General features: G+C 67.2%; 93 protein-coding genes, 1 tRNA gene and 1 pseudogene (1 of these 95 running past the window's edge). 48 read left to right on the forward strand and 47 right to left on the reverse strand.

Translation table 11 applies throughout. The features are described 5' to 3' along the window. Positions 1-77, forward strand: a tRNA-Met gene (locus tag FZ938_RS23825). 411 nt (positions 78-488) lie between these two features. Here FZ938_RS23825 and FZ938_RS23835 read toward each other — a convergent pair. From FZ938_RS23835 to FZ938_RS23860, 6 genes are all read right to left on the reverse strand, one after another. Next, positions 489-995, reverse strand: coding sequence for a helix-turn-helix domain-containing protein (locus FZ938_RS23835; protein ID WP_149200908.1), 507 nt, complete (start codon positions 993-995; stop codon positions 489-491). 126 nt (positions 996-1121) lie between these two features. Beyond that, entirely contained in the window at positions 1122-2237 is a 1116-nt protein-coding gene (locus tag FZ938_RS23840) for an FAD binding domain-containing protein (protein ID WP_149200909.1), read from the reverse strand. A gap of 15 nt (positions 2238-2252) precedes the next feature. Then, the gene (locus tag FZ938_RS23845) at positions 2253-4523 is read right to left on the reverse strand and encodes a xanthine dehydrogenase family protein molybdopterin-binding subunit (RefSeq protein ID WP_149200910.1); all 2271 of its coding nucleotides are present in this window, start codon (positions 4521-4523) and stop codon (positions 2253-2255) included. Next, complete coding sequence (locus FZ938_RS23850) at positions 4520-5011, reverse strand: (2Fe-2S)-binding protein (RefSeq protein WP_149200911.1); 492 nt, start codon at positions 5009-5011, stop codon at positions 4520-4522. The genes FZ938_RS23845 and FZ938_RS23850 overlap by 4 nt, the downstream gene beginning before the upstream one ends. Further along, positions 5008-6315, reverse strand: coding sequence for a c-type cytochrome (locus tag FZ938_RS23855; RefSeq protein ID WP_149200912.1), 1308 nt, complete (start codon positions 6313-6315; stop codon positions 5008-5010). Before FZ938_RS23855 ends, FZ938_RS23850 begins: the two co-directional genes overlap by 4 nt. Positions 6316-6544: 229 nt before the next feature. Beyond that, entirely contained in the window at positions 6545-7045 is a 501-nt protein-coding gene (locus FZ938_RS23860) for an Lrp/AsnC family transcriptional regulator (RefSeq protein WP_246799094.1), read from the reverse strand. A 239-nt stretch (positions 7046-7284) separates the two neighbouring features. Here FZ938_RS23860 and FZ938_RS23865 point away from each other — a divergent pair, with 239 nt between their 5' ends. Then, the gene (locus tag FZ938_RS23865; protein ID WP_149200913.1) at positions 7285-8163 is read left to right on the forward strand and encodes an AraC family transcriptional regulator; all 879 of its coding nucleotides are present in this window, start codon (positions 7285-7287) and stop codon (positions 8161-8163) included. A 97-nt stretch (positions 8164-8260) separates the two neighbouring features. Here the strand turns inward: FZ938_RS23865 and FZ938_RS23870 are convergent, their stop codons facing one another. The 13 genes from FZ938_RS23870 to FZ938_RS23930 all read right to left on the reverse strand — a co-directional run bounded on the left by FZ938_RS23870 (position 8261) and on the right by FZ938_RS23930 (position 24361). After that, a complete protein-coding gene (locus FZ938_RS23870) occupies positions 8261-9616 on the reverse strand; it encodes a spinster family MFS transporter (protein WP_149200914.1) in 1356 nt (451 codons plus the stop codon). A gap of 111 nt (positions 9617-9727) precedes the next feature. Beyond that, positions 9728-11545 carry a DUF1302 domain-containing protein gene (locus FZ938_RS23875; protein WP_149200915.1) on the reverse strand — a complete coding sequence of 606 codons (1818 nt, stop codon included), beginning with the start codon at positions 11543-11545 and terminating at the stop codon, positions 9728-9730. Between the two features lie 260 nt (positions 11546-11805). Beyond that, positions 11806-12405: a flavin reductase family protein gene (locus FZ938_RS23880; RefSeq protein ID WP_246457207.1), complete on the reverse strand. Its 600-nt coding sequence runs from the start codon at positions 12403-12405 to the stop codon at positions 11806-11808. A gap of 15 nt (positions 12406-12420) precedes the next feature. Then, positions 12421-13551: a 3,4-dihydroxy-2-butanone-4-phosphate synthase gene (gene ribB, locus FZ938_RS23885; protein WP_149200916.1), complete on the reverse strand. Its 1131-nt coding sequence runs from the start codon at positions 13549-13551 to the stop codon at positions 12421-12423. Positions 13552-13572: 21 nt separating this feature from the next. Beyond that, positions 13573-15477: an AMP-dependent synthetase/ligase gene (locus FZ938_RS23890; RefSeq protein ID WP_149201041.1), complete on the reverse strand. Its 1905-nt coding sequence runs from the start codon at positions 15475-15477 to the stop codon at positions 13573-13575. Between the two features lies 1 nt (position 15478). Beyond that, positions 15479-16267 carry an enoyl-CoA hydratase/isomerase family protein gene (locus FZ938_RS23895; RefSeq protein ID WP_149200917.1) on the reverse strand — a complete coding sequence of 263 codons (789 nt, stop codon included), beginning with the start codon at positions 16265-16267 and terminating at the stop codon, positions 15479-15481. Between the two features lie 32 nt (positions 16268-16299). Beyond that, on the reverse strand, positions 16300-17439 hold the full coding sequence (locus FZ938_RS23900; RefSeq protein WP_149200918.1) for an LLM class flavin-dependent oxidoreductase: 1140 nt from the start codon (positions 17437-17439) through the stop codon (positions 16300-16302). 168 nt (positions 17440-17607) lie between these two features. Continuing rightward, complete coding sequence (locus FZ938_RS23905) at positions 17608-18378, reverse strand: creatininase family protein (RefSeq protein WP_149200919.1); 771 nt, start codon at positions 18376-18378, stop codon at positions 17608-17610. Continuing rightward, positions 18371-19135 carry an enoyl-CoA hydratase/isomerase family protein gene (locus FZ938_RS23910; RefSeq protein WP_149200920.1) on the reverse strand — a complete coding sequence of 255 codons (765 nt, stop codon included), beginning with the start codon at positions 19133-19135 and terminating at the stop codon, positions 18371-18373. Before FZ938_RS23910 ends, FZ938_RS23905 begins: the two co-directional genes overlap by 8 nt. An 11-nt stretch (positions 19136-19146) precedes the next feature. Then, complete coding sequence (locus FZ938_RS23915) at positions 19147-20823, reverse strand: long-chain-fatty-acid--CoA ligase (protein ID WP_149200921.1); 1677 nt, start codon at positions 20821-20823, stop codon at positions 19147-19149. 264 nt (positions 20824-21087) lie between these two features. Further along, positions 21088-21972, reverse strand: a complete 885-nt coding sequence (locus FZ938_RS23920) for an efflux RND transporter periplasmic adaptor subunit (RefSeq protein ID WP_149200922.1) — start codon at positions 21970-21972, stop codon at positions 21088-21090. Further along, positions 21969-22184 (reverse strand): DUF1656 domain-containing protein, encoded by a 216-nt coding sequence (locus FZ938_RS23925; RefSeq protein WP_149200923.1) that lies wholly within the window; start codon positions 22182-22184, stop codon positions 21969-21971. The genes FZ938_RS23920 and FZ938_RS23925 overlap by 4 nt, the downstream gene beginning before the upstream one ends. Beyond that, the gene (locus tag FZ938_RS23930; protein ID WP_149200924.1) at positions 22181-24361 is read right to left on the reverse strand and encodes an FUSC family protein; all 2181 of its coding nucleotides are present in this window, start codon (positions 24359-24361) and stop codon (positions 22181-22183) included. The genes FZ938_RS23925 and FZ938_RS23930 overlap by 4 nt, the downstream gene beginning before the upstream one ends. Between FZ938_RS23930 and FZ938_RS23935 the strand changes: the two genes are divergently transcribed. Further along, positions 24347-25306: an AraC family transcriptional regulator gene (locus FZ938_RS23935; protein ID WP_425529377.1), complete on the forward strand. Its 960-nt coding sequence runs from the start codon at positions 24347-24349 to the stop codon at positions 25304-25306. The two genes, FZ938_RS23930 and FZ938_RS23935, sit on opposite strands and share 15 nt — an antisense overlap. 161 nt (positions 25307-25467) lie before the next feature. On the opposite strand, the gene FZ938_RS23940 is transcribed toward FZ938_RS23935, so the two are convergent. Then, entirely contained in the window at positions 25468-26667 is a 1200-nt protein-coding gene (locus FZ938_RS23940; protein ID WP_149200925.1) for an acetyl-CoA C-acyltransferase, read from the reverse strand. A 158-nt stretch (positions 26668-26825) separates the two neighbouring features. On the opposite strand from FZ938_RS23940, the gene FZ938_RS23945 reads away from it, so the two are divergent. After that, positions 26826-27413 (forward strand): TetR/AcrR family transcriptional regulator, encoded by a 588-nt coding sequence (locus FZ938_RS23945; protein WP_149200926.1) that lies wholly within the window; start codon positions 26826-26828, stop codon positions 27411-27413. Positions 27414-27426: 13 nt separating this feature from the next. Here the strand turns inward: FZ938_RS23945 and FZ938_RS23950 are convergent, their stop codons facing one another. Next, a complete protein-coding gene (locus FZ938_RS23950; RefSeq protein WP_149200927.1) occupies positions 27427-27735 on the reverse strand; it encodes a putative quinol monooxygenase in 309 nt (102 codons plus the stop codon). 387 nt (positions 27736-28122) lie between these two features. Here FZ938_RS23950 and FZ938_RS23955 point away from each other — a divergent pair, with 387 nt between their 5' ends. From FZ938_RS23955 to FZ938_RS23970, 4 genes are all read left to right on the forward strand, one after another. Further along, on the forward strand, positions 28123-29076 hold the full coding sequence (locus FZ938_RS23955) for a GlxA family transcriptional regulator (RefSeq protein ID WP_149200928.1): 954 nt from the start codon (positions 28123-28125) through the stop codon (positions 29074-29076). 178 nt (positions 29077-29254) lie between these two features. Continuing rightward, positions 29255-30013: an SDR family oxidoreductase gene (locus FZ938_RS23960; protein ID WP_149200929.1), complete on the forward strand. Its 759-nt coding sequence runs from the start codon at positions 29255-29257 to the stop codon at positions 30011-30013. Positions 30014-30269: 256 nt separating this feature from the next. Further along, positions 30270-32573, forward strand: a complete 2304-nt coding sequence (locus FZ938_RS23965; RefSeq protein WP_246457205.1) for a mechanosensitive ion channel domain-containing protein — start codon at positions 30270-30272, stop codon at positions 32571-32573. Positions 32574-32856: 283 nt separating this feature from the next. After that, positions 32857-33354, forward strand: a complete 498-nt coding sequence (locus FZ938_RS23970) for a BLUF domain-containing protein (protein ID WP_149200930.1) — start codon at positions 32857-32859, stop codon at positions 33352-33354. Between the two features lie 2 nt (positions 33355-33356). Here FZ938_RS23970 and FZ938_RS23975 read toward each other — a convergent pair whose 3' ends face one another. Further along, positions 33357-34310, reverse strand: coding sequence for a LysR substrate-binding domain-containing protein (locus FZ938_RS23975; protein ID WP_174757021.1), 954 nt, complete (start codon positions 34308-34310; stop codon positions 33357-33359). A gap of 207 nt (positions 34311-34517) precedes the next feature. Here FZ938_RS23975 and FZ938_RS23980 point away from each other — a divergent pair, with 207 nt between their 5' ends. The 9 genes and pseudogenes from FZ938_RS23980 (at position 34518) to FZ938_RS31205 (ending at position 42843) form a co-directional block, all read left to right on the forward strand. Beyond that, entirely contained in the window at positions 34518-35267 is a 750-nt protein-coding gene (locus FZ938_RS23980; RefSeq protein ID WP_149200932.1) for an SDR family NAD(P)-dependent oxidoreductase, read from the forward strand. Positions 35268-35292: 25 nt separating this feature from the next. After that, positions 35293-36150, forward strand: a complete 858-nt coding sequence (locus tag FZ938_RS23985) for a transketolase (protein ID WP_149200933.1) — start codon at positions 35293-35295, stop codon at positions 36148-36150. Continuing rightward, positions 36147-37151 carry a transketolase family protein gene (locus FZ938_RS23990; protein WP_211101153.1) on the forward strand — a complete coding sequence of 335 codons (1005 nt, stop codon included), beginning with the start codon at positions 36147-36149 and terminating at the stop codon, positions 37149-37151. The genes FZ938_RS23985 and FZ938_RS23990 overlap by 4 nt, the downstream gene beginning before the upstream one ends. A gap of 108 nt (positions 37152-37259) precedes the next feature. Then, the gene (locus FZ938_RS23995; RefSeq protein WP_174757020.1) at positions 37260-38300 is read left to right on the forward strand and encodes a TRAP transporter substrate-binding protein; all 1041 of its coding nucleotides are present in this window, start codon (positions 37260-37262) and stop codon (positions 38298-38300) included. A gap of 135 nt (positions 38301-38435) precedes the next feature. Next, the gene (locus tag FZ938_RS24000; protein ID WP_149200935.1) at positions 38436-40325 is read left to right on the forward strand and encodes a TRAP transporter large permease; all 1890 of its coding nucleotides are present in this window, start codon (positions 38436-38438) and stop codon (positions 40323-40325) included. 26 nt (positions 40326-40351) lie between these two features. Beyond that, positions 40352-41254, forward strand: coding sequence for an NAD(P)-dependent oxidoreductase (locus FZ938_RS24005; protein WP_149200936.1), 903 nt, complete (start codon positions 40352-40354; stop codon positions 41252-41254). Continuing rightward, entirely contained in the window at positions 41254-42210 is a 957-nt protein-coding gene (locus tag FZ938_RS24010) for a D-2-hydroxyacid dehydrogenase (RefSeq protein ID WP_149201045.1), read from the forward strand. Before FZ938_RS24005 ends, FZ938_RS24010 begins: the two co-directional genes overlap by 1 nt. A 68-nt stretch (positions 42211-42278) precedes the next feature. Then, positions 42279-42632: pseudogene (locus FZ938_RS31200) on the forward strand (transketolase); the annotation flags it as partial. 22 nt (positions 42633-42654) lie between these two features. Continuing rightward, positions 42655-42843 carry a transketolase-like TK C-terminal-containing protein gene (locus tag FZ938_RS31205; RefSeq protein ID WP_425529378.1) on the forward strand — a complete coding sequence of 63 codons (189 nt, stop codon included), beginning with the start codon at positions 42655-42657 and terminating at the stop codon, positions 42841-42843. 6 nt (positions 42844-42849) lie between these two features. Here FZ938_RS31205 and FZ938_RS24020 read toward each other — a convergent pair whose 3' ends face one another. From FZ938_RS24020 to FZ938_RS24035, 4 genes are all read right to left on the reverse strand, one after another. Beyond that, the gene (locus FZ938_RS24020; RefSeq protein WP_149200938.1) at positions 42850-44421 is read right to left on the reverse strand and encodes a GMC family oxidoreductase; all 1572 of its coding nucleotides are present in this window, start codon (positions 44419-44421) and stop codon (positions 42850-42852) included. A gap of 65 nt (positions 44422-44486) precedes the next feature. After that, complete coding sequence (locus FZ938_RS24025) at positions 44487-45041, reverse strand: twin-arginine translocation signal domain-containing protein (protein WP_149200939.1); 555 nt, start codon at positions 45039-45041, stop codon at positions 44487-44489. 46 nt (positions 45042-45087) lie between these two features. Continuing rightward, positions 45088-45483, reverse strand: coding sequence for a VOC family protein (locus FZ938_RS24030; protein ID WP_149200940.1), 396 nt, complete (start codon positions 45481-45483; stop codon positions 45088-45090). Between the two features lie 33 nt (positions 45484-45516). Beyond that, on the reverse strand, positions 45517-45909 hold the full coding sequence (locus FZ938_RS24035) for a c-type cytochrome (RefSeq protein ID WP_149200941.1): 393 nt from the start codon (positions 45907-45909) through the stop codon (positions 45517-45519). Between the two features lie 510 nt (positions 45910-46419). Here FZ938_RS24035 and FZ938_RS24040 point away from each other — a divergent pair. From FZ938_RS24040 to leuD, 20 genes are all read left to right on the forward strand, one after another. After that, positions 46420-48084, forward strand: a complete 1665-nt coding sequence (locus tag FZ938_RS24040; RefSeq protein ID WP_149200942.1) for an aromatic/alkene/methane monooxygenase hydroxylase/oxygenase subunit alpha — start codon at positions 46420-46422, stop codon at positions 48082-48084. A gap of 118 nt (positions 48085-48202) precedes the next feature. Beyond that, positions 48203-49261 carry an NADH:ubiquinone reductase (Na(+)-transporting) subunit F gene (locus tag FZ938_RS24045; protein ID WP_149200943.1) on the forward strand — a complete coding sequence of 353 codons (1059 nt, stop codon included), beginning with the start codon at positions 48203-48205 and terminating at the stop codon, positions 49259-49261. Between the two features lie 32 nt (positions 49262-49293). Then, the gene (locus FZ938_RS24050) at positions 49294-50451 is read left to right on the forward strand and encodes an aromatic/alkene monooxygenase hydroxylase subunit beta (RefSeq protein WP_149200944.1); all 1158 of its coding nucleotides are present in this window, start codon (positions 49294-49296) and stop codon (positions 50449-50451) included. A gap of 36 nt (positions 50452-50487) precedes the next feature. Beyond that, complete coding sequence (locus FZ938_RS24055; protein WP_085086548.1) at positions 50488-50844, forward strand: MmoB/DmpM family protein; 357 nt, start codon at positions 50488-50490, stop codon at positions 50842-50844. A gap of 198 nt (positions 50845-51042) precedes the next feature. Next, positions 51043-52680, forward strand: a complete 1638-nt coding sequence (gene groEL, locus FZ938_RS24065; protein ID WP_149200945.1) for a molecular chaperone GroEL — start codon at positions 51043-51045, stop codon at positions 52678-52680. A gap of 224 nt (positions 52681-52904) precedes the next feature. Further along, a complete protein-coding gene (locus FZ938_RS24070; RefSeq protein ID WP_149200946.1) occupies positions 52905-55010 on the forward strand; it encodes a sigma-54-dependent Fis family transcriptional regulator in 2106 nt (701 codons plus the stop codon). Between the two features lie 51 nt (positions 55011-55061). After that, positions 55062-55439: a ribbon-helix-helix domain-containing protein gene (locus FZ938_RS24075; RefSeq protein ID WP_149200947.1), complete on the forward strand. Its 378-nt coding sequence runs from the start codon at positions 55062-55064 to the stop codon at positions 55437-55439. Between the two features lie 207 nt (positions 55440-55646). Beyond that, positions 55647-56525 carry a GntR family transcriptional regulator gene (locus tag FZ938_RS24080; RefSeq protein ID WP_149200948.1) on the forward strand — a complete coding sequence of 293 codons (879 nt, stop codon included), beginning with the start codon at positions 55647-55649 and terminating at the stop codon, positions 56523-56525. 5 nt (positions 56526-56530) lie between these two features. Next, positions 56531-57775, forward strand: coding sequence for an ABC transporter substrate-binding protein (locus FZ938_RS24085; RefSeq protein ID WP_149200949.1), 1245 nt, complete (start codon positions 56531-56533; stop codon positions 57773-57775). A 109-nt stretch (positions 57776-57884) separates the two neighbouring features. After that, positions 57885-58757 (forward strand): branched-chain amino acid ABC transporter permease, encoded by an 873-nt coding sequence (locus FZ938_RS24090; protein WP_149200950.1) that lies wholly within the window; start codon positions 57885-57887, stop codon positions 58755-58757. Next, positions 58754-59752: a branched-chain amino acid ABC transporter permease gene (locus tag FZ938_RS24095; protein ID WP_149200951.1), complete on the forward strand. Its 999-nt coding sequence runs from the start codon at positions 58754-58756 to the stop codon at positions 59750-59752. The genes FZ938_RS24090 and FZ938_RS24095 overlap by 4 nt, the downstream gene beginning before the upstream one ends. Further along, the gene (locus FZ938_RS24100) at positions 59739-60485 is read left to right on the forward strand and encodes an ABC transporter ATP-binding protein (RefSeq protein ID WP_149200952.1); all 747 of its coding nucleotides are present in this window, start codon (positions 59739-59741) and stop codon (positions 60483-60485) included. Before FZ938_RS24095 ends, FZ938_RS24100 begins: the two co-directional genes overlap by 14 nt. Next, entirely contained in the window at positions 60478-61191 is a 714-nt protein-coding gene (locus FZ938_RS24105; protein WP_149200953.1) for an ABC transporter ATP-binding protein, read from the forward strand. Before FZ938_RS24100 ends, FZ938_RS24105 begins: the two co-directional genes overlap by 8 nt. Positions 61192-61286: 95 nt before the next feature. Further along, positions 61287-62189 (forward strand): isocitrate lyase/PEP mutase family protein, encoded by a 903-nt coding sequence (locus tag FZ938_RS24110; protein WP_174757019.1) that lies wholly within the window; start codon positions 61287-61289, stop codon positions 62187-62189. Then, positions 62186-63931 (forward strand): hydantoinase B/oxoprolinase family protein, encoded by a 1746-nt coding sequence (locus FZ938_RS24115; protein WP_149200954.1) that lies wholly within the window; start codon positions 62186-62188, stop codon positions 63929-63931. The genes FZ938_RS24110 and FZ938_RS24115 overlap by 4 nt, the downstream gene beginning before the upstream one ends. Positions 63932-63950: 19 nt before the next feature. Further along, on the forward strand, positions 63951-66020 hold the full coding sequence (locus FZ938_RS24120) for a hydantoinase/oxoprolinase family protein (protein ID WP_149200955.1): 2070 nt from the start codon (positions 63951-63953) through the stop codon (positions 66018-66020). Then, the gene (locus FZ938_RS24125) at positions 66020-66634 is read left to right on the forward strand and encodes a cysteine hydrolase family protein (RefSeq protein WP_149200956.1); all 615 of its coding nucleotides are present in this window, start codon (positions 66020-66022) and stop codon (positions 66632-66634) included. The genes FZ938_RS24120 and FZ938_RS24125 overlap by 1 nt, the downstream gene beginning before the upstream one ends. Beyond that, positions 66631-68037: an FAD-dependent oxidoreductase gene (locus tag FZ938_RS24130; protein WP_149200957.1), complete on the forward strand. Its 1407-nt coding sequence runs from the start codon at positions 66631-66633 to the stop codon at positions 68035-68037. The genes FZ938_RS24125 and FZ938_RS24130 overlap by 4 nt, the downstream gene beginning before the upstream one ends. Beyond that, complete coding sequence (gene leuC / locus FZ938_RS24135) at positions 68034-69455, forward strand: 3-isopropylmalate dehydratase large subunit (RefSeq protein WP_149200958.1); 1422 nt, start codon at positions 68034-68036, stop codon at positions 69453-69455. The genes FZ938_RS24130 and leuC overlap by 4 nt, the downstream gene beginning before the upstream one ends. After that, positions 69456-70067 carry a 3-isopropylmalate dehydratase small subunit gene (gene leuD / locus FZ938_RS24140; RefSeq protein ID WP_149200959.1) on the forward strand — a complete coding sequence of 204 codons (612 nt, stop codon included), beginning with the start codon at positions 69456-69458 and terminating at the stop codon, positions 70065-70067. It begins immediately after the preceding gene. 11 nt (positions 70068-70078) lie between these two features. Here leuD and FZ938_RS24145 read toward each other — a convergent pair whose 3' ends face one another. Beyond that, positions 70079-70939 (reverse strand): polyphosphate kinase 2 family protein, encoded by an 861-nt coding sequence (locus FZ938_RS24145; RefSeq protein WP_174757018.1) that lies wholly within the window; start codon positions 70937-70939, stop codon positions 70079-70081. Between the two features lie 216 nt (positions 70940-71155). On the opposite strand from FZ938_RS24145, the gene FZ938_RS24150 reads away from it, so the two are divergent. Next, positions 71156-74476: a maltotransferase domain-containing protein gene (locus FZ938_RS24150; protein WP_149200961.1), complete on the forward strand. Its 3321-nt coding sequence runs from the start codon at positions 71156-71158 to the stop codon at positions 74474-74476. 87 nt (positions 74477-74563) lie between these two features. On the opposite strand, the gene FZ938_RS24155 is transcribed toward FZ938_RS24150, so the two are convergent. The 4 genes from FZ938_RS24155 to FZ938_RS24170 all read right to left on the reverse strand — a co-directional run bounded on the left by FZ938_RS24155 (position 74564) and on the right by FZ938_RS24170 (position 77225). Then, positions 74564-74803 (reverse strand): hypothetical protein, encoded by a 240-nt coding sequence (locus FZ938_RS24155; protein WP_085086586.1) that lies wholly within the window; start codon positions 74801-74803, stop codon positions 74564-74566. Between the two features lie 138 nt (positions 74804-74941). Then, positions 74942-75133 (reverse strand): hypothetical protein, encoded by a 192-nt coding sequence (locus tag FZ938_RS24160; protein ID WP_149200962.1) that lies wholly within the window; start codon positions 75131-75133, stop codon positions 74942-74944. A 96-nt stretch (positions 75134-75229) separates the two neighbouring features. Next, positions 75230-76237 carry an alpha/beta hydrolase gene (locus FZ938_RS24165; RefSeq protein WP_149200963.1) on the reverse strand — a complete coding sequence of 336 codons (1008 nt, stop codon included), beginning with the start codon at positions 76235-76237 and terminating at the stop codon, positions 75230-75232. Further along, positions 76227-77225, reverse strand: a complete 999-nt coding sequence (locus FZ938_RS24170; protein ID WP_149200964.1) for an ABC transporter ATP-binding protein — start codon at positions 77223-77225, stop codon at positions 76227-76229. The genes FZ938_RS24165 and FZ938_RS24170 overlap by 11 nt, the downstream gene beginning before the upstream one ends. 179 nt (positions 77226-77404) lie before the next feature. On the opposite strand from FZ938_RS24170, the gene FZ938_RS24175 reads away from it, so the two are divergent. Then, the gene (locus FZ938_RS24175) at positions 77405-77593 is read left to right on the forward strand and encodes a zinc-finger domain-containing protein (protein ID WP_085086595.1); all 189 of its coding nucleotides are present in this window, start codon (positions 77405-77407) and stop codon (positions 77591-77593) included. A gap of 28 nt (positions 77594-77621) precedes the next feature. Here FZ938_RS24175 and FZ938_RS24180 read toward each other — a convergent pair whose 3' ends face one another. Next, on the reverse strand, positions 77622-79346 hold the full coding sequence (locus FZ938_RS24180; protein ID WP_246799096.1) for a bifunctional protein-serine/threonine kinase/phosphatase: 1725 nt from the start codon (positions 79344-79346) through the stop codon (positions 77622-77624). Between the two features lie 92 nt (positions 79347-79438). Next, positions 79439-80275, reverse strand: coding sequence for a formate/nitrite transporter family protein (locus FZ938_RS24185; RefSeq protein WP_149200965.1), 837 nt, complete (start codon positions 80273-80275; stop codon positions 79439-79441). 661 nt (positions 80276-80936) lie between these two features. On the opposite strand from FZ938_RS24185, the gene FZ938_RS24190 reads away from it, so the two are divergent. Continuing rightward, positions 80937-82994: a sensor domain-containing protein gene (locus FZ938_RS24190; protein ID WP_149200966.1), complete on the forward strand. Its 2058-nt coding sequence runs from the start codon at positions 80937-80939 to the stop codon at positions 82992-82994. A 54-nt stretch (positions 82995-83048) separates the two neighbouring features. Here FZ938_RS24190 and FZ938_RS24195 read toward each other — a convergent pair whose 3' ends face one another. Together FZ938_RS24195 and FZ938_RS24200 are read right to left on the reverse strand one after the other, a co-directional pair. Next, a complete protein-coding gene (locus FZ938_RS24195; RefSeq protein ID WP_149200967.1) occupies positions 83049-83846 on the reverse strand; it encodes a LuxR C-terminal-related transcriptional regulator in 798 nt (265 codons plus the stop codon). A 721-nt stretch (positions 83847-84567) separates the two neighbouring features. Beyond that, positions 84568-87321 (reverse strand): carbohydrate-binding domain-containing protein, encoded by a 2754-nt coding sequence (locus FZ938_RS24200; RefSeq protein WP_246457204.1) that lies wholly within the window; start codon positions 87319-87321, stop codon positions 84568-84570. A gap of 342 nt (positions 87322-87663) precedes the next feature. On the opposite strand from FZ938_RS24200, the gene FZ938_RS24205 reads away from it, so the two are divergent. Continuing rightward, positions 87664-88851, forward strand: a complete 1188-nt coding sequence (locus FZ938_RS24205) for a glycosyltransferase family 4 protein (RefSeq protein ID WP_149200969.1) — start codon at positions 87664-87666, stop codon at positions 88849-88851. Positions 88852-88860: 9 nt separating this feature from the next. Here FZ938_RS24205 and FZ938_RS24210 read toward each other — a convergent pair whose 3' ends face one another. The 11 genes from FZ938_RS24210 to FZ938_RS24260 form a co-directional block, all read right to left on the reverse strand. After that, entirely contained in the window at positions 88861-90537 is a 1677-nt protein-coding gene (locus FZ938_RS24210; protein ID WP_149200970.1) for a DUF2190 family protein, read from the reverse strand. Further along, positions 90534-91811 carry a glycosyltransferase family 4 protein gene (locus tag FZ938_RS24215; protein ID WP_149200971.1) on the reverse strand — a complete coding sequence of 426 codons (1278 nt, stop codon included), beginning with the start codon at positions 91809-91811 and terminating at the stop codon, positions 90534-90536. The genes FZ938_RS24210 and FZ938_RS24215 overlap by 4 nt, the downstream gene beginning before the upstream one ends. Before the next feature lie 10 nt (positions 91812-91821). Beyond that, positions 91822-93009, reverse strand: coding sequence for a glycosyltransferase family 4 protein (locus FZ938_RS24220; protein ID WP_246799098.1), 1188 nt, complete (start codon positions 93007-93009; stop codon positions 91822-91824). Beyond that, positions 92994-94514 (reverse strand): O-antigen ligase family protein, encoded by a 1521-nt coding sequence (locus tag FZ938_RS24225; protein ID WP_149200972.1) that lies wholly within the window; start codon positions 94512-94514, stop codon positions 92994-92996. The genes FZ938_RS24220 and FZ938_RS24225 overlap by 16 nt, the downstream gene beginning before the upstream one ends. Then, complete coding sequence (locus FZ938_RS24230) at positions 94511-95503, reverse strand: glycosyltransferase family 2 protein (RefSeq protein WP_149200973.1); 993 nt, start codon at positions 95501-95503, stop codon at positions 94511-94513. The genes FZ938_RS24225 and FZ938_RS24230 overlap by 4 nt, the downstream gene beginning before the upstream one ends. Further along, entirely contained in the window at positions 95500-96657 is a 1158-nt protein-coding gene (locus FZ938_RS24235; RefSeq protein WP_149200974.1) for a glycosyltransferase, read from the reverse strand. Before FZ938_RS24235 ends, FZ938_RS24230 begins: the two co-directional genes overlap by 4 nt. A 68-nt stretch (positions 96658-96725) precedes the next feature. Next, positions 96726-99050 (reverse strand): GumC family protein, encoded by a 2325-nt coding sequence (locus FZ938_RS24240; RefSeq protein WP_149200975.1) that lies wholly within the window; start codon positions 99048-99050, stop codon positions 96726-96728. A 59-nt stretch (positions 99051-99109) separates the two neighbouring features. Further along, positions 99110-101254, reverse strand: a complete 2145-nt coding sequence (locus FZ938_RS24245) for a hypothetical protein (protein WP_174757017.1) — start codon at positions 101252-101254, stop codon at positions 99110-99112. Continuing rightward, positions 101251-103101: a glycosyltransferase gene (locus tag FZ938_RS24250; protein ID WP_149200976.1), complete on the reverse strand. Its 1851-nt coding sequence runs from the start codon at positions 103099-103101 to the stop codon at positions 101251-101253. Before FZ938_RS24250 ends, FZ938_RS24245 begins: the two co-directional genes overlap by 4 nt. A gap of 29 nt (positions 103102-103130) precedes the next feature. Next, positions 103131-104498 carry an oligosaccharide flippase family protein gene (locus FZ938_RS24255; protein ID WP_149200977.1) on the reverse strand — a complete coding sequence of 456 codons (1368 nt, stop codon included), beginning with the start codon at positions 104496-104498 and terminating at the stop codon, positions 103131-103133. A 622-nt stretch (positions 104499-105120) separates the two neighbouring features. Then, complete coding sequence (locus FZ938_RS24260; RefSeq protein ID WP_149200978.1) at positions 105121-106134, reverse strand: LacI family DNA-binding transcriptional regulator; 1014 nt, start codon at positions 106132-106134, stop codon at positions 105121-105123. A 272-nt stretch (positions 106135-106406) separates the two neighbouring features. Between FZ938_RS24260 and ptsP the strand changes: the two genes are divergently transcribed. The 4 genes from ptsP to FZ938_RS24280 all read left to right on the forward strand — a co-directional run bounded on the left by ptsP (position 106407) and on the right by FZ938_RS24280 (position 112213). After that, the gene (gene ptsP, locus FZ938_RS24265; RefSeq protein ID WP_149200979.1) at positions 106407-108938 is read left to right on the forward strand and encodes a phosphoenolpyruvate--protein phosphotransferase; all 2532 of its coding nucleotides are present in this window, start codon (positions 106407-106409) and stop codon (positions 108936-108938) included. Further along, positions 108935-109885 (forward strand): 1-phosphofructokinase, encoded by a 951-nt coding sequence (gene pfkB / locus FZ938_RS24270; RefSeq protein WP_149200980.1) that lies wholly within the window; start codon positions 108935-108937, stop codon positions 109883-109885. The genes ptsP and pfkB overlap by 4 nt, the downstream gene beginning before the upstream one ends. 71 nt (positions 109886-109956) lie before the next feature. Further along, complete coding sequence (locus FZ938_RS24275; RefSeq protein WP_149200981.1) at positions 109957-111729, forward strand: fructose-specific PTS transporter subunit EIIC; 1773 nt, start codon at positions 109957-109959, stop codon at positions 111727-111729. Positions 111730-111895: 166 nt separating this feature from the next. Next, entirely contained in the window at positions 111896-112213 is a 318-nt protein-coding gene (locus FZ938_RS24280) for a hypothetical protein (protein WP_149200982.1), read from the forward strand. Between the two features lie 19 nt (positions 112214-112232). Here FZ938_RS24280 and FZ938_RS24285 read toward each other — a convergent pair whose 3' ends face one another. Next, positions 112233-112424, reverse strand: coding sequence for a hypothetical protein (locus FZ938_RS24285; RefSeq protein ID WP_149200983.1), 192 nt, complete (start codon positions 112422-112424; stop codon positions 112233-112235). A gap of 198 nt (positions 112425-112622) precedes the next feature. Between FZ938_RS24285 and FZ938_RS24290 the strand changes: the two genes are divergently transcribed. From FZ938_RS24290 to FZ938_RS24300, 3 genes are all read left to right on the forward strand, one after another. Next, on the forward strand, positions 112623-113612 hold the full coding sequence (locus FZ938_RS24290) for a hypothetical protein (protein ID WP_149200984.1): 990 nt from the start codon (positions 112623-112625) through the stop codon (positions 113610-113612). 60 nt (positions 113613-113672) lie between these two features. Next, positions 113673-113984, forward strand: coding sequence for a hypothetical protein (locus FZ938_RS24295; RefSeq protein ID WP_149200985.1), 312 nt, complete (start codon positions 113673-113675; stop codon positions 113982-113984). Between the two features lie 136 nt (positions 113985-114120). Beyond that, positions 114121-115343: the 5' portion of a cysteine peptidase family C39 domain-containing protein gene (locus FZ938_RS24300; protein WP_174757016.1), read on the forward strand. The gene runs 781 nt beyond the window's last position; only the first 1223 of its 2004 coding nucleotides appear in the window; it begins with the start codon at positions 114121-114123; its stop codon lies beyond the right edge, outside the window.

Below are 115343 nucleotides of genomic sequence, written 5' to 3' on the forward strand. Positions count from 1 at the left end.
CGCGGGGTGGAGCAGCCCGGTAGCTCGTCAGGCTCATAACCTGAAGGCCGCAGGTTCAAATCCTGCCCCCGCAACCACCGACACTTGACAGCCCGCCTCCAACGAGGCGGGCTGTCGGCGTTTCGGGTCCCCTTCGGCGCACGCCTCCAGGATCGTCAGCAGATCGCCATGAAGCTGCTCCTACAGCCCACTGTGCTGCGCGGGGAGGGAGACAGTATGACGCTGCCGACCATGGCCCGGATCATGTCCATTGCGCCTATCCCCTCGTCGCTATGACCGAGCGGCCACTGCTCGGTCATGGCGACGCACACCTATCTTGCCCGCGCGGGCGTGCCGCGGACCCCGGCCGACCTCGCTGATCATGACTCGGTGGTCTACAGACAGCTCAGCAACAGCCGGTCGTTCCGGCAGCGCGGGACCAAAGCGTCGGTGGTGGTGTTCGACCGGTAGCGAACTGCACGACGCCCGGCTGGAGGCGCCGCACCGCGTTAACGCCGCGCCGCCTTGCGCCATCGCATCGGTGTCTGGCCGACCGCCCGGCCGAACAGGCGCGTCAGGTGGGCCTGATCGGAAAAGCCGCAGGTGCAGGCGATCTGGCAGAGCGGCTCGTCGGTTTCCAGCATCAGGCGCTGGGCCAGTCTCACCCGCCGTTCGACGATGTAGGCGTGGGGTGTCTCGCCCGTGCTGACCTTGAAAGCGTCGGTGAAGCGTCCGCTGCTGAGCCCGACGAGGGCGGCCAGCGTCTCCACCCTTATCGGCCCGGCAATGCTGACCTCAACATGTTCGGTCACTCGGCGAAGCTGCCAGGAGGTCAGTCCACCTCTGGGCTGGGACGGTGTGGCGATGGCCGCCGGCTCGTTCTGCCGGTCCGCGAACAGGGAGGCGAGCCGATCGAGGCAGAGCCGCGCTCCGTCGGGATCATGGTCGAGCACGGCAAGGGCGCGGGTCACCAGGGTGGCGACCGTCCTGTCATCGGCGGCGACTGGTTGAAGCATCGGAGGGCTCCCTGCGTGACATGGCGTGCGGGGAGTTTGACCGGCTTCGGGGGCGTCGCGGAATCGCACGCTGGGGTCGTCCGCCCCGTGCCATGGCCTTACGGTTGCTAGCCCTTGGTGTGATGTTCACTCCAGCATCGCACCCAGCCGGCGCCCATAGGCGGCGATGGCGGCGCCGGCGGGATGGCGCTCCTCATTGTAGGCTTGCAGGGCGGTCTCGACCTCCTGGTGGGCGAACAGATGCCGAGCCAGTGCCATCGCGTCGCCCGCCGCCTTGGCGACGCCCATCGCCGTGTGCGGACGGACCACGAAGGCTGCGTCCCCCAGCAGAGCCACCCGACCGCGTGTCATCGCCGGCACCTCGTAATCGAAGATGGCCTGGACGAACGGGCGTGGTTCCGCTGCGATCGCCGCCGCGAAGGGGGGCGGCAGCAGGTCGGCCGCATCCTGCCGCAGCCTGGCAGCCAGTGTCTTCGGCACCTGACCGGGCGCAAGCGAATAGGGATGGTGGCGTCCCTTGGCGTCGGTCAGCAGCGCCGGCAGTTCGGCCGCCGCCACCCGCCGGTACCAGACCCAGTTGTAGCGCCGCTCCCCCACCGCAGTCTCCGCCGCCGGCCCGGTGACCAGATAGCCCAATGTGTGCGATTGCGGCATGTCGTAGAAGGCGAAGCGCTCCAGCAGGATGGTAGCCTCCGCCGGCAGATCTCGTTCCGGCACCAGCCCGCGCCAAGCGACATAGCCTGCATAGTCGTTGGCGGCGTGCCTGCCCACCACCGCGCAGCGGACGATGGAACCCAGCCCGTCGGCACCGATCACCAGATCGGCCTCCTCCCGGCTGCCGTCGTCGAAGCGCAGGCTGGCGGAGGCGGCATCCTGCTCCACCCCCAGGACGGTTCGGCCCAGGACATAGGCGTCGTCGGGCACCTTGCCGCGCATCGTGGCGTACAGATGGTCCCAGGAGATCTGCATCTGCGGCGTCGCCTGCCGGTGCCGGATCTCGCCGGTGCGGTCGAGGAAGATGCGCTCGTGGGCGACGACGCCGACATGGGCCACATGCTCGCACCCCACCGCGCGCAACAGGGCGAACAGGTCGCGCTGGCCGACCAGCCCGGCGCCACGGCCGGCGAGTCCGCCGCCGGAGCGTTCATAGAGGCGGACGTCGTGCCCCTCCTGCCGCAGCAGGGCGGCGACGAACAGACCGCCGACGGAGCCGCCGACGATCCTCACACGCAGGGTCTTCATGGTCTTTTTCCCTTCTCATACGGGACCGAGTGCGGCCTTGAGCCGTTCGGGGCTGAGCGGCATGTCGCGCAGGCGCACGCCGGTGGCGTCGGCGATGGCATTGGCCAGGGCGGCGGCGGACGGTCCCTGCGCCGCCTCTGCCGTGCCAAGGAAGGGTGCGCCAGGGCGGTCCATCACCACCACCTCCACCGAGCCCGGCACATCGTCGAAGCGCAGGATGGGATAGCTGCTCCAATCGAAGCTGGCACGGCGGTCGGCCGCGAAGCGCACTGCTTCCCGGCCGGTCCAACTGAGCGATTGCACCAGCCCGCCCTCGATCTGGTTGCGCACGCCGTCGGGGTTGGCGGGCTGGCCGCAATCGACCGCGGCGACCGCACGGCGGACCAGCGTCCGGCCGGTCTCGCGGTCGACCTCCACCTCCATCGCCACCGCGCAATAGGCGCCGAGATTCTTGTAGCGGGCGAAGGCCATGCCGCAGCCGCGCCGGCCGTCGCCTTTCGGCCGTTTGGACCAGCCGAAGCGGTCGGCCGCCGCCTGCATCACGTCGCGCGCCCGCTCGTCCCGCATATGGTCGAGGCGGATCGCCAGCGGATCGATGCCGGCCCCGGCGGCCAGCTCGTCCAGCATGCTTTCGATGGAAAAGACGTTTAGATGCGCGCCCAACGACCGCAGGGCGGAGACGCGCACCGGCATGTTCTTCAGGAAATGATAGACGACATGGGTGTTGGCGAAGCTGTAGAGCGGGTTGGAGTTGCGGCTGCCGTCACCTTCCGGCATCGGGATCGGCTTGCCTTCGGGAGCGGGGAATGGCGGGTCGGCCTCGTTGCCCGCCAGCACGCCGCCGGCCCCGACCGGGCGGTTGTTGTGCGGGTTGCTCCAGACCGCGTGGCGCCAGGAGACGATGCGGTTGTCGGCGCCCAGCGCCGCTTCCAACTCCGTCATCATGCCGGGGCCTAGCGGTTCCCAGCCGAACTCCTGCTCGCGCATCCATTGCAGGCGAATGGGGTGGCCGGGCATGGCCTTGGCGATCACCGCCGCGTCGGCCGCCACGTCGTCGGCGCCGTTCTGGCCGTAACAGCCGGCACCCTCTGCATGGATGGCATGGACCTTCTCCGGCGGCAAGCCGAGCAGTTCGGCGACGACGCGGCGGACATCGAAGGTGCCCTGGCTGTGGGTCCAGACGGTCATCGCGCCATCCACATACCGCGCGATGGCGCAGGACGGGCCGATGGAGCCATGGCTGATCCAGGGCCGGGTGTAGCGCGCCTTTACGCTGCGGACGGCCGGTCCCGCCGGATCGCTGGTATCCATGATCGGGATGTCGCGGGCCGGCAGCGCCTTCAGCGTCGCCGCCACGGCGTCGCCGGTTCCGTCCGCTGGTAGCGGTGACTGCGTGCGGGCATAGGCTGCGCGTTGCAGGTGGCGCAAGGCCTGGATCGCCGTCCATTGCCGCTCCGCCACCACCGCCAGGAAGCCGCCCTGCCGGACGATCCTCACCACGCCCGGCATGCGGGCGACGGCGTCGAGATCGGGCGATTGCAGGCTGGTGCCGACGCTGGGACCGCGGACGACGCGGGCGTGCAGCATGCCGGGCAGGCGCATGTCGTGCAGATAGGCGGGACCGCCGGTCAGCTTTGCCGGGATGTCGACCCGCGGCAGTTCCAGGCCCAGCGTGCGGTAGTCCGACGGCCGGCGCAGCGGCGCGTCGGGCACCGCCTGCACATGCAGCGACAGTCGCGCCGCAACCTCGCCATAGGGCAGAGACCTGCCGTCCGGCGCGTGCAGACTGCCGTCGCCGCCGGTGGTCACCCGATCGGCCGCGACGCCCCAGTCGCGCGCCGCTTCTGCCGCCAGCAGCATGCGCACGTTGGCGGCGGCGTTCTGGATCGCCGTGCCGCTGTCCTGCATGGAATGGCTTCCGGCGGTCAGCCCCTCGTCCGGTGTCCGTTCGGTGTCGGCGGTGACCAGGGTGATGGCGGCGGGCAAAATGTCCAACTCCTCCGCCGCGACCTGGGTCAGAGCGGTGCGGATGCCCTGGCCCAACTCCACCTTGCCGGTGAAGACGGTGACCCGGCCATCGGCGTCGATGCGGATCCAGGCGTCGAGCCAGGGAGTGGATTTCAGGCTGCCTTTCAGGTCGGGCGCCACGACGGCCGGACCGGCGCCGCCCTCGCCGCCTCCGGCGAGCTGGGCAAAGGCTTTGGGCGCCAGGGCGAAGGAGACCACCAGGGCGCCGCCGGTCAGGAAGCCGCGACGGGACAGGCTGGTTGGATGGGGAGTGCTCATGGCCGCACCTCCTGCGCCGAATGAACGCCCTTGCGCATGGCGACGGCGCGGCGGATGGCGCGCAGGATGCGCATGTGGGTGCCGCAGCGGCAGAGATTGGTCTGCATGTGGGCGCGGATCTGCACTTCGTCCGGGTCTGGGTTGCGGTCGAGCAGGGCCTGCGCACGCATCAGCATTCCGGCGATGCAGTAACCGCACTGGGCGGCCTGCTCCTTTTCGAAAGCCTGCTGCAGCAGGCCGGGGGCCTCGGCGCTGCCTAGCCCCTCCACGGTGCGGATGCGGCGGCCGGCGACGGCACCGATCGGCGTCAGGCAGGAGAAGGCGGGCTTGCCGTCGATATGGACTGTGCAGGCGCCGCACTGGCCGAGGCCGCAGCCGTATTTGGCCCCGTTCAGCTCCAGGTCGTCGCGCAGCACATAGAGCAGCGGCGTGGCCGGGTCGATGTCCAGCGAATGGTCGGCGCCGTTGACGGTGATGGTGACGGTCATGGCTGGGTGTCCTCCTTGCGGACCGTGGCGGCCGCCGTCGCCAGCGATGTCCAGGCCGGACGGTCGCTGAAGCGGGATCGCAGATAGGCGGCGAGGTCGGCGATTTGCGCATCGGTCAGGCTGGCGGCAAAGGCGGGCATCGTCGGTCCGGCCGGTCCGGTGGGCGGGTGGATGCCTTGCAGGATGGCGCGGATCGCATTGTCGGGACTGTCGAGTTGCAGGGCGGTCACCGTCGACAGGCCGGGACGGCCTTGGGTCATCATCGGTGCGCCACCCTCGTGGCAGCCGGCGCAGGCCCCGGCGAACAGGGTCGCGCCGGCGGGATTCGCCTTGGCCGCCTCCGCCGCGCGGTCCGGTGGAGAGGGCGCTTTCGGAGCGGCACGGTCCGCCGACAGTGACGCGATGTAGGTGGCGATGGCGCGGACATCGGCCTCCGGTGCGCGGGACAGGCCATGCACCACCGGTCCCATCGGCCCGGCGGCGGCGCCATGGCGGCCGTCCACGCCGGTGCGCAGATACGCGTACAGGCTGTCCGCCGTCCAGGGTACGGCGGCTGGGCTGGCGCCGTTCAGCGCCGGGGCGACCCAACCCTCTGCCACGCCGCCGGAATATGCGCCGCCGCCCGTCTCCTCGGCTCCGGCAAGATTGCGCGGGCTATGGCAGCCGCTGCAATGGCCCAGGCCCTCCGCCAGATAGGCGCCCCGATTCCACTCCGCATCGCGGTCCGGCCTTGGGGTGAATTCCTCCTGATGCAGGAACAGCAGCTTCCAGCCGGCCAGCAGCGGCCGGAAACCCAGCGGGAAGATCAGGTCGTTCGCCTTGGCCGGGGCGGAGGCCGCCGGGCGGGTCATCAGGAAGGCGTAGATCGCGTCCAGGTCTCCGTCATGCACTTGGCGGTAATGGTCGTAGGGCAATGCGGGATAGAGATGACGCCCGTCACGCGACACCCCGTCGCGCATGGCGCGTTTGAAAGCCTCCTTCGACCATCCGCCGATGCCGGTTTCCGGATCCGGCGTGATGTTGGTGGAATAGAGCGTGCCGAACGGCGTCGCCAGTGCCCGGCCGCCGGCGTAAGCGACACCCTTGTCGACGGTGTGGCAGACGATGCAGTCGCCCACCGCGGCCAGCGCTGCACCACGGGACACCAGTTCGGTGGGGAACTCGGTGGCTTTGGGCGTGGGAACGGTGGGCAGGCCGCTTCGATAGGCGATCCCCAGGAACGCGCCGACGCCGGCAAGGCAGGCCAATGCCCCACCGGCCGCCCATCTGCCTGCCGCCCAGCCGCCCCATCGGTTTCGTTTCATGCTGCACCACCTCTGGTCCGCCGCATGCGTCGTGGGCAGGCGGACAAGTCCAGGGAGGGTGCCGGAGTGTGCGGCTGTCGTATTGAAGAATGGGCGCCGGATTTTTGAACGAAACCCGCACGCCCCTACGCCGTTGGTTCAGCGGCTTCGGTTCGCTCAGCAGGGCAGGCGTCAGTTCGGAGACGGCGGGGGTGATATCACCGCCTCGCTGCTGCCATGTCGGCTCACGTCAAAAGCGAACGACGATCGTATCGGAGGTACTGATAGGCAGCGCCGTTTTGTAGGTTATCTGCTTCAGTACCAGATTGGAACGGATGGTGGCGACGAATTCTATTTTCGACAGCTTGCCTGTTATCAACTGTTCGAGTTCTTCGACATCACGGACAATCACACGCAGCAGGAAATCGCAGTCGCCTGTCATCCAATTGCATTCCATCACCTCGGGAATCCGCTCGACGGCATCCCGGAACTTCTCCAGCGCGGATTGCGGCTGCTTGTCGAGCGTGACCTGGATATAGGCATTGATTTCCAGCCCCATCGCCTTTGGATTCAGAAGGGTGACCCTTCGATCGATGATGCCGGTTTGCTCCAGCTTCTTCACGCGCGTGAGGCAGGGAGAGGGGGACAGGTTGATTCTGCCGGCAAGCTCGACGTTCGTCAGATTTGCATCCTTCTGCAACTCGTTGAGGATTTTGATGTCCGTTCGGTCGAGCGTCAGCGTGTTCATCATGGTGACTCCCGGTTGTAATCTGGACGGCTTTGCTTCGATCCGAAGCGAAGATCGGCAAGAAATTCCGCGGAACAAACCCGTTTGGGGTCAGCACGCGCTTCCTTCCGCCTTTCTGGTGTTCATGCGGCAGATTGTATCCGAGGCCAGCCAATGGCAGAATCTATGGGATTGCCATTTTATGTCGCGAAACTGTCAAGTTTGAATTGCGGTTCGCTTCGCAATGCACGGAGGTCGTAATAGTGCCTAAATTTGCGCAGATCGGTGGGAAGTGGCCGGCAGTTTCGGCGACCGGCGAGGCCGTCTCACGGGTGTGGGATCTCACCGGCCTGCGCGTCAGCTTCACTGCGCTGGATCCTGACGACTTTGCCCGGCCGTTGGTCTCTTTCCTTGTCCAGCGCAATGTGGATGACGACGAGTTGCCGATCCACCAGCACCGGAAAGGCCAACTGGTGGTGGCGGCGGAAGGTTCGGTCATGTGCCGGACGCTCGACGGGCTCCGGATCGTCCCATCCAATGGCGCGGTTTGGATACCGGGAGAGATTCCCCACAGCGTTTCCATGTCGGACAAGGGCAGGTCATACTGCGTTTTCATCAATCCGGAGATTTCGCCTCTGCCGAATTCCTGCGCCACATTTTCGATCAGTCCGATGTTGCGCGAGATGATCTTTCACCTGGCCAACCTGCCGCCGCTCTATCCCTTGGAAGGTCCGACGAGCCGTCTGGTGCAAGTCATTCTGGACGAACTTGCACAGATGAAGGCGGAGCCGCTCCACTTCCCGGTTTCCAACCATCCAAAGATTCAGCGCATCGCGGCCCAATTGCTGGATGCCCCGGACGATCGCAGGACCATCCGGGAATGGGCGGCAGCGGTCGCCACGAGCGAGCGTACGCTGGCCCGGCTTATCCAGAAACATACGGGAATGCCGTTTGGTCGATGGCGCCAGCAACTCCACATCGTGATCGCCGTTCAACGGCTGTCGATGGGGGCAACCGTTCAAGCGATTTCCCAAGAACTGGGATATGATTCTCCCAGTGCGTTCACTGCCATGTTCAGGAAGCACATGGGACAACCTCCGCGCCGATACTTGCAGGATCGGGCGGAGGTCACGACGAACTGATAAGGCTCGGGGGAGTTGTCCGGTCGCAGCGGTCGGCGGCATGGTCGGTGACGGGCGTCGCGGTCGCCTGTGCAAACGCCTGTCACCGCTTGACCTGTCAGCTGACGATATCCTGTTTGATGCTCTTCCGCGCTATCATGAATGCCGCCGCCGCCAGGACATAGACCAGCGACGTGCTGATCAACCCCCAGCGGATGGCGTCACCGGACCCCAGTGAAGGTGCGAGAAGATCGCTGATCAGGCCGACCGACAGCGGTCCAAGGCCGAGTCCGATCAGATTGGCAAACAACAGGAAGATGGCGGTGGCCGTTGCCCTGGTGCGCGGCCGCACCAGACTCTGTACCGCCGCGAAGATCGGGCCGTAATAAATGGACTGCAGCAGCATTGGCAGACTCAGAAGGCAAAGCGCCGCCACGGTGTCCGAGGTGAGATAGGTCGCGAAAAGTGCGAAGGGAAGGCACAGGGCCGCTGCAGCGGGAATGGTCGCGTAGGCATTCAGGTTGCTGCGCAGCGCGCGATCCGTCGACCAGCCGCCCAGCCAGGTTCCGGCAGCTCCGAAGATGCCGATGATCAGGCCCAGCACCGTACCGAGAAAACCGGTGGCGCCCAGTTGGATTCCAGTGAGATTGTTCAGCCTGATCGCCAGATCGCTCAATCCATTCGCGTGATTGCGCAGGAAGAAGGAGCTTTGAAAGGCGAGATTGCTGAAAATCCCAAAGCTCATGGCCACCATTGCGACCGTGAGCCAGAAATAGGTTCGATTTTTGCCGAGTTCGTGCAGTGCCTCCTTCAGGGTGGGCGCGTTTTGCGCCTCGCTGGCGGCGAAGGAGGAGTCTCGCGGCTCGGGTAGAGTGAAATAAGCCAGAAGCCCAAGGATAATGCCGGGCACCCCGACCAGCGCGAAGGATGCGCGCCAGCCGAGCTTGTCCGCGATCAGGCCGCCGACCACCATCCCGACCAGGGAACCGGCCGGAATGCCCATCGAGAAGAATGCCAGCGCCGATGCCCGCTTTTCCCTGGTCGTGTAATCGCTGATCAGTGACTGGGATGCCGGCGTGCAGCCGGCCTCGCCAACCCCGACACCGACCCTGGCGAGGAACAGCTGGGTGAAGTTCTGGGCCACGCCACAGGTTGCCGTGAAAAAGCTCCAGGTGATCGCTGACAGCGCGATGATCCTGACCCGGTTCGCACGCTCTGCCCACCGGGCGATCGGAAGGGCCAGCGTCGCGTAGAAGATGGCGAAGGAAAGGCCGGTCAACGACCCCAGCTGCCAATCGGCGAGACCGAGTTCACGCTTGATCGGCTCCGCCAGGATATTGACGATCTGACGGTCGACGAAGTTCAGCATGTAAACGAGGAACAACATGATCAAGGCATAGCGTCGATAGTGGATCGACAGGACCGTCGGTTTCGGCTGCAGCACCGATATCGTGGTCGTTGCGTCTTCGATCATACGGCAGTCTCCAAAAAGACCGGGCACAAGGGGGCCGGGTCGGTTTCGGTCGGAACGCGGTGTCGGGAGGCGCGGGGAATGCTGGCGGCCGGCCTGCGGCTCGGCATGCGGTCAGAACTTGACGCCGGTGCTGATGAGAAACACGTCACGGTCGGCGCGCGGGTCGTAGGGGCCGGCCAAGGTCGTCAGGTAGGTGAGGTTGAAGAGATAGCTGTCCTTGACCGCGCCATCGAGGGCGAGCCGGAGGATCTGGCGCCCCTGATTGAACGCGCCGTCATAGGACGTCCCGTTGACGTCGTGGGCGAAGGCGACGGACGGCTTGAGGTTCACCCCCGGCAGAACGTCCTGATAGCTCAGGCTCGCCTGAAGGCGATACCCCCACGAGAATGGCGTCACGAAGCCCCTGGTGGTGCAGGCCTTGGGATCGGCCCCGGCCGCGCAGACGCCGTTGTTGGGGCCGGTTCCGAAAATGTCGGAGCGGCCATAACGGCGGAAATTGGGGTCCGGCAGATCGTGGACATATTTGGCGCCGACCTCGCCGCCGAGGGTCAAGGTGCCGCCGATCACACTCCCGATGTCGCCCGATGCGGCGAGCTGCCCCTGGGTGACGTGAAAACGCTCGTAACCGGCGAACGGTCCGCCCAGGGGAACCGAGGCGAAATCCCGCGCCAGCACACCGGTTCCGCTCACGGCGGCCTGCAAAAGATCGGGGGCGTTGAAGCCGAGCGGCTGGTTGAATTTATGATCGAGTTCGCCCGCGACCCGCAGCTTGATAGAGGGAACGCTGGTGGCGAAGCTGCCGGACAGCATTTTGATATTTTTGGGGTACTGGAACCGATAGGCCGGATTCAAGCCATCCGGATCTCCCGGCAGGAAGATGGCGCCGGTCCGGCCGGTCCGGTCGGCCTCGACATAGCCGGTCCGCGAGTGAATGTTGGTGAAGTGGAGCGAAAGCCGGGTGCCGATGTCCGGCACCAGATATGAGGCGCCGACACCGAACTGGCCGGCATCACCCGCCGTCCCGTCGCTGCGACGCTTCAGGAATCGCCCGGTTGCCAGCCCGTCGCCCGAGGACAAGGCATTGGACACCATGACCATGTCGCAACCCGGTGAGGCGTAATCGGCGGTGGCGGCGAATGTTCCGCAACCCGGCTGCGTCGATGTCGCCGATAGAAGCTGATAGAAGACGTCGAGGCTTGCGGTCGGCGAGAGGTCGACCTTGCCCGACAGCGCCAGGAACGGCTTCGCTCCCTCCTGCGGCTGCAAGCCCGGCCGGGACAAGGCGGCGAAGTCGCGCGGGTTGATGTCACGGAGGCCGCCGGGAATTGTGAATGCCGGACCCCATTCGATGGTCTGCTGGCCGGCCTTGAACGAGATGGGGAGCCCACCGGTGGAGAACCGACCCTTGACGTAAGCGTCGGCGAGGGAGATGCCGCGGAATTTGGCGCCTTGCGAAAAACCACGGTCGGACAATGGGCCGCCGGCATAATTGTTCGGCAGGTTGCCCAGCGCGACATGCCCCTCGGCAAGTGTGTAGTCGTACCAGCCCTTCACGCGGGTGAAAACGCCCCAGCCGTCGGCGTTGTTGGCCTCGAAATCGACCAGCCCCTTGGCGACCGTGGAAACCGGATCACCTTCCCGATAGTTCAGGTTCCCGTCGTCGGAATTGACGCCCCCCGGTGCCCCACTTCTGATCCGGAACCGTGCACCGTCGCCGGCGGGAACCAGGGACGGGTCGATGGGGCTGGCGCGAATGGCCGTTCCGACGGTGACCACGGCCCGGATGCCACCCGACCAGTCTCCTTCCTTGAATTCCCAGGCATGGGCCGGCCATGCGATCGACAGGGCGGCAAGGATCGCCGCTTTCCGGCCTATGCCAATGCTTGTCCACCATGCGGCACGGGGTGCCGACAGACTCAGGTCCCCCATCTTTCCTCCCTTTGAAGATTTATTGGAGTTGAGACAAGGAAGCCCTTCCCCGATCTTTCCGGACGGGCCAGGGTTCGGTCTTCCAATTTTTCCTTGAGAGCACTCGGCATGGACTCAGATGCAGGGCAATCGCATCTGAGGGTGGATCGACAACAATCCACTTCGAATGTCCTTCTCACCGCAAGGAGAGAGGGAGTTCGTTATCAAATAAAATCAAAATACGATGACAAGAACGCTGATAACCAGTACTATCCAACGGATTAGAAATATTCCATACGACCGAATTTGCCTGAAGAATAAATCAGCGGAACTTTATGCTGATTGTGATTGTGGATCTGGGCGACAACGGCGCCGATCATGATCGTATGGGTGGCGACTTCCAGGGTGTCCTGTACTCTGCAATCGAAGCTGCAAACGGATTGGAGAAGGACTGGAACCCCGGTGACCATCTCGCCCCATTCAGTGGGGGAGAAACGGGATGCGCCCTTGCTGCCGTCCATCGCCGCAAAGCGTTCCGCCAGTTGGACCTGATCGGCGGAAAGGACATTCCAGGAAAAGGCGCCGGTCCGGAGAATGACGTCGTGGGCCTCGGCACTGCGGTTGATGCAGGCAAGCACCATCGGCGGCTCGACGCACAAGGAAACCGCGGCGGTGACGGTCAGGCCACGCCTGTCGGCACCTAGGCCCGATGCCACAATGGAGACCGAGCCCACAACGGAGCGCAATGCACTCTTGAAGGCTGCCGTCTCCACATGGTTTGGAACCGGCAAATCTTGTCCTGACATGGTGAACCTCACGCAAGGCAGTGGAATGGCGTGCCGCCAACGCTGGTTGGCGCCGCGTGACTGGTCGTTCGGCATCTGTGTTGGACGGCGCTACGGGGTGGCGGTGGCGACCGGCAGCGTCCGGTGCTCCACGATGTTCAGCCCATAGCCCCTGAGCGCGACCGGGACATGCTGCGAGTTGGACAGAAGGATCATGTCGTGAATGCCGAGATCCGCCAGAACCTGGGCGCCGACGCCATAGTTGCGCAGCTCGGCCTTGTCGACGAGCGGCTCACCCGACTTCACCCGAAGAAGCTGTGAGATCGCCATATCGCGGCTGAACAGCACGATCACGCCTCTCCCTTCGGCGGCGATCGCCTGCATGGATCGGGCGACGATATCGCCGCGATCACCGTTCTGGCCGAGCACGTCCGACAGGATGTCCAGCGCGTGCATGCGCACCAGGGTCGGCCTCTCGTCAATCACGCCCTTCACCAGCGCAATCGCTTCGGTCTCGATTGCCTTGATGCGGAAGGTGATGGCGCTCCATTCACCGCCCCATCGGCTGTCGAATTTCGCGGTGACGACACGCTCGACATCATGATCGTGGCGGCGGCGGAAGGCGATCAGGTCGCGGATCGTGCCGATCTTGAGAGCGTGACGCTGGGCGAAGGCGACGAGATCGTCCAGGCGGGCCATCGTCCCGTCCTCCTTCATGATCTCGCAGATCACGCCCGAGGGATTGAGGCCGGCAAGACGCGCGACATCCACCGCCGCCTCGGTATGCCCCGCACGGACCAGCACGCCGCCGGGTCGGGAGACCAGTGGAAATATGTGGCCCGGCGAGACGATATGGCCGGGCCCCCTGGCCGCGTCGATCGCCACCGCCACCGTTCGCGCACGGTCCGCCGCGGAGATGCCGGTGGACACCCCCTCGCGCGCCTCGATGGAAACGGTGAAGGCGGTCCCGTGGCGGGTGCCGTTTTCCGCACTCATCAATTTGAGGCCGAGCTGATCGACCCGCTCCTTGCCGAGCGCCAGACAGATGAGGCCCTTGCCATGCGATGCCATGAAGTTGATCGCCTCGGGCGTCGCCATCTGCGCCGGAATGACAAGATCGCCCTCGTTCTCCCGATCCTCGTCGTCGACGAGGATGAACATTCGGCCATTGCGGGCCTCTTCGATGATCTCCATCGTAGAGGACAGAAATGGATGGCGTGGATTGCAGGGCAGCATCGTCATGACATTCCTCCGATCACCGCATCACATGTTCGACAGCGCCTGACGGATCAGCGAATCCTCGGAATCGTCGTAGAGTGAATTTATCAGCGCCGCGTAACGCTCGTTCAGCACCTTGCGCCGCTTTTTCCTGGTTGCCGTCATGACTCCATTTTCGGCCGACAGCTCTTCGGGAAGAATCCGGAACGACTTTATCTGTTCGACCGGCGCCAGCCTCTGGTTCGCCTTGGCGACCTCCCCCTCGATCAGGTGGATGACCGCTTCCGACGAACAGAAATCCGAGTAGTCGTTTATCGTTTCATTCCGCGCCTTCACCCAGTCCATCATCGCGATGCGGTCGACCTCGATCAGCGCCACGAGGTATTTCCGTCCGTCACCGCAAACAGCGGCTTCCGATATGTACGGGCTTCGACGCAGTTCGTTCTCGATCTGCGCCGGACTGATCGACTTGCCGCCGGAGGTGTTGATGATATCCTTTTTCCGGTCGATGATCGCCAGTTGGCCATCGGGCCGGACCTCGACGATGTCGCCGGTGTGGAGCCATCCGTCGCGCAGAGCCTCCAGCGTGTCGTCAGGCTTGTTCAGGTAACCCGTGAACAGGCCGGGTCCCGTCACCAGCATTTCACCGTCGCCGGCGACCCTCGTCTTCCAGCGGGGATCGGCGATCGGAACACCGATCGTGCCGGGCTTCGACCAGTCCCGCATCTGGCCGGTGTTCGCGCCGACCAGTTCGGTCTGCCCGTAGACCTCCTTGAGGTTCACCCCCCATGTCTGCCACAGCTTCACGACGTCCGGCGGCATCGGTGCGGAGGCGGTGTAAGCGTAACGGAGTTGGTCCAGACCGATCTCCGCTAGGAGCGGAAGGAAGACCTGATCGCGGCAGGTCGCGAAAAGCGCCTGGAGAAAGGGATCGTCCGGACCGTCCGCCTGTCGATCCGCCAGCGCCTTCTGGGCGATGGACATCGCGAAGCGGTAGGATTTCTTGCCGATCGAAGCCGACGCATTGATCCTGCTGACCAGTTCGGCGGCGTAGCGCTGATAGAAGCGCGGCGGCGCCATCCAATAGGTCGGCTTCACATCCCGGATGGTCGTCGCGAAGTCCGCTCCGGTCTCGCCGAAATAGGGCGTGACCTCGCTGATGAGAGGAAGAACGATCCCCTGCCCGAGCCCGACGACATGGGAGAGGGGGAGATGGACGACCACCCGCTGGGGTTCGCGGAAAAGCGCCGGGCAAAAGTGTCCGACGGTCAGCAGCCCCTCGATCAGCGACCGGTGGGTGAGAATCGCGCCCTTGGGATTGCCGGTCGTCCCGGAGGTGTAGACGATGCTCGCATTGTCTTCCGCACGCGCCATGGCTGCCCGCTCGTCGAGCAGCGACGCACAGTCGGACGACGAGGCGGAAAACCGCGGCAGCGAGACGATGTTCTTCGATGACGGAACCGCCGGATCGAAGACCACGATCTTTTTCAGCGTCTCCGCCTGCCGGCTGCGGAGAAGGATGGCGAGTTCCTTCTCTCCGGCGACGAAGGCGAACCTGCTCCCGGAGTCCGCCAGGAAGTACTCCACCTCCTCCGTCGAAGAGGTGAAATAAATCCCTACCGCCACGCCGCCGGAACAGACCGTCGCCATGTAGGCGACCACCCATTCCTGCGAGATGTCCCCCATGATGGCGACGTGGTCCCCCTTTTCCAGACCATGGTCGAGGAGGGCGCGCGAAAGCGCTGCGACGTCCCTGGCGAACTCACTCCAGGTCGTGGCGTGCCACGTGCCGGCACGCTTCTGGAAGAACGCCACGGCCTCGCCCCTGCCATCCCGGCGGTCACGCAGCAGCGACGCCAGCGTCCCGTCTTCATGCGCAGTCGGCGAGACAGTCGCGGAGGGGGCAATCGTGGGCAGGACGGGCAGAGAAAGGGAATGCGGCCCGCCCATCTCAATTGCCGCCTTCTGCAAAGCGTTTGCGCTTCTCGCGGAAGGCGGCGACGGCCTCCTTGCGCTCCGGACTGTGGAAGGTGAGCATCTCGTGCGCCATGGCGGTGTCGAGATTCAGGTGCACCTGATCCTTGATCAGCTTGTTGACGGCGTATTTGGTCCAGACGATGGCGTCGCGGGGGCCGGACGCGAGCATCTCGGCGTAGCGGACCGCATGCTCGACGACGGTTCCTTCCGGCACGACCTTGTTGATCATTCCGGCCGCCGCCGCTTCCTCCGCCGAAATGAAGTCGCCGGTCATCAGATAGTGCTTCGCCCGCACCGGCCCCAGAAGGAGCGGCCAGATCACCGCACCGCCGTCACCGGCAACGACGCCGGCCGTCACATGCGTGTCGGCGAAGCGGACGCCGGGCTGGGCGAAGACGACGTCGCAGAACAGTGCGAGCGTGGCGCCCAGGCCGACGGCGACGCCATTCACGGCGGCGATCAGCGGCGCTTCCAACTCGAGCATGTTGCGGATGAGATGGCGCCCGGAACGGGTGGGCGAAATCGGCCCAAGAGTGTCATCGAGCGCGTTCTGATCGCCGCCGGAGCAGAAGCCGCGCCCCGCACCGGTCAGGACGACGGCCTTGACCGTCCGGTCGTTGTCGAGATCCGCGAACAGCTCTTCCAGCGCGGCGTGCATCGGCCAATCGATGGCGTTGAGGATTTCCGGCCGGTTCAGGGTGACGATGGCCACGCCGCTCGCACGTTTCTCGACGAGCAGGCCCCTGTAGGTCTTGTCGGTCATATGAGACTCTCTTCAGATCGGTCGAGAGGGGATCAGGCCGAAGCGCTTGTCTTTCGCATCATGCGGATCTGTTCGAGTATCTCGTCGGTCGGACGAACCACATTGTTGCGGTCGTTGAAATGAGGGATGACATGGCGGCCGACCAACTCGATCGCCTTCATGATCTCAGCGTGAGAAACCGAGTCGATGTGGAACAGGATTTCTTCGGCGCCGGTTTCGATGAACCGTTCCAACTGGCGGATGACCGTATCCGGGCTGCCGCAAACCAGGCTGGCCGAGTCATTGAGGAGATAATCCCAGTCGGTGGCTGCGCGCTGGAGCGCTTCCAGCCCTTCCCCCATGTAGGCGTAGTCGTCCGCGATCTTCGCGAGCCTCGGATAGGCATCGGTCGAGATGCGAGCGTACTGCATCAGCGGCTCGGCATAGATGTCCTTCGCCGCCTGATCGGTTTCGGCAATCCCGAGGAACACCGGCATGCCGAGGCGCGGACGGTCGAGGGGGCCGTTCGGGTCCCGGCGCCAGTTCGACCGATAGGCTTCGACCATCTTCGCCTGGGCGTCCCAGCCCTGGTACAGCGTGTGGCTGAGGACGGCGAGCCCCTGACGGGCCGCCCAGACATGGCTGCGCTCGCTGGTCGCGGCGATGCCCATCAGCGGATAGGGCTTCTGGAGCGGTTTCGGCACCAGCATGCGCGGCGGAACCTGATAATGCTTGCCCTCGAAGGTGAAGATGTCCTTGCTGAAGGCTTCGCGGATGAGCGCGATCCCTTCCTCCATCTGCTCGAGGGTTTCCGCGGGTTCGACGTTGAAGGCGCGCATGGCGATGGTGGTGTTCGCCCGGCCGCAGTACAGCTCCATGCGCCCGTTGGACAGGATGTCGGTGACCGCGGCACGTTCCGCCGTGCGGAGTGCGTGGTTGATCTTCTTGGGCATCAGCGAAACCGCCGGCCTCAGCCGGATGCGGGACGTGACCGCCGCGAGGTAGCCATACACGACTTCGGGAGCCGAACTGGAGATCCCTCCCAAGGCGACATGCTGCTCGGACAGGCTGACGATGTCGAAACCCATCTTCTCGGCAAACACCGCTTCTTCGACGAGTTCATGAAGCCGGCGCGAATAGCTTTGGCCAACCAGGGTTTCCTGCTCGGACCAGAAACCGAACTTGACTGCCATTTGGATGCCCTCTCGGGTTTGTTTGGATTGTCTCTTGAGTGACTGAAAGCTTGTCACGAAGTAGGCGGCAGAACCTGCCGAAGATCCGTCACGCCGACTGAGCGTTCAGAACATTATTTTGTGTAGGAATGATTGGCAGGATTGTCGGACGGCACCGGCGGCGCGGTGTCAAACCGGATCGTCCTGGGAAAAACCATCGACGAGAAGCGAGGCGACGCGCTCGATACAGTGCCGGCCGATGGCCGCCGAGGATCCGGTGGGGTCGCCGAGAATGCCGTTGGCGCTGACCGCCGAAAGCCCATCGCGCCACATCAGTTCCAGGTCGCTTTGTGAAAGAAGCCCCAATCTTCCGGCCTCGTAGCGCCCCGCGCGCACCCGCTCGGGGTGGAGGTCGAGCATCAGCGAGGTTTCGGCGATATCGGCATGGCCGCCGACCTTGATCGGTTCGCCGCCCGCTTCCTCGACGGCATCGCGCCACCGTTCCAGCCACGCCTTCGCATCGGTGAAGGCTGAGATGCGGCAGGAGGCGGGCACGGCCGAGCGCAATCGCGGCAGCATCCTGGCCAAGGGCGGAGAATTGCCGACATGGGCGGAGAAGATGAGAATGCGCTCGAAGCCGTGTCTCGCCAGGCTGGTGCAATAATCCCGGCAGATCATTTCGAACGTGCTGTCCTGCAGGGAGATCGTGCCGGGAAATGCGAGATGATGGGACGAACAGCCGACCCTTATGGTCGGCGCGACCAGCGCGCCTCCCACGCCCTTCGCCACCAGGATGCCGAGATGGTCCGCGTGGTCGGCATCGACGCTGAGGGTCAGGTGTGGTCCGTGCTGCTCCACCGCCCCGCAGGGGATGACGATGGTCCGGGTGCCGCCCGCAATGGCGAGAGCGACCTCGGAAGAGGTCATGAATTCAAGCCGGAGATGATCGCCGTCAGCCATGCTGCTGCCTCGTTTTGCGTTGGAGGAACCGTTCACGCGCCGCGGCCGTCTCTTCGCGGTTCAGGTATTCCTGCATGTCGCTGAGCGAGCGCTCTTCGAGTTCATCGTCGGTCATCTGCGCCGCATCGTTGAAGGTCCGTTTGATTGCCGAGAACAGATGCATGTCCTTGAGGCGAAGCGTCTCGGCAACGACCCGGGTCCGGTCCTGCAGGTCGCTGAAACTGACGATTTCATCGACCAGGCCAATCGCCTGCGCCTCCTGTGCCGAAACAAGCTCGCCGGAATAGAGCAGGCGCTCGGCAGCCCGGCGCCCGAGGCGGTTCATCGCCTGGCGCATGCCCTTCGCGGCGGGGAGCAGCCCATGGTTGATTTCGGGAAAGCCGAACTTCGCGCCGTCACTCGCCACGACATGATCCGCAAACAGAACCAGTTCCAGCGCCCCTCCCACCGCATAGCCGTTGACGGCGCACAGCAGCGGGCAGCGGTAGCGTTCGAGCGCGGTCAGCAGACGGTGGAAGGCGCGCATTCGCGGGATCGCGGCTTTCGCGTTGATGGTGATTTCGCGAATGTCGCCGCCGGCACTGAAGAAGCGCCCGCCCGCGCCGGTCAATATCACGGCCGGCGCCTCGGCCTCCTCGCCGAACCGGGCGAGATCGTCCGCCAGCGCCTGGATCAGATCGAGGGTAAGCGCGTTGGCGGGCGGCCGGTCCATGGTCAGCCGGACCAACGTCGTGGATAAACGATCCATCCTCAGCATTCTGCATCCTTTCAGATCGTGCAAGGCTCCGTGGCGGCCGATCCGTCGGATTGGACGGAGGCGAACCGGGCGCGCAGGGTCTTCTTGTCGATTTTCCCGACACTCGTTCTCGGCAGTTCGCTGACGGCGATGAAGTGGTCGAGTTTCGCGTATCGCGTGATCGCGCCGTCCGCGATTGCCGCCTCGATTGGCCGGTTCAGCGTTCCCAGCGTCACGGTCGCGCCGGGAGCGGGCACGATCACGGCCAGCGGCCGTTCGCCCCAATGGTCATCCGGCACGGCGACGACGGCCGCTTCGACGACGCCGTCGGCATTCGCGACGATGCTTTCCAACTGGATCGAATCGATCCATTCCCCACCGCTCTTGATGACGTCCTTGAGGCGGTCGCAGATCGTCACGTTGCCGTTCGCATCGATGGTCGCGATGTCCTGCGTGTGGAGCCATCCGCCCCGCCACAGGACTCTCGATCCCTCCTCGTCGCCCACGTAGCAGGGCGTAAGCCAAGGTGCCCGCACCACCAGTTCCCCGCGCGACCGTCCATCCCGTGGAAGCGGGTTCATGGCCTCGTCGACGATCCTCGTCTCGACCAGCGGAATCGGCACTCCCGCTCTGGTCAGCAGATGGCACTCGTCAGCGGAACCCGACTCAGATCCGGGCGAGCGGCGCGTTACCGTGAGGATCGGTGCCGTCTCGGACATGCCGTAGGCGCCGACGATCTCCATGCCGCGGCGCCGTCCTTCCGCGAACAACGCCGGGGTGAGGCTCGAACCGCCGACCACCATCATCCAGCCGGACAGGTCCGTTGCGCTGCGGTCCGCCGCGGCAATAACCATCTGCAGAACGGTCGGGACGCCGTGCGAATAGGTGACGCGATGCTCGGTCCGCAGCCTGCAGATCATGTCGGCGTCGTACCGACCCGGATAGACCTGCTTCAGGCCCAGCATGGTCGCGATATAGGGCATGCCCCAGGCGTGGACGTGAAACATCGGCGTGAGCGGCATGTAGACGTCGTCGACCCCGAATCCCCGATGGCGCGTGTCGCCGGAATGGCCACACAGGGCCAAGGTATGCAGGACAAGCTGCCGGTGGCTGAAGCAGACCCCCTTCGGATTTCCCGTCGTCCCGGACGTGAAGAAGGTCGTCGCGATTGCGTTCTCGTCGAAATCCTTGAAATCGAAACCGGGGTCGGCGGCCGAGATCAGGTCCTCATACTCACCGGCCGCCCATAGGGGTGCCGGCTCGCCGGTCCCGTCCATGATCGCGATGATCGCCTTCAGGCCGGGAAGGGCTTGCCGGATCTCGTCCAGAAGGGGGAAGAAGTCGCGGTGGACAATGATGATGCCGGGCTTCGTCTTGACCAGCGTGTAGAGGAGCTGGTCGATCGGCAGGCGGACGTTGACCGTCTGCAGCACCGCGCCCATCATGGGAATGGCGAAATACGCCTCCAGATATCGATGACTGTCCCAGTCCATCACCGATATCGTCATCCCCTCTTCGCCGCCCAGCGAGGACAGCAACGACGCCAGTCTTCCGACGCGTTGCGCGAATTCCCGGTAGGTCAGGCGATGCTGGTCGCGGTACACGATTTCCTGATCGGCCGACGTGACGAGCGCGCGGTCCAGCAAGTGGCGGATGGTCAAGGGGTACCGGTAAGCCTCGTCGGTCGCGTCAGCGAAGCGCAAGGGCATGTCTGCTCTCCATCATGATCCTGTCGACCTTGCAGACCGCTCCGGTCTCCGGTGCGGGTCGGATCATCCCGCCACCCTCCGATGTCGCGGCCACCGGCAGGCGCCGATCCACAGTCGGCATGCAAGGGCCGCGTGCTGACCAAGGTTAGCGCTTGGCCCTAAATGGGTTCTTCCGAAGACTCCCCGCCTGCGCGCCCATGGAAGGATTTTCTGGCGCGAGCCAAGTGTTCGACGGCGAAAGATGCCGCGCTCTCCCGCGGCCGATTACAGCGCGTCGGCGGCGGTCGCGGACCCGATCTCGACGGTCGCCGTCATGCCCGCGGCCAGTTCGACGCCGGGAGGGACCCGATCGATGTGGATGCGCACCGGTATTCGCTGGGCAAGGCGGACCCAGCTGAAGGTCGGCTCGACATTCGGCAAGCCGCGATGACCGGGCGTTCCGTTGTTGTCCTCGATCCCCCGGCCGATGCTTTCGACATGGCCGGAGAGTGGTTCATCGAAGCCCATCAGCATGATCTGCGCCGGGCTGCCGACCCGGATCCGCCGCAGCTTCGTTTCCTCGAAATAGCTGGTGATCCAGAAGCTGGTCGCATCGAGGATGGCGATCTTCGTCACGCCCGCCGTGGCATAGTCGCCGGGCCGCAGCCGCAGATTGGTGACGTACCCGTCGATCGGCGCCCGGATCGTCGCCCGTGCGAGATTGAGCTTGGCAAGATCGAGCGCAGCCATCGCACCTTCATGGATTGCGGCTGCCTGGGCGGCGGCGCCGGCCGTCTGCTGCAGGTCTTCCTGGGAAATGACCTCGCGGAGTTGGCTTCGCCGCCGCGCCGCCGCCTGACGGACAAGCATGTCCTGACGCCTGGCTTCGGCATCGGCCTGTGCGGACGCCACCGCAAGCGAAAACCGCTTGGCATCGATCACATAGAGGATGTCGCCACGATGCACATACTGGTTGTCGACGACGGAGACGGCGCCCACGGTTCCGGAGACTTCCGGCGCGATCTGGACCACCTCCGCGCTTACCCGGGCATCGCGCGTCCACGGCGTCTGCTCGTGGCGGGTCCACACCTGCAGCGCCACGAACGCGGCAACCGTGCCGAAGCAGAGAGTCAGGGCGTAGCGCCCGAGCAGGGACAGCACAGGTTTCATTGGAATGTTCCGCTGGATGGCAGAGCCTGCAGGAGCAGACCGTAGAGGAGGGCGAAGGTGGCGAGTTCGACGAGCGGCCGGCTGACGGTCAGGCGGAAGAGCCCTGCGGCCGCGAAGAGACGGACCGCCGCGATGGTCCCGACAAGCGCGACCAGGGCGACCACCAGAAGACCGGGGAGGAAGACGCCCCCGATGTCGAGATCGAGGATCATCGGCCGCTCTCCCAATTCACTGCGCCGCTCGGGCCCAAGGCGAACCGAAGGTCGATGAGCAGGTCGAGCAACAGAACGCGGTCCTTGATCGGGCTGTCGGCGATCCGCGCCATCAGCGTTTCGATGCGCCGGTGCAGAGCGGTGGCATCGGAAGGTCCCACCCGGGATCCGGGGCCGAAGCGCAGGGCAATCGCGGTGAGAAGCTCGAACCCGTCACAGCCGATCTGGCCGCTATTGTTGGCGCCGTCATTGCCGTCGATATGGTGGATTGCCTGATAAAGCCGACCGGCGGCGTGACCGACACGAAGATGGTGCAGGGTGTCGTCGAGCACATCCGGGTGGGGTTTCCCGGACAGCCGGAGCCGCGGCAGCAGCAGCGCCGTCCGGTCGATCATGAGGCTTGTCCAGTGCGCCTCGTCGGGTCCGCCGCCCAGGGCCCGCCGCCTGACATCCTGTCGATTCACTCGAAGCAATCGGCCGATCGCCGCATCGACCGGTATGGTCTGGAACAGGCTCATGCTCACCACCGCAAACCCTGTCGCCGCAAACAGCGCGATGACGCTGTTGAGCGACCCGGCGAAGTCGCCGGCATATGTGGCGCCCAGTCCCGAAAGGATCGGGATCGTCAGGGTGATGCCGAGCGCCATGTAGGTCGCCGGGGGCCGCGCCTGCAGGGAACCGGCAATCAGGAAGGCCGGTGCGAGCACCGCGACGAGACCGGCAAAGTCCGTCACGCGGGGAAGGATGACGAAGCTGTAGATGAGGCTGATCGCCACCCCGACGACCGAACCGATCATGTATTTGACGACATTCGGTGCCGGCGTATCGACATTGCCGAACAGTGCGCAGCATACGCCCAGGATCGAGACCGCCAATCCGCCCTCCGGCCATGCCGACCAGATCCAGAACGCGCAGCCGATGACGATGCCGGCGACCGCGCCGAGCGCGGCCCTGGCCGCCATCCAGGGGTCGCGGTGATAGACATAGCCCGTCGCACGGCTGGAGCGGAGGTGCGATGCTGCGTCCGGCGGCCGGGCGGCGGCTGTGGAGGTCCGTGCGCCCCTTCGTGCGCCCCTCCGTACAATGATCCGTTCAAGCCGGTCGCAGTCATGGAGCAGGCCGATCATCTCGGCGAGGTGCCCCGCGAGGTTCGCCGCCAGCCTGTCGCCGGCCGTCACGGCATCCGCCGCGATGCGTGTCCGCACCGTCCGGGTGCGGTCGATCAGCCGGATCGCGATGGCATCCCGCTCGGCCGCATCGGCGGCGGCGACCCAACGCCCCATTTCATCCAGCAGCGCGGCCAGTTCGTCGGGCGGCCTGTTGTGTCCGGTGCGGAGGACACGGATGCGATCCTCGACCTCCGTCGCGAGCGGAAGCAGTCGTGCAAGGCGGTCATGGATCAACTGCAGCGTCTCTAGGCTCGGCGTTGCCGGGACCGGGTCGTAGGGCAGGTAACCGGCCAGCCCTTGCAGAGCGAGAAGATCCGCCGCAAGCCGGTCGCGGTCGCGGCGGGTTTCCTGCCCGGAGCTTCCGCGAAGCGCGTCGCCTGCCAGCCGACGGGCGTCCCGCAGAGTTGCCGACAGCTTGGCGGTGAACTGGCCGGTCATGCGCTTCGGCAGGACAAAGCGGTGAACCAGGATGGCGCAGAGAATCCCGATGGAGATTTCCTGGACCCGCACCGACGCCGTATCGAAGATTGCAGCGGGATTGAACACGCTGGGGAACCCGATCAGGCTGGCGGTATAGCCGGACAGAACGAAGGCATAGGCGCGCGCGGTGCGATCGAGCAGCGAGAGGTAGAGGCACAGGCCGTTCCAGCAGGCGAGGACCATGCTGCAGACGATCGGATCGTTCACGAAACAGGGGACGATCACCACGGTCGCCACGGCTCCGACGATCGTCCCCGCGAAGCGATAGACGCCGCGGCTGAGCGACGCGCCGGCCGAGCTTTGCGACACGATATAGACGGTGAGAATGGCCCAAAAGGGCTTCGGCAATCCCGCGCGCAGCGCGATGTAGTAAGCCAGCATCGCCGCGGCGAAGCTCTTCATCGAGAAGAGCAGTGCATCCGCATCCGCCCGCAGCGCAGGGTTCCCGGATTGAAGCGCGCACACGCGGGCGATTGCTGCGATGCCGGTGGTCGTGAAATGCCGGTTTGAAGGATGTTCGGTTCTCATGCCCCCGATTGTCGGCGCATTGCGCAACAAGATAAATTAGGTATCCTGTCAAAAAATCCCTTAATCATGCCAAACTCGATCATGCCGAATTCCAGCCGCTCGTCACGGTCGGCCGTTTCCGTCTTCGACCCCGACCTTGCGGATCGACCCGCGGTTGCACGCCTGCTCGACTTCGCCGAATACGAGGCGGAAGTGCCGGTGCACGTGCATCGGAGGGGACAACTGATTCTCGCGCTGCATGGGGCCGTCACCTGCACTGCGGACGATGAGATGTGGATCGTGCCGCCCAACTGCGGCGTCTGGATTCCGGGTGGTATGCCGCACAGCGCCAGGGCGACCGCGAATGCCCGGCTCAGCTACCTGTTCGTGGAGCCGGGAGCCGCAAGTCTGCCCGATGTCTGTTGTACCCTGTCGATTTCTCCACTGGTGCGGGAACTGGTCAACCGGCTGACCAGCGAAGTTTCGGACTACCTTCCGGACAGCCATGCCGGCCGGCTTGCAAGGGTGACGTTGGACGAACTGGCCGGGATGCCGCGTGAACACTTCAACCTGCCCATCTCCAATGATCCGAAGATCCGGACGATCGCCGACGCGCTGACAATCGAACCGTCCGACCGCAGCACATTGGGGCAATGGGCGAAGCGCGTCGCGATGAGCGAGAGGTCGCTGGCCCGATTGATGATCCGGGAGACAGGCCTGACGTTCGGACGCTGGCGCCAGCAGTTGCACCTTGTCGTCGCGCTTCGTGAATTGGCCAGCGGGGCGACGGTGCAGACCGTGGCGGACAAGCTGGGCTATGATTCGGTCAATGCCTTCATCACGATGTTCAAGAAGGCTCTGGGAAGCACGCCGGCACAGTATTTTGCGCAACGCAGCGCAAGGCTGTCACAGTCCCGAATTGAGAAGAGCCCGTCAGGTGTCGGGGGCAGGGCGCATAACCGATAGCTGAAGAGAGCAGCCATCTGGACGGCGGCGAGCGGAGGGCGGCGGCGTGACCGCCGCTCTCCGCCGCCTTAGGTTCAACCATGCGCGGCGTAGGCATCCATCACGCGGGTGGAATAGACCAGGATGGATGCGTCCGTCTTTGGGGCGGCGTTCAGAATGCGTCAGCCGATGCGCTCGATGGCGATAGCCGTGGCCTCTCCGCCGCCGATGCACAGCGAGGCCACGCCGCGCGTCAGTCCGCGCGCTGCCAGCGCGTGAAGCAGCGTCACGATCAGCCGCGCGCCGGTGGCGCCGATGGGATGGCCGAGCGCGCAGGCCCCGCCATTGACGTTCAGCCGGTCGGGCGCGATGCCCAGGTCGCGCTGTGCCGCCATGGCGACCACGGCGAAAGCCTCGTTGATCTCGAACAGGTCGACGTCGCCCACCGACCAGCCGACCTTGTCCAGCAGCTTGGCAATCGCCGGGATGGGGGCGGTGGTGAACCATGCCGGATCCTGGCTGTGGGTGGCATGGCCGCGGATCTCCGCCAGGATCGGCAGGCCGGCGGCTTCGGCGACCGAGCGCCGGGTCAGCACCAGCGCCGCGGCGCCGTCGGCATTGGCGGACGAACTGGCGGCGGTGATCGTCCCGTCGCGGCGGAAGGCCGGCTTCAGCGCTGGGATCTTGTCGGGCGAGACCTTCAGCGGGTTTTCGTCCTGCTCGACCAGCCGGTCGCCGCCTTTGGCGGGCACGGCGACGGGCACGATCTCCGCCGCGAAGGCGCCGCTTTCCACTGCCGTCCGGGCGCGCGTCAGCGTTTGGGCCGCATAGGCATCCTGTTCGGCGCGGGTGAAGCCGTAGGCGTCGGCCGTCGCCTCGCCGAAATCGCCCATGGCTCGGCCGCCCTCATAGGCGTCCTCCAGCCCGTCCAGCATCATGTGGTCCAGCAGCCGGTCATGGCCGATGCGATAGCCACCGCGCGCCTTCGCCAGCAGATAGGGAGCGTTGGTCATCGACTCCATGCCGCCGGCCACCACGATGTCGGCCGAACCGGCGCGGATCAGGTCATGGGCCAGCATGGTGGCCTTCATGCCCGAACCGCAGACCTTGTTGATGGTCGTGGCCCCCGTCGCATCGGGCAACCCGGCGCCGCGGGCCGCCTGCCGGGCCGGTGCCTGCCCCTGTCCCGCCGGAAGCACGCAGCCCATCAGCACCTCGCCGACGCTGGCGGGCGACAGGCCGGCCCGTTCCACCGCCGCGGCGATGGCGCGGGCGCCGAGTGCGGTCGCCGGCAGTGCCGCCAGCTCTCCCTGGAAGCGCCCGAGCGGCGTGCGGACGGCGGACACTATGACGACGGGATCCTGGTTGGAAGAGGGGTTCATGGTCACGGGTCTCCGGGTTCAGGACTCAACGGGGTGCTAATTAAATTATGATCGTCATGTTTGCATAATTGATGATGATCGTCATATATTTTGTCAACGGGTCATCGGACGATTTTCGGAAATGGCGCCGCTCAAGGTCCGGTCACGGAAGGTGCATCATGCGGGTGAGCAAGGAGCAGGCGGCGGAGAACCGGCGCCGTGTCGTGGAGGTGGCAAGCGGGCTGTTCCGCGAGCGGGGATTCAATGGGATTGGCGTCGCCGACCTGATGAAGGAGGCCGGGCTGACCCATGGCGGGTTCTACGGCCAGTTCGCGTCCAAGGAGGATCTGGCGGCGGAGGCCTGCGCCCGCGCGATGGAGGTGATGGCGGAGCGCTGGGACGGTTCGGCGGAGACGCCACCGGGTAACGAGGCGCTGGCGGCATTGCTGGAAAGTTACCTGTCCCCGCGTCACCGCGACCGCAGCGCCGCCGGCTGTCCCATTGCCGCGCTCGGCGTCGATGTGTCCCGGCAGGGCGGGGCTGTGCGCGGCGTCTTTACCCGGGGCCTGCGCCCGTTCATCGACAGGCTGCAACGGCTGGTGCCGGGCCGTTCGGCCGACGCGAAGCGCAAGGCCGCCCTCGCCACCCTGTCGGGCATGGTCGGTGCCCTGATCCTCGCGCGCGCCGTCGACGATCCCGCCCTGTCGGAGGAGATATTGGCGGCGGCACGCGAGAGTCTCGGCAGGCCGGGAGCGTCCGGCGAATAGCCGGCGGTTCGGGTCAGGCGATGCGGCGCAGCAGTTCGATCCGCAGCGGTTCGCCCAGCAGCGTGTCGAACTGCGCGGCGAGGCCGGTGAAAGCCGCAGCCTTCGCATGGGTGTCGAGCGCGGCCTGATTCTGCCAGACCTCGTACATCACGATGGTGCCGGGCCGCTCGCGGTTGACATGGGCGGAGTAGGCGAGGCAGCCCGGCTCCTTCAATACGGCAGGGACGATGGCGGTGATGGCGTCGGCCAGTGCCTGTTCCTGGCCGGGCTTGGCGACGAGATAGGCAACGAGTTGCACCTGATCGCTCGGCGGAATGCTCATTGCGGTGTTTCCCTTGTTAGGTGGCTGGTTTTGGGTGACTGGTGGAACGGCGGCTGCGGCGAGTCTGGCCCATGGACGGGGTCCTGGCAACCGGCCGCCGGAACGTGAGCCCAAGGGATAGGCCCGGCGGATCAAAAACAGAAATGCATAGTTCCGATTTCAACGAGAAGGAAATCGGATCGATCGCGCACGTGCCTCCCTGTTCAGACAGCGCATTTCCGGACATTCATCCGGACGAAAACGGACATGCTGCCCGGCCGTGATGGCCGGATTCGTGGTATATTTGACATTCCAGACGGAGCGATCACCGCATAGTCTTCGGTCAGCCGATGTGCTTCCGGGCTTGCGGCCTCGGAACGGAACAAGGCAGGCGAGGCGGAGAGGGACATGCTCACCATCGGTTTCGTGGTGTTCGACGATTTCCAGGTGATGGGAATGGCCGCGCTTTCGGCCTTCGAGATGGCGAATCTCGTTCTTGGCCGGCAGGCCTATCAAGTCGTCGTGCTGTCGGAGCAGGGTGGTCCGGTGCGCAATTCCCTGGGCTTCGCCGTCGAGACGCAGCCATTCGGCGACGGCTTTTACGACACGACCGTCACCATCGGGTCGCTGCGCGTCAAGCCGTCCACCCCCGGCCTGCTGGCCTATCTGCGCGAGGCCGCCGGCGCGTCGCGCCGGATCGCCGGCATCTGCACCGGCGCCTATGTGCTGGCGGAGGCCGGACTGCTCGACGGACGCCGTGCCACCACCCATTGGAGCCATGCCCGCACCCTGCAACGCCTCTACCCCGCCGTGAAGGTGGAGGAAGACCGCATCTTCAGCGTCGACGGCAAAGTCTGGACCTCGGCCGGGATGTCCGCCGGCCTCGACCTCGCCATGGCGCTGGTGGAGGATGATTTCGGCGCGGAGGTCGCCAAGGCGGTGGCGCGCAAGCTGGTGGTCTATCTGCGCCGCCCCGGCGGCCAATCGCAGTTCTCCGCCCTGCTCGATCTGGAACCGCGTTCCGACCGCGTGCGGCGGGCGCTGGTCCATGCCAAGGAAAACCTCAGGAACGAACTGTCGGTGGAGGAGCTGGCGGAGGCGGCGAACCTCAGCCCGCGCCAGTTCAGCCGTCTGTTCCGCCAGGAGACCGGCCAGACACCGGCCAAGGCGGTCGAGCATCTGCGGCTGGAGGCGGCGCGCGTGATGATGGAGGAGGGACGCCATTCGATGGACGTCATCGCCCGAGAAACCGGCTTCGCCGACCGCGAACGCATGCGCCGCGCCTTCCTGCGCGCCTATGGCCAGCCGCCGCAGGTGATCCGCCGGTCGGTGGAGAGCGTGCGCATATCGGCACCGGATTAAGCGGAGGCCCGGAATCCGGCAAATGCCGGAGCGGTCAATACCTAGATATGGCTCCGCAGATACTTGCAGCGCGGTAGCTTTTCACATCGCTGAAGACAGGGCGTCCACGGGGAATGTTCCATTTCTCCCGATGCCCTCACTTCGCCCACTTTTCCCCTGATAGAACGGACAAGCAGTCATGCAACTCACCGGCAATACCATCTTCATCACCGGTTCCACCTCCGGCATCGGCCGTGGGCTGGCCGAGGCATTCCACAAGCTGGGCAACCAGGTCATCATCGCCGGCCGGCGCAAGGCCCTGCTGGAACAGGTGACCGCCGCCAATCCCGGCATGAAGGGCATCGAACTGGACATCGCCGATCCGGTCAGCATCCAGGCCGCGGCGGAGCGGTTGGTCGCCGAGAACCCGACGCTGAACGTCCTCATCAACAACGCCGGCATCATGCCGTTCGACGATGCGTCCGGCCCGATGGACGACGCGCAGGCCCAGTCGCTCATCACCACCAACCTGCTTGGTCCCATCCGCATGACGTCGGCCCTGATCGAGCATCTGAAGGCGCAGCCGCGGTCGGTGATCGTCAACAACACCTCGGTGCTGGCCTATACGCCGCTGGCGACCACGGCGGTCTATTCGGCCAGCAAGGCGGCGCTGCACAGTTACACGCTTTCCCAGCGTTTCATGCTGCGCAACAGCAGCGTCACCGTCCAGGAGATCGCGCCGCCCTGGGTCAACACCGATCTGATCAAGAAGGGCGACGACCCGCGCGCCATGCCGCTGGATGCCTTCATCGAACAGACGATGGCGGCGCTGGGCACCGACGCGGAGGAGGCCATCGTCGAAAGCGCCCGCCCGATGCGCGACAACGCCGGCCCGAACGAGCATGCGCTGGTGATGGGCTTCAACAGCTACATCGCCGAGAACCCGATCCCGGTTTGATTGGCCCCGGTCTGGATTGCCCCGATCTCGATTGTCGAGGTCTGATCGGCTGACGGACGCACCGATCCCTGCCCGTCCGTGAGGCGCGGGGTCCGGCTGCCACGGTGGCCGGACGCCCGCCCTGGCCTGTCGGTGATCGATGGTCCGGCATAAGGGTTATGCAATCGCAGAGCGTCCGGATGCGTGACAAGAGGCTTGTCCAAGCTGTTGTCCCGGGATCGCCCATCCACGCATCCATTCAACGCCCCAGGAGACCATGGCTTTTGTCGCATGCAGCGCGCAAGCGCCCGCAGACCGCCGCGGACGGACGAACCGCCTTCTGACCACCCTGATCTGCCTCGCTTTCCTGTTCCTTTCCGTCATCGCAACGGCAGGCTCCGCCTTCGCGCAGTCCGTGCCGGCTGCGCCCGCGACGGCACAGGACCCGAGCCCGAGTGAAATCGGACACCTGATCGATTCGCTTGAGACCCCGGCCAAGCGCGAGGCGCTGCTCGATCAGCTCAAGGCTTTGCAGCAGGCCGAACAGGCGGCGAAGCCCGACCGGGAGCCGGAGGGGCTTGGCACCCGCCTGCTCACCATGCTGTCGTCGCGGTTGGACGATTTGGGGCAGGAGGTCCGGACGACCGGAGAGGTGGTCCTGTATGCCCCGCAGGAATTGCGCTGGCTGCAGCGGCAGGTGATGGATCCGGCGCGGCAGGCGACCTGGGCCTGGCTGTTCGCCGAACTCGCCCTTGTCGTGGTGGCCGGACATGCCGCCCGGCTGGTCGCCGCGCATCTGCTGCGGCGGCCCCGGTCGGTCCTGGCGGCGCGGCCGTTCCATTCCGCCATCGCCAAGGTTCCGCTGCTGCTCGTCCGCGCGCTGATGGATTTGGCACCCATCGCCGCCTTCGCCGTCGCCGGTTTCGGCGTGCTGGTGCTGATCGACCCGCCCAGCACGGTGCGGCTGCTGGGCATTGCCTTCCTGAACGCCAGCCTGTTCGTGCAGGTCGTGGTCCTGGTGATGCGGGGGCTTCTGTCGCCGCGCTCCACCAACCTGCGGCTGATACCCATGAGCGATGCCGCGGCGCGGCGGCTGCTGGTGTGGAGCCGCGCCATCGCCGTTTCGACCGTCTATGGCCTGTTCGCGGCCGGGACGGCGCGCACGCAGGGGCTGCCCGAGCAATCCTATGACACGCTGGTCAAGCTGGTCGGTCTTGCCGATGCCGTCATGCTGACGGTGCTGGTTCTGCAAAGCCGTGCCGCCGTCGCCTCCTGGCTGCGCGGGGAGATTTCGGCCGCTCCCGCGCCGGTGGAGCATGGGCAGGGTGCGGTGCCGGCGGCGAAGACAACGCGACCTGGCCGTATTCTGCGCGCCGCCGGCCGGCGGCTGGCCAATGTCTGGCACGCCGTCGCCATCCTTTACATCGTCGCCTTGTTCGGCATCTGGGCGCTGGAGGTCGAAGGCGGGCTGTGGTTCGTTCTGCGTGCCACCGCCGTTTCGCTGGTTGCGGTCGCGGTCGCCCGGATGATCGGGCGCGGGATCGCGCGTGGCTCCACGGCTCTGCGGCTCCGCCTGGACCGCCAGCGCTCCACCTGGGGCGACCGCCGGATAAAGCGTTACATCGGGCCCGGCACCCGGCTGCTGCATTGGGCTTTGGCAGCGGTGACCGGGCTGACCGTGCTGGACGCCTGGGGGCTGGACGTGCGCGGGACGCTGGAAACCGCGATGGGTTGGCGGTTCCTGGCGTCCGGCCTCGCCATCTTGCTGGTGGCCGCCATCGCGCTCGCGGTTTGGGAACTGACCAACGCGGTGATCGAGCGGAATCTGGCGACCACCGACCGCTATGGACATGCCATCCAGCGAAGCGCGCGCATCCGCACCCTGCTGCCGCTGCTGCGCAACGCCCTGATGGTGGTGCTGCTCACCTTCGTGACGCTGATCACCCTGTCGGAACTGGGGTTGGACATCGGGCCGTTGCTGGCCGGCGCCGGTGTCGTCGGTCTGGCCGTCGGCTTCGGTGCCCAGACGCTGGTGAAGGACGTCATCACCGGCCTGTTCATCCTGTTCGAGGACACCATCTCGGTCGGCGACGTGGTGAATGTCGGCGGCAAGGGCGGACTGGTGGAGGGAATCACCATCCGCACCATCCGCCTGCGCGATTTCGACGGAACGGTGCACACCGTGCCGTTCAGCGCGGTGACCAGCATCTCCAACATGACCAAGGACTTCAGCTTCTACGTGTTCGACGTGACCGTGGCCTATCGCGAGGATGTCGACCGCGTGGTGTCGGTGCTGCACGAGATCGGAGCGGGGATGCGCGCCGATCAGCGCTTCGCCCCGCTTATCCTGGAACCGCTGGAGGTGTTGGGCGTCGATGCCTTCCAGGACTCCGCCGTCCTGATCAAGGCGCGCATCAAGACCCTGCCGATCCAGCAATGGAACGTCGGCCGCGAATTCAACGGACGCATGAAGAAGCGCTTCGACGAGCTGGGGATCACCATCCCGTTCCCGCAGCGCATCCTGCACATCGCACCGACCAGCCTCGCCAAGGCGAGGACCTACGGCGAAGCCGCCGAATGACGGTGGTGGGCATCCATGCGATGCCCGTGTCAGCCGCAAGGGGGAGGTGTTCGCGAACCGGGACTACCTACAACCGGCGCGGCTCCTCCCACTGTTTGCCCGCAGGTCGGCGGGGCTGGGGTCACTGACCGAAAGTACTGGGGTATGCAGCCGTTCGTTGTCGATCCCGCGCGGAAAGTCATCTTACTTTTTTGTGCGATGACAAGCTTTTTAATTGGAATAATTTAAAGAACGCAAGTCAGCGCCTAAACATTCCAGAGTTTCTCCGGTGGAGAGAATCGACATGTTGCAAGTCGTCTTTCGCAGCCAGCTGACGAAGTTGTTATCCTATACCGATATCCAAAAGTTGTGTTTGATCTCCGCCAGGAACAACAGGAAGGCCGGGGTCACCGGCTTCATGGTCGAATGCGGCGGGGTTTTTCTGACGGTTATCGAAGGTGAAACCCGCGAGGCCGAAGAAACCTTCAATCGGATCCGTCATGACTCCCGGCACGACCATATGGAGATCGTCTATTCCGAAAATGGACTGGAACGGCGACGGTTCGGGGCTTGGTCGATGAACTTGATGTTCCTGGACGATGACACGTTCTGGCAAACCGTGTTCGGATCTGGCTTCTCCTGCGACGAGTTGCTGTCCTCCCGCGCATTGGAGCCGGCCTTTGCCCTCGGGTTGCTGGCCATGGCTTATCAGTACGCCTGCGCGCAGGCGAAGATCGCGCCGCATCCGACAGGCGTCCGACCGGGACGGATTCCGCGGATCGGCCACATGTTCCGCCGTTGAGGTCAATCCTCGGCGGAATTGCCGACCGTGCCCAGGGAACCGAGATACTGCTCCTCCCATTCGCGGCCGGCCTCCAATTCGCCGAACAGCCAGTCGCGGAACAGCTGGATCTTCGGCAACGCGGCGGTCGATTTCAGCGTGACGAAACCGTGCCCCTGCGCCCGCAGCCCATGGGTGGGGAAGGGGACGACGAGTTGGCCGGACTGAAGCTCCTGCCGGGCGAGAAGCAGGCTGTCCAGGCATACCCCCATGCCGTTCACCGCGGCGTTGATCGCCATGAAGGAGCGGTCGAAGCGCAGGCCGCGGTCCATGTCCAGATGAACGCTGCGATGCCGGCGCATCCAGTCGCGCCAGCCCAGGATGTTGACCTCCGAATGGATCAGGATGTGGCGGCCGAGGTCCTTCGGCTCGCGGATCGGATTGAGGCCGTTCGCCAGCGCCGGCGAGCACATCGGGACGATGATGTCCTCCGGAAACTGCTCCAGCACGCAGCCGGCCGGCGGTGGCCCGGGGTTGTAGCGGATGTCGACGTCCACCGCCCCCGCCGTCAGGTCGATGGGCGAGACCGAGGCCTGCAGCCGGATGTCGATGGCGGGATGCAGCGCCTTGACCCGGTTCAGCCGCGGCATCAGCCACTGGGTGGCGAAGCTGGGCATCGACCGGACGGTGAGGATCGTCGTCCCGCTGCCGGTGGTGGTGACGTTGCGGGTGGCGGCCTCCATCCGGGCGAAGGCGCCGATGATCTCGTTGGCGTAGGTCCGGCCGGCGTCGGTCAGGGCAACCGCCCGGTGAACACGATGGAACAGCGGAAGCCCCAACTGTTCCTCCAGAATTTTCACCTGATGGCTGATCGCCGACGGCGTCAGTCCCAGATCCTCCGCCGCGGTCGCGAAGGAACCGAGCCGCGCCGCGGCTTCGAAGGCTTGCAATGCCTTGATGGAGACCCGTTTCCGCATCGCACCCTTCAGATGAATTCAGTTCACCAATAAGCGATCTTATTCGTTTGTCGAATTCATCTCAAGACCATAGGATCACATCAATCATCGGCTGAACGAATCATCGGCAGCCTGATCGAAATCACCACAACCGAGCGAAACCGACGCTCCGTCGCGGCACCCCCTGTGCCGCCACGGCGGAGCCTGCTTCGACAAGAGGGAGCGAGCATGCTGCTGTCCAACAAGGTCTGCGTCATCACCGGCGCCGCGTCGCGCCGCGGCATCGGCCGGGCGACCGCAAGGCTTTTCGCGCTGCATGGCGGGCGCGCGATCATCCTGGACCTCGACGGCGCGCAGGCGGCCGAAGCCGCCGCCGAGCTGGGCGAGGCGCATCGCGGCTTGGCCTGCGACGTGACCGACCGCGACGCCTGCTTCGCCGCCGCGACCCGCGTGGTGGAGGAGTTCGGCCGCATCGACGTGCTGGTCAACAACGCCGGCATCACCCAGCCGCTGAAGTTCATGGACATCGGCCCGAAGAATTACGAGGCGGTGACCGACGTCAGCCTGCGCGGCACGCTGTACATGAGCCAGGCCGTCGTCCCCCACATGCGGGAGCGCAAGTCCGGCTCCATCGTCTGCATCTCGTCGGTGTCCGCGCAGCGCGGCGGCGGCATCTTCGGCGGCCCGCATTACAGCGCGGCGAAGGCCGGCGTGCTGGGCCTCGCCAAGGCGATGGCGCGCGAACTGGGGCCGGACAATGTCCGCGTCAATTCGGTGACTCCGGGCCTGATCCAGACCGACATCACCGGCGGCAAGCTGACCGACGAGCTGCGGGCGGAAATCCTGAAGGGCATCCCGCTGAACCGCCTGGGCGATGCCGAGGATGTGGCCCGCTCCTGCCTGTTCCTGGCGTCGGAGCTGTCCTCCTACATCACCGGCGCCACGCTCGACGTCAACGGCGGCATGCTGATCCACTGATCCCGAAATGCTGGAGACACCTTCCGTGGACACCGCACTCGACACCACCCCGCTGGGGCACAATGTGCCGCTGGCCGAACGCGCCTACCGCATCCGCCGCAACGCCCTGCTGATGGGCGAGGTGCAGGGGCAGGGCTACATCGGCCAGGCGCTGGACATCGCCGACGTGCTGGCGGTCTCCTACTTCCACGCCATGAAGTACCGCCCCGAGGACCCGCATTGGGAGGAGCGCGACCGCTTCCTGCTGTCCAACGGCCATTACGCCATCGCGCTCTACGCAGCATTGATCGAGGCCGGCATCGTCCCGGCGGAAGAGCTGGAGACCTACGGCAGCGACGACAGCCGCCTGCCGATGTCGGGCATGGCCAGCTACACGCCGGGCATGGAGATGTCGGGTGGCTCGCTCGGCCTCGGCCTCGGCATAGCCGTCGGCATCGGGCTGGGGCTGAAGCGCAAGAACTCCGCTGCCCGTGTCTACACGCTGTTCTCCGACGGCGAGCTGGACGAGGGATCGGTGTGGGAGGCCATCATGTCGGCCGCCCATTACAAGCTCGACAACCTGATCGCCATCGTCGACGTCAACAACCAGCAGGCCGACGGCCCCTCCACCCAGGTGATGGCGTTCGAGCCGCTGGTGGACAAGCTGGAAGCCTTCGGCTGGTTCGTCCAGCGGGTCGACGGCAACGACATGGACGCGGTGGTCGCGGCGTTCGATGCCGCCAAGTCGCACCCCGAGCCCAAGCCGCGGATGATCGTCTGCGACACGAAGATGGGCAAGGGCGTGCCCTTCCTCGAAGCCCGCGAAAAGAACCACTTCATCCGCGTCGACGCGCACGAATGGCAGCTTGCGCTCGATGCGCTCGACGCCGGGAGGACCGCATGAGCACCGCTGCCAACACCACCGCAAAGCCGCGCCTGAAGACCTCCGCCATGATCGCCTCGATCGCGACGGAAGGGCAGCGGACCAAGCCGGCGCCCTTCGGCCATGCGTTGGTCGAATTGGCGAAGCAGCGGAACGAGATCGTCGGCATGACCGCCGACCTCGCCAAATACACCGACCTGCACATCTTCGCCCAGGCCTATCCCGACCGCTTCTATCAGATGGGGATGGCTGAGCAGCTGCTGATGGGGGCCGCGTCCGGCATGGCGCATGAGGGCATGATGCCCTTCGTCACCACCTACGCCGTCTTCGCCTCGCGCCGGGCCTACGACTTCGTCCACCAGACGATCGCGGAGGAGAACCGCAACGTCAAGATCGCCTGCGCCCTGCCCGGGCTGACCTCCGGCTACGGCCCCAGCCATCAGGCAGCCGAGGATCTGGCGCTGATGCGCGCCATGCCGAACATGGTGGTGATCGACCCCTGCGACGCCCACGAGATCGAGCAGGTGGTGCCGGCGATGGCCGCGCACAACGGCCCGGTCTACATGCGGCTGCTGCGCGGCAACGTCCCGCTGGTTCTGGACGAGTACGACTACAAGTTCGAACTCGGCAAGGCCAAGCTGCTGCGCGACGGCGCCGACGTTCTGGTCATCTCGTCCGGCATCATGACGATGCGGGCGCTGGAGGTGGCGCAGCGGCTGGAGGCCGACAAGGTCGGCGTCGCGGTTCTGCACGTCCCCACCATCAAGCCGCTCGACACCGAAACCATCCTGCGCGAGGCGGCACGCACCGGCCGCATGGTGGTGGTGGCGGAAAACCACACCGTCATCGGCGGTCTGGGCGAGGCGGTGGCCGGCACCCTGCTGCGCGCCGGCGTCGCCCCGGTCTTCCGCCAGATCGGCCTGCCCGACGAGTTCCTGAAGGCCGGCGCCCTGCCGACCCTGCACGACCTCTACGGCATCTCAACCGACGCCATGGCGGCCAGCATCAAGGGCTGGCTGTAAGGGCCCTGGCGGGGAGCGGGGAAGCCATTTCCCTGCTCCTGCCACTGGTCCCTACCGTGTCCCCTGCCGCCCAAAAAAGCCAAACCACAGAATTCCGGAGAGGAAACCATGCTCAAGATGCCGTCCTTCCGCGCGACGTCCTTCCGCCCGAGCCGCCGCGCCGTTCTGGCCGCCGCCGGCGCCATGCCGCTGGTCACCATCCTGAAATACCCGGCTGACGCCGCCGAGTTCCAGTTCAAGTACGCCACCGGCCAGGACCCGACCCATCCCGTCAACATCCGCGCCCAGGAAGCGATCAACCGCATCCGCGAAGCGACCTCCGGCCGGCTGGACATCAAGCTGTTCCCGGCCAACCAGCTGGGCAGCGACACCGATCTGCTGGGTCAGGTGCGCAACGGCGGCGTCGAGATCTTCAATCTCAGCTCGCTGATCCTCGCCACCTTCGTCCCGGTGTCCGGCATCACCAGCATGGGCTTCGCCTTCAACGACTACAACGCCGTCTGGCAGGCGATGGACGGTGACCTCGGGAAGCACATCCGTGCCGAGATCGCCAAGACCCCGATCATGACGCTCGGCAAGATCTGGGACAACGGCTTCCGCCACGTCACCTCGTCCACCCGCGTCATCAAGACCGCCGACGACATCAAGGGTTTCAAGATGCGGGTGCCGCCGGCACCGGCGCTGACCTCGCTGTTCAAGGCCATCGGCGCCGCTCCCGCCCCGATCAATTTCAACGAGCTGTATTCCGCACTTCAGACAGTGGTGGTGGAGGGGCAGGAAAACCCGCTGGCGATCATCGCCACCGCCCGCCTGTACGAGGTGCAGAAGACCTGCAGCCTGACCGGCCATGTCTGGGACGGCTATTGGGTGCTGGGCAACAAGCGCGCCTTCGCCAAGCTGCCGGCCGACGTCCAGGCCATCGTAGGCCGTGAACTGGACCGGTCCGGCGACGACCAGCGCGCCGACATCGCGGCCCTGAACGACAGCCTTCAGAAGGATCTGGCCGCCAAGGGGCTGACCTTCCACACGGTCGACCGCGAGCCGTTCCGCAAGGCGCTGTCCTCGACCAGCTTCTATGCGGAGTGGAAGGACAAGTACGGCGCGACCGCCTGGGAGCTGCTGGAGAAGGTGTCCGGCAAGCTGGGCTGAGACTGCCTGGGCCGAGACTGCCGTCGATGAGACACGGCCGATCCGCATCCCTGCCCCGAACCCGGTTCGATGGGCACCGCGAATGCGGACCGGCCGTCCCGTCAACCGATCGTCCATCCGAAGGATCGGCATTCCATGAACACTCCCGTCAATGCGGCGACCGCGTCACTACACTCCTCCGGTCAGCCGGCCCACGCCGCCGGCTGGCTTGACCGTCTCGACCGGGGCATCGGGTTCCTGGTGGAATTTCCTGCGGCCTTGCTCGTCGTTGCCGAAGTCGGCGTGCTGCTGGTCGGCGTCATCTGGCGCTATCTTCTCCACAGCCCGATCATCTGGTCGGACGAGCTGGCCTCCATCCTCTTCCTGTGGCTTGCCATGTTCGGCTCGGTCGTGGCGTTGCGCCGGGGCGAGCACATGCGGATGACGGCGCTGGTCGGCATGCTGGGGCCGCGCGCCCAGGCCTTTCTCGACGTTCTCGCGATAGCCGCGGCGCTGGCCTTCCTGCTGCTGATGGCCGAACCCGCCTATGAATTCGCGGCGGAGGAGGTATGGGTCACCACGCCGGCCCTCGACATCGCCAATTCCTGGCGCGCGGCGGCGCTGCCGGTCGGCATCGTCCTGATGATCACGGTCGCCCTGCTGCGGCTGGCCCGCCTCGGCCGCGCCACCGACGTGCTGTGGGCGGCGCTGGCGGTGGCCGCGACAATCGGCGCCGCGATGCTGGCCGGTCCGGTCTTCGCCGGGCTCGGCAACCTCAACCTGCTGCTCTTCTTCGTCGTCGGCGTCGGGGTGATGGTTTTCCTCGGCCTGCCGATCGCCTTTTCCTTCGGGCTCGCCACCTTCGGCTACCTGTCGCTCGCCACCTCGACCCCGGCCATCGTCTTGGTCGGCCGCATGGACGAGGGGATGAGCCACCTGATCCTGCTGTCCGTGCCGCTGTTCGTCTTCCTCGGCCAGCTGATCGAGATGACCGGCATGGCCCGCGCCATGGTCGGTTTCCTGGCCAGCCTGCTCGGCCATGTGCGCGGCGGCCTGTCCTATGTGCTGATCGGCGCAATGTATCTCGTGTCGGGCATTTCCGGTTCCAAGGCGGCGGACATGGCGGCGGTGGCGCCGGTGCTGTTCCCAGAGATGAAGGCGCGCGGCGCGAAGCCCGGCGATCTGGTCGCCCTGCTGTCGGCCACCGGCGCCCAGACGGAAACCATCCCGCCGTCGCTGGTCCTGATCACCATCGGGTCGGTCACCGGCGTGTCGATCGCCGCCCTGTTCACCGGCGGATTGCTGCCCGGCATCGTGCTGGGTCTGGCGCTCGCCGGGTTGGTCTGGTGGCGCTACCGCAACGAGGATCTGTCTCATGTCCGCCGCGCCAGCCGGGGCGAGATCGGCAAGGCGTTCCTGATCGCCCTGCCCGCCATCGCCCTGCCCTTCATCATCCGCGCCGCCGTGATCGAAGGCGTGGCGACCGCGACCGAGGTGTCGACCATCGGCATCGTCTATGCCGTGATCGCCGGGCTGCTGGTCTACCGCCAGTTCGACTGGCGCCGCATCTATCCGATGCTGGTCGAGACCGCGGCCCTGTCCGGCGCCATCCTGCTGATCATCGGCGCCGCCACCGGCATGGCCTGGGCGCTGACCCAATCGGGCTTCTCCAACACCCTGGCCACGGCGATGCGCGAGATGCCTGGTGGCGTGCCGGTGTTCATCGCGGTGTCCATCGTCGCCTTCATCATCCTGGGCAGCGTTCTGGAAGGCATTCCCGCCATCGTGCTGTTCGGTCCGCTGCTGTTCCCCATCGCCCGACAGATCGGCGTGCATGAGGTCCACTATGCGATGATCGTCATCCTGGCGATGGGTATCGGCCTGTTCGCTCCCCCCTTCGGTGTCGGATACTACGCCGCCTGCGCCATCAGCCGGATCAGCCCTGACGAAGGCATGAAGCCGATCCTCGGCTATCTGGCGGCGCTGGCCGTCGGCCTGATCCTGGTCGCCGCCTTCCCCTGGATCTCGATCGGCTTCCTCGGCTGAAACGGCCGGTCAACAAGGATCATCACATGACGACAGTCGGTTTCATCGGCCTCGGTTCCATGGGAATGCCCATGGCGCGCAATCTGCTGGCGAAGGGCTTCGCCGTCCAGGGCTTCGATGTGCGGGCCGGGAGTGTCCGGACGCTGGAAGGCGCCGGCGGGAAGGGCGCCTCAAGCGCCGCCGCTGCCGCGGCTGGTGCGGACGCGCTGGTGCTGATGGTGGTCAATGCCGCGCAGGCTGACGCCGCCCTCTTCGCCGACGGCGCGCTGGAGGCTTTGCCGGTAGGCGCTTCGGTGATCCTGATGGCGACCTGTCCGCCGGGCGCCGTCGCCGCCCTGGCCGAGCGGGTGGAGGCCGCCGGCCGCCGCTTCGTCGATGCGCCGGTTTCCGGCGGGGTGGTGGGGGCGGTGGCGGGAACGCTGTCGATCATGGCCGCCGCCGATGCAACGACCGTGGAACGGGTGCGCCCGATCCTGGCGGCGATGGGCGACAAGGTCTTCCATGTCGGCGAGAAGCCGGGGCAGGGGGCCACGGTCAAGACCGTCAACCAGTTGCTGTGCGGCGTCCACATCGCCGTGGTGGCGGAAGCCTTCGCGCTGGCCGCGAAGGTCGGGGTCGATCTCGACATCCTGCTGCAGATCATGAGCGGGTCGTCGGCGTCGAGCTGGATGCTGAAGGACCGCGGCCCGCGCATGCTGGAGGCGGATCCCGAGATCACCAGCGCGGTGGACATCTTCGTCAAGGATCTTGGGATCGTGCTGGAGGCCGGGCGCGACGCCAAGGCGGCGCTGCCGCTGGCCGCCGTCGCCCACCAGATGTTCCTCGCCACCTCCGGCCGCGGCGAAGGGGCGATGGACGACAGTCAGGTCATCCGCAGCTATCACGCGGTGAACGGAACCGCCGGGGGGCGGCCCGAAGGGAGGCAATGATGGAGCGCATCGTCTTCCTCGACCATGACACCATGGGGGCGGACATCGCGCTGCGCCGTCCCAATGTGCCGCATGAGTGGACGCAGTATGGCCGCACGGCGCCGGAGCAGATCATCGAGCGGGCACACGGGGCGACCGTCCTGATCGTCAACAAGGTGCCGATCCGCGCTGAGACGTTGGCGCAGATGCCCAATCTGCGTTTCGTCGCCGTGGCGGCAACCGGGACCGACAATGTGGACGTCGCAGCCTGCCGCGCGTGTGGAATTGCGGTGTCGAACGTCCGCGCCTATGCCATCCACACGGTGCCGGAGCATGTCTTCGCCCTGATGCTGGCGCTGCGCCGATCCCTGCCGGCCTACCGGGAATCGGTGGCGGCGGGGGCGTGGCAGGCCTGTGGGCAGTTCACCCTGCTGGACCACCCGATCCGCGACCTGCACGGCTCGACGCTCGGCATCGTCGGGCGCGGCGCCATCGGGCAGGCGGTGGCAACCATCGCCCAGGCCTTCGGCATGCGCGTTCTGTTCGCCGGCCGCAAGGGGGAGGCGGCCGGGGGACCGGACCATGTGCCGTTCGACGCGGTTCTGGCCGAAAGCGACGTTCTAACTTTGCATTGCCCGCTGACGCCCGCCACCCGCCACCTGCTGGGCGGGGCGGAGTTCGCCCGGATGGCGCGCCGGCCGCTGGTCATCAACACCTCGCGCGGCGGGCTGATCGACGACATGGCGCTGGTCGGCGCGCTGGAAGGCGGGCTGATCTCCGGCGCCGCCGTCGACGCCACGGCGGTGGAGCCGCCGCCGGACGACCATCCCTTCCTCCGCCTCGCCGGGCGCACCGATTTCCTGCTGACCCCGCATATCGGCTGGGCCAGCGTCGAGGCGCGGCAGGCCGTCGCCGAGCAGGTGACCGCCTGCATCGAAGCCTTCGCGGCCGGGCGCCCGATCAATCTGGTGACGTGACCGCGCCGCCCCACGACATTCCGCATTCCCGAAAGGACCACTTGATGCCCAGCGTCGATCCGCGCCGGATGGCGAACGCGATCCGCTTTCTGTCCATGGATGCCATCGAGCGCGCAGGCGAGGGGCATCCCGGCACCCCGCTCGGCGCCGCCGACATCACGACGGCGCTTTCCACCCGGCACCTGAAGTTCAACTCCGCCGACCCGCTGTGGTTCGACCGCGACCGCTTCGTCCAGTCGAACGGCCATGGCTCGATGCTGATCTACTCGCTGCTGCATCTCAGCGGCTACGAGGCAATGACGCTGGACGAGATCAAGCGCTTCCGCGTGTTGGGGCCGCACACCGCCGGTCATCCGGAAATCCACCAGTCCTGCGGCATCGAGGTGACGACCGGCCTGCTGGGAGCTGTTCGAGCAACAGGATCAGGCCTATCGCCGCGCCGTCATCGACCGCTCCACCTTGCGGGTCACCGTCGAGGCGGCGGTGGTCCAGGGGTGGGAGCGTTACATCGGCGAGGATGGCGGCTTCGTCGGCATGACCGGCTTCGGTGCGTCCGGCGCGGTGCCCGACCTCTACCGCCACTTCGGCATCACGCCGGATCGGGTGGCGGAGGAGGCGCGGGCAACGCTTTAACGGTCCTCAGATCTCACGCTTGCCCATCTGGTCGGCGATGTAGTCGGCCTGCCGGATCGCCAGCGCGACGATGGTCAGGGTCGGGTTTTCCGACCCGCCGCTGGTGAACTGGCTGCCGTCGGACACGAACAGGTTCTTGACGTCGTGCGCCTGTCCCCATTTGTTGACGACGCCGTCGCGGGCGTTGGCGCTCATGCGGTTGGTGCCGAGATTGTGGGTGGAGGGGTAGGGCGGGGTGTGGATGGTCCGCACCGCCCCCACCGCGTCATAGACCGCCGACCCGCGGCCATAGGCGTGGGTGCGCATAGCGATGTCGTTGGGGTGGTCGTCGAAATTGACGTTGGGGATGGGCAGGCCGAACTTGTCCTTCTCGGACGCGTGCAGGGTGACGCGGTTGGTCTCGCGCGGCATGTCCTCTCCCACCAGCCACATGCCGGCCATATGGTCGTAGGCATCCAGCGCCGAACTGAAATCGCGGCCCCAGGCGCCGGGATCGAGGAAGGCCGCCATGAAGGGCACGCCGAGCGACAGCGTTTCCATCTCATAGCCGCCGACGAAGCCGCGGCGCGGGTCGAAGCGGGATTCGTCGCGGATGATGCCGGCCATGGTGGTGCCGCGGTACATGTGCACCGGCCGGTCGAACAGCGCATAGACCGAGCCGGTCATGTGCCGCATGTAGTTGCGCCCGACCTGACCGGACGAGTTCGCCAGCCCGTCCGGGAACATCGTCGAGGCCGAGTTCAGCAGCAGGCGCGGGCTTTCGATCGAGTTGCCGGCGACCGCGACGATGCGGGCCTTCTGCCGGTGGATGGCGCCGGTGCTGTCGGCATAGAGCACGGCATTGACCTTGCCCTTCGCGTCATGCTCGATCTTCAGCACCTGGGCGTCCGGCCGGACCTCCAGATTGCCGGTGGCCTCGCCCTTGGGGATCTCGGTGTAGAGGGTGGACCATTTCGCGCCCGATTTGCAGCCCTGGAAGCAGAAGCCGATCTGCTGGCAGGAGCCGCGGCCGTCGCGCGGCTTGCTGTTGATCGACATGTTGCCGGTGTGGAATTCGGCATAGCCCAGCTTCTTGGCGCCGGCCGCCAGCACCTTGTAATTGTTGTTGCCGGGCAGGCGCGGGATGCCGTTGGTGCCGGTCGTCCCCATCTTGAACTCGGCCTTGTCGTAATAGGGCTCCATCTCCGCCAGCGTCACCGGCCAGTCGAGCAGGTTGGCGCCCTCCACCTCGCCGTAGGTCGTGCGCGCCTTGAACTCATGCTCCTGAAAGCGGAGAGAGGCGCCGGCCCAGTGCACGGTGGAGCCGCCGACCGCCTTGACGATCCAGGCCGGCAGGTTGGGGAAGTCCTTCGCCACCCGCCATGTGCCGGACGTGGTGCGCTTGTCCAGCCAGGAGATCTGCGAAAAGCTCTTCCATTCGTCATTCACGAAATCCTGGATTTCGTGACGCTTGCCGGCTTCCAGGCAGACGACCTTGATGCCCTTCTGGGCCAATTCGTTCGACAGGGTGCCGCCGCCGGCCCCCGATCCGATCACCACCACGACGCTGTCGTCGTCCATTGCGAATTTCGCAACCATGTCTCGGTCCTCCCCCATTTTTCGGGCATTCAGTGGACGTTCATTCAGGCCAGCCGGTGGTGCCGTCAGGCGTCCTTGATCCAGTCGATGTCGTCGAAGCCGCGGTGGATGTAGCCGCCATATTCGGCCGAGGCCCCTTCGTAGCCGAGCTTCGCCCAGACCTCCGGCTGGTTGTAGAGAGCGACCACCATGTCGCCGCGGACCTTGGCGAAGAACGGCGTGGTCTCGATGGATTTCAGCACCGCCACGCGGTCCTTTTCCGCCTTGATGGCGGCGTATGGCGAGCCGTGCAGCTTGCGCGCCGCGGCGTCGAGGGCAACCGCGCCTTCATTGAGCTGGCCGGCCAGGGTGGCATCCTTTGCCGCCGCCTGGTCCATCGAGGCCAGCGCCGTCTCGTAATAGGCGTCGCTCAGCCGGTCGTGCGGATAGAGGTCACGCACCATCACCAGCAGGGTCTTGGCGGCGTCGGGCTTGACGACGGTCAGTGCCTCGGCCCAGGCCGGTGTCGCTCCGATCGACACGATGCCGCCGGAAACCGCGCCGGCCGCCGCCATCGACGCGGCGGAGGTCTTCAGAAAGTTGCGCCGGTTGAGCCGTATCCGTTTGTCGAGAACGCGCATGATCGACGTCTCCTTCCCTTGGTTCGGTTGTTCTTGATGTCCGGATTCAGCGGTAGCGGCCGTGGCGTTGCAGGACCTCGGTCTTGTAGCCGTCCGGATCGGTGATGAAGAAAAAGCGGGCCAACAGGGTGCCGCCGGGGGCGAATTCCTTCACCGGCGTCACCGGGAAGCCCAGGGCGGACATGCGGGCGTGTTCGCCGTCCAGATCGTCCACCGCCACCGCCATGTGGCCGTAGCCGTCGCCGTGGGTGTAGGGCGCGGTGCGGTCGTGGTTGACCGTCAGCTCCAGTTCCATGTCGTTTTTGGCATTGCGCAGGTAGATCAGCGTGAAGCCGTCGAACGCCAGCCGCTCGGCCGGTTCGAGCCCGAAGGCCTTGGCGTAGAAGTCCAGCGACCGCTGTTCGTCGAGGACGCGCACCATCATGTGGATGATCTTGGCCATGATGTTTCTCGCGAAGTCTTTGGTGGGGCGGCACTAACCTTTGGCCTTGGCCTCCAGGAACTGGACGATGCTCTTGCGGATGGCGTCGTCGTCCTGTCGGTAGTTCATGTAGCTGCCGGGAACGAACTGGTTGGAGTTCGCCAGCCAGCGTTCCAGATGGCCGGCGTCCCAGGCGAAACCGGCACCGCGCAGCGCATCCGAATATTCGAAGCCGTCGGCCGTGCCGGCCTTGCGACCGATGACGCCGAAGAGCGGCGGTCCGGCGCGCGGCCCGTCGTCCTTCTTCACCGAATGACAGGTTCCGCATTGCTGCCGGAACAGCGTCTCGCCATCCGCCGCCGCGGATTTCCGCGTGAAGGGCGAGAAGGGTATGGACAGAAGGAGCAGCAACATCACCCAGCGGTGCGGCGACATCCTCGCGTGCATCGCATGCCTCATTGTTTGAAAATCCTCCCGAAGCGGGGCGCCGGCACTTCGGGCCAGCCGGAGCGGCGCCGTCGATCCGATAGAGCAAGGGGCATGCCACGCCGCGGAAAGCCGCGACGAACAAGCACAGAAGCCGGTTTTGATCGATCTGCCCGATTCCGGCCGTCCCATCTGTTTCATTCTGGGACAACGCAGTGCGACAAATTGTCCCGTAATGAGACAGTGCGTGACACCAACCGTCTTTAAAAACGGCGATTCCCGGTGGGTCGCGCTTCTGGCACGTCGGTTGCTTTATGGCGTTGGCGATGCGGCTGCCCCGGTTCGGCGGCCGCAAGCGGCCTGAGGCTGCGCACCACATCGTCGCGCCGCCACCGTCGTGCCGTTGCCCATCCCGCCCTTCAGACTGCCGGTGTCCCGTCATCCGGCATGCGCGGCCGACGCGGTCCTTCAGGTCCGATCCACAAGCCCGACCATCGCATCAACATCATCAAAATCATGGGGAGAGACGACATGCCGGATGGATTGACGCTGAACAAGATCACCAGCCAGAAAGGCATCGGCATCACCGAAGCGGCGCGCCGCGTCGCCGATCTCGGTTGGACGCCGTCATACGTCAAGGAGGCGATGGCCTTTCCGACCGACTACAAGATCTCCAAGGCGCCGCGCGACCCGATGAAGCAGGTCCTGCGCTCCTACTTCCCGATGCAGGAGGAGAAGGACAACCGCGTCTACGGCGCCCTGGATGCGGCGCTGCGCGGCGACATGTTCCGCAATGTGGAGCCGCGCTGGATCGAGTGGATGAAGCTGTTCCTGGCGATCATCCCCTTCCCGGAAATCTCGGCGGCGCGGTCGATGGCGACGCTGGGCCAGCTGGCGCCGGGCGACGACCTGCGCACCGGCTTCACCATGCAGATGATCGACGAGTTCCGGCACTCGACGATCCAGATGAACCTCAAGAAATGGTACATGGAGAACTACATCGACCCGGCCGGGTTCGACATCACCGAGAAGGCGTTCGGCAAATGCTACGCCACCACCATCGGCCGGCAGTTCGGTGAGGCCTTCCTGACCGGCGACGCCATCACCGCGTCGAACATCTATCTGCAGGTCGTGGCGGAGACCGCCTTCACCAACACGCTGTTCGTCGCCATGCCGTCGGAAGCGGCGCGCAACGGCGATTATGCCCTGCCCACTGTCTTCCTGTCGGTGCAGAGCGACGAATCCCGCCACATCGGCAACGGCCATTCCATGCTGATGTCGGTGCTGAAGGAGCCGGACAACCATCTGCTTCTGGAACGCGACATCCGCTATTCCTTCTGGCAGAACCACATGATCGTCGATGCCGCCATCGGCACGATCATCGAGTACGGCACAAAGAATCGCGACAAGAACAAGGAATCCTACGCCGAGCTGTGGCACCGCTGGATCTTCGAGGATTACTACCGCACCTACATGCTGCCGCTGGAGAAGTACGGCATCAAGATCCACCATGACGATGTTCACGAAGCCTTCGACAGCATCGTCAAGAAGAACTACGTCCACAAGATCGCGCAGTTCTTCTCTGCCGGCTGGTGGGCCAATTTCTGGCGCATCGAGGCGATGACTGAACGCGATTTCGAGTGGTTCGAAAGCAAGTATCCGGGCTGGTACGACGAGTTCGGCGTCTGGTGGGAAAATTACGCCAAGCTCAGCAAGCCCGGCAGCGTGCCGATCACCTTCGCCGACACCGGCTACGTCTATCCGCACCGCTGCTGGTCGAGCCTGGTGCCCTGCGTCATCCGCGAGGATTTCCAGATCGACGAGGTGGACGGCGAGCTTTACACCTACGCCTCCGAGGTCGACCGCTGGACCCACAAGGAGGCTTTCGCCGCCGAATACCAGGGCCGTCCGACCCCGGCGATGGGGCGTTTCTCCGGCCGGCGCCAGTGGGAGGAGGTCTATGACGGCTGGGACCTCGCCGACGCCATCCAGGACATGGGCTTCGTCCGTCCCGATGGGAAGACTCTGGTCGCCCAGCCGCACCTGTCCTTCGAAGAGAAGGACATGTGGACGCTGGACCATGTGCGCGGCCACACCATCCGCAGCCCGCTGCTGGCGCTCCGCGAAATGACGCCGCAACAGCGTCAGGCGCATGTCGAGGAATACCGCAAGGGCTTCAAGATCCGCCGGGTCTGATCCCCCGCCCATTCACTCGGGCCCGTCCCCCTTTCCGTTCCCCCTTTCCGGATGGAGAGGGGGAACGGGATCCCCTGCGGACATCACAGGCGGACATCACCGCGGAGATCGAAAGACCATGACCGCACAAGCGCTGCACAACAGCCCGGCCGTTCACACGGTGCGGCTGGAGCCGGTCGGCATCGAAATGGAGGTCGCGGAAGGGGAAACCATCCTCGATGCGGCCTTCCGCCAGGGCGTCTCGCTGATGCATGGCTGCAAGGAGGGGCAATGCTCCGCCTGCAAATGCCTGCTGATCGACGGCGACGTGGAGATGCTGAAATACTCCACCTTCGCGCTCTCCGATCCGGAGCGCGACAGCAACCACATCCTGCTCTGCCGCTCGCTGGCCTATAGCGACGTGGCGGTGGAACTGCTGAATTACGACGAGGATCTGCTGTCCCGCTCCATTCCGGTGAAGGACTTCGATGCGCGGCTGGCGGCGGTGGAACAGTTGACCCACGACATCGTCGGCATCGCGCTGGACCTCGACCAGCCGATGAAGTTCTGGGCCGGACAGTACGTCGACATCACGCTGCCCGGGGTCGGCCTGACCCGCTCCTTCTCGATGGGAAATCCGCCGGCGGACGGCAACCGGTTGGAGTTCATCATCAAGAAATACCCGGACGGCGCCTTTTCCCGCCAGCTGGACGGCGGCCTGTCGGTCGGCGACCGGGTGAGCGTCCGCGGTCCCTACGGCACCTGTTTCCGCCGCGAGGAGCGGGACGGGCCGATGATCCTGGTCGGCGGCGGATCGGGCATGGCGCCGCTGCTGTCGATCCTGCGCGATCAGGCCGCAAGCGGCGAGACGCGGCCGGTGCGCTTCTTCTACGGCGCCCGCAGCCGACGGGACCTGTTCCACCTCGACCTGTTCGAGGAATTCGCCCGCAGCCTGCCGGACTTCGTCTTCATCCCCGCCCTGTCGCATGCCGAAGAGGGCGATGGCTGGACCGGCGAGACCGGCTTCATCCACGAGGTGCTGCGCCGGCACCTGTCCGACATGGCGGAGGTGGAGGAGGCCGACGTCTTCTCCTGCGGGCCGCCGCCGATGATCGACGCGGTGCTGCCGGTCCTGCAGATGGCCGGCATCGATTCCGCGCGCGTCTATTTCGACAAATTCACCCCCGCCACCCGCTGAGCCGGGATTTTGCAAATACGGGAGGAAAGACGATGACCATGCAGGAAACCGAAACCACATCCGCCGCCGCCGGAGCCAAGGTATTTCCGGGCTCCGACAGCCGTCGCTACAACTACTTCGAACCGAAGGGCCGCAAGGCCACCCATTACGAGGACGTGACGGTCGACGTCCAGCCGGATCCGGAACGTTATCTGCTCCAGAACTGGATCATCTCCTTCGGCGACGGCACGCCCACATATTCCAAGGACTGGACCGCGCTGAAATGCACGGACTGGCACGGCTTCCGCGCGCCTGACCAGGAATGGGAGCGCACCCATTACCAGCGCCAGTCCACCATCGTCGGCATGATCCAGAACGTGGTGGAGAACGCGCGCCGCGCCGGTGCGCCCCAGCGCTTCGACAAGGCCTGGGTCGCCGTGCTGCAGAACCATGTCGGTGCCTTCAAGCATGCCGAATATGGCCTGGGCACCGCGCTGATGCGGGCGCAGCGCTACGGCTACACCCAGATGGTCAACAACGCCATCCTGACGAACGCCTCCTACAAGCTGCGCTTCGCCCAGGACCTGACGCTCTATCTGGCGGAGGTCGGCAGCGATATCGGCGGCTTCGATCTGGACGCCGGCAAGGCGCACTGGCTGGACGACCCGATCTGGCAGCCCTGCCGCGAAGCGGTAGAGCATATCCGCGCCGCGACCGACTTTCTTGAGCAGTATTTCGCCGTCAACCTCGTCTTCGAGCCGCTGGTGGGCGAGCTGTTCCGCAGCGGCTTCGTCATGCAGGTGGCCGCCGCGCAGAACGACTTCTCCACCCCATCTGTCATCTCGGCGGCAGAGGCCGACTATGAGCGGAACCTCGCCAACGCGGTGGAACTGTTCGCCCTGCTGCTGCGCGACCCGGCGCACGGGGAGGACAACCGGATCATGCTGCAGAGCTGGTTCACCCATCACGGCGGGCTGGCGGTGAAGGCGGCGTTGCAGCTTCAGCCGCTGTGGTCGCTGCCGCGGGTCAAGGCGGCGAGCTTCGCGGACGCCTTCGAACGGGCGCGCAACCGCGTCGCCGCCATCGGGCGCGAGATCGGCATCGACGCCGACCTGCCGGCCCTGCCGCCGGTCGAGGTCGGGCAGGTCGCAACTCCGGCTGCCGCTGCGGCCGCAGTTACCGCTCCAGTCAATGGCGCCGCGGCCGAGTGATCCTTCCTGCATCTCCGCCACAAGAGGACGAAGACCATGAGCGTCACCACCGTGCAGCAGCTTTTCAAGCCGCTGAAGGACATCACCCAGGACGGCACCATCTCCCACCAGTGCGGCGTGACGATGAACGACAGCGTCGAGGCGCGCTGCATCGCCGAGGTGATGGAGAGCAAGCCCGGCATCACCGTCACCTATCTGCCGGCGATGATCCGGATCGACGGCGAGGGCAAGATCGAGTTCAAGATGAGCGAGATCGGCGAAGCTCTCGGCCGCGAGATGACCCCGCACATCTTCGAGATCTCCACCTCCACCCACTATGGCCGCATGGTCATGATCGACGAGGACACCGTCGTCCTCTTCGGCAACATGGATGACGCGCTCGCCTACGAGTGAGATCTCCCTCTCCCGTCCCGGGAGAGGGAAGGGGCCCATGCGGAGCATGGGAAGGGTGAGGGGTGATCCAAGGATCAGGACTCCATGTCCGGATAGCCCCTCACCCTCCCGCCTTCGGCGGGTCCCTCCCTCTCCCGGGGCGGGAGAGGGTATTTGATTTTCAAATCCACAAAACCAACAACGGGAGGGACAGACGCCATGCCGAAAATGATGCTGCACCGTGCCGAGGCGCGGGCCGCGCTTGCCCGTGGGGTGGGCAAGCTGGCGCTGGCGGTGCGCGGCACGCTGGGGCCGAAGGGGACGAACGCGATCATCGACCGCCCCATCGGCACGCCGATGATCTCCCGCGACGGCGTCAGCATCGCCGCCGAGATCGAGCTGCCCTGCCGCTTCGAGAATATGGGCGCCCAGGTGGTGCGCGAGGTATCCAAGCAGACCAACGACGTGGCCGGCGACGGCACCACCACCGCAACCGTGCTGGCCGACGCACTGATCCAGGACGGCGTTTCCGTGCTCGCCGATGGCCATGGCTCGGTCGAACTGGTGGAGGGAATGGAGCGCGCTTGCGGCTTCGTCGTAGACCACCTCCGCGGCATGGCCCGGCCGCTGGAGCGCGATGCGCAGTTGGTGCAGGTGGCGACCGTCGCGGCAACGGATCCGGTGCTGGGCCGACTGGTGGCGGATGCGCTGCGCCGGGTCGGGCCGGAGGGCGTGATCGACATCGAATACGGCCAGCCGGGCGCGCCGACCGCGCTGCATGTGCTGGAGGGCATGGTGCTGGACCGCGGCTTCCTGTCCCATCACATGGCGACCGAGCCGACCGGCCAGACCGCCGTGCTGGAACGGCCCCGTATCCTGATGACCGACCACAAGATCGCCGATCCGGAACCGATCCTGCGCCTGATCGACCGCCTTGGAGACAAGCGTCCTCTGCTGGTGGTCGCCGACAGTGTCGCGCCGGAGGTGGTGGCGGCGCTGATGGCGTTGCGCCGCGACGGACGGGCCACGGTGGTGGCGATCAATCCTCCTGAATTCGGCCATTGGCGTCAGGCGATGATGGAGGACATCGCGATCCTGACCGGCGGGCGCGTTATCGCCCGCGACCTCGGCGGGCGGCTCGACAGCGTGACGGCGGATGATCTGGGGGGCGCCGACCGCATCGAGGTGTCCGCCGGCCGCACCACCCTCCTGCGCGGCCATGGCGATCCGGACGCGCTGGCCGCCCGCCGCGCCCTGGTGCAGCGCCAATGGGAGGAGGCGCCGCCCAACATCGAACGGGACAAGCTGTCCCAGCGGCTGGCGAAGCTGACGCACGGCACCGCGCTGATAGAGGTCGGCGGCGCGACGCCGGTGGAACAGAAACGCACCGCCCAGCTTCTGGAGGATTCGCTCGCCGCAGCCCGCGCGGCTCTGGCGGAGGGGGTGGTGCCGGGCGGCGGCACCGCGCTGGCCCGCGTCGCCCCGCTGCTCGACCGCTTGGCCGCGGATGTGGGGGAAGGCGAGCGCGCGGGGGTAAAGCTGGTGCAGCGGGCGATGCTGCAGCCCGTGATCTGCATCGCGGAGAATGGCGGGCTGGACGGGGCCGGCGTCGCCGCCCGGATCGCCGAGCTTCCCGAAGGGGCCGGCTTCGACGCCCGCACCGGCCGGTTCGGCGACCTGTTCGCCGTCGGGATCATCGATCCGGTCAAGGTCACCACGCTGGCATTGCTGAACGCGGTGTCGGTCGCCAAGCTGATCCTGACCACCCACACCCTGGTCGCCGACATCCCCGACGACGTCGACCCCACCGCCGGCCCGGCCCGCGGCGGCGGGATGGAACGGTACGGGCGGAGCTGACCCCCGCCTTATCGTGACGGTTGACCTCCACCTTCGGGGAAAAGCACAGGAAAAAGGCCATAGAGTATTCCGCTACTACCGCTCCCGCTTCAGTCCGGCTTATAATTTCCTATACAAACAATTGTGGATGCGGAGTATTTCGGGACGGATCTCCGCACCCCCGTTCTAAGGACAATCGGCGCCACGGGAAATCCCGAAAGACGCCGGGATGCAGGGAGGGGACTGTGTTGGCCAACGAACAGGTCGGTATCGGCCGTCTGGCCGTTGCTTCGTCCGGTCCGGCGTTCCATGCGCTGGTGGACGGCGAAACGGCGACGATGAAGGCGTGGGAGGATTTCGTTTCCGGGTCACGGCGGGAGAATCTGCCGGTGCGCGACGTGGTCATCCGATCCTGGGCGCGCTGCCAAAGCTTCCTGGTCGATGCGCGGGCGGATGCCGCACCGGTGGTCGGCACCGACCTTGTCGAGGCGCTCCGTCGCGACAACCGTGATCTGCTGCAGGCCGCCGCCACGACCCTGGCCGAGGCGGCGAACCTGTTGGCCGGGACGCGGACGGTGATGCTGATCACCGATGCCAACGGCGTGGTGCTGGAGGCCGCCGGCGACCGCGCGACCATGAACGCTGCCCGCGACATCAGCCTCGCCTGCGGCGGCCAGTGGGGCGAGACCTGTGCCGGCACCAACGGCATCGGCACCGCACTGGCCTCCAAGCAGCCGGTGCTGGTCCAATCGGCGGAGCATTACTGCGCCGGCATCAAGGGGTGGAGCTGCGCCGGCGCGCCGATCCATGACCCGGTCGACGGCTCGGTCGTCGGGCTGCTCGACATCTCCGGCCTGAAACAGAGCTTCAGCGGGCAGGCGCTGGCGCTGGCCGTGGTTGCCGCCCGGCAGGTGGAATGGAACCTCGCCCGGCAGACGGAGGCCGAACATGTGCGGCTTCTGGAGGCCTGCCTGGAAGACAGCCAGAAATATGCCGGCGAGGGGTTGATCGCGCTGGATGCGCGTGGGCGTCTTCTCTTCGCCAGCCGCAAGGCGGCGCATCTGCTGAAGGCGAGCCTCGGATCGGAACTGCCGCCGCTGAACCGGGGGACGAAGCTGCCCCTTGTCGGATTGGAGGGCGGCGCCGGCGGCCGGCTGCCGGTGCCGTCCGACTGGGTCCGTCCGCTGATGCTGGATGGGGAGCGGCGTGGAACGCTGCTGGTCATTCCCGGTTCGGCGTCGTCCCGCCCCTCCGCCGGGCGCCGGGCGGTGCCGGACGAGTCCGACCACAGCCGCTGCCGCTTCGCCGACATCGTCGGGGCCAGCGACAGCCTGCGTGCCGTGATCGGGCAGGGGGAGCGTCTGGCGCCGCTGCAGGTCCCCATCCTGATCGAGGGCGAGACCGGCGTCGGCAAGGAGTTGTTCGCGCGCGCCATCCACGGCCACAGCGCGGTGGCCGGCGGCCCCTTCGTGCCGTTCAATTGCGGCGCGGTGTCGCGCGAGATGCTGGGCAGCGAGCTGTTCGGCTATGTGCGCGGCGCCTTCACCGGCGCTGCGGCGGAGGGGCGGATCGGCCGGTTCGAACTGGCGGACGGCGGCACGCTGTGCCTGGACGAGATCGGCGAACTGCCGCTCGACCTTCAGCCCTATCTGTTGCGGGTGCTGGAGGAAGGGGTCCTGTACCGCATCGGCGACAACGTTCCGCGCCGGGTGTCGGTGCGGCTGCTCGCCATGACCAACCGGAATCTGCGTCAGGAGGTCGCCGCCGGCCGCTTCCGCCGCGACCTGTACCACCGCCTTGCCGTGACGGCCCTGCGGGTGCCGCCCTTGCGGGAACGGCATGGCGACGTCCTGCGCCTGATCTCCCACTTCAACAACCTGCTGGCGGAACGGCATGGCCGCGCGCCGGTCCGCTTCACCGCGGCATCGCTGGATCTGCTGCAACGTTACGACTGGCCGGGCAATGTCCGGGAATTGCGGAACGTGATCGAACGTGCGGTCCTGCTGTCCACTGGTGGAACCGTCGATGTGCATGATCTTCCGGACGAACTGCGCGACGCCTGCGGCGGTCTGGAGACCGGCGGCTGGCCCTCGCCCTATCCGGCGGTTGCGGGGCCGGCCATGCCGATCTCTGCACCGGCCGGTCCGGTCCCGATGTCGCTTACGGTCACCGAGCAGCGAACGATCGAGGATGTGATTGCCGCCACCGGCGGGAACCTGTCGGATGCCGCGGCGGTGCTGGGGATTTCACGCAGCACCCTGTATCGCAAGTTGAGCCAGCACGGCATCCAGCGGGGCGTGGTTCGCAGGGGACGAGCCGACCGGGACGGGGGCGGCTTCGACCGGACCTGAAATCGCCGGGTTCGAACCAGGACAGGTCCATCGTGGGAGGAGCATCGGCGCATGTGCCAGATCTTTGTCAACACCGACCCGATCCTGTACGAGGCCCGGTCCCGTTCGGTCCGCATCCATGGAATGGTGACCAGCATCCGACTGGAGAACCTGTTCTGGAACGTTCTGGCCGGCATCGCCGCCGAACAGGGGACCACCACCAACCGCCTGATCGTCACGCTCTATGACGAGGTCGTGGAGGTCCATGGCGGCGTCCAGAACCTCGCCTCCTTCCTGCGGGTCAGCTGCGTGCGCTATCTGACGCTGACGTCCGCAGCGTCGGCGCCCGGAATTGCCGGGGGGAAGAGCACCTCCGATCCCGCACCGGGCGGCGATGCGGCATCCGTCGTCGCCTTCCCTGCGGACCGCCAATTCTCCGCCAAATCGTGACGGCGGCGCAGTCCGAATCCTGACCGTCGGACCGCGCCGACCAACGAAGCCGAAGCCCGCCCGCTCCCGATTGAATGCCTCGGGTGCGGGCCGCAACCGTTGGTGCCCCCAACATCGCTGTTGACCAAAGCTGTATTATCCATCATACAGGTTCCTGTCTGGTGAATGGACAGCCAACGGTTTCCGGTGAAGGGGAGGCGGAGTGCTGTGAAGTCGGCGGTCGAACCTTTGAAGGCGCGCAGAATCTATCTGCTGCTGCGTGACCGCATCGTCGCCGGCGAGCTGCCGCCGGGCGGGCGGCTGCCGGGCGAACCGGCGCTGGCGACCGAACATGCGGTGTCGCGGGTCACCGTGCGCCGCGCGCTCGACCTTCTGGAAAAGGAAGGGCTGGTGCAGCGCAAGGCCGGCTCCGGCACCTTCGTGCATGACACGCGCGCCGTCCGGCCGATCGTCGCCGATCTGTCGAACGTCCTGTCGCATTTGATCGACATGGGCCGCAGCACCGACGTGAAGCTGCTGTCCTTCGGTTACGGCATCCCGCCTGAGTCCATTGCCGAAAGCCTGGGTCTCAAGCCCGGCGAACGGGTCCAGCGCTCGGTGCGTGTGCGCCTGATCGATGGGGAGCCGTTTTCCTACCTGACCACCCATGTTCCGGAATGGATCGGCCTGACCTATTCGGAGGCGGAACTGGCGGCGCGTCCGCTGCTGGAACTGATCGAGCGGTCCGGCGTGACGACGGAGCGCGCCACCCAGGCGATCAACGCCACGCTCGCCGGCCCCGAAGCGGCGGCGGCGCTTGATCTGGAGATCGGATCGCCGCTGCTGACCCTGACCCGCATCGTCTACGAACCGTCGGGGCGTGGCGTGGAGCATCTGCACGCGCTGTACCGGCCCGACCGCTACAGCTTCCACATGGATCTGGTGCGTACCGGCAACGACGGCGAACGGCGCTGGAGCCCCGCCCTGGGCTGGCCGCGCACCACCGAGAAGGCCGAGCGCAAGAAGGCCGACAAGAGCAAGACCGACAAAAGCAAGCTGGGCGAAAAGCCCACCCGCAGCACGCGGGCAATCAAACAGAGGAGTTGAGCGTTATGGGACGTTCGGTTCAGGACTCCGCCCTCTCCGGGATTTCCCGCCGTACGGTGCTGAAGGCCGGCGCCGCGGCCGCCGCGTTCGTCACCGTACCGGTGGCCGCCCCGTCGATCCTGCGGGCGCAGACCCCGGCGGTGAAGATCGGCATCCTCCAGCCGGTGACCGGCGCGCTTGCCCATGACGGCGACCTTGGCCGGCTGGGCGCGGAGATCGCGATCAACGAGATCAACGCGGCCGGCGGCATCAAGTCATTGGGCGGCGCGAAGCTTGAGATGGTGTTCGGCGACGCCCGCTCCATGCCCGAAGCCGGCACGCAGGAGGTGGAGCGCATGCAGGCCGACGGCGTCTGCGCCATCGTCGGCGGCTTCGCCAGCCCGATCTGCCTTGCGGCATCGCAGGCGGCGGCGCGCTATGACCTGCCCTATCTGGTGGATGTCGGCGTGTCGGATCAGATCATGTCGCGCGGCCTGACCAACACCTTCCGCTTCAGCCCCGGCTTCGGCAAGGTGACGCAGGTGGCGCTCGACAACCTGACCGCCATCAACGACAAGGCGGGCAAGCCGGCGAAGACCGTCGTGCTGGTGCATGAGGATGGGCTGTTCGGCTCCGGCCTCGCCAAGCTGCTGCAGGCCGAGTTGCCCAAGCGCGGCTTCGAGGTTCTGGAGACCATCGCCCATCCGACACCGGCGCGCGACATGTCCAACGTGGCGCTGCGCATCCGCTCGCTGAACCCCGATCTGGTCATTCCGTCCAACTACTATGGCGAGTTCGTGCTGCTCGCCCGCACCATGCAGCAGCAGCGCATCAAGCCGAAGGGCGTTTATGCGATCCTGGGTGGGGCGGCGTCGAACGGGCGCTTCGTCAAGGAGTTTCCGCAGGCCGCCCAGAACGTCATCGATTGCAACCACTGGCACGATCCGAAGAATCCGAAGGCACTGGCCCTTCGCAAGACGGTGGAAGGGCAGGGCAAGTCCTTCGCCTACAATGTCTCGCTGAACTATTCGAACGTTCTGCTGCTGGCCGACGCCATCGAGCGGGCGGCCTCCACCGACCGCAAGAAGATCATCGAGGCGCTGAACGCCTCCAGCTTCGCCGGCCACATCATGCCCTACGGCCCGACCAAGTTCGTCAACGGCCAGAACGAGGGCGCCACCCCGATCAACACCCAAATCCAGGGTGAGGACATCAAGGTGATCTATCCGGAAGCGTTCGCCGAGGCGAAGGCCAACTTCCCGGCGGCCTGATCGGTTTTTTCGCCGTCGCACCTCCGCATTCCCCCACCCGTCCGCGACGCCACACGCAGGCGCATCGCGGAGCGGGTGAGGGGACCATTCCCCTCATGCGCGGGCTGCCATGTATTCACCTCAGATCATCCTGGAAGCGTCGCTGAACGGTCTGATGACCGGCGCGGTCTATGCCCTGATCGCGCTTGGCCTGACGCTGATCTACGGCGTGCTCCACATCATCAACTTCGCACACGGCGCGCTGCTGACCTGCGCGATGTTCGCGGTCTGGATCGCCTGGGCGGTGTTGGGAATGGACCCCTATCTGGCCATCCTGCCGCTGGTGCCGCTGATGTTCGCGCTCGGCTACGGCCTGCAGCGCTTCGTCATCGGGCCGGCCAGCCATGGCGACGACGGCAACATCCTGCTGGTCACGCTGGGCCTGTCCATCGTGCTGGAGAATGTGCTGCTGGCGCTGTTCCAGTCGGACACCCGCACGCTCGACACCGACTATTCCTTCCAGGTGGTGGCGCTGGGGCCGCTGCTGCTCAGCTACCCGCGCCTGATCGGGCTGGGGGTAGCGGTGGTGGTGACCGGGCTCTTGTGGCTGGTGCTGAACCGTACCGACACCGGCAAGGCGATCCGCGCCGTTGCCAAGGAGAAGCTGGGCGCCAATCTGGTCGGCATCGACGTGCCGCATGTCTATGCCGTGACCTTCGGGCTGGGCTGCGCCTGCCTTGCCGTGGCGGCGGGGCTGCTGATGCCGACCTTCTACGTCAATCCGCGCATCGGCGGCGCCTTCGTGCTGGTCGCCTTCACGGTGGTGGTGCTGGGCGGCATGGGATCCATCCCCGGCGCGCTGCTGGGCGGGCTGTTCATCGGCGTGGTGGAGAGCCTGTGCGGCCTGTTCCTGGGCGACAGCCTGGGCCAGATCGGCATCTTCCTGATCTTCATCGCCGTGCTGCTGGTGCGGCCGACCGGCCTGTTCGGAGCAAAGGCATGACCGCGCGCGACCTGATCCCGATCGCCGTCCTGACCATCCTGGCGGCCCTGCTGCCGCTGGTGGTGACCTCCAGCCCGGTGCTGAACTTCCTGGTCTTCATGCTGATCGTGGCGCTGGGCGCGCAGGGCTGGAACATCCTGGGTGGCTTCGGCGGTCAGTTCAGCTTCGGCCATGCGGCTTTCTTCGGCACCGGCGCCTATGTGACGGCGATCCTGCAACTGCGCTACGGCGTCAACGCCTGGGCCGGTCTGGTGCTGGCGACGGCGGCCGGCGGTGTGGTCGGCTGGGCGATCGGCTTCCTCAGCTTCCGGTCGGGCCTGCGCGGCTCCTATTTCGCGCTGGTGACGCTGGCCTTCGCCGAGGTGTTCCGCATCCTCGCCAACGCCGCGTCCTTCACCGGCGGGGCTGCGGGGCTGCTCATCAAGCTCGATGTCCGCGCCGCCAACCTGCAGTTCGACGACCGCGCCGTCTTCTACTGGCTGGTGCTGGCCTTCGTCGCCGCGGTGCTGCTGTTGACGCGCTGGATCCAGCGCTCCCGTTTCGGGGCGCAGCTGGTGGCGGTGCGCGAGAACGAGGATGCGGCCAAGGCGCTCGGCGTCGACTCCCTGAAGGTGAAGCTGCGCGCCATCGCCCTGTCCGGCGCGGTGACGGCGCTGTCCGGCTGCCTCTATGCCCAATACTTCCTCTATATCGACGCCAACATCGCCTATGGCAGTTGGATTTCGGTGGAGCTTCTGCTGGCCCCGATCATCGGCGGCGTCGGCACCGTCTTCGGCCCGGTGGTCGGGGCGTTGACCCTGCACGGGCTGGGCGAGGTCGCCAAACAGTTCGCCGGCCGCATTCCCGGCATCGACCTGATTGTCTTCGGCGGCGTGCTGGTGCTTGCCGTGGCCTTTGCCCGCGGCGGCATCCTGGGCCTGCTGGAGCGGCTGCGCGACCGCGGCCGGGGGATAATGGCGCGCGGACCCAAGGAGGTTTCCCATGCTGGCCGTTGACGGAGTTTCCAAGCGGTTCGGCGGGCTGATGGCGGTGGACAGCGCGACGCTGTCGCTGCAACCCGGCGGCATCATCGGGCTGATCGGTCCGAATGGGGCCGGCAAGACCACGCTGTTCTCGATGATCTCCGGCTTCATCGCCCCCACCGACGGACGCATCCGCTTCGAGGGCACCGATATCACCGCCGAGGAACCGCATCGCCGGGCGGAGCGCGGCATCGGCCGCACATTTCAGATCGTCCAGCCCTTCGCCGGGCTGACGGTGTGCGAGAACATCGCCGTCGGCGCCTATCTGCGCCATGCCAAGCGGGCCGAGGCCACCGCCAAGGCGCGCGAGGTGGCACGGCGCGTCGGGCTGGGTTCCGAGCTGGATCGACCGGCCGGCGGGTTGACGGTGGCGGGGCGCAAGCGGCTGGAACTGGCCCGCGCGCTGGCCACCGAGCCCAAGTTGCTGCTGCTGGACGAGGTGCTGGCCGGTCTGAACCCGTCGGAGATCCGCGACATCATCCCGGTGATCCGGGGCATCCGCGACGAAGGGGTGACGATCCTGATGATCGAACACGTCATGCAGGCGGTGATGAACCTGTGCGAGCGCGTCTATGTGCTGGCCCAGGGCCGCATGATCGCCGAAGGGCCGCCCACCGTCGTCTGCGCCGACACCCGCGTGATCGAGGCCTATCTCGGCCACGGCGCCGCCGCCCGCCTGAAGGCGGAGGGGGCGGCCCATGGCTGAGCAGCTTCTGGAAATCCGTGGCCTGAAGAGCGGCTATGGCGCGACCGAAGTTCTGCGCGGCATCGACATGGCGGTTCATGCCGGCGAGATCGTCACGGTTCTGGGCTCCAACGGCGTCGGCAAGACGACGCTGAACAAGGTTCTGTCCGGCGTGCTGCCGGCCTGGACCGGCGAGATCCGCTTCGGCGGCACCCGCATTGACGGCAAATCCGCCGCGCGCATCGTCGAGGAGGGGCTGATCCAGGTGCCGGAAGGCCGCAAGATCTTCCCCAACCTGTCGATCCGAGAGAATCTGGAACTCGGCAGCTACCGCCGCGGCAAGCCGAACCGGGCGCGGAACCTGGAACGGATCTTCGCCACCTTTCCCCGATTGAAGGAGCGCGAAGCGCAGTTCGCCGGCACCCTGTCGGGCGGCGAGCAGCAGATGCTGGCCATCGGTCGCGGCATGATGGCGGAGCCGCGCCTGCTGATCCTCGACGAACCGTCGCTCGGCCTCTCGCCCCTGGTGGTGGAAGAGATGTTCGGGCTGATCCGCAAGCTGAATGGCGACGGGCTGGCGATCCTGTTGGTCGAGCAGAACGTCGTCCAATCGCTGGAGGTCGCCCGCCGGGCCTACATCCTCGAAAACGGCGTCTTCGCGCTGTCGGGACCGTCCGACGAGATCGCGCGCGACCCCGAATTGAAACGCACCTATCTGGGACTGTGAGCGATGCCCGCTCCGGCCCTGTCCCGACATCTTCCAACCCTGACCCGGCGCTGCCGCGACGGCTTCGCTGACCGGCACCGGGGGGAGCGCTTGACATGACCGTCCCCAGCATCAGTTTTCGGGACCGACTGGCCCAGGACCGCGTCGTCCTGGCGCCCGGAGTCTATGACGCCTTCACCGCTTCGATGGCAACCGCCGCCGGGTTCGAGGCGCTGTACCTGTCGGGTGCCGCCATCGCCTATACCCGGCTCGGCCGGCCCGACATCGGACTGGTTTCGGTCAGCGAGGTGGCCGATACCATCGCCCTGGTGCGCGACCGGGTGCCGACGCCGCTGATCGTCGATGCCGACACCGGGTACGGCAACGCGCTGAACGTGCAGCGTACCGTGCGCATGTTCGAACGGGCCGGCGCCACCGCCCTGCAGTTGGAGGACCAGAGCTTCCCCAAGCGCTGCGGCCACCTGACCGACAAGGCGGTGATCCCGGCGGGCGAGATGGCCGGCAAGATCAAGGCGGCGGTCGATGCCCGCGCCAGCGAAGGCACCCTGATCGTCGCCCGCACCGACGCGGTTGCGGTGGAGGGTGTCTCGGCCGCTCTCGACCGCGCCCGGCTCTATGTCGAGGCCGGTGCCGACGTGCTGTTCGTCGAGGCGCCCAAGAGTCGGGAGCAGCTCTCCGCCATCGCCGCTGACCTGGGCGGCATCCGCCCGCTGCTCGCCAACATGGTGGAGGGCGGGCAGACGCCGATCAGTTCGGCGTCTGAACTGGGCGAGCTGGGCTATCGGCTGGTGATCTTCCCCGGCGGCATCGTGCGAGCGCTCGCTCGGCAGGCGCAGGACTATTATGGCTCGCTGGCGCAGCACGGCACCACCCAGCCCTTCCGCGAGCGCATGTTCGATTTCAACGCGCTGAACGAGCTGATCGGCACGCCGGAGATGCTGGCGCTCGGCGAAACCTACAAGGACTTCACACCCGCAAAGCGGGAGGACGCAGCATGACCACCAGAACCACCGCAATCGACCCCGTCACGCTGGCCGTCCTGAAGGGCCGGCTGGAGCAGATCGCCGACGAGATGGACGCGACGCTCTACCGCTCCGCCTTCAATCCGATCATCGCCGAGGCGCGCGACGCCTGCCACGGCCTCTACCATGCCGAGACCGGCGCCACGCTGGTGCAGGGCACCAACGGCCTGCCGATCTTCGTCGGCGCCATGGCCTTCGCGGTGAAGGCGGTGATCGACAAGGTGGCGAAGGAGGGCGACCTTCACCCTGATGACATCTTCTTGTTCAACGATCCCTATGACGGCGGCACCCATCTGAACGACTTCCGTCTGGTGCGGCCGATCTTCCGCAATGGGCAGCTGTTCTGCTGGATGGCGTCGGTCGGCCACTGGCTCGACATCGGCGGCAATGTGCCCGGCAACTTCAACGCCCGCGCCACCGACAGCTTCCAGGAAGGCGTGCGCATCCCGCCGGTGAAGCTGGTCAAGGCGGGCGTGATGAACCACGACCTGCTGGCGATCCTCGCCGCCAATTCGCGCGTGCCGGTATCGAACTACGGCGACTTGAACGGACAGCTGAACGCGCTGGATCTGGGCGTGCGCCGCCTGACCGAACTGCTGGACGAACATGGCGAGGAGACGGTCTCCGCCGCCTTCGACGCCTTCACCGCGCGGGCCGACGCGCTGATGCGCAGCGCCGTGTCGAAGCTGCCGGACGGCGTCTACAGTTTCGAGGATTATCTCGACAACGACGGCATCACGGCGGACCGGCTGCTGATCGCGCTGGACCTGACCATCGCCGGCGACCGGATGACGCTGGACTTCTCGCGCTCGTCGGCCCCCTGCGCCGGGCCGCTGAACATCGCCTATTCGACTGCGGTCGCCTGCTGCTATGTCGCGCTGAAGCATGTCTTCACCGACGTGCCGGCCAATGCCGGCTGCCTGAACCCGATCACCTTCGTCATCCCCGAAAGCACGCTGCTGGCGGTGAAGCCGCCGAAGCCGGTCGGCGGCTATACCGAGACCATCCTGCGGGTGATCGGCGTGGTGTTCGGCGCACTCGCCCTGGCCGATCCGGCCCGCGCCACCGCCGCGCCCTTCGGCACCATCAACGCGCTGTCGCTGGCCGGCCACCGTAAGGATGGCTCGCGCTGGGTGATGTTCTCCTTCTTCGGCGGCGGTTTGGGCGGCAATCCGGAGACGGACGGGCTGAACCACGCCAACAACCCGATCTCCACCGCCACCATCCCGCCGGTGGAAATCCTCGAAGCCGCCTATCCGGTGATGTTCACCCAATGGGCGCTGCGCCCGGACTCCGCCGGGGCCGGCCTGCATCGCGGCGGGCTGGGTGCGGTCTATGAGATCGAGGCGCTGACCGATGCCGACGTCTTCCTGCTGGGCGAGCGCGGTGTCTTCGCGCCCTTCGGCGTGGCCGGCGGCAGCCCTGCGGCGCTGAACCGTTTCACCTGGCAGAGCGACGAGGGCGAGAAGTCGCCGCCGCTCGCCTCCAAAGTAACCGACGTGAAGATCCGCGACGGCCAGCGCGTGCGGCTGGAGACGCCGGGCGGCGGCGGCTGGGGCGACCCGAAGCGGCGCGATGCGGAGGCCGTCGCCCGCGACGTGCGGCTCGGCTATCTCGGCCGAGAGGCTGCGCGCAGCGCCTATGGCGTCGCGTTGACCGACGATGGCGTGCTCGACATCGCCGCCACGGCGACTTTGCGCGAATCCCCCGCCGCCTGACGAATCCGGAATCATGACCATGAGCAACGTTACTTCGCGCGGCGCCATCGTCGGCGTCGATGTTGGCGGCACCTTCACCGACCTGTTCCATTACGACGAGGCGCGCGGCAGCTTCCGTACCGCCAAGGTCCCCTCCAACCGCGGCGACGAGGCGGTCGGCTTCCTCGCCGGGCTGCAAAGCTTCGGGCCGGTCGCCGAACTGGGCTCCATCGTCCACGGCACCACCGTCGGCACCAACGCGCTGCTGGAGCGCAAGGGCGCGCGCGTCGGCCTGATCACCACCGCCGGCTTCCGCGACGTGTTGGAGATGCGCCGCCGCGACCGCCGCCACACCTGGGGCCTGTGGGGCGATTTCGTGCCCGTGGTCGACCGCGACATGCGGCTGGAGGTGCCGGAGCGCACGCTGGCCGACGGCACCATCCGCACCGAAATCGACCCGGAAGAGGTCCGCGCGGCCGCCCGTAAGCTGGCCGACCGGGGGGCGGAGGCGCTCGCCATCGTCTTCATCAACGCCTACGCCAACCCGGCCAACGAGCTGGCGGCATTGGAAGCGGCGCGCGAGGTCTGGCCGAACGCCAACCTGGAATGCTCGTCGCGCATCCTGCCGGAAATCCGCGAGTTCGAACGCACCTCCACCACCGCGCTGAACGCCTATCTCCAGCCGGTCGTCGGCAGCTATCTCGCCAAGCTCGACAACGCGCTGGCCGGCGAGGGCTTCGGCGGACGCTTCCACATCGTGCAGTCCAACGGCGGCGTGATGTCCACCGACACCGCGCGGCGGCTGCCGGTGCGCACCGCTTTGTCGGGGCCGGCGGCCGGCGTCATCGCCGCGGCGGCGATCTCCAAGGCGGCGGGCTTCCCCAACGTCATCACCGGGGATCTCGGCGGCACCAGCTTCGACGTGTCGCTGGTGGTGGAGGGGCAGACCATGCTGGCCGCCCAGACCACCATCGATTTCGGTCTGGTCGTCCGCACCCCGATGATCGAGATCACCACCATCGGCGCCGGAGGCGGCTCCATCGCCGGGGTCGATCCCGGCGGCATGCTGCAGGTCGGGCCGGAAAGCGCCGGATCGCGGCCGGGGCCGGTCTGCTACGGCCAGGGCAACACCCGTCCGACCCTGACCGACGCAAACGTGCTGCTCGGCCGCATCAACGCGGAGCGTCCCATTGGCGGCAAGCTGGCGCGGCTGGACGTCGATGCCGCCCGGACCGCCATCGCCACCCATGTCGCCGAGCCGCTCGGCCTCGACGTGATGGCGGCGGCGGAAGCGGTGGTGCGCATCGCCAACAGCAAGATGGCCGGCGCCATCCGCCTCGTCTCCATCGAGCGCGGCCACGACCCGGCCAAATTCGCCGCCGTGCCGTTCGGCGGCGGCGGGGCGCTGCATGTCGGCGCGCTGATCAAGGAGGTCGGTTTGAAGGCGGCGCTGGTGCCGCGCTTCCCCGGCGTGACCTCCGCGCTCGGCTGCGTCATCGCCGACATCCGCCACGATCAGGTGCAGACGGTCAACCTGCCGCTGGCAGGAATCGATGCAGGCTTGCTCGACCGCCGCATGGTGGAGGAGTCCGCAGCCGCCCGCGCCGTGGTGGAGTCCGCGGGGCTCAGCGTCGAGCGCATCGACCTCGTCTTCGAACTCGACATGCACTACATCGGCCAGACCCACACGGTCGCCGTGCCGCTGCCGGTGTCGGTGGAGAACGGTACCACCGGGATCGACGAGGCGACCATCCGCGCCGCCTTCGAACGCGCCTATCAGGCCTCCTTCAGCCGGCTGCTGCCGGGCGTCGGCGCCAAGATCGTAAACCTGCGCACCGCCGCCATCGGCCGCCGTCCGCATTTCGACCTCTCCGCGCTGGCCCCTGCGGCGGGCACGACGGTGGAGGGCGCCCATGCCGGGTCGCGGCCGGTGTGGTTCGACGGGGCTTGGCACGAGACTGCCGTCTACAACCGCCTCGACCTGCCGGTCGGCGCGTTGATCCAGGGTCCGGCGATCCTTGAGCAGCCGGACGCCACCACCGTCATCGACCCCGACCTGTCGGCCCGCGTCGACGCCTACGGCAACGTCATCGTGGAAAGGAGCGTCTGATGAGCGCCACCGCGATCCCTGTCGAGCGCACCGCCCTGCTAGTCTGCGACCTGCAGAACGACTTCCTGCATCCGGAAGGCGCCTATGGCCGTGCCGGGCAGACGGCGCCGGAAATCCTGGCCCTGCCGGAGCGGGTGAAGCCGCTGGCCGATCTGCTGCGCTCGCGCGGTGGCTGGGTCATCTCCACCAACTTCACCTTGGTGCCCGGCCGCGGCGGCGAGCCGATGATCTCGCCCCATCTGAAGACTCTGCGTCCCTTCCTGACCAAGGGCGATTTCATGCCCGGTGGTTGGGGGCATCGTACCGTCGACGCGTTGCAGCCGGTCGATGTGGAGGTGGAGAAGGTCGCCTATTCAGCCTTCTACATGTCGCGGCTGGAATGGGTGCTGCGGAAATGCGGGGTGGAGCGGCTGCTGGTCTGCGGCATCGTCACCAACGGCGGTGTCGCCTCGACCGTGCGCGACGCCCATGTCCGCGAGTTCGACACCATCCTGCTGGAGGACGGCTGCGCCGCCTTCAGCCGTGAGGTGCATGAGGTCTCCGTCGCCGCCCTGCGCCCGGTCTGCCGGGTTGCGACCGTCGCCGCGATGCTGGAGGAGGTGGCAAGCCAATGAGCCGCATCCTGCCCGCCGACGGCGTGGAGTTCGAGTTCACCGTTCCCGTGGTGGTGATCGGCGGCGGGGCGGCCGGCATGGTCGCAGCCCTCGCCGCCCATGAGCAGGGCGCCGGGGTGCTGGTGCTGGAACGCGACGCGCTGCCCCAGGGCTCCACCGCCCTGTCGGCCGGGCTGATCCCGGCACCGGGCACCCGCTGGCAGCGCGCTGCCGGTATCGAGGACAGTCCGGAGCGCTTCGCCGCCGATATCATCGCCAAGGCCAAGGGCGAGCCGGACCCGGCCGAGGTCGCCCGCGTCGCGCAGGCGGTGGGGCCGGCGCTGGAATGGTTGGCCGACCGCTACGGGCTGCCCTTTTCGGTGGTGGATAATTTCAGCTATCCCGGACACAGCGCCCGGCGCATGCACGGGCTGCCCAGCCGGTCGGGGGCGGAACTGATCGACCGGCTGCGCGGAGCCGTCGAGGCCGCCGGTATCGACGTGCTGTGCGAGGCGCACGTAACGGCGCTGTATTCCGATGGCGCACGGGTTCGTGGTGTCGAGGTCACCCGCCCGGACGGCAGCACCGAGCGGGTCGGCTGCGGTGCGCTGATCCTCGCCTGCAACGGCTATGGCGGCAACAGGGCGCTGGTGGAACGGCATGTGCCGGAACTGGCCGACGCGCTCTATTTCGGCCATCCCGGTAACCAGGGCGACGCACTGCTGTGGGGCGAGGCGCTGGGCGCCGCCACCCGGCACCTGTCGGGGCACCAGGGGCATGGCTCCGTCGCGCATCCCGCCGGCATCCTCGTCACCTGGGCGACGATCACCGAGGGCGGCGTGCAGGTGAACGTGGAGGGCCGGCGCTTCTCCAACGAGGCTCAGGGCTATTCGGAGCAGGCCGCCATCGTGCTGCGCCAACCCGACGGCATCGCCTGGACTGTCTTCGATGAACGTATCGCCGACATCGCCCGCCAGTTCGAGGATTTCCGGCAGGCCGAGGCGATCGGCGCGGTGCTGACCGCCGACACGCCCGTCGAACTTGCCCGTCTGATGAAGATCGACGCCGACGCTTTGGCTGCCACGCTCGCCGAGATCGACCGGTTGAAGGCAGCGGGCGGAACCGACGACTTCGGCCGCAGCTTCGCCGGCTCGGCCCCGCTGGTTCCGCCCTACCGGGCCGTCCGCGTCACCGGTGCGTTGTTCCATACCCAGGGCGGGCTGGTCGTCGATGACGATGCGCGCGTCTTGGATTCACAGGGCACCCCGCTGCCCAACCTCCATGCCGCCGGTGGTGCCGCTTGCGGCGTGTCGGGTTCCAAGGCATCCGGCTATCTGTCCGGCAACGGCCTGCTGACCGCGGTGGCGCTGGGTCGCATCGCCGGGACGGCCGCGGCCCGTGCCGTCAAGGAGGAAACCCAATGACGCAACAGCCACGCAGCCTGTTCGAGAAGGTATGGGACGCCCATGTCGTGGCGACCCGGCCGGACGGCCAGTCCCTGCTCGCCATCGACCGTCATTTCCTGCATGAAGGGTCCTTCCACGCCTTCGGCATGATCGACCATGCCGGCCGCAAGGTGCGCCGGCCGGAGCTGACCTTCGCCGTCGCCGACCACTACGTGCCGTCGCACAGCCGGTCCAAGCCCATCGCCGACCCAGAGATCGCCAACATGGTGACGATGCTGGAGGCGAATGCCGGCCGTCACGGCCTGCGCCATTTCGGCCTGCATGACCCGGCGCAGGGCATCGTCCATGTGCTGGCGCCGGAACAGGGACTGACGTTGCCCGGCCTGACCATCGTCTGCGGCGACAGCCACACCTCCACCCACGGCGCCTTCGGGGCATTGGCCTTCGGCATTGGCGCCACCGAGGTGTCGCATGTGCTGGCGACCCAGACCCTGTGGCAGCGCCGGCCCAAGACCATGCGCGTCACCGTGGATGGCGTGCTGGGGCCGCATGTGACGGCAAAGGACCTGATCCTGGCGATAATCGCCGCCATCGGCGCCGATGGGGCCGCCGGTCATGTCATCGAATATGCCGGCAGCGCCATCCGCGCCCTGTCGATGGAAGGCCGCCTGACCGTCTGCAACATGTCGATCGAGGCCGGCGCCCGTGCCGGCATGATCGCCCCCGACGACACCACCTTCTCCTGGGTCGAAGGACGGCCCTATGCCCCCAAGGGCGCGTTGTTCGACCGGGCGGTGGAGCATTGGCGGAGCCTGCCCAGCGATCCGGGTGCCGTATTCGACCGCGAGGTGACGCTGGATGCCGCCAGCATCGCCCCGGCCGTCACCTGGGGCACCAGCCCGGAAACCGCGGTTCCGGTCACGGCGGCGGTGCCCGATCCGGGGGCGGAGAGCGATCCGGTGCGAGCCGGCCAGATGCGCAAGATGCTGGATTACATGGGCCTTGCCCCCGGCACGGCGCTGGAGGACGTTGTCATCGACCGCGTCTTCATCGGCTCCTGCACCAACGCCCGGCTGGAGGATCTGCGCGCCGCCGCCGCCGTGCTGCGCGGCCGGCGCGCCGTGGTGCCGGGGCTGGTGGTTCCGGGATCGGTCCCGGTGCGCCGGCAGGCGGAGGCCGAGGGGCTGGACCGCGTCTTCATCGACGCCGGGCTGGAATGGGGGGAGCCCGGCTGCTCCATGTGCGTGGGCATCAACGGCGATCTGGTTCCGGCGGGGGAGCGCTGCGCCTCCACCACCAACCGCAATTTCCCCGGCCGCCAGGGGCCGAACGCCCGCACCCATCTGATGAGCCCGGCGATGGCCGCCGCCGCCGCCGCGACCGGCCGCCTCACCGATGTCCGCAAGCTCGATCTCCGCAAGCTGGGAGCCTCATGAATGGACCCCTTCGTCACGCTGACCGCGCCGGCGGTGCCGCTCGACATCGCCAACATCGACACCGACCAGCTACTGCCCGCGCGCTTCCTGAAGAAGCCGCGCAGCGCCGGTTACGGCAACTTCCTGTTCCATGACGAGCGCAAGCCCGGCTTCCCGCTGGACGACCCGGCCTATGCCGGGGCGGCCGTCCTGGTGAGCGACCGTAATTTCGGCTGCGGCTCCTCGCGGGAGGGGGCGGTCTATGCGCTGGTGGACGGGGGCTTCCGCTGTGTCGTCGCCCCCAGCTTCGGCGACATCTTCGCCGCCAATGCCGCCAAGAACGGCCTGCTGACCGTCACCCTGCCGGAGGATGCGGTGGCCGCCCTGCGCCGCCAGTTGCAGGAAGCGCCGGGCGCCGCCGTCACCGTGGATTTGCCGACCCAGACCCTGACCGGTCCGGACGGACGGCCGCTGCCCTTCGCCATAGACCCCTTCAAGAAGGAGTGCCTGATCGAAGGGCTCGACGACGTTGCGCTGACCCTGCGCCACCAGGACGCCATCGACCTCTTCGACCGGCGCGACGCCGAGCGGCGGCCGTGGGTGGTACCGGGGGTGGTGCCGGGCGTGGTCTGAGCGGCGGCGCCTTACCCCTGGCCGCTCCGCTCCTCGTCGGAAACGCCGTAGACCGGCAGGTCGGGTTCGATGCCCAGCACCTCCGCGGCGATGCGGGCGACATTGCCGTTGACGGGGGGCGGGGCGATGTTCACACCCTCTTTCAGGGCATTGGTGACGATCTCCAGCACCTTGAGGCGGGCGAACCATTTGGAGTTCGCCTCCACCGCATGCCAGGGCGCCTCGGGGGTGGAGGTGCGGTCGAACATCGCCTCGGCCGCCTTGACGTAATCGTCCCATCTGGCGCGGTTGCGCAGGTCCTCCTCCGTCAGCTTCCAGCGCTTGTAGGGATTCTTCATCCGCTCGCGGAAGCGTTCCAGCTGTTCTTCCGGGGTGATGTGCAGGAACAGCTTGATGATGCGCACGCCGTCGTCGGTCAGCAGCCGTTCGAACTCGTTGATCTCGTCATAGGCGCGCTTCCACTGATCCTTGGTGGCGAATTTCTCCACCCGCTCGACCATGACGCGGCCGTACCAGGAGCGGTCGAAGATGGCGAAGGTGCCGGCCGCCGGCAGCTTGGTCCAGAAGCGGTACAGGTAATGCTTTCCCTGTTCCTCCGCCGTGGGGGAGGAGATCGGCCAGACATGGAAGCCGCGGGGGTCGAGCGGTTCGGTCATGCGGCGAATGGCCCCGCCCTTGCCGGCAGCGTCCCAGCCTTCGAACACCACGATGGCGCGGCGTTTCTCGTGCCAATAGGTCTGCTGGATGTGCAGCAGTTCCTTCTGCAGCTTGCCGAGTCGGCGGTCGTACTCCTCCGCCGTTTCGATCCGCACCTTCTTCTGGTCCAGTTTCCCGAGGCGGATTTTCGAGACCTTGCCGGGCTTCTCGGCCATGTGCTGCATCCTGTGCTGGTGGGTTCGGCTGCGGGTTGCCAACAGGGCGGGCGGAACCTTCACCGCCCCGGCGGGTTGTCCGGCGGGGGCATGGTGTCGGCTTTCATTTCGGCGCCGGCACACCCGTGAGGGGAACAGCGCCGATACCGCTTCGTCGATCCCACAACGGGGACCGGCGGCTGTCAACGGAGAAGCAGGGCCAAGGAAGGGGGTTCCATGAGTATCGTCGGACCACGCATCTACAACCTGTTTCCGACCCTGGTCGGTCCGGTCCGCGATTGGGCCGGTCACCTTCCGCGGATCCAGGGGATGGGATTCGACTGGATCTTCCTGAACCCGATCCATCAGCCGGGTTTCTCCGGCAGCCTTTATGCGGTGAAGGATCCCTATCGGCTGCATGACGCCCTGCGCGGCGGATCGCATGAGAGCGACGACGAGTTGCTGCGCCGCTTCACGGCGGAGGCGGGCGCGCATGGCCAGTCGGTGATGATGGATTTCGTCATCAATCACACCTCCCGCGATGCGCTGCTGGTCGACCGTCACCCCGACTGGTACAAGCGCGGCCCCGACGGCGACCTGCACCGTCCGGGCGCCGTCGATCCCAACAACACCGCCCATGTCACGGTGTGGGGCGACCTGGCCTCGCTGGACTATGACCGGGCGGAGTCGCGCGCCGGGCTGATCGGCTACTGGTCGGACTATCTGCGCCATTACATCGCGCTGGGCGTGAAGGGCTTCCGCTGCGATGCCGCCTATCAGGTGCCGGCGGAGGTGTGGAAAAGCCTGATCGACGCCGCCCACGCCGTGAATCCGGAGGTGAAGTTCTTCGCCGAGACGCTGGGCTGCACGGTGGAGCAGGTGCGCGAGCTGTGCGGCGCAGGCTTCGATTTCCTGTTCAACAGCGCCAAATGGTGGGACTTCAAGGCCGACTGGCTGCTGGAGCAATATGACGAGTTCCGCTGGATCGCACCATCCATCGCCTTTCCGGAAAGCCACGACACCGACCGTCTGGCGGCGGAGGTCGGCAGCCAGGATGCGGTGCGGCTCGCCGCCCAGCTGAAGATGCACTATCTGTTCGCCGCCAGTTTCTCTACCGGCGTGCTGATGCCGGTCGGCTACGAATACGGCTTCACCCGCAAGCTGGACGTGGTGCGCACCAGCCCCGCCGACTGGGAGCAGCCGAAACTGGACCTGACCGGCTTCATCGGCGCGGTCAACGCCATGAAGGCCGCCACCCCAGCCCTGAACGTCGAGGGGCCGCAGCGCCGCGTGACCTCGCCGCACAGCCCGGTGCTCGGGCTGATCCGGCAGGTGGACGGCGCCGCGCTCGACCAGCCCGACGGCTGCGCCATCCTGGTGCTGAACCCGGACGAGAACCGGCCGCACATGCTGGATGTCGGCCCGGTGCTGGCCGCCACCGGCGGCACCTATGAGGCGTTCGAGGACGTGACGCCGGAGGCAGAGCCGCTGCCGATGGAACCCGGTGCGCCGATGACCCTGCGCCCGATGGAATTGCGCGTCTTCCGCGCCCGCGCCGCCCGCAGCCACCCGGTCGAACTCCACGACGTGGAGGAGCGGGAGTGGATGGATTCCATCGCCGCCGGCCGCATGACCATCGAGAACGTCTATCCGGAGCTGGACGGCGGCCGCTTCGCCATCAAGCGCGCGGTCGGCGACGTGATGGAGGTGTGGGCCGACATCTACACCGACGGCACCTTCGTTCTCGCGGCCTCCGTCATGTACAAGGCGGACGGCGACGAGGAGTGGAGCGAGGCGCCGATGCGCTTCCACCAGAACGACCGCTGGGTCGGGCGCGTGCCGCTGACCCGCAACGCCCGCTACACCTACAGCATCGAGGCGTGGCGCGACGTCTGGGAAAGCTGGCGCGCCGACTTCAAGAAGAAGGTCGATGCCGGCATGGTCGTCGATCTGGAACTGGTGGAGGGCCGCCGCTTCGTCGAGCAGGCGTTGGACCTGAACCATGGTGACGGCCGCGCCGCGCTGGAGGCGGTGATCGAACGGATGCAGTCGCTGGCCGGCCGCGAGGCCATCGACTACGCCCTGTCGGACGAGCCGCGCCGCGTCATGAAGCAGTATGGCGAGCGGCAGTACAAGTCCCGCTATGTCCGCGAGTTGGAGGTCTATGTCGACCGCACCGCCGGCGCCTATTCGGCGTGGTTCGAGATCTTCCCGCGTTCCGCCTCGCCCGACCCGTCGCGGCCGGGCAACTTCGACGACGTGGTGAACCTGCTGCCCATGGTGCGGGACATGGGTTTCGACGTGCTGTATTTCCCGCCGATCCACCCGATCGGCCGCGCCTTCCGCAAGGGCAAGAACAACACGCTGAATCCCGGTCCCGACGATCCCGGCGTGCCCTACGCCATCGGCGCGGAGGAGGGTGGGCACGACGCCATCGACCCGATGATCGGTGACTTCGACAGCTTCCGCAGGCTGGTGCGCGAAGCCAAGCGCCATGGCATTGAGATCGCGCTGGACTTCGCCGTCCAATGCTCCCCCGACCATCCCTGGGTGAAGGAGCATCCGCACTGGTTCTACTGGCGGCCCGACGGCACCATCCGCTATGCCGAGAATCCGCCGAAGAAGTACCAGGACATCGTCAATGTCAGTTTCTACCGCCAGTCCTATCCGGATCTGTGGTACGCGCTGCGCGACGTGGTGCTGATGTGGTGCAAGGAGGGGGTGCGCATCTTCCGCGTCGACAACCCGCACACCAAGCCCTTCCCCTTCTGGGAATGGATGATCCGCGAGGTGCAGGACCGCTACCCCGACGCCCTGTTCCTGGCCGAGGCCTTCACGCGGCCGAAGCTGATGAAGCGGCTGGCCAAGGTCGGCTTCACCCAATCCTACAGCTACTTCACCTGGCGCACCACCAAGCCGGAGCTGACCGAATACCTGACGGAGCTGACGCAGGGTGAATCGCGCGAGTACATGCGGCCGAACTTCTTCGCCAACACACCCGACATCCTGCCGCCGATCCTGACCCATGGCGGCCGGCCGGCGCACATGATGCGGGCGGTTCTGGCGGCGACGCTGGCCGGTGTCTACGGTCTCTATGGTCCCTATCTGCTGTGCGAGGCGGAAGCCTATCCCGGCAAGGAGGAATACAACCACTCGGAGAAGTACGAAGTCCGGCACTGGGACTGGAACAAGCCCGGCAACATCCGCGACTACGTCACCGCCATCAACCGGATCCGCCGCGAGAACCCGGCGCTGCAGCAGTTCACCAACCTGCGCTTCTACAACGCCTTCGACGACAACATCCTGCTGTACGGCAAGATGACGGAGGCGAAGGACAATGTGATCCTGATCGCGGTGAACCTCGATCCCCACAATGGCCATGGCGGGACCATCGAGATTCCGCTGTGGGAACTGGGTCTGCCCGACGGCGCCCATGTCCAGGTGGAGGACCTGTTCAGCGGCCACCGCTTCACCTGGATCGGCAAGTTCCAGCATGTCTGGCTGGACCCCCACCGCAACCCCGCGGCGATCTGGCGGATCGTGCCGCCGGGGGTGTGAGGACGTTCTGGCATCGGATGCCCAAACTCCAGACAAAAAAAGCGGCCCCGCAGGGCCGCTTTTCTCAATCTCGTCCGTCCGCCGAATTCAGCGCCGCCGGATCATCGTCACGCCGCCGACGGTCTTGTCGAGGAAGGCGATCATGGTGTCCGGCTTCGGCCCGACCGATGAGGCGGCGAACGCCATCCACCAGCGCGCCATCGGGGTGGTCCAACCGTAGCGGTCGGCGATGATCTGGACATCCATGGTAGAGGACATGGTCGACTGGGCGGTCGTCGGCGCGCGGGGGGCGCCGGACGGGGTAACCTGGGATTCGACGCTGTGCATGGTTCCTCCCAACGGGGACGTTCGGTGTCCGCTTATGCGGTACCTTAGCCCTCAACCGCTGAAAGTGGCAGAGTTGCTTTGGTCCTAAGGGGTACTATACCTTTGGCTGCAAAGGTCCCATGACGCCGATTTCGCCTTTCAGGTAGGCGGAAGCGGCAATCCGCTGGCCCAGGCCACCATCGCCACCAGGGCCGCCCGGTTGGCCGGCCGGAACAGCAGGGCCAACCGCACCCACAGCGGCGAAACCTTGAATTCGGCAGCCATTTCCTCGACTTCCGCCGGGGACAGCCGCAGGTCGGGAGCGGGGTCTTCATTCAGGACTTCACGCATTGCCAAGCCTCCGCAAGTGCCGCAGGTCACGATGGATAAGGAACAATCCGTCTGACCGGCGATCGCGCAGCCGCGTGTGACAAATTGTAGCGCCCTTTACTTGGCCGCCAGCAGGGCCCTTGGCGCCCGGTCGGCGCCGCTGGCCAGCGGCACCTTGGGGTTCTCGATCCAGGCGATGACGTCGTTGACGACCAGCTTGCCCTTCAGGTCGCGCAGCAGCATGTGGTAGCCGTCCGGATAGACGGCGACGACATGACGCCCGCCCGCCTCGAAATCCTTCAGCGCGCGTTCCACCGGCCGTGGCGGCAGAACCTCCTCATGGGCGCCGTAGAGCACCAGCGAGGGGGTTTGCAGGCGCTGGCAGGCGTCGAGCGCGGACCCCATCAGATCGGTCAGCCCCTCCAGCGCATCGACGCGCGAACCCTTGATGACCAGCGGGTCGCGGCCCAGCGCCCGCAGCATCTCGATGTTGTCGGACGGATGGATGCCGAGGTCCTGCGGCGGATGCACCACCATGCCCGGCACCAGATTGTAGGTGATCCACAGGGCGGCGCGCGGGAAGAAGCCCATCGCCTGCCGGCCCCAGACGGCGGGGGCGACCAGGATGGTGCCGCCGACCTTGGGCGGATTGGGCCCGGTCATCGCGGTCAGCACCACCGCCCCGCCCATGCTCTCGCCCATCAGATAGACTGGAACGCCGGGATGGCGCCTGCGCACCATGTCCACCGCTGTGCGGGCATCGCTGACCAGGGTGGGGGTGCCGGCCCAGACGCCGCGTTCGCGGGTGGCGCCGAAACCACGCTGGTCGTAGGCGTAGGTGGCGATGCCGGCCGTGGCGAAATCGCGGCCGGCGCCGTCGAAGGCGTTGGAATAGTCGTTGTAGCCGTGCAGGGCCACCACCACGGCCCGTACGCGGCCATCAGCCGGAAGCCAGGTGCGCATCGGCAGTTCGAAGCCGTCGGCGGCGATCAGCACGCGGTCGTTCAGCTGCGGCTGGACGACGGCCGTTCCCATCGGCTGGAAATCCGCGGCACAGCCGCCAAGCAGAAGCCCCAACCCCAGAACAGCCGCCAAGCCGACAGCCGCCGATCCGCTATGCCGCATGGATTACCCCTGTGTCGCTGTGCGCACCACCCGTCAGTTGGAGGAATATATCCTCGAGATCCGATTCCTCGGTCGTGACATCGACGATCCCGATTCCCGAAGCGGCAAGAGCGGACAGGATGGCGCCGGCGCGCTGGCGGCTCGGCTGATAGCGGACGACCAAGCGCCGCGGCTCCGGCAATTCCACCGTATAGCCTTCCAGCGACGGCGGCGGGGCGGTCAGGTCGCGCTCCAGCGTCAGGCACAGCGCCTTGTTGTCCACCCGGCGCAGCAGGGTCGTCTTCGGCTCGCACGCCACCACCTGCCCGTGGTTGATGATGGCGATGGTGTCGCACAGCTCCTCCGCCTCCTGCAGGTAGTGGGTGGTCAGCAGGACGGTGGTGCCGGACTTGTTCAGCGTGCGCACATACTCCCAGAGCTGGCGGCGCAGTTCCACGTCGACGCCGGCGGTCGGCTCGTCGAGGATCAGCACCGGCGGGGTGTGCACCATCGCCTTCGCCACCATCAGCCGGCGCTTCATGCCGCCGGACAGCGAACGGGCATGGGCATCGGCCTTGTCGGCCAGCCCGACCGCCTCCAGCAGTTCGTCCGTCCGGCGTTCTTTCTTCGGCACGCCATAGAGGCCGGCCTGAAGCTCCAGCATCTCGCGCGGGGTGAAGAAGGGGTCCATGTTCAGTTCCTGCGGCACTACTCCGATGGAGGCGCGGGCGCGTCGCGGATGCTCCGACACCTCGTGGCCCCAGATGGTGGCGGTGCCGCCGGTCTTGTTCACCAGCCCGGCGAGGATGTTGATCATCGTCGACTTGCCGGCGCCGTTGGGGCCGAGCAGCCCGAACAGGGACCCGCGCGGAATGGCGAGGTCGATGCCCTTCAGCGCATGCTTCGGCCCGGCCTTGCCGGTCGGCTGGTAGATCTTGGTCAGGCCGCGCAGCTCCACCGCATTGGCCGGGAGCGAGACGGGCGTGGGGGTATCGGTGGGCGCGGCCATTGATCCTGAACCATGATGTTTGCGGTTGACGAAAAAGCCCACGAGTCCGGTGGTTTCCCCCGTTGATCCGCGGCGCGCGATGGGTATCATCCGGCCCGCGCGCGCGGAACCCTGATCGGGGGCCCGGACAGCGGGCGTGTCCACGATGGCGTGAACCGGCGCGCCTGTCAAAACAGAGGATGACTGCCATGCAGCCGACCGAGACGATCCTTGTTGAAACCTCGACCGTCGGGTGCGACGGCGGCGGCGGCGCCCTGGGCCATCCGCTGGTCTATCTGACGCTGGATCGCGAGGGGCAGGTCGAATGCCCCTACTGCTCGCGCCTGTACAAGCTGAAGGAAGGCGCCAAGGTCGCCCACGGGCACTGATGGCGCTCCGGTCCTGCCGGCGGGCCGATCAGACCCGGCCGGCCAGCAGGACCAGCACCGCCAGGGCCAGCAATGCCGACAGCCCCTGCCAGAAGGCCAGCGGGTTGCGGTCGATCAGCGGCCGGCGCCGCGTTCCCGCGCCATGCTTGCGCGGGTGGCGCAGGTCGTACAGAAACTCCGACATCTCCTGATAGCGTTTGGCCGGATCCGGGTGGACCGCCTTGCGCAGCACCCCGTCGAGCCACGCCGGGATCTCCCGTTGGTCGCTGAGCGCCGTGCGGTAGACCAGCTTGCGCTGGCGCGCCCGCGTGGTGGCTGTCGCCGCATCGGCGCCGTAGGGCAGGCGGCCGGTCAGCATCTGATAGGCGATGACCCCCAGCGCATAGAGATCGGAGGCCGGTGTCCCGCCTTCGCCCAGCAGATATTCGGGCGCGGTGTATTGCAGGGTGCCAAGGATTTCGTCGTGGTCGGCGTCCGGCATGGTCTCCAGAATGCCGGGCACCAGGACCGATCCGAAATCGACGATCTTCACGGTCCCGGTCCGGTCGATCATCACATTGTCGGGCCGCAGATCCTGGTGCAGCATCTCTAACCGGTGGAAGGCCTGCAGTCCCTTGCCGATCTGCTCGACGATGGCGCGCACGGTGGGCAGGTCGGGGTCGGGGTGGTCGCGCATCCACTGGGTCAGCGTCTGCCCCTCCAGATAGTCGGTGACGACATAAAGGTGGCGGCGCGGCCGGTTCTGAGGCGGGGCCTTCAGCACATGCGGGCTTTTGATCCGCCGGGCGATCCACTCCTCCATCAGGAAGCGGCGCAGATGGGCGCGGTCGTCGCGCCGGTCGATGGCCGGCACCTTCAGCGCCACCGCCGGACCTGCCGCTCCATCCTGGGCCAGATAGACATGGCTGCGGCTGCTGGCATGCAACTCGCGCAGGATGCGGTAGCCTTCGAACTCCTCCCCCGGTTCCAGCAGGGGCGGCGGGGGCAGATCGGACAGCCGGGACAACAGGTCGCCGGCATCCGCATCGGGAACCGCGTCGATTCGCAAGATCTGGAGCGTCAGATTGTCGGTGCTGCCCCGCCGCAGCGCCTCCTCCACCGCGAGTCGGGCCGCGCGGTCGAGGTCGTCGGCATGGTCGGCGATCGTGTTGATCAAAAAATCGGCATCGACATGCTCGTAGACGCCGTCGGTGGCCAGCAGGAAGACGTCGCCGGCATCCACCGGCAGTTCCCGGCAATCGATCTCAACATGCGGCGCCACGCCCATCGCCCGGCCGAGATAGCTGACCTCCGACGACACCACCACCCGGTGGTCGGTGGTCAACTGTTCCAGCGCGCAGCCGGCGATGCGGTAGATGCGGGAATCGCCGACATGGAACAGATGCGCGGTGGCCGATTTCAGCACCAGGGCGCTGAGCGTGCAGGCAAAGCCGCGATCCTGGTCGTAGCGGTATTCGCTGCGCCGGTTCTGGGCGTGCAGCCAGCTGTTCGCCGCCGCCAGCACCCGCTGCGCCGAGGTCCTCACCGACCAGCTTTCCGGTGTGCAGTAATAGTCGGTCAGGAAGCTCTTCACCGCGGTTTCGCTGGCGATGTGGCTGACGCGGCTGCTGCTGATGCCGTCGGCCAGCGCCACCGCGATCCCCTTCATGCCCAACAGCGGCGACGTCGGGATCAACGCCCCGTGGAAATCCTGGTTGGACTCCTTACGCCCCTTGTCGGAGCACTGGCCGATGGAGATCCGCAGCTCTTTCAAGATGTCGGCACTTGGCACGATCTCGGCCCTTGGCAAGAAAAACCCCGGCCCAAGGTGGACCGGGGTGGTGACGGGATGACGGTCAGGGTGCCTTATTCAGCGGGCTGCAGGCCGGTCTGATGCAGGCGGCGCTTCGGCGCCGTGCGGACATGGGTGGCGTAGAGCGTCAGCCCGGTGAAGGCCAGACCGCCGACCAGATTGCCCAGCACCGTCGGAAGCTCGTTCCAGATCATGTAGTCCATGATCGAGAATTTGCCGCCCATCAGCATCGCCGACGGGAACAGGAACATGTTCACCACCGAATGCTCGAAGGTCATGCCGAAGAACAGCATGATCGGCATCCACATGGCGATCACCTTGCCGCTGACCGAGGTGGAGATCATCGCGCCGACGACGCCGGTGGAGACCATCCAGTTGCACAGCACGCCGCGCAGGAAGATGGTCAGCATCCCGGCGGCGCCATACTGGGCATAGCCCAGCGTCCGGTTCTCGCCGATGTGCGAGATGACCGACCCGACCTTGTCCGGCGGGGTGGAGAAGCCATAGGTGAAGACCACGGCCATCATCACCGCGACCGTCAGCGCGCCCAGGAAGTTGCCGATGAACACCAGCCCCCAGTTGCGGAGCACGCCGCCGATGGTGACGCCCGGCCGCTTGTCGATCAGCGCCAGCGGCGACAGCACGAATACGCCGGTCAGCAGGTCGAAGCCCAGCAGATACAGCATGCAGAAGCCGACCGGGAACAGGATGGCGCCGATGATCGGGAAGCCCGTCTGGACCGTGACCGTGACGGCGAAGACCGCCGCCAGCGCCAGGATCGCCCCGGCCATAAAGGCGCGGATGACGGTGTCGCGGGTGGACATGAAAATCTTGGATTCGCCGGCATCCACCATTTTGGTGACGAACTCGGAGGGCACCAGATACGACATGACGAGTCCCCTTGGAACAAGCGCTGAAGGAACGGCACGCAGCGTCCGGTGAAGCCCGTGCGGCACCGGTCCGGTGCGGGGCGGGGGAGGGAAGACGCGCTGCGTGTGATTTGGGTGCGGGCCCCGGTCTTTGGTCCCGCGCGGGTCAAACCGCCGTTGGCTTGAACGGGAAAACGCTATGCACGCGATGTGCCAAACGCGCAGATGCCGGAAACCCGGCGGGTTTCGCCCGTCGCCCTTCCTGTCGCGGTGCGGTGCGGAGCCGCAGTTGCCCAAAGACTGTGCTGCGATGAATAAAAAAAAGCCATTGGTATAAGAACGATTGTGAGACCAGAGCGGCCTGATGCTGTCAGCCGTGCCGCGGTTTTGGCGAAGTCTTTCAGATTTTTAACCGTTCGAGAGATGACTATCGTGCTGCATCAATGCTTTGGCCGAAAGCAGGCGATGCGGGCCCGGCTATGGGTCAGGTTCGGTTACCTTTTTGTTATAATTTCCCCTCATATTGTGAGACAGTATCGGCGATGTCGCTTGACGGGTCTCTCCGAACCGGCGTCTACTTTGCCGCATTGCGGAAAAGTGGAAGTTCCACAATCGTTGTTTGAGTTGCAGGCTTATGTTTTTTCCAGGCGGTTCGGGATTGGCGTCGGATGAGGCGCGCACGATGAGTCACGAGACGGAAGAACAGTATCGCAGCATCTTCGAAAATGCTGTCGAAGGCATCTATCAGACGACTGTCGACGGCCGTTACCTGCGGGTCAATCCGGCACTTGCCGACATCTACGGCTATGCTTCGCCCGAAGACCTGATCGCCAACCTCACCGACATCGCCTGCCAGCTCTATGTCGATCCCGGCAAGCGCGAGGCCTTTGCCGACCTGATGGCCCGCCAGGACCGGGTCCACAGTTTCGAGGCGCGCGTCTTCCGCCGCGACGGCTCCATCATCTGGATCGCGGAAAGCGCACGCTGCGTGCGCGATGCCGCCGGCCGCATCCGCTATTACGAAGGCACCGTCCAGGACATCACCGAACGCAAGCAGCACGAGGAGAAGATCCGGCTGCTAGCCACCGTGTTCGACAGCGTCGCCGACGGCATCCTGATCGTCGATCCCGAACTGACGGTACAGGCGATCAACCCGGCCTACGAGATCATGACCGGTTTCCAGCGGGAGGAACTGCTGCGCCGGCCGCTGGTCCTCTTCGCCCCCGGCTCGCACGAGCGGGAGTTCATCGACGCCATCTGGACCACCGCGCGGCAGGCCGGGCGCTGGCAGGGGGAGGTCACCAGTTTCCGCCATTCCGGCGACGCCTTCGCCGCCGCCCTGTCGGTGACGTCGGTCCGCGCGCCGAGCGGCGTGCTGGAACATTATGTCCTGACCATCGCCGACATCAGCCAGCGCAAGTCGCAGGAACACCAGATCCGCTATCAGGCCAGCTTCGACCGGCTGACCGACCTGCCCAACCGCTGGCTGGTCTGCGAAAGGCTGGAGGAGGCGATCGTCCGCGCCCAGCGCGGCAAGAGCAAGGTCGCCGTCGCCTTCCTCGACCTCAACCGCTTCAAGCAGGTGAACGACACGCTGGGCCACCATGCCGGCGACGAGCTGCTGAAGCTGGTGGCCCGGCGCCTGCGCAACTGTACCCGCATGACCGACACGGTCGGCCGGCTGGGCGGGGACGAGTTCCTGATTGTCGCCCCCGACGCCGCCGACCGCTCCGCCGGGGCCCGGCTGGTGGAGAAGATCCTCTATTCGATGGCGGAGCCGTTCAGCGTCCATAATCAGGAGCTGTTCTGCGGCGCGTCCATCGGCATCGCCTTCTATCCCGACGACGGCGAGACGGCGGACCAGCTTCTGCGCAACGCCGATCTGGCGATGTACCATGCCAAGCGCAACCCGGAGCACAAATACGTCTTCTACGACAACGGGATGCGCGAGCGGTCGGGCTTCACCCTGGGGCTGGAAAGCGACCTGCGCCGCGCCAGCGGCGGCGACGAGTTCGAACTGCATTTCCAGCCGAAGATCGACCTTGCCGGCAACCGCACCATCGGGGCGGAGGCGCTGATCCGCTGGCGTCACCCGGTGCGCGGCATGGTCAGCCCGGCGGAGTTCATTCCGCTGGCCGAGGAAACCGGTTTGATCTGGGAAATCGGCGCCTGGACGCTGATCGAATCCTGCCGCCGGCTGGCGGGTTGGATCGAGCGCGGTCTGCCGATCCCCTCGGTGTCGGTGAACCTGTCGCCACGCCAGTTCCAGGATGCCCGCCTCGTCGGCTTCGTCCGCAGCGTGGTCGAGTCCGCCGGAATCCCGGCCGACCGGTTGGAACTGGAACTGACCGAAGGCGCCATGATCGGCGACATCGAGAAGGCGGTGACGATCCTCAACGGGTTGAAGGACATCGGCGTCCGCCTGTCCATCGACGATTTCGGCACCGGCTATTCCTCGCTGGCCTATCTGAAGCGCTTCCCCATCGACACGCTGAAGATCGACCGCAGCTTCGTCCGCGACATCGTCAAGTCGACCACCGATCCGGCCATCGTCGGCACTATCGTCAATTTGGCCGAAAGCCTGGGCTTCGACACCATCGCCGAGGGGGTGGAGACGCAGGAGCAGGCCGATATGCTGCGCCTGCAGCGCTGCACCCGCATCCAGGGCTATCTCATCAGCCGGCCGCTGCCGGTCGACCAATTCGAAACCTTCCTGACCAACAGCGTGGTGCCGGCCTGAGGCCTGCAAGGGACGGGCGCCGCCATGCCGGCGCCCGTGCGCATTCTCCCAGGATTACGGTGCCGCCCGTTCCAGGAAATACTCCATCTCCTGGATGATGCCGCTCTGCGCGGCCCAGAGGGCGGCCTGGGTGCGGTTGCGGACATTGATGGTCTGCATGATGTGACGGACATGCAGCTTCACCAGATCCTCCGTCATCCCCATCTCGCGCGCGATCTCCTTGTTGCTGCATCCGTCCATGATGAGCTTCAGGATACGGGCGTGGCGCGGGTAGAGGCCGGGATAGCCCAGAAGTTCGCTTTCATGCTGGGCAATCGCCCCATCCTCTCCGCCACGGCGGAGCGCGGTGGGCGAGAAATAGTCGAAGCATTCTTCCGGCACGACCGGTTCGCCGGCATGGATCAGGCGCAAGGACAGCACGAAGGCGGTCGGGGCCATCCGGTTCAGCAGATAGCCGCGAACGCCGAAGCGCAGGGCCATCCGCATGTGGTGGGCGGAGAATTCGTCGGCGATCATCGCCAGCTTGGCCTGTTCGCCGTACCAGTTGCGGAAGTTCCAGGCGTCGGTCTTCAGAGAGGCGAGGTCGAACAGAACGATGTCGGCCGTCCGTTCGGAACTGCCGTTGCCCGCCGGCGGTTCCAGCGTGACCACGGCCCCGCCGGCCGACATGCCGTCGGAATAGCGGTCGGGGCCGCCGTTCGCCCGGCCGTTCCACATCGTCTTGGGTGAAAGTCCGGTTGCGAGGCGGCTTTGCGGATCGATGACCTCGAAGCAGTCGTCCAGGATGTTCAGGATGGATTCGCGCAGCAATCGGCTTTGGTTGTGAACAATCACACGAATGCGATCGGACATGTCCGTCTCCCCCAAGAAATAGACGAATTGGCGGACGGCATCGCGCGGCCGGAAGGCAAGGATTCCCCCCTGGACGCTTTGCTTCGACGTCGATGGCACCGGTGCATTGCAATTCGGGTCTGCCGGATTCTGGTGTCCGGCGTGAAACCCTCGGCCCCCCGTTCGGGCCGTTGCCACCTTTGTCTCCGGTACCTCCGCGCCTGGCCGTGCAATGCCGCATATCCGATGGACGGTGCACGTTGTATCGGTCTTCTCGTGCTCGCCCGATCGAATTTAGATCAAACTATGATCCGGCACTCACGGTATTGTCTGCTGCACTTCTGGAATGATTCCAGGCTCAGTGGGGTGTGAACTCATACTGTCCGGGCAGCGTCCTTCGTCAGAAGGCCGGCAGTAATAAGTCATCCTTGCACGCGAATATGGAAGTGATTACCCGCTAAAGCCATGCCGGTCTCCGGCGGGTATCGCCAAGTGGGGAAGGTCCCAAGCAAAGGAAGCCAAACGATATTGCCGTTCAAAGAAGAAAAAGCTCTTTGAAAGACAACTTATGTTAGATGGCTGAACTTGGGATCAAGCTGCACTGGGCCAGTTCATTGGCGATAATATAGACTCTTAAACAGAGTTTGCCAGGACAATTTTCACTGAACATCGAAACGAAAGCGGAGCCCCGCCGGGACGGGACTCCGCTTTCGTTCCGACGACCTGCCTGCAGGCTTCCGCCTTACGCCGCCACGTCGTGGGTGATGGCGAAGACGCCGGTGTCCCAACGGGCGATGGTGGTGTCGAAGCCGCCGACACCGTTCACCACGTCGAAGCCCTGCGTGGTGTTGTGGATCAGGTCCTGGACCGTGTAGTGGCCGTTGGCGAGCTGAAGCTCCACATGGGTGGCCACCGCCTTGCGCGCCGCGGTGTCGTTGAAATCGACCCGGTCGGAGGCGACGACGATCAGCCGATCCTTCTGGTCGTAGAAGCCGTAGCCGGTGATCTGGGCATCCGGATCCTTGTCGGTGAAGGTCAACGGGTAATGGTAGTTCAGCGCCTCGTCGCCGATCAGGACCGGCGCCTTGGCCTTCAGGGCGGCGATCTCCGCGTCGCTGAACAGGTTGTGCCCGTCATAGGTCGCCTGCGGAATGATCCAGGCGCTGGGGGTGCTGGCCTTGGTCATCGACGGCAGGGCCGCGTCGCTGACGTAATAGCCGAAGGTCGCGCCGGCATCATGCAGCTTGGTGATCGGCTCCAGCAGTTCGCCCAGATAGGCATTGCCGATGGAGTTGCCGGCCGGCTCCAGCGCGTTCATCGCCTTCTCGGCATTGGCGCTGTAATAGAGCGCCGGGCCGAAGGGACGGGTCGGCACGATGTCGCGCAGCATGTCCAGCCAGGGCTGCTTCACCTCGCCCCAATCGTGATAGCTGCGCGACCACTGCTCCGCCGCGCGGCGGACGCCGCCCTGGTCGTCGGCGATCATTGTCCAGCCGCTCTGCAGCCAGGTCTGTTCCAGACGGCCCCAGCCCAGTTCCTCGCGCACCGTACCGCTCACGCCGGTGTAGAGGCTGTTTACCGCACCCCAGTAATCATCCTCCGACGAGGACATCATGTGGCCGAAATGGGCGTCCGGCGCGCGGGCGGCATGGATGCCCAGCATCGCCTGCTCGTAGGAGGCCGGTGCCTGCTTGTGCTGCATCTCGAAGCGTTCGAGGGTCTGCACGTTGAACAGGATGTCCTTCTCGTTCATTTTGTCCGCGATCACGCGGGCATCGACGCCGGCGAATTCGCGCATCGCCGCCGGGGTGAACGACACCTGGGTGGTCAGCCATGCGGCGTGGCCGGTGTTCTTGACGATGGCGTCGTCCAGCGCCTTCCAGCCATAGGCCCAACCGTCGACGAAGTAATCCAGCCACTGGGTCGGGTGGTTGTCGACGATGTCCGCCGCCTGCTGCGCCAGCGTGCTTCCCGCCACCTTGATGCCGGTTTTGGCGCTGAACTCCGCGATCATGCGGCTGTTGAAGAAGTCCATCACGCCGGAATGCGGGCTGCCGTCGAAGAAGTCGGCCAGCTCATAGCCGCGGGTGCCGGTCAGGGCCGACAGGCGGCCCAGCTTGTCGGCCATCCAGTCGGCGTAATGGGCGGTGCCGCCGGTCCAGCCGGCCGGCGCGTCCTTGGCGTCCAGCGGCATCAGCGGGCTGATATAGCCCCAGCCATAGGGATTGCTGCTGTCGGCGTTCAGGACGTAGCCGTCGGCGTCGCGGCCCAGATACTGCTGATGCGCCTTGACCCAGGACACCCAGGCCTTGTGTCCGCCCAGGCTGGCGAACTCACCGCCGTTCTGCGACTCAGTGAAGGTGTCCTCCCACAGCTGCAGGCCGATCAGCGGCATGACCCCGTCGGACAGATGACCGGCGGCGACGTCGCGGGTTTCCTTGAGATGGGCGGCGTTGGAATAATCGGGCACCGATTCCCAGAACAGGTGCTGCGGCGCCAACCCGCGGTCGGCGCCCCACGAGATGGTCGACACATCGGACATCAGCGGCGGCCGGTCGCTGCTGACCCCGGCGCTGGCGCTGTGGTCGTTCTTCGGCAGCGTGGCGGTGGGTGCCGTCGGAGCCGGCGTGGTGGGGGTGGTCGTGGGGGGCGTGGTCGTCGTGGTGCCGGCGAGCATGTCCTTGGTGACGGGAACGTTCAGCGTGCCGTTCCACCAAAGGCCCTGCTGGCCGGAGATGACGTCCTTGCCGTCCAGCGCGCCACGGTCATAGGTGACCCCGGCGGCGGTCGAGGCGACGCTGTGCCCGTTCACCACGACCGAGCCGACATAAAGGCTGCGGTCCTGGCCGTTGACGACGGCGTCGTTGTCGTACTGGACCTGGACCTTGTGCGCCTGGGTCGGGTCGAGATCGACCGTGAATTTGTAGGCGGTCTGGCTGGTGGCGGCCACCTTGGCGTCGCCAACCGCCTTGCCGTCGACGAGAAGCTTGAAGTGCGGCGGCACCCCGCCTGCGCTCTTGCCCCAGGCGTTGACGACGACGCTGTAGGACTGGGTCGCCGCCGGAGCCGCGGTAATGGCATCGTCCGCCGGGAACAGCGACGCCGGCAGCGGCACGTTCAGCGCACCGCCCCAGTAAAGGGCTTCCTGCCCGTTCACCACATCCTTTCCGTCGACCGCACCCCTGTCATAGGTGACCGACGGATCGGTGGCGGCGATCGACGTGCCGTTCACCGAGACGGCCTGGACGAACAGGTTGCGGTCGACGCCGCCCGACAGACCGTCGTTGTCGTAGACGATCTGCAGCTTGTGCGCGCTGTCGGCCGCGACCTTGGTGGAGATGGTGTAGCGCCCCAGGCTGCTGCTGTTCACCGTCGCCTGACCGATGGTCGCGCCGTCGAGCTTGAGCGCCAGATGCGGCCAGACGCCGCCGGCTGCTTGTCCCCATGCGTCGATCGCAAAGGTGACATCGATGAGATTGGACCCGGTGAGCGACATCGGCACGACTCCCATTAATCGGATATTAAGATCTTGCTAGACTGGGTTAACCGTATCGGTTGGATTACCCTGCTCGTTGGGAGTAGTCGCACAGAATTCGCTATAGAAAGGAGAGTCAATCTTGGGACATGACTCTGACTCATCTTTGACTCTTCCAAAAAAATCGATTTTGATTCCGCGAATGTTTTAGCGTCTGAAGGACTGAGTCCGACAACGGCAGTCTTAAGCCTGTTGTGTGGCGTCCGTATCTTTCGTTTGTTTGGCGTGGGTGCCGGCGCCGTGGTCCACTTCGGCACGAACCGCCGCAGATACCGCCGATCAAGCCGGGCAGGAGATCGCCTTATGCGCACCGCTTCCCTGCGCATCGCCGTCGTCACGCAAAAGATCGTCCGGCATGACGGACAGGGGCGCGTGAACGCAGTCGTGGTCGACGAACTGCTCCGCCGCGGGCATGAGGTCGTCGCCATCGCGTCGGAATTGGCGGATGAGTTGGCGCGCCATCCCCGTTTGCGCTGGGTGCCGCTCAGCAGCGGCGGTGTGCCGACACAGTTGGCGAAGGACCAGCTGTTCGCCTGGCGCGCGAGCCGGGCCCTGGCGCGGGAACGGCAGGCGGGGATAGACCGGGTGGTGGTGAACGGCTTCGTCAGCTGGGCACGGTCGGACGTGAACGCCGTGCATTTCGTCCATTCCGCCTGGATGCGCTCCGCCACCCATCCGATCCGCAAGGGCGTTTCGCCGTTGTCGCTCTATCGCGCGCTCTACACCCTGCTGAATGTCGGGTTCGAGCGCTGGAGCTTCCGCCGCGCCGGCCGGCTGGTGGCTGTCTCACGGACTGTTGCGGACGAACTGTGCCGGGACGGCGTCGAGCCTGCCCGGCTGCGGGTGATCGACAATGGCGTCGATGTCCGGGAGTTTCGTCCGGGCACCCCCGATCCGACGCTGTTCGGCCTGCCGCCCGGCCGTCCGGTGGCGCTGTTCGTCGGCGACGCCCGCAGCGACCGCAAGAATCTGGACGGGGTGCTGCGCGCGCTTGCCGACGTGCCCGATCTGGCGCTGGCTGTGGTCGGCGACGAGCGCGGCGGCCCGTTCCCGGCAATGGCGCGGGGGCTGGGGGTGGAGGATCGGGTCCGCTTCCTCGGCCACCGGCGCGACGTTGCGGCGCTGATGCGGGCGGCCGACCTGTTCGTTTTCCCGACCCGCTATGAACCCTTCGGGCTCGTCCTGCTGGAGGCGGCGGCCAGCGGTTTGCCGGTCGTCACCACGCGGCTGGCCGGCGCCGGCCGACTGCTGGAGGACGGTGCCGCCATCCTGCTGGATGACCCGGGTGCGCATGGGGATCTGGTGCGGGCGATGCACGACCTTGCTGCGGACCCGTCCCTGCGCCGCCGGATGGGCGAGGCAGGCCGCCGCATCGCCGAAAGCCAGGACTGGTCGGTGACGGCCGGGCGGTATGCCGATCTGCTGGAGGAATTGGGGCCGGCGGATCAGGCGGTCGACGGGCGGCGGCTGTTGGCCGGGTCGGCATCCTGACCTGACCCCTTACCGCAACTCCAGCCTCAGTTCCATGACCACGCTGTCGGTTCCCGGCGCCGCGTCCGCCACCGCGATTCCGACCGGCGCCGCCGGTCCAGGGGTGGGATCGACACGCTGGGGGGTGCCGCTGCCGGGGCGCAGGACGGTGCCCATGCGGATGGCGGCGCGGGTCTTGCCGACCGGCACGGTTCCACCGGTGGCGACGGGAACGATGCCGCCGGCGGCGGTCGTGGTCAGGGCGACGCCGTCGGCCGGGCGGTCGGGCTCCAGCCGGCGCACCCGGTCGTAGTCGCGCTGCACCAGATTGCCGGCATCGACCCCGCCGGCGCCGACCTTGCGGAACTCGCCGGAGCAATCCAGCGCCTCGAACCGGTTGGCGCGGCAGGTGCCGGAGATGGCGAGAGCCGGGGCGAAGCCGTCGCGGCCCAGGCGGATCAGCCGCTCCGCGTCGTCGAAGCGGTTGCCGACGGCGGAGGCGGCGACGATGGCGGCGGTCTCGATGTCTGCGGCGCGGTCGTTGGTGCCGTCGCCGAAGCTGGCGCTGCCGCCGGTGAACTCGTTGCGCTCCAGCGCGCGCACCACGATCAGGCCGGTGACCGGCCGCTTGGCCAGGCGATAGGCCGGCAGCAGCGAGCCGCTGCAACCGATCAGGACATTGCCGTACATCTCCGCCATCGGCCCCTGGATCCAGCCGTTGCCGCAGGCCTCGAAGGCGCAGTCCAGGAACTTGTTGTTGGACAGGAAGGTCCGCTTCGCCGGTCCGTCCTCCGCCAGGATTGCGTAGGGCGAGAAGCCGAAATGGCAGGAGATGAAGCTGGAATGGTCGATGCCGTTCTCCGGCGCCACGGCGATGGAGGCCAGCGTGTTGCCGGCGAGGTCGGTGTCGAGGAACAGATGATCGCCGAAGCTGTCGGTCCCTGCCGACCAATAGGCGCCGATGTGGTTCTTGGTCAGCTGGCAGGAAATCAGCGAGGAATGATCGCGCCAGACGTCCACCCCGGCGCGGAAGCCGAACACCCCGACCCGCTCCAGCAGGAAGCGGGAGGTCAGCGCCAGCCCGTCCATGCCCGGCGGCGGATCGCCCGGCCGATTGTCGGGCTTCGGCCCGCGCAGGCTGATGTGCGCGATGCGGCTGCGCTGATAGCCCTTGTTGTCGTCGCGCACGCCCTGCCGGCTGCCGGCCCGGATTGCGAAGCGTCCCGGCCCCAGATCCTCCGGCCAGGACAGCAGCGAGGCGCGCATGCCGGCGCCGACGATCTCCACCTCGTTGAAGGCGTCGTCGTAGCGGTCGAGGTTGGGCAGGACGATCTCGCCATCCAGCCGGTAATGGCCGGGCGGCACCAGCACCGTCCCGCCCTGTCCGCTGCGCGCCAGTTCCAGCACGGCGCCCTGCAGCGCCGCCCAATCGCATTCCTGGTCAAGGGAGCGGATGTGCGGATGGACGCGCCGTGCCGCCTCCAGGCTCTTGTAGCGCTCCGACAAAGGATGGCTGCGCCCGTCGCCGACGGCGCCGCGTTCGCGGATCGACAGGGCTGGGCCGCTTCTCTGCGGCGGGTCCGGTGCCGGGCGCAATGGCTTGTCCTGAGCGGCTTGGGCTGCGGCGGGCGTCCGGGCGGCGGGCAGGGCGAGGGCGGCCGCCAGCAACGCACGCCTGCCGATGCGGCAGCCGGGGCCGCCGCTCATGGCCCGAAGTCCCGCGATCGACGGCCAAGCCGGCCCAGCGAACCGATGCCATCGCTGAGCGCCGCGCGATAGACCTGCTCCAGCCGGTCGAGATGACGGTCCAGCGTGAAGGGCGCGCGCCAGTACCCGTCATGGGCGTTGCGGCCCATCCGCTCCACCTCCGCGTCGTGTGACAGCAGTCGGAGGCAGCGGGCGAGGTCGGCGGCGTCGCCGCTGCGGAACAGAAAGCCGTTCTCTCCCGGCTGCACAGCCTCCGCCGCCGCGCAATTGTCGCTGACGATGATGGGAACGCCGTTCGCCAGCGCCTCGTAGGCGGCGAGCCCGAACGTCTCGTACCACAGAGACGGAACCACCAGGGCCCGTGCCCGCCGCACCTCCTCCAGCACGGCATCGGGCGGCAGCCAGCCGACAAGTTCCGCATCCGGGTTCAGCCGGCGCACCGCCGCCGCCTCGTCGCCATCGCCGACGAAGCGCACCGGACAGTTGGCCTGTACCGCCGCCTCGGCCAGCAAAGCGGCGCCCTTTTCGCGCGACAGGCGTCCGACGAACAGCACAGGGCGGTTGCCGGCGACCGGGGCGGGGCCGCGAGCTTTGAGTTCGTCCGGGACTTCCACCGGGTTGGGGACGGGCAGGGTGACGGTGCCGGGCGGCAGATGGCGGGCGACCACCGCGCGCTGCCGGTCGCTGAGCGTCACCAGCGCCATGCCGCCGGTGAAGCCTCCGGCCAACGCCCCCGCGGCATGGCGGGCGGCGCGCCACCATTTGTGGTGCCGGGCGCGGGCGTCGCAGTCGGTGGCGAGGCAGCCGGTGGACAGCGCCCGGTGCGGGCAGTTGACGCCCTCGGGGAAGACGAAGAAGGCGCCGTTGGGGCAGAGCGGGAAATAGTCGTGCAAGGTCAGCAGCACCGGCAGGCCGGATTTCCGGCAGACCGGGAAGACGCTGGGCGACAGCGCCTTTGCCCAGCCATGGATATGGACCACCGTGTCGTTGGCCGGGCAGCTGCCAAGCAGGCTTTCCAGCGCGCGCGCCGCCTCCCGGTTCCAGATTCCGCGCAGCGCCGCCTGCACGCGGTCGGCGTTGCCCTTCAGGTCGGGCTGCTCCAGGCAATGGACGGTGATGCCGTCGGTCAGCAGGGCAGGGGCGATGGGCGGGACGGCGGTGAAGAAATGGACCCGGTGGCCGCGCCGGGCCAACCCGACGGCGCCGGCGATTGCGACCTTCGCCAGCCCGCCGCTGGGATGGGCATGGTCGCAGAGGATGACGATCGTGCTCATCGCAGGGTGCTCATTGCAGGGCGCCGCGATAGACGGCGGCGGTGCGGGCGGCGATGACCGGCCAGTCGAACCGGCTGCGCACCAATGCCCGGCAGGCGTCGGCGTCCGGCAGCCGGCGGACGCCGGTCAGCGCCTCCGCAAGGCCGATGCCGATGGACCGCGCGTCGGTCCCGGCGAGCACGAGGTCGCCGTCCAGCCCCTCCACCACCTCGGGCAAGCCGCCTACGGGCGTGACCATCACCGGCGTGCCGGCCGCCAGCGATTCCAGGGCGGTCAGGCCGAAGCCCTCCAGCGCCTGCGACGGCATCACGCACAGGTCGGCGGCGCGGTAGGCGAGCGGCAGATGCGCGTCGGGAACGAAGCCCAGCAGCCGTACATGGTCCTCCAGCCCCAGCGCGCCGATGCGGTCCTGAAGGGCCGCCGCCTCCGGCCCGCGTCCGGCGACCACCAGCAGAACGTCGGGCACCCGGCGGCGCAGTTCCACCATCGCGTCGACCAATGCGGTCAGCCCCATGCGCTTCACCAGCCGGCGCACCGTCAGCAGGATGGGACGCCCCTGCGGCCAGCCGAGGCGGGCGCGCGCCTGATGGCGGCTGTCGGAAAGGTCGTAGCGGTCGGCATCGACCCCGCCGGGTACCCGATGGATGCGCTCCGGCTGGATGCCATAGCGCTCGGTCAGGATGGTGGCGAAGGACTGCGACAGCACGACGAAGCGGGCGGCGCGGCGATAGACCAGCCGCTCCACCATGAACTTCAGCCGCACCGCCAGCGGACCGGCGCCCTCGGCGGCGCTTTCCAGCGCCCAGGGGCCATGGAAATGGACAACCAGCGGCCGGTTGCGCAAGGCGGGCAGCGCGCCCACCATATTCAGCGCGAAATGGGAGGCGACGAGGTCGGGCGCCTGCCGGCGCAGCGTCTCGGCGATGGCGGTCCGCGCCGCGGCCACCCGGCGCGGCAGCGAGGCGGTCGGCGGTGCGAAGCTGTCGATGCGGGCGCCATTGTCCAGCGTCCGGGAAACGGTGCCCAGCACCAGCCCGGAAAAGGCGATGCCCTGCTGCGGCAGGTAACGGGCAAGGTGGTAGAACATGTTCTCCGCCCCGCCATGGGTCTCCGGAAACCAGCCCAGCCCAAGCTGAAGCACGCTGGTCTCCCGCATCTCCCCCGGCAATGCGCCGGGCAGGATCAGGCTTCCGTCCATTGCTTGTCCTCGTGGAATTGATGGGCGGGGACAGAAGTCGGGACGGCGCCCTGCAGGCCGGCGAGCCCGTAATTCTTGGCCGCAATCGCCATGCCCAGGAAGAACCAGAAGCCGACGCCCGTGACCTTCACCAGCGTGTGTTCGAACACCATGCAGCCGAGCATCGTCAGAGCCGCAGTTTCGGCGCAGCGGGCGAACGGGTCCGGCGGAGCGCCGCCGCGGCGCAGCATCCCGGCGGTCAGCATGATCAGGCCGGCGACATAACCGAATGCGCCGGGCCAGCCCAGTTCGTAGGGCACGCGCAGGATGCCGCTGTCGAAATAGGCCATGACGCCCAGCTGCCCGTCCTCGTTGGTCAGCTTGGTCGCGGTGTCGATGGTGCCGAGCCCGGCGCCGCGCACCTCGGTCAGCGCATAGAACAGGAAGGTGACATAGAACTCCTGCCGATCCTGATAGCTGCGGTCGTTCTCCATCGAATTCAGCGTGTCGAACCGGGAAACGATCGCCTGATTGACCCTCGGCACGCTCAGCAGCGGCAGGGAGCACAGGACCAGACCGACGCCGACCGCGATCAGGCGGATGCGGTGGCGGCCGGGCATGGTCAGCATCAGCCAGGTGAAGGTGAACAGCCCGGCCAGCCATGCCGCGCGCACCAGACTGAGCAGCAGCGATCCCAGCGCCAGCGCGCCGGCGACCGGAACCAGGATGCCGCGTGCGGCCGGCAGCACGGCCAGCCCCGTGACCAGCAGGAAGGCCAGCGGGCCGGAGGAGTTCATCGTGCTGAACACCCGGACCTGCATCGGCAACGGCAAGCCCTGGTTGGTCATCCCGACATTGAGGAGCCATCGCGCATCCCAGGCCGGCATGATGAAATACTGGATCAGGCCGTAGCCGCCGACCAGCGTCAGCCCCAGGACGAAGGCGCGCAGCACCGCGTCGCGCATCTGCGGATAGAGCGGCCAGTGCAGGGCGACATAGAGCCCCAGCATGACCGGCACCACCCAGTTCAGCAGTGCGAAGGTCGCAGCCGCCACGCCCGCCTGGGAGATTCCATTGAAGTAGGCATAGGAGATGCCCAGCATCACCGGCACGAAGCCGAAATAGGCGCGGTAGCGCAGCATCGGCAGATACTGTGCGATCACCAGCCCGGTCATGGCGCCGACGACGAAGGGCGTCACCATGATCGGGCTGATGACGCTCCAGCCCGACTGGTAATCGACCAGCCGGCGCACCTCCGGCGTCAGGAACCACAGCCACCACGTGAAGGCGGCGAACCGGGCCGGGTCGCGCGTCACCAGCAGCGCGCCGACGGCCAGCGCCCCAATCGGAAAGACGATTTCCAGCACACCGGCCTTGCCCATCAGGACCGGGACCGCCACCAGGAACCAGAAGACCGGTGCCGCCATTCTGTTCAGGGAGGGCAGGCCGCCGGTGCCGTGATGGCCGGTGCCGTGATGGGCCGTGCCGTGATGGCCATGCTCCAAGCCGGCTGTGGCGAAGGTCATGCCGCCGTCTCCCGCCAGTCGCGCATCCCCTCCAGCCGGCCGCGCAAGGTCGCGCGCAGCTTCGCTCCGGCATTGCGGTCGCCGCGCAGCGTCAGCCGCGCCCACTGCGCCAGTCCGGGAAACTCGCAGGTCCCCACCAGCATGGCCCAGGCGGCGAAGGCGGCGCGGTTGGCCGGGCCGAAATGGGTCATCAGGGCCAGCGTGTCGTTGAAGGTCGCGTTCTCCTGCGCCAGCGGGTGGAAGTGGTTCGCGCCACGCTGGTCGATGTCGAAGCGCACCGCCGGGAAGTGGTCGACCGCCACCAGCGGGTCGTAGACCAGCCGCCATCCCTGGCGCGACAGCCGCAGGCAGAAATCCACCTCGTTGCGAACCTGGGCGCCGCTGCCGCGCAGCCGGGTGTTCAGCCGCTGGCCGTCGATCGCCGCGCGCCGGAAGCTCCAGTTGGCGCCTTTCAGCACGTCCACGTCCTGGGCCGGACCGACACCCAGATGATGGTTGCCGATGACCCGCCCGAACCATTGCAGCCGGCCGACGACCTGGGCCTCCCCGGTTTCCGGCACGCCGTCGTGATAGACATGGTCACGGCCGCCGACGCCGCCGATCCGCGGATCGGCGCGGTACCAGGCCTCGATCCGCTCGACCCAGTCGGGATGGGGGACCGCGTCGTCGTCGGTGATGGCGACGATGTCGCCGCGGGCATGATCCATGCCGCGGTTGATCGCCGCCACCTGCCCCGGCACGTCGATGCCGGCGACCTCGACCGGCAGGGTGGAGGCATAGCGCCGGGCAACCTCAGCGGACTCCGGATCGGTGTCGCGCACGGTGACGACCACCTGGACCGGCGCCAGCGTCTGCCGGACCAGACCGTCCAGGCAGCCGGCCAGCTGGTCCGGCCGGCGATAGGTCGGTACGATCACGGTGACACCCAGACGTTCGACGGCATGGGGGGGGGCGGGGGCCGCGGAGGACGGGTTCATGGTCACGCTCATGCCGGAGCCAGCTCCCGCCCGCGGGCGTCGTTCGCGGCGGCCCGCGCCGGGGCCAGGGCCGGTTCCTCGCCGTTCATCCAGCTGTCGATGGTCTCGCGCAGCCGTGCCTTGAACACGGCACGGTCGAAGCGGGCGGCGTAAGCCTGGATGACGGTGGGGTTGAAGCGGCGTTCCTGCGCCTCGAACCGTTGCACCGCCTCGATCAGCGCTTCCGGCGTCTGCTGGTCGAAGAACAGGCCGGACAGGCCGTCCCTCACCGTCTCGGTCGCGCCGCCGCGGTTCAGGGCGATCACCGGCCGGCCGGCGGCCATCGCCTCGACGGGCACGATGCCGAAATCCTCGTTGGCGGTGAAGACCAGGGCGCGGCAGGCGGCATACTGCCGGTCCAACTCCTCTGCGGAACAATGGCCCAGCAGCTCCACCGTCGGCCCGGCCATCTGCTTCAGCCGGCGGTACTCCTCGCCCTCGCCGACCACGACCAGCTTGCGGCCCATGCGGTTGAAGGCTTCGATCGCCACGTCGGCGCGCTTGTAGGACACCAGCTGGCTGACGAACAGGTAGTGATCGCCGGGCGGCTCCGCGGTGGCGAAGCGCCGGGTTTCCACCGGCGGGTTGATGACGGTGGAGTCGCGGCGGTAGACCCGCCAGATGCGCTTCGCCACCGTCTCGGAATTGGCGATGAAACGGTCGACCCGCGCCGCCGTCGCCAGATCCCATTGCCGCAGCCGGTGGATGGCATAGGGCATCAGCGGCCGGACGATCGGCCCGGCCGAGTGCAGGTAATCGTGATAGCCGCTCCACACATAGCGCATCGGCGTGTGGCAGTAGCAGACGTGCAGCGCGTCCGGCCTGGTCAGCACCCCCTTCGCCGGCCCGGATTCGCTGCTGATGACGAGGTCGTAGGCGCTGAGGTCGAGCTGTTCCAACGCCAGCGGCATCAGCGGCAGATACTTCTGATACATCCGGTGGGCCATCGGCAGCCGGTCGATGAAGGTCGTGGTGACCTGATGGCTGCGGATGATCGGGGAGATCCGCTCCGGCCGGTAGACGTGGGTGAAGACGTCGGCCTCCGGATACAGCTCGCACAGGGCTTCGATAACCTTCTCCCCCCCGCGCATCCCGACGAGCCAGTAATGGACGATCGCGACTTTCATTGTGGGTCCTCCGGCAAGGGGCAGGCCTTCACTTGGGCCGAGGGTATTTGGGTTCTGGATACTTCCGCTCAGGCGATGCGGCGCAGGCGGTAGGAACGGCCGCTGGGTGGACGGGCGCCGTATTCCAAGTTCGCGTGGTCGCGGGCGTTGACCATCGACAGCACCGCGCCGCCGATCCGCCCGCCGACCTGCCGCACCTGCTTGATGCCGGCGCTGGCAAGGCTGGTGGCGGTCCGCGCCCAGCGCACGACATAGAGGACACGGTCGGCCAGGGGCGCCAGAATCAGCGCGTCGGACACCGACAGCACCGGCGGCGTGTCGAGGACGACGACGTCGTAGCGTTCGGACAGCTCGACCAGCAGCGACAGCATGGCCTTGGAGCCGAACAGGATCTGCGGGCGCTCGACCGGGCGGCCGGCGGTGATCACCGCCACCCGGCGGCGGTCGTCGACCTGCACGACCTGATCCAGCGTCGCATCGCCTTCCAGCAGGTCGGTCAGCCCCTTTGGCGGCCGGGTGCCGCCGAGAAGCCGGTGCACGGCGGGGCGGCGGGTGTCGCAGTCGACGATGACGACCCGGCGGCCGGTGTCGGCCAGGAAGGCGGACAGCGCCACCGCCAGCGTGGTCTTGCCTTCGCCAGCGACCGACGAGGTCAGCATAACCACCTCGCCGCCCTTGACGGTGGCCGGCTCGGCGCCGGTGCGGACCAGATGCAGCCGTGCGCAGAGCCGCCAGACCGCCTCGGCGAATTCGCCGCCGCCGGTGTTGGAATAGGGGTCTCGGTTGGCATCGGAGCGGGCGGACCGCTTGATCCGGCCCAGCAGCGGCACGATGCCGACCGCCGGCAGGCCCAGGACCGCCTCCACCTGATGGGAGCTGTAGATACCGCGCTGGCTGGCGGTCCGGACCAGCGCGATGCCGGTGGCGATGGCGCCGCAGACCACCGCGGCCAACGCCGCCAGCACGCTCTTGCCCGGCCCGACCGGCCCCACCGGAACGTCGGCGGAGGACACGATGCGCACGTCGGGCGTCATCTCCAGCGCCTGGAGCACCTGGGTCTCCTTCAGGCGGGTGACGGCGCGGCGATAGTTGTCGTCGGAAGCGTCGGCCTGCCGCTGAAGCTCGCGCAGCCGCACGTCCGCCTGCATGCTGTCGAAGGACTCCGTTCGCAGGGCCTCCAGCCGGCGGGACAGGCTCTGGATCTTGGCGATCTGCTGCTCCACCTCGCCCCGCAGGCTGCGGATCACGCGATCCACCTCGGTGGCGAGGGCGGCATTGAGTTCGCGCAGCTCCGCGGCCGGCCGCGCCAGCGCCGGGTGACGGTCGCCATATTGCGCGCGCAGCTCTGCCAGCTGGGCGCTCAGTGCCGTCTGACGCTGGCGCAGGCCGGTGATCAGCGGGTCGCCGCCTATGTCGGCGCCGGTCAGCGATTCGGGATTGCCGGGCTGCACGGACTGCAGCTGGCGCAGCCGCCCCTGGGCGTTGGTCAGCGCGGTGCGCGCCTCCGCCAGCTGGGCGTTCAGGGCCGACATCTCTTCGTTGACCAGGGGAGCATCGCGGCCCTTGGCCATGCCGGTTTCGGCACGCATCGCCTCGACGGCGGCGCGGCCGGTGCTGGTCATGTCCTGGCGCAGTTCGTCGAGCCGGCTCTGCAGCCACTCGCTGGCGTTCTGGGTGGCCTTGCGCTTCGCCTCCACCTGGATGGCGATGTAGGCGTCGGCGACGGCATTGGCGGCGCGGGCCGCCAGCTGCGGGTCCTTGGCCTCGACCGCGATGCGGATCGCGCGCGACTGCACGCCGGGGCTGACGCGCAGGTTCTTCTGGAAGGCATAGATCAGGCGGGCGGTTTCCTTCTCCTCCGCACTGCCGGTCGGAGCGGGCGGGCGCGCGGCCGGCGTCAGCAGCGCGGACAGCGGTTCGGGAAGACCGGACGCCACCTCCGTCAGCAGGGCGCGGCCTTCCTCGAACAGGGGAGTCAGAAGGCCGGGCTTGTCGGGAGTTGCGGCGTATTCCGGCTCGTTCCCGAGATTCAGCATCTCCACCACCCGGCGGGCGAGATCGCGGGACCGCAGGATCTCGACCTCGGTGTTGACGGTGTCGAGATACATTCCCATCGGTTCCGACACCGAAGGGATGTTGATGACGCGGTTCGTATGCGGATCGATCACCACGACGGCCGACGCGCTGTAGAGCGGCGTCATCGCGTTGATCAGCAGCACCGCGGGTAGCCACAGCACCGCGGTCAGCCCAAGGATCAGCCATTTCTGGCGCCACAGCGTCTGTACCAGCCGGCCTACGTTGACCTTATCGGCGCCCGTTCCGACCGGCGGTGCGACAAAGCCGGAGGGGATACCGGCCGTGCCTGGCGGCAATCGGTGTTCCGGTGCGTCCATGGGCTGAACTCCTTCATCTCGACAAACGGTGCGCGGAGGTGCGATGCGGCCGCGATGGTTCAGGCGACCTCTGCCGGGTCTCGGGTGGGCTGGCGGGGGGCGGACGGGGCGTCCGGCCCCGGGTCGCCGCGGATCTCCGCCGGCAGCTCCGGGGTTGTCGGGGTGGCCCGTCCCGCCTTCGTCTCGGCCAGGATGCGGGCGTAGCGGGCGACGGTGTTGGGCGTGACGTTGACCAGCGTTCCGGTCCCGCCGCCGTCGGCGACGAGCCGGGCGACCTGGAACAGGGCGCGCCCCTTCTCCAGCACCTCGCCCGGCAGCATCCACAGGATGGAATCGATGTTGGACGCCAGCCATCCCGGCCGCCCGCCGCGGGTCAGTCGGCGTTCGGCCGCCCGCACCTGTGCGGTGTTGCGAATGGTGTAGAAGGGCGACCAGCCGTCCCAATCGCCGGCTGTGAAGGGCAGGGCCACGAACTCCCCGTCGACCAGCGCCGGTTCGGCCGAACCGAAGGCGGCCTTGGTCCACATGTAATCGAAGCCGGCGGAGCGGACGGCGGCGGCGACATCCCGCCGCAACGGACCGGGGCGGGCGCTGTCATAGGGCCGCCACGCCTCGTAGAAGCGGTCGAGCCGGTAGCGGCGCAACGCATTGCCGATCATGCGCCGGGCGTCCATGGCCGGAGCCCCGGCCCGCGTCGGCGCCTTGCGGGGCATGCCCTCCGATGCGGCCTCCACGCTGGCGGCCGGGGTTTCCGATGGGCGCGGACGGGGCGAGATGCGCAGGACGGGCCGGCCCTCCTCCCAATGCAGGCGCGGGGTGCGGCCCGGCACGAGCGGCGAGTCGACCAGCGGCCACCAGCCGCGCGGCATCAGCCCCGGCGGCAGCATGGTCGCCATCTCCGCGCGGGCGTCGGTCAGCAGGCGGGCCAGTTCGTCGCTCGGCATTTCGCCCTCGGCGCAGACGCCGCGGCCGGTGCTTCCCAGCAGAAGCTCCACCCGGCCCAGCACGCCGCCGCGTTCCTCCGGCACCGACAGCAGTGCCAGGTCGGCGGGGCTGGACTGGGTCAGGCTGTCGACGGTGACCACCAGCCCGCAACGCAGGCCGGTCGCCGCCACCAGATCGAGGATGCGCGGAATACAGTGGAGTTCGCGGATCATGCCGGACCACAGCACCAGCGTGGTCAGCACCCGCCCCTCCGCCGCCCAGCGGCGCAGGGTGGCGTCGTCGGGTTCGTAATCGGTGAAGGGGCGCGGCGGCTCCGCAATGCGCAGCGGCACGTCGGCCGTGCTGGCGAAGGGCGGATCGGGATCGACGATCTGCAGCCCGCGGCCCAGGCGGCCCAGGGCGAAGAAGTCGTGGTCGTCGAACTGGCGGCCATAGACCGGGTCGGCCCCGTTGCGGATCAGGTCGGCGGCGCGCTCGATCACGTCGGTCTGCGGCCGGCCATAGAGCGGCAGCAGCCGCTTGGCCGCCGCCAGCGGCAACTGCGCCGCGATCAGATCGGGATCGCCCAGCAGCGTTCCACGGCCCCAGCCGGCATGGCGATGGGCCAGCGCGGCGCTGAAGCTGGCATAGCTTTCCCCTGCCACCCTGCCTTCGACCGCATCGAGGCCGCCGGGGAAGTGGCGGGCGCGCACCGGGTCGACGCAATGACCGGTGAAATGACGGGCGCCCAGCGCCTCCAGCCGCTGCCGCAGCCCGGCATCCGCGCCGACATCGATGCCGAGGCAGGGCTTCGCCATCAGTAGCGGATAGAGGAACGGGGCGGCGACGATGCCGAGCGGGGTTTGCGGCGCCATGTCCAGCACCGCGACCTCGTCCGGGATCGGCTGCTCCAGCAGGCGAAAGGCGGCCTCATAGAGCGCGGCCGGGTCGGTGCTGCGCAGGGCGCATTCGCCTCCTGCCTCCACCACCGGCCACAGGGGGGAGGCAGGGTCGCCCAGCGCCACGACGCGGAACCGGGTGGTCAGCCACAGCGCATGGTCCAGGTGCCGGCCGCCGGCCATCAGGCTGCCGGTGCCGGTCGCCTCGGTCCGGTTGCCGTCCTCCCAGCCGCCGAAGTGTCGGCCGCTGCGCCGTCCGTCGTAATAGAGGTCGAAGGCCCAGCCGGCGCGTTCCGCCGCGGCGGCCAGCACCGGCGCTATGGCGACGCGGTGCGGGTCGCCGCCATGGGCAAGGAAAAGGAGCAGGGGCGGTTTGGTCACGATACGTGCCCCTCCGTGCCCTTGCCGCCGCGCCGGCACCACCACAGGTGCCATTTCGCCACCCCCGGCGGGCCGAAATGATCGGTCTTCTGCAGGGTCAGGCCGGTGGCGGCGATGGCCTTGCGCATTTCCGGCGCCCAGTGGTGACGGACCAGCGCCTTCCATTCCGGCAGGACGCCGTGGCAGCGCATGGTCGCCAGCAGCCGGTCGGGCCGCCAGCGGTAGTAGCGGGGATAGGCGATCACCCACAGCGGATTCGCATTGGTGGTGTCGCAGACGATCCGGCCGCCCGGCTTGACCACCCGCTGCAGCTCGCGCACGCCGGCTTCCAGGTCGGGCAGGTGGCAGAGCAGGTCCATGGCGATGACGATGTCGAAGCTGTCGTCGGCGAAGGGCAGCTTGCGGGCGTCGGCCTGCTGGACGGTCAGGGCCGGGAAACGCTCCTTCGCCTCGGCCAGCATCTCGTGGGAGATGTCGACCAGCGTTACGTCGTGACGGTCGGCGAAGGGACCGGTGATGCGGCCGTATCCGCCGCCGACATCGAGGATGCGCATCCGCGGCAGCCGCTCCAACTCCGCCGCCACCGCGCGCCGCTTCTCGTCATAGATGCGGTAGAAGGGGGTGGTCGGGTGGTCGGGGCGGAAATGGCGGCGATAGCCATTGTTGTAGATGCCGGATCCCGCGACCTGCGACCGCTCCGCCTTGGCATTCTCCAGCAGGGCGGCGACCTGGGCGGCGACAGTGTCGACGTCGAAGCTCTTCGCATGCTCCAGCCCCGCCGCGGCGACGGCCTTCAGCCCGTCGGGGTCCGCCAGCCGGGCGATCAGCATGTCGCGCAGCGGCTCCGCCTGCCCGGGCGGGACCAGCCAGCCGGTGCGGCCATGCTCGATGATTTCCGGGAAGCCGCCGCAGTCGCTGGCGACCACCGGCACACCCAGCGCCATCGCCTCCACCACCACGAAACCGAAGCTTTCCCACAGGGACGGGACGACCGCCATCTCCGCCCGCGCCACCACGGCCAGCGCGTCGTTGCGCGGCAGGGCGCCTGTGAAATGGACGCGGTCGGCGACCGGAGCGACGTCGCGCCGGAACTGGTCGATGATCGCGGCGCTCGCGGAGTCCTCGCCGCCGATCATCATCAGGTGCAGGTCGGGGTTGGCGGCCAGCACGCCGGGAATGGCGCGGCCCAGAGTGGCGATGCCCTTGCGCCCCTCCAGCCGGCCGAAGAAGGCGATGAAGCGCTTCGGCAGCGCCATCGGCGGCTCGGCTGTCCGGTTCGCCGCCACCGCGGCGAGATCGATGCTGTTGGGGATGACCTGGATCATCTCCGGCGGGATGCGCCAGTAATCGGCCACCCGCCGGGCGATCGCGCGGGTGGAGGCGTAGATCGCCGCGCTGCGTTTGGTCTGGTCGCGTTCGAGCGCGTTCAGCAGGTGGGTGTGTGGCACCCAGGGCTGCGTGTTGGTGTCCATCACCAGCCCGGTCGGCGTCGCCAGCCGCGTCACCACGGGAATGGTGCTGAAACGGGTCAGCCACCACGCGTCGGCGTCGAACTCAGCAGCATGAACCACGTCGGGACGGAAGGCGCGGACCGCGTCGGCCAGCCGGCGGTTGGTCCGGAACCGGTCCACGACCGCATGCAGATGCGGTCCCGGATCGACGCGGTTCACCGTCACGCCGTCCTCGATGGTGGTGCCGGCCGGCAGGCCGCCGGCCTTCCACGGGGTCACCACCTGGACGACATGGCCCAGCCGCGCCAGCGCACGGGCCATCGTGTGGGTGTGGGTGGCGATACCGCCGAGCTTTTCGCCGGGTGGGTATTCGGGCGTCAAGAGCGACAGTCGCATTGTGGGTCCCCCAAATCCTGTAGGTTCTGTCATTTGCCTGCGGGTCCGGCCGGAGCGGCGGTCGCCGGAGACGGTTTGGCGAGTGCGATCAGGCGCCGCGGCAAGGCCGCGAGCATTGCCGGGTCGGGAAGGAAGACGCGCCAGGGCAGTCCGGTCGCCCGCCGGTAGAGGGTCGCCGCGGTGGCGAACACCAGCGTGTAGGCCACCGTGGAGACGATGGCCGCGGCCAGGATCCCGCCGCTGCGCAGGAACAGCAGCAGGCCGCCCAGCGTGACCAGCATCCCCAACAGGTTGGCCGTGGTGGCGGTGAAGGGCCTGTTCTCCGCATAGAGCCCGTTCAGCAGGATCGACGCGGCGGCGTAGAGAACGGCGCCCGGCAGCAGAAGCCGCAGTGGAAGCGCGCTGTCGGCGAAGGACGGGCCGTAGACCAGTCCGATGGCGATATCCGCGAAGACGAACAGCCCGCCGCCAAGCAGCCCGCCGATGGCGAAGGTCACCTGCAGGCTGTTCAGCACCAGCGTCCGCCCCGACTGGCCCCGCCGGGTGGCGGCGGGCATCACGACCGTGGCAAGCGCGCTGGACAGGCTGACGATCAGCCAGGACAGGCTGGTCGCCAGGGCGTAGAGCCCGACCTGGGCCGCCGGCAGGAAGGCGGGAATGATCAGCAGGTCCAGCCGCTGGGTGATGACGCCGCCCACCACGTCGCCGTGGGTGCGCAGCGCGTACCAGAGCGTCCGCCGGCCGAGCGCCGGATCGGGGCGGCCGATCCCGTGGCGGCGGACCAGCAGGGCCGTGGCCACGACCAGCACCAGCGTGCTCATCGCCGCCTGCACGATGACGGCGGCCTCCACCGTGAAGTGGCCGGTGGCCCAAAGGACGCCGTAGAGTGTGGCGACGCCGGCCGGCTGGATGAAGTTCAGCGCGTTGAAGCTGCGGAAATCCTGGTCGCCCAGGATCAGCCCGAGCATCAGCTCCGCCAGAAGGGCCATGGCGATCATGGGCAGGTAGAGCCGCGCCAGTACCAGCGTCTCAACTGGCTGCGCGGCCAGCAGTAGCGGCAGCAGCAGGTAGCCGGTGCCGATCGCCAGCGCCGCCAGCGGCAGCAGGATCAGCGTCCAGGTGCTCAGCAGCCGGCCGCCGGCCGAATGGTCCCGCGACAGCGCGTAGGTGACCGCCTTGCCGCAGCCCATGCCGAACAGCCAGCCCAGCATCTGTATGGTGGTAAGGACCGCGGTCAGCGCCCCCCGACCCTCCGGACCGATGGTGCGGGCGACGAGGATTCCTGTCAGCAGTCCAAGCCCCATCGTGGCGGCGGTGACGAGTACAGTCGTCACGCCATGCCGGGCGAAGCTGCCCCCCTTCGCCGCCGCCTTGCGTCCGGTCAGACCTTTCAGCATCGCGCCTTCACCCCCGTCGAAGTCCCTGAAGTGTGCGCACCGCGTCCTCCCCCGGATTCGTGTTTCTTGTTTTGTCGGCAGGTTGGCCCCCACTAGGGGCGACCATCATGGATCATGAACGCCACCAAGAATTAGTTGATATTCCCAACAATTACTTGGTTAGCCTAAAAAATGTCGCGGAGTGGAACAGCGATTTGTGGTCGCCGTTATTAGCTCAGGCGAGCATTTTTGTTGTGCATTGCAAACGGAACGGTAGTGGGGTGTTGGGCGACGGTCAACGCCGCTTTCGGAACTGTTCTTCCCGCACACCGGGGGAGTATTTTTCTTTGATCATCCGTTGCCGGGAACTGGGAGTCTTAGCGTATCTTTCGGGCGTCGGTTATCGGCAACGCCCATGTTCCGGCATCGGGAGTAGTCCATTGCCGGATCGGCGGCACACGAGAGGAGAGGGGGAAGCGCGGTTGCGTTTCGCTGCCGGGTGCGGCGGCGGTGGCACAGCCCGTTTGATGCGGGCACCAATACCCGCCCGGTCGGGCCGGTCCACGGAAGGTTGCGGCCGGGGCCGCTTGCCCAATCGCCGCGGGACGCGCCGGTTCAGTCCCGCCGGTTCAATCCCGCCGGTTCAGTCGGCGTCGGCCATCCGGGCGGCGGTGGAACCGCGCACGATGCAGGTGCCACCCAGGACGAGGCGGCGGCGGGGACGGTCCGGCGCTTCCAGCCGTTCGAACAGCAGGGTCATTGCCGATTGGCCGATGTCCTGCACCGGCTGCTCGATGACGGTAAGGCCGGGGCCGACCAGTTCCGTCCAGGGTTCATTGTCGAATCCGGCGACCGCCAGCCCATCGGGGATCGACAGTTTCAGCCGGCGGGCGGCCTTCACCACCCCCATCAGGAACAGGCTGTTGCTGACGATGAAGGCTTCCGGCCGGTCGCGTTCCGCCATCCAGTCCACCACCGCCGCCTCCGCCGCGTCGGCATAAGGGGCGAGGAAGCGGGCGGCTGGAGCCAGGCCGCGGGCCGCCATGGCGGAGCGATAGCCCTCGTACCGCTCCTGGCCGGTGGTGCTGGTGTTGCCGAACAGGCCGGCGATGCGGCGATAGCCTTGGGCGTGCAGGTGCTCCACCAGCATGGCCGCGGCGCGCGGATTGTCCAGGACCACCGCGTCGTGGCGGGCGGTCGGCGCGTTGCGGTCGATCAGCACGACGGGAAAGTCGAGGTCGAGCGTGTCGAGCCGGTCGAGCGTCGCGCGGGTCGGGGCGAAGATCAGGCCGGTGATCCGCTCCTCCTGCATCAGGCGCAGGTACAACTCCTCCCGTTCAGGATTCTCGTCGCTGTTGCACAGGATCACGCGCATGCCGGCACGATAGGCCGCATCCTCCACCGCGCGGCTGACGGCGGTGAAGAAGGGGTTGCGGATGTCCGAGACAACCAGTCCGATCGTCTGCGAATGCTGCGAGCGCAGCCGCCGTGCCGACAGGTTGGGGCGGTAGCCGGTGGCGCGCACCGCATCCTCCACCCGCTTGCGCAACGCCTCGCTGACCGGGCCGTTGCTCAGCACGCGCGACACGGTGGCGACCGATACGCCGGCGGCCAGGGCCACGTCCTTGATGCTGGCGGTCTTACCGGAGGCGTTCATCTGCAAACCAGTGGTGGTAGAGGGCACCCCGAACGGGGAGGCGATCTTAGCCGTGCGCGGCCCGGCCTGACCAGAGCGGGTTGGGGCGGGGGCCGCTTCTGAAAACGTTTCCAGTGCGATGCCCGGAGCATTCCCCATTTCAGCCCGCTTGACAAGACGCTTCGCCGAAAAAGTGCCGATGTTGCATTGCGGCAGCCGTTGACAGTCCGACTGTAATCGTTTTCACTAGGCATCAAGAGGACAGACAAGAACCTGCGGAGGAGACGGTTGCCATGGCCACCGATACGCACCCCTTGAGCCTTCCGCCCGACCTGATCCGCCTGGGCGCCGCCCCGGCCGGGAAGGAGGCGGCGATCCGCGAGGCGGCGCAGCTGCTGATCGCCGCGGGCTGCATCGACCCCGCCTATGCCGACAGCATGATCCGGCGCGAGACGGTGGCGAACACCTTCCTCGGCCATGGCGTCGCCATCCCGCACGGCATGGTCGACGACCGCAATCTGGTCCGCCGCAACGGCATCGCCATCCTGCAGGTGCCGGACGGCGTGGTGTGGAACGACGGGCAGACCGCCCGGCTGGTCGTCGCCATCGCCGCCCAGTCCGATGCCCACATCGCCATCCTGCGCCGCCTGACCCGCCTGATGCAGGACGAGGCGCGGTTGAACGACCTCTTCACCACCGCCGATCCCGCCGATCTCGCCGCCGCCCTGTCGGACGACAGCGCCGCCCCGGCCACCCCCGCCACCGAGGCCGGCGACCTTGCGGAAAGCTTCGAATGGGTGGTCGATTACCCGACCGGCCTGCATGCCCGCCCCGCCGCCGCCTGGGTCGAAACCGCCCGCGCAGCATCCGGTCGGGTCCGTATCCGCCATGGCGATGAGGCCGCAGACGGCAAGACGCTGGTGGCGCTGCTGCAGCTCGGCCTGCGCCCCGGCGACCGCATCACCGTGTCCGCCGACGGTCCCGAAGCGCGCGCGGTGCTGAACCGCCTGCGCGCCACCATCACGGGCCTCAGCGCGCGGGAAAAAGCGGACGCCGCAGCCGCGGCGCGCAAGGCGAAGGCCGTGGTCCAGGGCTGGACGCCGCCGCCCGCGGCCGGGCGCGAGATGCCGGTGGTCGCCGGTGTCGGCGCCAGCCCCGGCCTCGCCATTGGTCCGGTGCATGTGATGCCGAAGGCCGACCTGACGGTTCCCGACCGGCCGGCGCCGCTGCTGGAGGGCGGCAACCGCCTGCACGAGGCGCTGAACCTGACCCGCCAGCAGTTGAAGGCGCTGGCCGATGACACCGCCCGCCGGCTGGGACCGGCCGAGGCCGGCATCTTCGCCGCCCAGGCGGAGTTGCTGAACGACACCGACGTCATCACGCTCGCCTGCCAGCTGATGGTGGAGGGGCATGGCCCCGGCTGGTCGTGGAACGAGGCGGTGGAACGCAGCGCCGCCAAGCTGGCCGCCAACCCGAACCCGGTGCTGGCCGGCCGGGCCGCCGATCTGCGCGACGTCGGCCGCCGGGTGCTGACCCGCATCGATCCGGACCTGCGTGGCGGTTCCATCCGCGACCTGCCGGACACCCCCTGCATCCTGGTCGCCGACGATCTGTCGCCGTCCGACACCGCGGCGCTCGACATGGGCCGCGTCATCGGTCTGGCGACGGCGCAGGGTGGTCCGACCTCCCACACCGCGATCCTGGCGCGCACGTTGGGGCTGCCGGCGATGGTGGCGGGCGGCGGCGCGCTGACCGAGCTCGCCAACGGCACCACCGCCATCCTCGACGGCCAGTCCGGCCGCCTCTATCTGGAGCCCACCGACGCCGACCTCGCCGCCGCCCATGGCTGGATCGAGGAGCAGCGCATCAAGAAGGCCCAGCAGGAGGAGCGGCGCGGCCTGCCCGCCCGCACCCGCGACGGCCACACGGTGGAGATCGGCGCCAACGTCAACCGCCCGGATCAGGTGCCGGTGGCTCTGTCCCAGGGTGCGGAAGGCGTCGGCCTGATGCGCACCGAGTTCCTGTTCCTGGAGCGCGGCGACGCCCCCAGCGAGGAGGAGCAGTACCAGACCTACCGCGCCATGCTGGAGGCGCTGGACGGCCGTCCGCTGATCGTCCGCGCGCTCGACATCGGCGGCGACAAGCAGGTACCGCACCTGCAATTGCCGCACGAGGAGAACCCCTTCCTCGGCGTGCGCGGCGCCCGCCTGCTGCTGCGCCATCCGGAACTGCTGGAACCGCAGGTCCGCGCCCTCTACCGCGCCGCCAAGGGGGCGAAGCCGGACGCGCTGCTGATCATGTTCCCGATGATCACCACGCTGCGCGAGATCGAGGCGCTGCGCGCCGTCTGCGACCGCATCCGGGCGGAACTGGACGCCCCGGCGGTGCCGCTGGGCATCATGGTGGAGGTGCCGGCCGCCGCCATCCAGGCCGACGTGCTGGCCCGCCATGTCGATTTCTTCTCCATCGGCACCAACGACCTGACGCAATACGCTCTGGCCGTCGACCGCCAGCATCCCGAACTGGCGGCGGAGGCCGACAGCCTGCACCCGTCGGTGCTGCGCCTGATCCGCATGACGGTGGAGGGGGCCGAGAAGCATGGCCGCTGGGTCGGCGTCTGCGGCGGCATCGCGGGTGATCCGTTCGGCGCCGCCCTGCTGGCCGGTCTCGGCGTCCGCGAGCTGTCGATGACCCCGCGCGACATCCCGGGCGTCAAGGACCGCCTGCGCGACAGCGACCTCGCCGGCCTGCGGGCGCTGGCGGAGCGGGCGCTGGACTGCGAATCCTCCGACGAGGTGCGTGCGCTGGAGGGGGACGCGTCATGACGAAGCCGGTCGTCACCGTCACGTTGAACCCGGCCATCGACCAGACCATCACGGTGGATGCGCTGAAGCCCGGCAGCGTCCATCGCGCCAAGGCGGTGCGCCACAATGCCGGCGGCAAGGGCGTCAACGTCGCCAGCTGCCTTGCCGATTGGGGGACGCCGGTGGTCGCCACCGGACTTCTCGGCACCGGCAATGCCGCGCCGTTCGAGGCGCTGTTCCAGGCGAAGGGCATCGTCGACGCCTTCCTGCGGCTGCCGGGCGAAACGCGCGTCAACATCAAGATCGCCGACCTTGCGGCCAACGACACGACGGACATCAACCTGCCGGGCCTCACCGCCGATCCCGGCGCGCTCGGCCGGGTGCGGGACGCGGTTCGCCGGCTGGTGGAACCGGGCGTCCCCGTCCTGCTGGCCGGCAGCCTGCCGGACGGACTGCCCACCGACACCTACGCCGTCCTGACAGCCGATCTGGCGGCGGCCGGGGCCCGCGTGGTGCTGGACAGCAGCGGGGCGCCGCTGGCGGCGGCGCTGGCCTCCACCGGTGCACTGCCCCATTGCATCAAGCCCAACCGTCATGAACTGGAGGATTGGGCCGGCCGGCCGCTGCCAAGCGACGCCGATCTGCTCGATGCGGCGCGCGGACTCAACAGGCGCGGTGTCGGCGTGGTCGTGGTGTCGCTGGGGGCCGACGGTGCGCTGTTCGTTGATCGCACACGCGCCCTGCATGGCCGGTTGCCGCCGGTCCAGGCGCTGAGCACCGTCGGCGCCGGCGACGCAATGGTGGCGGGGCTGATCGCCGCCTTCCAGCAGGAGGGCGGGCTGGAGGACGTGGCCCGGCTGTCGGTGGCCTTCGCCGCCGCCAAGCTCGGCTGCTTCGGCCCCAACCTGCCCGATCCGGCGACTGTGAGGGCGCTTGCGGCACAGGTGACTCTGACCGGGCTTGACTGACAGTACCGATGGCATCGGACGGGACTCAAACACAGTGACAGGCGCGGGCATGAACCCGCCAGGAGGAAACAATGGCGAACCTGTTGGCCGTGATCGCGGCGGGAGACCTTACCACCCAGGCCGTACTGGCCGCCGAAGCCTTGCGCAAGGCGGCATCGTCGGCCGGCCACCGCATCCAGGTGGAAATCCGCACCAGCCTCGGCATCCAGTCCCCGCTCGATCCTGCGGCACCGGCGGCGGCGGACGGCGTGGTCCTGGTCGGCAGCGGCGACCTGGATGAGGGCCGCTTCGTCGCGGTCAAACGCGCTTCGGCATCGCTGGACGAGGTGCTGCGCAATCCCGGCGCCGTGTTGGCGAGCGTGCTCGGTTCCGCTTCTCCCTCTGCCTCTCCTTCGGCGGCGCCGGCGCCGCGCCGCATCGTTGCCATCACGTCCTGCCCGACGGGCATCGCCCACACCTTCATGGCGGCCGAAGGCATCCAGCAGGCGGCGACCGCGCTGGGCCATAAGGTCCGGGTGGAGACGCAGGGCTCGGTCGGTGCGCGCGACACGCTGACCGAGGACGAAATCCGCGAGGCGGACGTCGTCCTGATCGCCGCCGACACCCAGATCGACCTGTCGCGCTTCGCCGGCAAGCGCGTGTTCCTGAGCGGCACCAAGCCCGCCATCAACGACGGCAAGGCCCTGGTCAACCGCGCCCTGGCCGAGGCGAAGACGCATGGCTCGGCGGTCCCGCTTGCCGACGCCGTCGCCGCCGGCAAGGCCGAACGGTCGGCCCAGCGCACCGGCCCCTACAAGCATCTGATGACCGGCGTGTCCTTCATGCTGCCCTTCGTGGTGACGGGCGGCCTGCTGATCGCGCTCGCCTTCGCGCTGGGCGGCATCTACGTCTATGAGGAATCCAACGCGGGGACGCTGGGCTACGCCCTGTTCCAGATCGGCGCCAAGGGAGCCTTCGCCCTGATGGTGCCGGCGCTGGCCGGCTACATTGCCTATTCCATCGCCGACCGCCCCGGCATCGCCCCCGGCATGGTGGGCGGCATGCTGGCCGGCAGCATCGGCGCCGGCTTCCTCGGCGGCATCGTCGCCGGCTTCATCGCCGGCTATGGCACCGCCTTCCTCAACCGGCACATCAAGCTGCACCGCAATCTGGAAGGCCTGAAGCCGGTACTGATCCTGCCGCTGCTGGGATCGCTGCTGACCGGCCTGCTGATGATTTACGTCGTCGGCACGCCGGTGGCGGAAGCGTTGGCCTGGATGAGCGCTTGGCTGAAGGGCATGCAGGGCAGCAGCGCAATCCTGCTCGGCCTGCTGATCGGCGCCATGATGGCGTTCGACATGGGCGGTCCGGTCAACAAGGCGGCATACGCCTTCTCCACCGGCCTGATCGCCAGCCAAGTCTACACCCCGATGGCCGCCGCCATGGCCGCCGGCATGGTGCCGCCGCTGGGTCTGGCGCTCGCCACCAAGCTGTTCGCCGACCGCTTCACCCATGAGGAGCGCGAGGCCGGCAACGCCGCCGCCGTACTGGGCATCGCCTTCATCACCGAAGGCGCCATTCCCTTCGCCGCCCGCGATCCGTTGCGCGTCATCCCGGCGCTGATGATCGGCGGCGCGCTGACCGGCGCCATTTCGATGGCGGTGGGGGCTGAGTTGAAGGTGCCCCATGGCGGCATCTTCGTCCTGCCGATCCCGAACGCGGTGACGCATCTGCTGGGCTATGTGGTGGCCCTGGTGGTCGGCACCGTGGTGACAGCCCTGGCGTTGCGCCTCCTGAAGAAGCCGGTCGCCGCCGCTGCCGCTGCACCGAAGGCGGCGGTTCAGGGAGCCGGCGTGCACGCCTGACCTCCACTCCCCCTTTCCTCTCGGGCGTCCTCCCGACCCTGGCCCCTTTCCGCACCCGCGGGGAGGGGCCTTTTTTGCCCAAGGTTCTTTTTGCTCGAGATTCCGCGCCAGCTTTCGCCGTGCCGTCCGTGTGAACCGTCACGACATCGCCCGGAGTGACCGATCCATGCTCGACGAGAAGCCCGATGTGATGCTGGGCAACATGCTGCTGCATGTGAACCTGCTGGCGCTTGGCACACTGATGACAAAGATGATGGCGGAGATGTTCCGCAAGGACGACGACCCGGCCGGCAAGGCGGACGAGTGGCTGCGCCTGTTCGAAGCGACCGCCACGCAGATGACCTTCGCCAGCGAGACGCCGGAATGGAGCGACCTGACCGCACAGGAATTCCGCGACGTGCTGATGCAGCACATCCACCGTGCCCGCGCCATGGCGCTGGGGGAGGAATGCGATCCGAACGCCTATCTGCGCCATCATGGCTGATCGGGCGGCTGACCGGAAATCAGGCGACGGCGGCCAGGACCATGACCGCCGCCACGACGCATAGGACGGCAAGCGTCAATTGCAGCCGCAGCCCGCGCGGGCTGATCAGGGTCGGCGGCTGGTCGAAATCCTCGGTTGTCGTAAGCCGCTCCAGCGCCTTGCGGCGGAAAAGCCGTTCGGCACCCTGCGGTCCGGCTGCAGTCCGCATCATCGAACCCCTTGTCCTGCGGAATTCGACATGCGCGCCAGCGTTGAAAGCCAAGCAATTTTATTGTTGCGCTGAAACAGTTCCATGTCAGTCCTGACACCGCTTATTGCTTGCACCCCTTTGTTTCGCACGCATAATGGTTAGAGAGCATCCGGATTGTCCAGCGGACTTCGCAGGGTTTCCATCTCTTCCAGAGTGTGCATGATCGGGATCGCTGGCGTGAAGGACCGGGTTGGGATGAACGACGTCACGGCGCCGAATGGCGGCATTGCCGGCCTTCGCGTCGCGCCCTTGTCCGCCAATGCCGCAGCATTTGCTGCTCTCGGTTTTCCCCGGCTGGCTCCGGTGCTGAATCAACTGGAGCCGCCCTGGGTGGCCGTGGGCGCCACGGTCGGCGGTCTGCCGGCCGGACTGGCACTTGGACAGATACAGGATGACGGGGCAAGGCTGCTGTCGCTGACGGTCGCGCGCAGCCTGCGCAACCGTGGCATCGGCCGAACCCTTGCCGCAGGGTGGGGGAGGGCCGCCGCCGCCGCGGGCGCCACCGGTCTGGTCACCGCCTTTTCGGACAAGCTGCCGGAACGCGCGGCACTGGCCGCCACCCTGTCGGCGGCCGGCTGGACTGCGCCGCGCCTGACCCATGTCCGGGCGATCGGCGAGGCCGCACCGATGGTGGAGGCGGTCGGCCGCTGGCCATCGTTGACCGGCCGGCTGCGCGATCCCGACGGTTTCAGCTTCGATCCCTGGCGGACACCGGACGCCGACGATCGCGCCGCCATCGCCGATCTGGCCGCGGAACCCGACCATCTGCCCCTGATGCATCCCGATGTTCGGGCCGAGCGGATCGAGCCCGCCTGCTCCATCGCGGTGCGGCGGCAGGGTATGCTGGTCGGCTGGGTGCTGGCGGAGCGGGCGGAAAGCGTGCCGCTCGACGGCTATCGCGACCGGCCGGCGATCGATTACCGCAGCGCCTATCTGGCGCGGTCGCTCTGGCACACGGGAATGCTGGTCGGTGCCTATTGGCACGCCTATGCCCGGCAGGTGGCCGCCTTCGGCCCGACCTCCATCGCCATGTTCGGCACCATGTTCCCCCGCATGATGTCGCTGGTCCGCCGCCGCTTCGCCCCGATCTCGCTGCGGGTTGACGAGACCTTCGAGATGATCCGCGAACCCGCGGCCGGTTCACAGTGATCGCCGGCCGCAGCGCTTCCTTCAGCCCTTCACCCAATCGCCAACTGGAGTGTTTCCGAAATGAGCAGCATTGACTTCGAGCAGATGTACGGCGCCGATGCCATCGCCGCGGCGGCGGAGCGCCTGAAGACCGACGAAGCCTTCCGTGATGAGGCCCTGGCCGACCTGAACGCGGCAGTGAAGCGCCATTACGATGTCGACCTGCCGATGCCGATGCGGCTGGTCGAGACCGATGGAGAACTGCTTGCCGTTCCGGCCGACGACAGCCAGTCTGAACTGAGCGACGAGGAACTCGACATGGTTGCCGGTGGCTTCCCACCCGTTGGGTTCGGCCAAAAGGAGGTGAAGAAGGGTTCCGGATTCGGCCGCTGAGGTCTTCCGAACCGGCAGGCGTTGCGTCCAGCGGAGGTGTTCCCCGCGGACGCGACCTGCAGCAAGAATGAGCAACTCCCCACCATCCAATTTTGACCGCCGAGGTCAAGGCCGAAGGCGGACGGCGACGCCCGAATTGCGCCAGGGCGAGATCGCCGAGTGCGGTCTGGCGGCGCTCGGCATCATGCTGGCCCATCACGGCTGTCCGGTTCCCCTGGAGCAGTTGCGGGCCGAGGCGGGGTCGACCCGGCTCGGCGTCAATGCCCGCGCCCTGATCCGCATCGCCCGCGACCACGGCATGGTCGCCCGTGCCTTCCGCACCGAACCGGACCGTCTGTCCTCCCTCGGCTTTCCGCTGATCGCCCACAGCCGCTTCATCCATTTCGTCGTGGTGGAGGCCGAGACCCGCGACGGGCTTCTGGTCAACGATCCGGGCGGCGGGCCGCATGTCATGGGCTGGGACGAGGTCGACGACTCCTTCACCGGCATCGCCATCACCATCCAGCCGCCGGAGCCCGGCGTACACCGTCCGCAGGGAGCTTGGCGTCCGCCGACACTGGTGCGGGCGCTGGCGACGCGGCTTCTGCCGCAAGCTGGCGTCGTGGCCGCGATTCTGCTGTCCGCCGCGCTTGGCGGCGGCGCCGGTGTGGGTGCGGCACTCGCGGCCGGACGTTGTGCCGAAGGCGCCGCCGGCTTGGTCCCGCTGACGGGCGCCTGTGCCGCTGCGGTCGCCGCCGGCTGGGGCCGGGACCGGCTGACCGCGCTTCTGGGCATGAGGCTGGCCGACGACACTGCCGCCGGCGTGTTCGGCCGGCTGCGGCGGATGCCTGCCGTCTGGTTCGCCCGCCGGGATACGGCACAGGTGCTGGAGGTACCGCTGGCGGGCGGCGCGCTGCGACGGCACATCGGCGCCATCATGCGGCTGGTGGAGCTTCCGCTGCTGGTCCTGCCGGTCGGAGCCGCTCTGTGGATCGACGGGTGGACCGGGGCGGTGCTGCTGCTGACCGTCATCGCGGCCCTGGCCGCGCTTGGCAGGGTTCATCTCCGGCGCGGTGCCATGGCGGCACGCCGGGATGCGCCGGCACCGCTGGTTCCGGACGGCGGAACCATCACGACGCTCGACACCCACAGGATGGGTGGGCGCGATGGCGAGGTGCTGGCCCAGCTTGCCGGTCGCCATGCCGTGCAGACCATCTTGGGGCAGAAGTCGGTGGCCCGGCATGCGCGGCTCATGGGGTTGCTCACCGGTATCGCCGGGGCTGGTCTTGCAGCAGTGTTGGTGACGGGCCTCGCCGCCAACCGGATAGGCGTCGGCGGGGTGGTGACGCTTGCCATGCTGACGCTGGCGGCACATCGGCA

Source organism: Azospirillum oryzae, from assembly GCF_008364795.1.
Classification (GTDB): Bacteria; Pseudomonadota; Alphaproteobacteria; order Azospirillales; family Azospirillaceae; genus Azospirillum; species Azospirillum oryzae.

Bases quoted from the DNA above. Each gene is read 5' to 3' on its own strand.
- FZ938_RS23835 (WP_149200908.1), bottom strand. From the start codon at position 995: ATGCTTCAACCAGTCGCCGCCGATGACAGGACGGTCGCCACCCTGGTG.
- FZ938_RS23840 (WP_149200909.1), bottom strand. From the start codon at position 2,237: ATGAAGACCCTGCGTGTGAGGATCGTCGGCGGCTCCGTCGGCGGTCTG.
- FZ938_RS23845 (WP_149200910.1), bottom strand. From the start codon at position 4,523: ATGAGCACTCCCCATCCAACCAGCCTGTCCCGTCGCGGCTTCCTGACC.
- FZ938_RS23850 (WP_149200911.1), bottom strand. From the start codon at position 5,011: ATGACCGTCACCATCACCGTCAACGGCGCCGACCATTCGCTGGACATC.
- FZ938_RS23855 (WP_149200912.1), bottom strand. From the start codon at position 6,315: ATGAAACGAAACCGATGGGGCGGCTGGGCGGCAGGCAGATGGGCGGCC.
- FZ938_RS23860 (WP_246799094.1), bottom strand. From the start codon at position 7,045: ATGATGAACACGCTGACGCTCGACCGAACGGACATCAAAATCCTCAAC.
- FZ938_RS23870 (WP_149200914.1), bottom strand. From the start codon at position 9,616: ATGATCGAAGACGCAACGACCACGATATCGGTGCTGCAGCCGAAACCG.
- FZ938_RS23875 (WP_149200915.1), bottom strand. From the start codon at position 11,545: ATGGGGGACCTGAGTCTGTCGGCACCCCGTGCCGCATGGTGGACAAGC.
- FZ938_RS23880 (WP_246457207.1), bottom strand. From the start codon at position 12,405: ATGCCGAACGACCAGTCACGCGGCGCCAACCAGCGTTGGCGGCACGCC.
- ribB (WP_149200916.1), bottom strand. From the start codon at position 13,551: ATGACGATGCTGCCCTGCAATCCACGCCATCCATTTCTGTCCTCTACG.
- FZ938_RS23890 (WP_149201041.1), bottom strand. From the start codon at position 15,477: ATGGGCGGGCCGCATTCCCTTTCTCTGCCCGTCCTGCCCACGATTGCC.
- FZ938_RS23895 (WP_149200917.1), bottom strand. From the start codon at position 16,267: ATGACCGACAAGACCTACAGGGGCCTGCTCGTCGAGAAACGTGCGAGC.
- FZ938_RS23900 (WP_149200918.1), bottom strand. From the start codon at position 17,439: ATGGCAGTCAAGTTCGGTTTCTGGTCCGAGCAGGAAACCCTGGTTGGC.
- FZ938_RS23905 (WP_149200919.1), bottom strand. From the start codon at position 18,378: ATGGCTGACGGCGATCATCTCCGGCTTGAATTCATGACCTCTTCCGAG.
- FZ938_RS23910 (WP_149200920.1), bottom strand. From the start codon at position 19,135: ATGCTGAGGATGGATCGTTTATCCACGACGTTGGTCCGGCTGACCATG.
- FZ938_RS23915 (WP_149200921.1), bottom strand. From the start codon at position 20,823: ATGCCCTTGCGCTTCGCTGACGCGACCGACGAGGCTTACCGGTACCCC.
- FZ938_RS23920 (WP_149200922.1), bottom strand. From the start codon at position 21,972: ATGAAACCTGTGCTGTCCCTGCTCGGGCGCTACGCCCTGACTCTCTGC.
- FZ938_RS23925 (WP_149200923.1), bottom strand. From the start codon at position 22,184: ATGATCCTCGATCTCGACATCGGGGGCGTCTTCCTCCCCGGTCTTCTG.
- FZ938_RS23935 (WP_425529377.1), top strand. From the start codon at position 24,347: ATGTTCGGTTCTCATGCCCCCGATTGTCGGCGCATTGCGCAACAAGAT.
- FZ938_RS23930 (WP_149200924.1), bottom strand. From the start codon at position 24,361: ATGAGAACCGAACATCCTTCAAACCGGCATTTCACGACCACCGGCATC.
- FZ938_RS23940 (WP_149200925.1), bottom strand. From the start codon at position 26,667: ATGAACCCCTCTTCCAACCAGGATCCCGTCGTCATAGTGTCCGCCGTC.
- FZ938_RS23945 (WP_149200926.1), top strand. From the start codon at position 26,826: ATGCGGGTGAGCAAGGAGCAGGCGGCGGAGAACCGGCGCCGTGTCGTG.
- FZ938_RS23950 (WP_149200927.1), bottom strand. From the start codon at position 27,735: ATGAGCATTCCGCCGAGCGATCAGGTGCAACTCGTTGCCTATCTCGTC.
- FZ938_RS23955 (WP_149200928.1), top strand. From the start codon at position 28,123: ATGCTCACCATCGGTTTCGTGGTGTTCGACGATTTCCAGGTGATGGGA.
- FZ938_RS23960 (WP_149200929.1), top strand. From the start codon at position 29,255: ATGCAACTCACCGGCAATACCATCTTCATCACCGGTTCCACCTCCGGC.
- FZ938_RS23965 (WP_246457205.1), top strand. From the start codon at position 30,270: ATGGCTTTTGTCGCATGCAGCGCGCAAGCGCCCGCAGACCGCCGCGGA.
- FZ938_RS23970 (WP_149200930.1), top strand. From the start codon at position 32,857: ATGTTGCAAGTCGTCTTTCGCAGCCAGCTGACGAAGTTGTTATCCTAT.
- FZ938_RS23975 (WP_174757021.1), bottom strand. From the start codon at position 34,310: ATGCGGAAACGGGTCTCCATCAAGGCATTGCAAGCCTTCGAAGCCGCG.
- FZ938_RS23980 (WP_149200932.1), top strand. From the start codon at position 34,518: ATGCTGCTGTCCAACAAGGTCTGCGTCATCACCGGCGCCGCGTCGCGC.
- FZ938_RS23990 (WP_211101153.1), top strand. From the start codon at position 36,147: ATGAGCACCGCTGCCAACACCACCGCAAAGCCGCGCCTGAAGACCTCC.
- FZ938_RS23995 (WP_174757020.1), top strand. From the start codon at position 37,260: ATGCTCAAGATGCCGTCCTTCCGCGCGACGTCCTTCCGCCCGAGCCGC.
- FZ938_RS24000 (WP_149200935.1), top strand. From the start codon at position 38,436: ATGAACACTCCCGTCAATGCGGCGACCGCGTCACTACACTCCTCCGGT.
- FZ938_RS24005 (WP_149200936.1), top strand. From the start codon at position 40,352: ATGACGACAGTCGGTTTCATCGGCCTCGGTTCCATGGGAATGCCCATG.
- FZ938_RS24010 (WP_149201045.1), top strand. From the start codon at position 41,254: ATGGAGCGCATCGTCTTCCTCGACCATGACACCATGGGGGCGGACATC.
- FZ938_RS24020 (WP_149200938.1), bottom strand. From the start codon at position 44,421: ATGGTTGCGAAATTCGCAATGGACGACGACAGCGTCGTGGTGGTGATC.
- FZ938_RS24025 (WP_149200939.1), bottom strand. From the start codon at position 45,041: ATGCGCGTTCTCGACAAACGGATACGGCTCAACCGGCGCAACTTTCTG.
- FZ938_RS24030 (WP_149200940.1), bottom strand. From the start codon at position 45,483: ATGGCCAAGATCATCCACATGATGGTGCGCGTCCTCGACGAACAGCGG.
- FZ938_RS24035 (WP_149200941.1), bottom strand. From the start codon at position 45,909: ATGCACGCGAGGATGTCGCCGCACCGCTGGGTGATGTTGCTGCTCCTT.
- FZ938_RS24040 (WP_149200942.1), top strand. From the start codon at position 46,420: ATGCCGGATGGATTGACGCTGAACAAGATCACCAGCCAGAAAGGCATC.
- FZ938_RS24045 (WP_149200943.1), top strand. From the start codon at position 48,203: ATGACCGCACAAGCGCTGCACAACAGCCCGGCCGTTCACACGGTGCGG.
- FZ938_RS24050 (WP_149200944.1), top strand. From the start codon at position 49,294: ATGACCATGCAGGAAACCGAAACCACATCCGCCGCCGCCGGAGCCAAG.
- FZ938_RS24055 (WP_085086548.1), top strand. From the start codon at position 50,488: ATGAGCGTCACCACCGTGCAGCAGCTTTTCAAGCCGCTGAAGGACATC.
- groEL (WP_149200945.1), top strand. From the start codon at position 51,043: ATGCCGAAAATGATGCTGCACCGTGCCGAGGCGCGGGCCGCGCTTGCC.
- FZ938_RS24075 (WP_149200947.1), top strand. From the start codon at position 55,062: ATGTGCCAGATCTTTGTCAACACCGACCCGATCCTGTACGAGGCCCGG.
- FZ938_RS24085 (WP_149200949.1), top strand. From the start codon at position 56,531: ATGGGACGTTCGGTTCAGGACTCCGCCCTCTCCGGGATTTCCCGCCGT.
- FZ938_RS24090 (WP_149200950.1), top strand. From the start codon at position 57,885: ATGTATTCACCTCAGATCATCCTGGAAGCGTCGCTGAACGGTCTGATG.
- FZ938_RS24095 (WP_149200951.1), top strand. From the start codon at position 58,754: ATGACCGCGCGCGACCTGATCCCGATCGCCGTCCTGACCATCCTGGCG.
- FZ938_RS24100 (WP_149200952.1), top strand. From the start codon at position 59,739: ATGCTGGCCGTTGACGGAGTTTCCAAGCGGTTCGGCGGGCTGATGGCG.
- FZ938_RS24105 (WP_149200953.1), top strand. From the start codon at position 60,478: ATGGCTGAGCAGCTTCTGGAAATCCGTGGCCTGAAGAGCGGCTATGGC.
- FZ938_RS24110 (WP_174757019.1), top strand. From the start codon at position 61,287: ATGACCGTCCCCAGCATCAGTTTTCGGGACCGACTGGCCCAGGACCGC.
- FZ938_RS24115 (WP_149200954.1), top strand. From the start codon at position 62,186: ATGACCACCAGAACCACCGCAATCGACCCCGTCACGCTGGCCGTCCTG.
- FZ938_RS24120 (WP_149200955.1), top strand. From the start codon at position 63,951: ATGAGCAACGTTACTTCGCGCGGCGCCATCGTCGGCGTCGATGTTGGC.
- FZ938_RS24125 (WP_149200956.1), top strand. From the start codon at position 66,020: ATGAGCGCCACCGCGATCCCTGTCGAGCGCACCGCCCTGCTAGTCTGC.
- FZ938_RS24130 (WP_149200957.1), top strand. From the start codon at position 66,631: ATGAGCCGCATCCTGCCCGCCGACGGCGTGGAGTTCGAGTTCACCGTT.
- leuC (WP_149200958.1), top strand. From the start codon at position 68,034: ATGACGCAACAGCCACGCAGCCTGTTCGAGAAGGTATGGGACGCCCAT.
- leuD (WP_149200959.1), top strand. From the start codon at position 69,456: ATGGACCCCTTCGTCACGCTGACCGCGCCGGCGGTGCCGCTCGACATC.
- FZ938_RS24145 (WP_174757018.1), bottom strand. From the start codon at position 70,939: ATGGCCGAGAAGCCCGGCAAGGTCTCGAAAATCCGCCTCGGGAAACTG.
- FZ938_RS24150 (WP_149200961.1), top strand. From the start codon at position 71,156: ATGAGTATCGTCGGACCACGCATCTACAACCTGTTTCCGACCCTGGTC.
- FZ938_RS24155 (WP_085086586.1), bottom strand. From the start codon at position 74,803: ATGCACAGCGTCGAATCCCAGGTTACCCCGTCCGGCGCCCCCCGCGCG.
- FZ938_RS24160 (WP_149200962.1), bottom strand. From the start codon at position 75,133: ATGCGTGAAGTCCTGAATGAAGACCCCGCTCCCGACCTGCGGCTGTCC.
- FZ938_RS24165 (WP_149200963.1), bottom strand. From the start codon at position 76,237: ATGCGGCATAGCGGATCGGCGGCTGTCGGCTTGGCGGCTGTTCTGGGG.
- FZ938_RS24170 (WP_149200964.1), bottom strand. From the start codon at position 77,225: ATGGCCGCGCCCACCGATACCCCCACGCCCGTCTCGCTCCCGGCCAAT.
- FZ938_RS24175 (WP_085086595.1), top strand. From the start codon at position 77,405: ATGACTGCCATGCAGCCGACCGAGACGATCCTTGTTGAAACCTCGACC.
- FZ938_RS24185 (WP_149200965.1), bottom strand. From the start codon at position 80,275: ATGTCGTATCTGGTGCCCTCCGAGTTCGTCACCAAAATGGTGGATGCC.
- FZ938_RS24190 (WP_149200966.1), top strand. From the start codon at position 80,937: ATGAGTCACGAGACGGAAGAACAGTATCGCAGCATCTTCGAAAATGCT.
- FZ938_RS24195 (WP_149200967.1), bottom strand. From the start codon at position 83,846: ATGTCCGATCGCATTCGTGTGATTGTTCACAACCAAAGCCGATTGCTG.
- FZ938_RS24200 (WP_246457204.1), bottom strand. From the start codon at position 87,321: ATGTCGCTCACCGGGTCCAATCTCATCGATGTCACCTTTGCGATCGAC.
- FZ938_RS24205 (WP_149200969.1), top strand. From the start codon at position 87,664: ATGCGCACCGCTTCCCTGCGCATCGCCGTCGTCACGCAAAAGATCGTC.
- FZ938_RS24210 (WP_149200970.1), bottom strand. From the start codon at position 90,537: ATGAGCGGCGGCCCCGGCTGCCGCATCGGCAGGCGTGCGTTGCTGGCG.
- FZ938_RS24215 (WP_149200971.1), bottom strand. From the start codon at position 91,811: ATGAGCACGATCGTCATCCTCTGCGACCATGCCCATCCCAGCGGCGGG.
- FZ938_RS24220 (WP_246799098.1), bottom strand. From the start codon at position 93,009: ATGGACGGAAGCCTGATCCTGCCCGGCGCATTGCCGGGGGAGATGCGG.
- FZ938_RS24225 (WP_149200972.1), bottom strand. From the start codon at position 94,514: ATGACCTTCGCCACAGCCGGCTTGGAGCATGGCCATCACGGCACGGCC.
- FZ938_RS24230 (WP_149200973.1), bottom strand. From the start codon at position 95,503: ATGAGCGTGACCATGAACCCGTCCTCCGCGGCCCCCGCCCCCCCCCAT.
- FZ938_RS24235 (WP_149200974.1), bottom strand. From the start codon at position 96,657: ATGAAAGTCGCGATCGTCCATTACTGGCTCGTCGGGATGCGCGGGGGG.
- FZ938_RS24240 (WP_149200975.1), bottom strand. From the start codon at position 99,050: ATGGACGCACCGGAACACCGATTGCCGCCAGGCACGGCCGGTATCCCC.
- FZ938_RS24250 (WP_149200976.1), bottom strand. From the start codon at position 103,101: ATGCGACTGTCGCTCTTGACGCCCGAATACCCACCCGGCGAAAAGCTC.
- FZ938_RS24255 (WP_149200977.1), bottom strand. From the start codon at position 104,498: ATGCTGAAAGGTCTGACCGGACGCAAGGCGGCGGCGAAGGGGGGCAGC.
- FZ938_RS24260 (WP_149200978.1), bottom strand. From the start codon at position 106,134: ATGAACGCCTCCGGTAAGACCGCCAGCATCAAGGACGTGGCCCTGGCC.
- ptsP (WP_149200979.1), top strand. From the start codon at position 106,407: ATGGCCACCGATACGCACCCCTTGAGCCTTCCGCCCGACCTGATCCGC.
- pfkB (WP_149200980.1), top strand. From the start codon at position 108,935: ATGACGAAGCCGGTCGTCACCGTCACGTTGAACCCGGCCATCGACCAG.
- FZ938_RS24275 (WP_149200981.1), top strand. From the start codon at position 109,957: ATGGCGAACCTGTTGGCCGTGATCGCGGCGGGAGACCTTACCACCCAG.
- FZ938_RS24280 (WP_149200982.1), top strand. From the start codon at position 111,896: ATGCTCGACGAGAAGCCCGATGTGATGCTGGGCAACATGCTGCTGCAT.
- FZ938_RS24285 (WP_149200983.1), bottom strand. From the start codon at position 112,424: ATGATGCGGACTGCAGCCGGACCGCAGGGTGCCGAACGGCTTTTCCGC.
- FZ938_RS24290 (WP_149200984.1), top strand. From the start codon at position 112,623: ATGATCGGGATCGCTGGCGTGAAGGACCGGGTTGGGATGAACGACGTC.
- FZ938_RS24295 (WP_149200985.1), top strand. From the start codon at position 113,673: ATGAGCAGCATTGACTTCGAGCAGATGTACGGCGCCGATGCCATCGCC.